The following is a 111,413-nucleotide window of genomic DNA, read 5'->3' as shown; positions in this document are numbered from 1 at the left end:
CCCGGCCCTGCTCGCGGCGATCGCCTACGTCGACCCGGGCAACTTCGGCGTCAACATCACGGCAGGCGCCGAGCACGACTACGCCCTCGTCTGGGTCGTCGTCTTCGCGAGCTGCTCGGCGATGGTCATCCAGTACCTCGCGGCCAAGCTCGGCATGGTGACCGGCAAGAGCCTGGCCGAGCACAGTGCGGCCCGCTATCCCGGGCTCGGCCGGTGGCTGCTGTGGGCGCAGGCCGAGCTCGTCGTCGTGATGACCGACCTCGCCGAGATCGTCGGCGGCGCCATCGCGCTGCGGCTCCTCTTCGGTATGCCGCTCATGGCCGGAGCCGTGTGCGTGACGCTCTTCAGCCTGGTCGTGCTCGCCCTCAAGGTGCGTGGCCGCAGCCACTTCGACTCGGTCGTGCTCGTGCTGCTGGTGGTCATCATCGGCTCGCTCGTCTGGCAGGTCTTCATCGCCGACGTCGACCGCGTGGCGCTGCTGCGCTCCGTCGTGCCGGGGCCGCTCGACTCGTCCGCGGCGCTGCTCGCGGTCGGCATCGTCGGCGCCACCGTGATGCCCCACGCGCTGCACTTCCACTCGGCTGCCTCGCGTGGCCACGACGACGGCACCGCGGCCGTCGGCCAGGCCGAACGCCTGCGCAGCGGCCGCCGGACCGCCCGGAGCGTGGTCATCGCCATGACCGTCGCCGGCGTCGCGAACGTCAGCCTTGTCGTCTTCTCCGCCGCGCTGCCCTCGGAGGCCGGCGCGAGCATCGAGACGGCGTATGCCGCCCTGGGGGCCAACGCGGGCCAGGTCGCCGCCACGATGCTGGCCGTCGCCCTCCTCGCCTCGGGTCTCGCGTCGACGCTCGTCGGGGTGCAGACCGGCGACATCGTCATGCAGGGCTTCGGCCGTCGCCCCATCGCGCCGCTGCTGCGCCGCCTGTTCGCCGTCGTACCGGCGCTGGTCATCCTCGGCGTGGGGGTGGAGCCGACGAACGCCCTTGTGTGGAGCCAGGTCGTCCTGTCGTTCGCCCTCCCCGGCACCCTCGTGCCGCTGCTGCTCCTGACCCGCGACGCCACGCTGATGGGGGTCCTCGTCAACCGCCGCATCACCACGGCGACCGCAGCGCTCATCACGGCGGTCATCGTCGGTCTCTGCACCTACCTGGTGGCGTCCGCCTTCTGAGCCGCACCGCACGCGGTCTCGTGGAGGGCGCGGCGGCTGCGGGCGGCATACGCCCCCGGACAGTGCGCGACCGTGTGGAAGAGTGGCGCACGAAACCGCTGCGACGTCGCTGAGGAAGGTGAGCATGCCGGCCCGTCTCGTCCCTCCGGGTGCCCGCGAGCTGACCCCGCTGACCGAGCTGCGCCTGCAGGTCCGCGCCTTCCTCGCCGAGCAGGTCGCGGCCGGGACGTTCGTGCCGCACGTCGACACCTGGCTGACCCGGTGGGACCGCGAGTTCACGCGTGAGCTGGGCCGTCGCGGCTGGCTCGGCATGGTCATCCCGACGGAGTACGGCGGCCAGGGACGCACCTACCTCGAGCGCTTCGTCGTCACCGAGGAGCTGCTCGTCGTGGGCGCACCCGTCGCCGCCCACTGGATCGCCGAGCGCCAGATCGGGCCGTCGCTGCTTCGCTACGGCACCGAGGAGCAGAAACAGGCCTTCCTGCCGGGCATCAGCCGCGGCGAGGTCGTCTTCGGCATCGGCATGAGCGAGCCCGACTCCGGCTCCGACCTCGCGAGCGTGCGCACCCGCGCCGAGCGGGTCGACGGCGGCTGGCGGCTCACCGGCACGAAGGTGTGGACGTCCGGCGCGCACGAGGCCGACGCGTTCTTCGCCCTCGCCCGCTCCGCGCCCCTCGACCCGGCGCACCGGCACGACGGCCTCAGCCAGTTCATCGTCGACCTGCGAGCACCGGGCGTGACGATCCGCCCCATCATCTCGATGGGCGGCGACCACCACTTCAACGAGGTGCACCTCGACGGCGTGTTCATCCCGGACGACCGCGTGCTCGGCGAGGTGGGGGAGGGCTGGTCGCAGGTGACCTCCGAGCTCGCCTACGAGCGCAGCGGTCCGGAGCGCGTGCTCTCCACCTTCCAGCTGCTCGCCGCCGCCGCGCAGGCCATGGACGACGGTCGCCTCCCGACCGACCCCGGCCTCGGGCGCCACGTCGCGCGGGTCGCGGCGCTGCACCAGATGTCCTTCGCCGTCTCGACCGCCCTGGAGAACCACGAGGACGCCGACACCGCCGCCGCCGTGGTCAAGGTGCTCGGCACCACGGGGGAGGGTGACATCGCCGACTACGTCGACACGCTCAACGCGACGGGCTGGTCGCTCGACGAGGAGCTCGACCGGCTCCTGCACGCCGCGATCCTGCAGCGTCCCGGCTTCACGCTGCGTGGTGGCACCAACGAGATCCTCCGCGGCGTCATCGCCCGCGGCCTGGGGCTGCGGTGACGACGGGCGAGCAGGGGAGGCGCCGGCCCGAGGGGCTTGCCGCGCCGACCTCCCCGGACGCCGACCTGCTCGCTGTGCTCGACGACCTCTTCACCGACTACCGCGCCACGCGGCCCACCCCTTCGGCCGTCGTCGACCTCGACCATGGCCTGTGGCAGCGCCTCGAGGAGCTCGGCCTCACCCGACTCACCGGCAGCGAGGCGAGCGGTGGCAGCGGCGCGAGCTGGGTCGACGCTGCCGCGCTGCTCGGCGTCGCCGCAGCGGCCGCCGCGCCGGTCCCGCTCGCCGAGCACGACGTGCTGGGTGGCTGGCTGCTGGAGTCCGCCGGCCTGCCCAACGACGGCGGCCTGCGTACGGTATGCCGTCCCGACCCGTCCGGGGTCGCCCTCAACGTGACGTGGGCGCGCGATGCAAGCCGGATCGTTGCCCTCTGGGAGGACCGGGACCAGTGGCGTGTCGCCGATGTCCCGGGCGATCGGGTCGGCATCGAGGAGCGCCGCAACATCGCAGGGGAGCCGAGCGACACCGTCGAGTTCGACCTGGACGACCTCGAGGCCGGCACGGTCGTCGCGCACGAGATCGGCGAGCAGTTCCACCTGCGCGGCGCCCTGGCCCGCTGCGCCCAGGTCGTCGGGGCGATGGAACGGGTCGTCGAGGTGGTCCTGGCCCACGTGCGCGGGCGCGAGCAGTTCGGCCGCCCGATCGGGCGCTTCCAGGCCGTGCAGCACCTCGTGTCGGACATCGCGTGCGAGACCGCGCTCGCCCGGGCCGCCACCGACTCCGCCGTCGCCCGCGCGGCGGCCTCCGACTGGCGTGACCCCGGCATGCTCTTCGCCGTCGGTGTCGCCAAGTCCTGCGTCGGGCATGCGGCCTCGGTCGTCGTCCGTGGTTCGCACCAGGCGCTCGGCGCGATCGGCACCACGCTGGAGCACGAGCTGCACACCCTGACCCGGCCGGTCCTGGCCCGGCGCAGCGAGTACGGCTCGCTCCAGGACTGGGACGAGACGCTCACGGCGCTCGCCGCCTCCGCCGGCCACGACCGGCTCTGGACCCTCATCACGACCGGCCGCGCCAAACCGAGGAGATCCGACGCATGACCGAGATCCGCTACGAGGTGGCCGACGCCGTCGCGCTCATCACCCTCGACGCCCCTGACCGGCGCAACGCGCTGTCGGTCGAGATGTCGCACGAGCTCGTCGACGCGGCCCGCACAGCCGAGTCCGACGCCGAGGTCGGCGCCGTGGTCATCACCGGTGGTTCCCACTTCTGTGCCGGCGCCGTCCGCGGCGTCCTGGCCGACACCGGCCGAGACCCCGTCGAGGACCAGGCCTACCGCAACCTCGAGAGCGTGTACGCCGCCTTCACGACGATCGGCGGGATCGCCGTGCCGACCGTGGCCGCCGTCCGGGGCGCCGCCGTCGGGGCCGGCCTGAACCTCGCCCTGGCCACCGACCTGCGCGTCGTCTCGCGCACGGCGCGGCTGCTTCCCGGCTTCGCCCAGATCGGCATCCACCCCGGTGGGGGCCACTTCACCCTTCTCAACCGGGTCGCGGGCCGAGAGGCCGCAGCCGCGCTCGGCCTGTTCGGTGACGAGGTCGACGGGGAGCGCGCGGTCGCGCTGGGACTCGCCTGGGCCGCATATGACGACGCCGACGTGCAGGACGAGGCCCTCGCCATCGCGGGCCGGGTCGCGAAGGACCCCGCGCTGGCCCGCCGGATGGTGGCCAGCTTCCGCCGCGAGACCGCCCCCGGAGGGGTGCCGTGGGACGTCGCCGTCGAGCTCGAGCGGTCCCCGCAGATGTGGTCGCTGCGCCGCAAGCACGGAGCGTGAGACACGCCAGATGACGACCCCGGCATTTCGTCCGACCGGGGGGCGGAGTGCAAGATGGGGAGGTTGACGTCCCCGATCGCGAAGGAGCATCCGTGCTGGCGTCCTACCGACCTCTCTTCGAGGTGCCGGGGGCGCGCGTCTTCATCATCGGCGGGATGATCGCCCGTTCGGCAGGCTCGATGTTCGCCGTCTCGGTCGTCGCCATGGTGGCCGCACGCACCGGCTCCTACGAGCTCGCGGGTGCGGTCGTCGCCGTCGGCATGGTGTCCCTGGCGCTGTGCGCGCCCTTCCTCGGCCGGCTCGTCGACCGCTACGGCCAGCGACGCGTCGCCATCCCGTTCTTCCTGTGGTCGGGCTTCTGGGTCGTCATGACGCTCCTGGTCTCGCTGCGGGGCTGGCCGTCCTGGCTCCTCTTCATCACGTTCCCGCTGTGCGGAGCCATCCCGAACCTCGGCACCATGGCGCGCGCCCGCTGGTCGCACATCTTCGCCCACGACTCCAAGAACCTGCACGCCGCGATGTCGTTCGAGCAGGTGATGGAGGAGATCACCTTCGTCGTGGGTCCGGTGCTCGCCATCTGGCTGTCGACGACGCTCTTCCCGGAGGCGGGCTTCGCGTTCGCCGCGCTCGCCTACGCCGTGGGGGTCCTCGTCTTCGTCTCCGCCCGGTCCACCGAGCCGCCGGTCGTCCCGCACCACGAGCGGCCGGACGAGCACGCCCACACCGTGCCGGGCCTGGTCCCGCTCGCCTTCATCATGGTGATGACGGGCGCGATCTTCGGTGTCAACGAGGTCGTCACGCTGGCCGTCTCGCAGGAGCAGGGCGCCCCGAGCGCGGCAGGCGCCATCCTCGCGTTGTATGCCGTGGGGTCGGCCACCGCAGGCCTCGTCTTCGGGCACATCTCGCACGGGCGCAGCCTCGTCAAGCTGCTGATCGTCGGCACGCTCGGCATGGCGGTGCTGGAGGTCCCGGTGCTCTTCGCGGGCAACCTGTGGGCCCTCGCGGGGCTGATGCTCGTCGCCGGCATGGCGACCGCGCCGACGCTCATCACGACGATGAACCTCATCGAGCGGATCGTGCCCAAGGCGCAGCTCAACGAGGGCATGACGATCGTGCTGACCGGCATCATCATCGGAGTCGCGGCCGGCTCGGCCGTCTCCGGCGCGGTGGTCGACCGGGTCGGGGCGCAGCACGGCTACTGGGTCGCCATCCTCGCCGGGAGCTTCGCCTTCGTCATGGCGCTGGGCACGCGCGCGTTCCTCACCCGCCGCGAGCTGCACAACCTGCGCTGACCCGCGTCAGCCCGCCCCCGGCATACGCCGTCGTCCCCAACCGTCGAGAAGCCGACCTCCGCGGGTCCCGACACGTCGAAAGGCCACTTCTCGCGACGAGAAGTGGCCCTTCGACTGGTCCGAGGCCGCAGGTCGTGGCCTCTCGACGGTTGGGTGGGGTGGTCAGTGACCGGCGGGCACCGCCACGTCCTCCCCGTCCTTGGCCGCCGACTTCTGTCCGGGCTTGGGACCCAGGTCGACGTTCGGCAGGAAGAGCGTCGCGACGAAGGCGAGGACCAGCACTCCGGCTGCGACGAGGAAGACGACCGACATCGCGTCCGAGAAGCCGACGAGGAAGGGCTTGGCCAGTGCAGGGTCGAGCTGGTTGATGAACGAGCTGTCGGACAGCGCCGAGCTGCCCGCGCCCGAGCCGCCGCTCTGCTGGGTGGCCTGCAGCTGCTGGATGAAGCCCTTGTTGACGGCGGGGTCGCCTCCGGTCGGGTTGCGCAGGGCCGCCTGGAAGGCGGGGGTCGGCGCGATGCTCGTGAAGGCCTCGGAGATCTTCGTCCCGGCCTGCGAGAAGAGGATCGAGAGGAAGACGGCCGTGCCCAGCGTGCCGCCGATCTGGCGGGTGAAGGTGGCCGAGGACGTCGCCACACCCATGTCGCGGCGGTCGACTGCGTTCTGCACGGCGAGCGTCAGCGGCTGGAAGTTGAAGCCGAGGCCGATGCCGAAGAAGAACATCCCGATCATCGTCTTCCACAGCGGTGTGTCCGCGCCGACGAAGTGGAAGCCGTAGAGCGCCAGGACGAGGATCGCCGCGCCCATGATCGGGAAGTGGCGGTAGCGACCGGTGCGGGAGATCATCTGGCCCGAGACGATCGAGCCGGCCATGATCCCGAGCGTCATCGGGAGCAGCTGGAGGCCGGCCTCGGTCGGGGTCGAGCCCTTGACGATCTGCAGGTAGAGCGGGATCGCCGCGAGGCCACCGAACATGCCCATGCCGATGAACACCGAGGCGATCGAGGACGAGGCGACGGTGCGGTTCCTGAAGAGGCGCAGCGGGATGAGCGCCTCCTCACCCATGGCCCGCTCGAACAGGAAGAAGGCGACGAGGCCCGCGAGGCCGATCGCGTAGCAGGTGATCGCCGTCGGGGAGCTCCAGCCCCACTGGCGGCCCTGCTCGGCCACGATGAGCAGCGGCACGAGGGCGACGGACAGGCTCAGGGCGCCCCAGTAGTCGATGCGGTGGTCGAGGCGGGTGTGCTTGAGGTGCAGCGTCCGCGTCACGACGATGAGGGCCGCGACGGCGATCGGCACGTTGACGAGGAAGACCCAGCGCCAGCCGGTGACACCGAGGATGCTGTCCTGGCCGGCGAAGAAGCCGCCGATGACGGGGCCGAGCACGCTCGAGGTGCCGAAGACGGCGAGGAAGTAGCCCTGGTACTTCGCACGCTCACGCGGCGGCACGATGTCGCCGATGATCGCGAGGGCGAGGGAGAAGAGGCCACCGGCGCCGATGCCCTGGACGGCACGGAAGGCCGCGAGGGACGGGATCGACCAGGCGAGCGTGCAGAGCATCGACCCGACCGTGAAGATCGTGATGGCGAAGAGGAAGAGCTTCTTGCGCCCGTAGATGTCGCCGAGCTTGCCGTAGAGCGGGGTCGCGATGGTGCTCGTGATGAGGTATGCCGTCGTGACCCAGGCCTGCCCGGCCAGGTCCTTGAGGTCGTCCGCGATGACGCGCATGGCGCTGGCGACGATGGTCTGGTCGAGCGCCGCGAGGAACATCCCCATCATCAGGCCGATGAGGATGGTGATGATCTCCTTGTGGGAGAGCACCGGTCGCGCGTCCGAGCCGGACGCGCCGGCCGGAGCAGCCGCGCGGGCGTCGGCCCGCGTGGGTTCGGCGGTGGTGTCGGACATGTCAGTCCTCTTTCTGCTTCTGGTCTCGGTTCGGTTGGAAGGGCATCGGGGGCGTCGCTGCACCCCTGGCCCTGAGGTTGGCGTCGAGCGCGTCGCCCAGCTCCCGTAGGCGGGCGACGAAGTCGGCGGTGACGGGCCCGTCCCAGTGGCTGAGCAGCCCCTGGAACCACGTGGCGCGGCTGACCTGGATGCGGTCGAGAGCCTCGCGACCGTGGTCGGTGAGGGACACCACCCAGGCGCGCCCGTCGCTGGGATCCGCGCTCTTCTCCAGCAGTCCGCTGGTGACGAGGGAGCTGACCTGGCGGCTGACGGTGGAGACGTCGTTGTGCAGCGTGGTTGCGAGCTCCGAGATGCGAATGGTGCCGGCCCCGGCCACGACGAAGAGCACGGGGTATGCCGTGGCGTCCACGCCGTCCTCGAGCCGGGGGGCGCTGTGCTTGGCCGCCACGAGCAGCTTCTGGACGCGCAGCAGACCGAGGAAGACCTCGTTCGCCTCGTCCTTGCTGACCGTCACGGCTGACCCCTTATGTCTCGTCTTATATTTGCTTGCAGCATGCAACTATCTGCGCAGGAGGTTTGGATGTCAAGTTGGATGTCCAAGGTTTGTACAATGACTCTGTCGGTGCTCGCCAGAGCCGGCCGGATGTGGTTGTCTGTCGTCCGGTGCCCCCCGGGGGTGCGAGGATGACGGACGCCCCGAGACCGTCCAACAGTGCGCGGAGCAACCGGGCCCGAAGTGCAGGGAGTGCCATGACGAGCGACGTTCCCGTCGACCCGACGATCAACAACGCCTTCCGTCAGATGTCGGCGTTGATCTACGCCGGTGCCGACGCGGGGTCGATCCACCAGTCGCTCGTCGAGGCCGCCCGCGAGCTCGTCGAGGGCTGCGACCGCGCCTCCATGCTCGTGCGCACCCGTGACCGCTTCGTCACGGCTGCCAGCACGGACGACATCGCCCGCCGCATCGACCAGATCGAGCTCGAGGTCGGCGAGGGCCCGTGCGTCGACGCGATCGTCTCCGAGGCCTTCCAGCACGACGCCGACCTGACGGACGCCCGGACCCCCTGGCCCCGGTTCACCGAGCGCATCGTCACCGAGACCCCGGTCCGCTCCGCGATCGGCTACCGGCTGCTCCTCGAGGGCGACAAGGTGGGAGCCCTCAACCTCTTCTCCGACACCCCCGGCGGCCTGACGGCTGCGTCCGCCGACGTCGGGGCCGTCATCGCCTCCTTCGCCTCGGTGGCCCTGATGGCCATCCGTGCGCGTGAGGAGGCCGCCACCCTGCGCCAGGGGCTGCAGAGCAACCGCGAGATCGGCAAGGCCGTGGGCCTGCTCATGGCAGCGCACCACATCAGCGGCGAGAAGGCCTTCGAGCTGCTGCGAAACACCTCGCAGGAGCTCAACATGAAGCTGACCCACGTGGCCTCCCAGGTCATCGAGGGCCAGCAGTCGCAGTTCGGCGCCTCCGTCGGGGCGACGGGCGCAGCGTCCGAGGGCGCCTCGGTCTGAGCGCGACCGTTGTTTTCCGAGGGCGGCCTGCCCAGCCGTCCCCGGCACGTCCCCGAATGCGCGAGTGGCCCCGACGCCCAGGGGCGACGGGACCACCGGATCGGGCAGGCCTGCGGGTCAGGCCGAGGCCACGCCCTCCGCGGAGAGCTGGCGGCGCAGCTCGTCGAGCGTGCGGCGCAGCAGGCGGCTGACCTGCATGGCGCTGAGCCCCATCGACTCAGCGATCTCGGCCTGCGTCATGTCCCCGCCGAAGCGGAGCTCGACGAGGCGCTGGTCGCGGGCCGGCAGCCGCTCGAGGGCGGTGCGGACCACGATGCCTTCGTCCAGCGCCGGGTCGGACCCGGAGTCGCCGCGGGCGTCGAGCAGGTCGAGAACCGGACGCCCGCCGTCGGCGGTCGTCGTGTCGAGCGATGCCGGGCGCAGGTTGCTCGCCGCGATCTGCGCCTCCTTGACCGCCTCGAGGCTGAGGTCCAGCTCGTGGGCGAGCTCGCCGGCATCCGGGTCGTGGCCGAGCTTCTGCTCGAGCCGGGACCTCGTGTCGGTGACGAGCTGGCGGCGCTCCTGCAGCTCCCGCGGGGGCCGCACGAGCCACCCGTGGTCGCGGAAGTGGCGGCGCAGCTCGCCGGTGATGGTCGGTGTTGCGTAGGCGCCGAACTCGGTCGGCTTGGACAGGTCGAAACGCTTGATCGCCTTGAGCAGCGCCAGGAAGGCGACCTGCTCGAGGTCGTCCCGGTCGAGGCCCTTGCCCGAGTAGCGGTGGGCGAGAGAACGAGCGAGCGGCATGTGCAGCCGCGTCACGGTCTCTAGGGCGTTGGCGCGTTCGGACGTGGAGTCCGTCGTGCGCAGGGTATGGATGAGCTCTCTGGTTCGCGCATCCTTGCGCGGACCCGCGGACGGGTCGGTCATGTCTTCTCCGATGTATCGGATCCCCGATGCGGCGCTGGCTTGACCGACTAGTCCCGACGCTAGGCCGTCCACCGGATATACACAAGGTGGACTTCGCCCCCGCTGACCCCCGTGCGGGTGTATACGCGCGGGAGGCGCCCTCAGTGGGTGACCACGACCAGGGCCTCGAGCACCCGGCGCGCGATCTCCTCGTCGCCCGTGACGGTGAAGTGCGTCTCGTCGACGGCCCGACGTCCGGCGGCACGCCGGGTCAAGGCGTCGGTGCTGAGCTGGATCGACGTGACGTCGAGCTGCTCCTCACCCTGAGGTCGGTCGTTGCCGCTGAAAAGCGCCTCGCCGTAAGGGCGCCCGTCCTCGCCGGTGATGATCCGCACGCCCCCGCGGGCGACGACAGGGCCGCTGACGTTGAGCACGACGGCGTGCCCAGGCTCGATGTCGGCCACTCTCGCGGCGATCCGGGGAAGGGCGTCGAGGATGTCGGCCGTGAAGACGGCGGCGCTCGCGGAGTCGAGGTTCCCGGGCCGGTCGAGGGCTGCGCGGATGTCCTGCTCGTGCACCCAGGCATCGACGATCCGGCGGTGAAGATGCTCGCCGAAAGTCGTGTCGGGACCGAAGAAACCACCGATCACGGTGTCCACGTCGGCGGTGGACCGGCGCAGGAGTGCCATGCGCTCAGGGTGGAACTCGGCCAGCTCGGCGACGATGTCGCGTCCGGTGACTCCGCGCCGGGCCTCGACGTCGACCTCCACGAACCGGGCGAAGTCGCTGCGGAGATGGGGGTAGTCCGGCACCTTGACCTGAGGGCGTGGCAGCCCGGCGAAGGACTTCTCGGCACCCACCACGTGCGCGATCTGGTCCTTGACCGTCCAGCCCGGGCACTCTGTCTGGAGTTCGAAGTCCTCGTCCCGGCAGGAGTACCCGAGGTCGATGATCGACTGCACGGAGTGGTCGAACGCGTCGATCAGTCCGTTGCGGTCGTCGGGGGCGGCCGGGTGCATGGGCATGTCATCAGACTACTTACCCTTGAGGCATGGCAACCCTGCAGCGAGAAGCACCGTCCGGTCGGCCGGCCGGTGCTTCCTCCCCGGGGCGGTGGGGAGCCGCCCCCGTTGCCGTGGCAGGGGTCGTCGTCGTCGGGCTGCTCGCCAGCGTCGTCGCCGCCCGCTACACCGGTGCAGCCGACGCCCCGCCCGGCGGCCTCGTCGATGCAGGCCCCGTGGTGCGGTGGTCCCTGCCGCTCGTGCGGGTCGTCCACGACGTCGCCGCGTCGCTGACTCTCGGCTCGCTGCTGCTCGCGGCCACCATGATCCCGGGACGTACGCGTGCCGAGAGTGCCGCTCCCGACGAGCCGCGCCGTGCCGCGGCCTTTCGCGTCGCCACGGTGGCCGCCTTCGTGTGGGCGGTCGCGGGGGCGGTCTGCGTCGTCTTCACCTTCGCGGACGCCGCCGGCCTGCCGCTGGGCGACCCGACGTTCGGAGCGAGCCTCGGGGGCTCCGTCTGGTCCATCGAGACCCTCCGGGTCGGGCTGCTCAGCACCGTGGCAGCCTTCCTCGTCGCGTCCGTGGCGGCGGTGTCCCGGGCGCGCTCGGTCGCCGTGGCTCTCAGCGTCCTGTCCGTCTTCGGCATGCTCGTCCTCGGTCTCGCGGGTCACGCCGGTGGCTCCGCCGACCACGAGACGGCCGTCAACGCCCTCGCCGTGCACCTGCTGAGCGCGGCCGTGTGGGTTGGTGGCCTGCTCGCCCTCATCGTCCTGCGGCCCCGCCTCGACGACGCCCTGGGCGTGGTGGCCCGGCGCTACTCGGCCGTTGCGCTCTGGTGCTACCTCGCTCTGGGCATCTCCGGTGTCATGTCGGCGACCACCCGGATGGCGACGTGGTCCGACCTCACCACCCCCTACGGCGTGCTGGTCCTGGTCAAGGTCGTCGCCTTCGTGGCCCTGGGGGTGGCCGGTGCCTGGCACCGCCGGTTCACCCTCGATCGGATCGACGCGGTGACGGCATACGACTCCACGGTCGACGCCGAGAGCGACGCTGCAGGACGACGCCTGCGGGGCCGGCTCTTCGCCCGCCTCGCGGTCGTCGAGACGCTCGTCATGGGCCTCGCCTTCGGGGTGGCGACCGCCCTGTCCCGAAGTCAGCCGCCGGTGCCTGAGACCGAGCCGGACCCCGGCCCGGCGCTCGCGCTGACCGGCTTCCCCGCGCCGACCGCCCCGACCGCCCTGTCCTGGGTCACCGCCTGGCGGGTCGAGTGGCTCTTCCTCGCGACCGGGCTGCTCGCCATCGGCCTCTACCTCGCAGGCGTCCTGCGCCTGCGCCGCCGCGGCGACGCCTGGCCGGTGCTGCGCACCATCAGCTGGGTGGTGAGCTGGCTGGTCTTCGTCTACGTCACCAACGGCGTCCTCGGCGTCTACAGCCGGGTGGCGTTCTCGTGGCACATGACGCTGCACATGCTCGAGGCCATGGTCATCCCGATCTTCCTCGTCCTCGGGGCCCCCGTCACGCTCGCGCTGCGCAGCGTCAAGGCCCGCCGCGACGGCACGCTGGGCCCGCGCGAGATGATCCTGGCCCTCGTGCACTCGCGGGTCCTGGCTGTGTTCGGCAACCCGGTCGTCGCCGCGGTGCTCTTCTTCATGAGCCTCGTCGTCTTCTACTGGACCGGGCTCTTCCAGCTCGCCCTGGAGACGCACACCGGGCACCTGCTGATGACCGCCCACTTCATGGTGACCGGCTACCTCTTCGCCTGGGTGCTCGTCGGCGTCGACCCGGGTCCCAAGAAGTGGAGCCCGGCCCTGCGGCTCATGGTGCTCTTCGCGACGATCGCCTTCCACGCCTTCTTCGGGGTGGCCATGATCAGCGGCACGTCCCTGCTCGGGGGCGACTTCTTCACCACGATCCGCATCCCGTGGGTCACCGACCCGCTCGCCGACCAGCGCTACGGCGGCGGTGTCGCGTGGGCGATCGGCGAGTTGCCGAGCCTCGTCCTCGCCCTGACCGTGGCCCTGCAGTGGTTCCGCAGCGACCGGGCCGAGTCGGTCCGCCAGGACCGGCGGGCCGACCGTGACGGCGACGCGGAGCTGACGGCATACAACAAGCGTCTTGCGGCGCTGGCGAAGCGCGACGCCGGCCCCTCCCGCTGACCGGGCCGTATGCGTCCACCCCCGTGGGGGCGACCGCTCGACCTCGCGCCAGCGACATCTACTACGTCTTGTAGGATTTGGGGTGAGGAGGCAGCATGCCGCAGCGAACGTCGAACCCACGGTGCCCGATCCGGCTCGGGGAGCCCTGCACGCTGTGCTTCCCGGGCGCCAGTGGCCCGCAGGACTGCGGCCTCGTCTACCTGGTCCAGACCGACCCGGAGCTGCGCCGGGAGCTGGCCGCCCGACGCCGGGAGCGGCACGAGGAGCGGGCGCACTGACGCGCCCCGCTGACCCGGGCCGCTGACCCGGCCGAGGCGGCGTGTGAGAGTTGGTCCATGAAGGTTGCCCTCATCCAGCTGGCCTACGGCGACGACGAGTCGGTCACCGACCGCGTCGCACGCGTCGCCGACCTCGTGCGGGCCCAGGCCGGCCACGACCTCGTCGTGCTGCCCGAGCTGTGGTCGGCCGGCGGCTTCGACTACACCGCCTGGGACGGGCGCGCCCAGCGCGTGGACGGTCCTGTGGCGCAGGCGCTCTCGGCTGCCGCGCGCGAGGCGCGGGTGACCCTTCACGGTGGCTCGATCGTCGAGCGGGGCGAGCCTGCGTCGGCCGGCGAGCACGGCGTCTGGAACACCAGCCTCGTCTTCTCGCCCGACGGCGAGCTAATGGCCACCTACCGCAAGGTCCACCGCTTCGGCTTCGGCGCGGGCGAGCCGAGGCTGATGGACGCCGGCGAGGAGCTGGTCGTCGTCGACGTGCCGGTGGCGGGGGGCAGTGCCGTCCCCGTCGGGCTCTCGACCTGCTACGACCTGCGCTTCCCTGAGCTCTACCGCCGACTGCTCGACCGGGGCGCCGAGGTCTTCGTCATCCCCGCCGCCTGGCCGCGCGCGCGGGTCGCGCACTGGACGCTGCTGGGCCAGGCTCGCGCCGTCGAGGACCAGTGCGTCGTGCTGCAGTGCAACACCGCGGGCACCCATGCGGGGCACGAGATGGGCGGCCAATCGCAGGTCGTGGACGCGACCGGGAAGGTTCTGGCCTCCGCGGGCCTTGACGAGGAGGTGCTGAGCATCGACATCGACACCACGGCGACGCCGCAGTGGCGTCTCTCCTTCCCCGTGCTGGCAGACCGGAGGCTCTCGTGAGCTCCGACATCAAGGTCAGCCGGCCGAGTCTCCGCTCGCGGGTGAAGGTCAGGGCGCCCGAGCTCGTCGGCCGCGGCTGGCTCAACACCGGCGGCCGGTCCCTCTCGCTCGCCGACCTGCGTGGTCGCGTCGTCGTCCTCGACTTCTGGACCTTCTGCTGCGTCAACTGCCTCCACGTCCTCGACGAGCTGCGACCCGTCGAGGCGCAGTTCCCCGACGCGCTGACCATCATCGGCGTGCACTCGCCCAAGTTCGAGCACGAGGCGGACGTCGACGCGCTCACGGCCGCCGTGGAGCGGTATGCCGTCCACCACCCCGTGCTCGACGACCCCGAGCTCGTCACGTGGAAGGCGTATGCCGCCCGCGCCTGGCCGACCCTCGTCGTGCTCGACCCCGAGGGCTACGTCGTCGCCTCGATGTCGGGGGAGGGGCACGGCCCGGGCCTCGCCACGCTCGTCGCCGAGCTGATCGAGGAGCACCGCGCCAAGGGCACCCTGCAACCCGGTGACGACCCCTACGTCGCGCCGCCCGCACCGGACACCGCCCTGCGCTTCCCCGGCAAGGCCGTCGCCCTGCCCGACGGGTCTTTCGTCGTCAGCGACACCGCCAACCACGAGGTCGTCCACCTCGAGGACGACCTCGAGACGGAGCGCATCCGCTGGGGCGGTGAGGGCGTCCTGAACGAGCCGCAGGGCGTGCTGCTCGCCACGCCGGAGATCTCGCAGCGCCTCGGTATCGACGTGCTCGTTGCTGACTCGGTCAACCACCAGCTGAAGGGGATTCGCCTCTCCGACGGCTCTGTCCACGTCGTCGCCGGTACGGGGTCGCAGCTCCGCGAGCGCACCGGGGGTGGCGCCGCCCGTCACCAGCCGCTGTCGACGCCGTGGGACCTGGCGTGGCTGGGGGACCGGCTGCTCGTCGCGATGGCCGGCACGCACCAGCTGTGGGCCTGGACGCCCGGCGAGACGCTCGAGGACGGCACGGTCGAGGTCGTCGCCGGCACGTCGAACGAGGGGCTCGTCGACGGCGCGGGTGGCGAGGCATGGTTCGCCCAGCCGTCGGGGCTCGCCGCCTCGGCCTCTGGTGACCGCGTCTGGGTGGCCGACTCCGAGACGTCTGCCCTCCGGTCGGTGACGGCCTCATCGGACGGACAGCTCGCCGTCGAGACGCACGTCGGCACAGGCCTGTTCGACTTCGGCCACCGCGACGGCGACGCCACCGAAGCGCTGTTTCAGCACCCGCTGGGCGTCACGGAGCTGCCCGATGGCTCCGTCGCGGTCAGCGACACCTACAACGGCGCCGTCCGGCGCTACGACCCCTCGACAGGGCAGGTCTCGACCCTCGCCCAAGGCTTGGCCGAGCCGAGCGACGCCGTCGTGGAGCACGACCCCGACACCGGCGAGGTGCGCCTCGTCGTCGTGGAGTCCGCTGCCCACCACCTGACCCGCGTCGCCCTGCCGGAGGCCGCCCAGCGCGTCCACGGCCCAGCCCACCGGACGCAACGACCCCCGACGCCGCTGCCGGCCGGTGAGGTCGTTCTCGAGGTGACCTTCGTCCCGCCGCGCGGCCAGAAGCTCGACCTGCGCTGGGGCGACCCGACGCGGCTCGACGTCTCCGCCACTCCGGACGCGCTGCTGGTCTCCGGTGCCGGGCGGGCCGAAGGGCTGACTCGCACGCTGGTGCTGCGCGAGGGCATCGGCTCCGGGACGCTGCACATCTCGGTGCAGGCGGCCGCGTGCGACGGGGACCCTGACACAGGCGAGGTGCCCGAGCACGCCGCCTGCCACCTCTTCCAGCAGGACTGGGGCATCCCCGTCGTCCTGGACCGGAGCGCCGGTGCCACACTGACTCTCGACCTGCGGGGAGTCCAGGCCGGGGACTAGTCCGGTCGGCGGCGACCCCGACGACACCGAGCGCACAAGGCGGCAGACGTGGCACGACAAGGCTCCGGTGGCGCCGGCCGCTCGTTCCTCTCGGCGGTGTGCGGCCTGCTGGCCATCGTGCTGCTGCCGGTGTCGCTCGTGGCCTTCTGGGCCTCGGTGATGCTGACCCGCACCGACGTCTTCGTCGACGAGCTGCGGCCCGTCGTCACCAAGCCGCAGGTGCAGGAGGCGCTCACCGACGGCATCGTGCAGGGCGTCCTCGGGGCCGTAGACCTGCAACCGGCGATCGAGAAGGTTCTCGAGGCGCCGCTGCGCACCAAAGCTGCCGAGCTCGTCGCCAGCCCCGCGGTGACGACGGCGTGGGCCACCGGCATCCGGGCCCTGCACACGCAGTTCATCGACCTCATGCGAGGCCGGGCCGACACCGCGCTCGACGCCCAGGGCCGCGTCTCGGTCCGGGTCACCATCCCCGTGCCGGCGCTGACCTCCACGCTCGAGCAGGCCGGGGTGCCGAACGCCGCGTCCATCGCACCGGTCGTGACGATCCCCCTCGTCAAGGCCAGCGACCTGCAGAAGGCGCAGGAGGCATACCGGATCGCCGATGCCTGGGGGCCGTGGGCGCCCCTGGTCGTGGTCGTGCTCGCGCTGCTGTCGATCGCGCTCGCCCGGCGCTGGCGCACGGCGACGAGCCTGGTGGCCGTCGGCTGGATCGCCATGGCGCTGGCGCTCGCGCTGGTCCTCATGGTGGCGCGCGAGCCGCTCATGCGCAGGGTGGACCCCGAGGTGGCCAGGACGATCGCCGACGCCGCCTACGGCCTGGCCGCGCGCAACCTCTACTACGAGATCGCGATCGCCGTCGGGGCGGGAGTCGTCATGCTCCTCGTGAGCGCCCTCAGCCTGGTGGGCCGCCGCCGCCCCCACTGAGGGACCGGCCCGTGGCTCCGGGTGCCGCCGAGGGTATGTGCATCGCAGGCACGCCTCCAGACGTGCCCCCAGCCAAGGAGACCTCATGGGTATCGGACTCGGGATCTTCCTGCTCGTCGTCGGCGCGATCTTCTACTTCACGAACATCGACTCCAGCGTCCTCAACCTGAGCAGCAACACCGGCAACACGATCGGCATCATCCTCATGGTCGCGGGCGCGCTCGCGATCATCCTCGCGCTCGTCCTCAACGCGCAGCGCACCCGCACGCAGCACACGATCGTCGCGGAGCGCCGGGGCGCGCCCGACGTCGTCGAGCGTCGGGTCGACGAGCCTGAGGTCGTCGAGCGCCGCGTCGAGCGTCGCGACGGCACCATCTGAACCGTCGAAAGGCCACAAACCGGCCCTTCAACCGTCGAAAGGCCACGAACCGGAGCCCGGTTTGTGGCCTTTCGACGTTGGGGGAAGCGGGATCAGGGGTCAGAAGGCTGACTCGGGGACGTCCATGAGGTCGTTGTCCGTGGCCTCGGCGATGGCACGCTCGGCGGCCAGCCTGGGCAGGACGTTCTTGGCGTAGAACGACGCCGCTGCGACCTTGCCGAGGTAGAAGTCCCGGTCCTTGCCGGTCGCGCCTTCGTCGAGGGCGTTCTGGGCGACCTCTGCCTGGCGCAGCAGCAGCCACCCGACGACGAGATCACCGGCGGCGAGGAGCAGGCGCGTCGTGTTCTGGCCGACCTTGTAGAGGTTGGCCGTCTCGCCGCCCATCCGGGGGTCACTCTTCATGAGGTCGCCGATCAGGTGACCGACGATGCCCTGGATGTCCTCGAGCGCCCGGCCCAGCAGCTCGCGCTCGGTGTCGAGCGAGCCGCCGAGGTCCTTGGCGAACTCCTGGATCTGCCCGGCGACGTGCTGCAGGGCCTGGCCCTTGTCGCGGACGATCTTGCGGAAGAAGAAGTCGAGGCCCTGGATGGCGGTCGTGCCCTCGTAGAGCGTGTCGATCTTCGCGTCGCGGACGTACTGCTCGATCGGGTAGTCCTGCAGGAAGCCGGAGCCGCCGTACGTCTGGAGCGACTCGGTGCCGAGCAGCACCCAGGCCCGCTCGGAGCCCAGGCCCTTGACGAGCGGGAGCATGAGCTCGCTGATCCGGTTGGCGACCTCGGCCGGCGAGCCCTTCTCGAGCGGCGCGGCGGGGTTGCCGCCCTGCGCCTGGGCGACGGCGTCCTGCTGGCTCGCGGTGTACAGCACGAGCGCACGCAGGCCCTCGGCATACGCCTTCTGGAGCATGAGCGAGCGGCGCACGTCGGGGTGGTGGGTGATGGGCACACGCGGCGCCGTCTTGTCGGTCATCTGCGTCAGGTCGGCGCCCTGGACGCGCTCCTTGGCGTACTCGAGGGCGTTGAGGTAGCCCGTCGACAGCGTCGCAATGGCCTTGGTGCCCACGAACATCCGCGCGTTCTCGATGACCTTGAACATCTGCGCGATGCCGTCATGCACATCGCCGAGGAGAGTGCCGACGGCTGGCTGCTGCTCGCCGAAGGTGACCTCGCACGTGGTGCTGACCTTGAGGCCCATCTTGTGCTCGACATTCGTGACGTGGGCGCCGTTGCGCTCGCCCAGCTCACCGGTCTCGAGGTCGACGTGGAACTTCGGCACGATGAAGAGGGACAGGCCCTTGGTGCCGGGGCCGGCGCCCTCGGGGCGGGCGAGGACGAAGTGCACGACGTTGTCGACGAGGTCGGACTCGGCGGAGGTGATGAAGCGCTTGACGCCGGTGATGTGCCACGTGCCGTCGGGCTGCTGGACGGCCTTGGTCCGGCCGGCGCCGACGTCGGAGCCGGCGTCGGGCTCGGTGAGCACCATCGTGGTGTGCCAGGCCCTGTCGACGATGTGCTTGGCGAGCTTCTTCTGGTCGTCGGTGCCCATGTGCCACAGCAGGTTGGCGAAGGAGTAGCTCGCGGTGAACATGTGGACGGCGGGGTTGGCGCCGCACACCATCTCGGCGACCGACCAGCGCAGCGAGGCGGGCACGACCATGCCGCCGAGCTCGGCCGGCACGTCGAGGTTGCCCCAGCCGCCGTCGACGTACGCCTTGAACGACCTCTTGAAGGAGTCCGGCATCGTCACGGTCTGGTTGACCGGGTCGTAGACAGGCGGGTTGCGGTCGCTGTCGAGCAGGCTGTCGGCCAGTTCGTTCTCGGCGAGTCGCGACACCTCGCGCAGGATGTCCTTGGCGGCGTCGACGTCGACGTCGGCATAGATGCCCTGGCCGAGGACGTCCTGCCGGCCGAAGACCTCGAAGAGGTTGAACTCGAGGTCGCGCACGTTGCTCTTGTAGTGGCCCATCCGGGGACCCTCCGGGTTCTGTCGCTCGTCGTGCGTCCGCGCCGTCGTCGGCGGGCGCGCCAGGTTACTGGCCGGTCACTTCCATGATGCTACTGACCGGTAACGATCGCAAGGTCGATAGGTCACGGTTGCGCGACACGTCGACCGATGGCGTATGCCGGGTGGCCGGGTGTCCCGCGACTCCGCCCCCCTGCGGGTTGTCGTCCTTGAACGCGACCTCGGGCCCGGGACAGCGAAAGGGCCCGGTCGCGATGACCGGGCCCGTCGCATCTGGAGCAGGCGGCACGAATTGCACGTACGTCTTCCTTCTGGAAGAAGGCTGTTCTGCTACTGAACTACGCCTGCGAGGCGTCGCCCACCGTAGCAACGAAGGGGTGCCGACGTCCAAATCCGACTCGCCGGTGGCGCCGCCGGTGGCGCCGCCCTACGAGCCGTCCCGAACCCGGCGGGCGAAGGTCGACGAGCGCGTGTGCAACTCCTCGACGCGACGCTGGACGAGGACGTGCGGGTCGAGCCCGCCCTCCATGCCATTCGGCAGGCGTCGGACATGCGCCGAGCAGCTGAAGTCGGCGTGCACCAGCGTGCCCAGGCTGTTGCCCTCCCGGCCGGCGGCGCCGGCGCGCTTGGCGACGAAGAGGGTGACGTCGGTCGTGGCGAAGACGTCCTCGCACCAGGCGCACATCGTGCTCGCCCTGCGGGTGCGCTCGGAGGCCCGCAGCAGGAAGCCGACGGGTTCGTCGTCGACGGGCACGACGGCATACGCGCGCTGGGGGTTGCTGCGGTCGACCCACCCGAGGTAGTCGAGCCGGTCCCAGCGTTCGCCGAGCCGCTCGAGGTCGGTGGGGAGGCTCGCCTGCTTCGCCTCACGCCGCGAGGCGTTGACGAAGGAGGAGCGAATCTCATTCTCTGTCAATGGTTTCATGGTCAGTCCTGTCGGTGGGGCATGATCGGATGAACCGGTCAGCCGGGGTGCGGGAGGCAGGGTGCGACCGTGACCGCTGAGCAGGCCATGGTGGCCACCCCCTCTCCCGCGGGCCTTCCCGCTGACGACTGACGAGCTCCCGTGGAGCAGCGACCATGGTGCGCCAAGGGCGGGCGCCGCGTCCACCCGAATTGGCTGCTGCCCCCGGGCGGGATGTCCGTTTTCGGCCGTTTCAGACTGTCAACTCTTGCCATGATCTGTCGTTTGATGATGCTTTCGTGACCGTTCTGTCATTGTCGCTGGAGTCAATCGCCCGGGGTCCTCCCCGTGCGGCCCACCGGACGCCGAGTCCTGTCCACCGGTGGGGCAGCCACGCAACAGCGGACAGGAGTGGGGGACCCACCTTCGGGCCGGCCAGCCGGTCCTCGGGGTGAAGCCGCATCTGCGGCCGGGCTGCTTCCGCCCGAACCCGACAGCTCACCTCACAGGCGCGGGAAGGAATGCACCATGCCCACCACCAGTTCTGCACGTCGAATTCCCTTGTCGTCAATGACAATCACGCCCCTCTTGGCGGCACTGCTGATCGGGGCGGGCGCCGCACCGTCGGACCACGCAGTCTCGGTGACGGGCGGGTCGTCCACGGCGGTGCCAGCCGCTCCGCTCACCTCATCGCCAGCAACTGCCCAGCCCGTGAGCATCGCCACGACGCCCGTCGCCTACGTCACGCCGGCGTCGGTGGCCATCCCGCGGGGGCTGAAGGCCGTCAGGCTCGCGGCGGCCCAGAAGGGCAAGCCGTATCGCTGGGGCGGTGCGGGGCCGCGGTCCTTCGACTGCTCCGGTCTCGTCTACTACGTGTACGACAAGCAGCTGCACGTGTCGCTGCCGCGAACTGCGAATGCGCAGCGCAAGAAGGCGATTCGGGTGGCCAAGGCCAATGTGCGTCCCGGGGACCTTGTCTTCTTCATGTCCCGCGGCCGCGCTTACCACGTGGGCATCTATGCGGGCCACGGCAAGATCTGGCACTCGCCTCGGCCGGGTCAGCGCGTCATGCTCAGCAAGATCTGGACGAGCAGGTGGCAGGCGGGTCGCATCCGCTGACGGCTCGGTTCAGGAGGCCTGCCGCGCGCCGCTGCAGGCCTCCACCTCGGCCGCGATCCTGGCCAGCGCGTCCGACCGGCGGATGTCGGCGCCGATGGACTGCGCTCGAGCGCGGTGGGCGCCCTGGCCGAGCACCGTCCGGACCGCGTCTCGCACCTGGCTCGGGGTCGGGCTGCCCGTGCGAAGGTTGACGCCGGCGCCGGCCCACTCCACGCGGGCGGCGATCTCCGGCTTCTCCTCGGTGTCGCCCGCGACGACGAGCGGCACGCCATGCGCGAGCGCGTGGTGCGTCCCGCCGAAGCCACCGTTTGTCACCAGTGCGGAGACGTGCGGCATCAGCAGGTCGAACGGCAGGAACGTTGCCGCACAGGCGTTTTCCGGAAGTGGACCCAGCTGCTTTGTCGGCGGCCCTCCGGTCACGGCGACGACGAGGACGTCCTCGTCGCGCAGCCCGCGCAGTGACGGGCCGATGAGGCGGTCGAGGTCCCGGACGTCGAGCGTGCCCTGGGTCACGAGGACGACGGGCCTCGTGCCGTCGAGCCGGCACCACCAGTCGGGCAGCGCAGCGGGCCCGAAGGCTCGCGGCAGGACGGGACCGATGTAGCTGACCTCGGGTGGCAGGTCGGGTCGTGGGTAGTCGAGCGAGGGAACGCTCAGCTGCAGGAAGCGGTCCGCAGTTCCGACGCCGTCCATGAAGTAGCCCGGCAGCCGCGCTCCCGGCACGCACTGTGCGAGCGCTGCCTGTGCCTCCCGTTGCTGACGGCCCAGCACCAGTTTACGGATCGCGGCCCCGACGACGACGTTGCGAAACAGGGCAGACGGTCCGACGGCATACGGCAGTCCCGCTCCGAAGGGCGGCACGTGCGGCGAGGAGAGGGGCAGCGGGATGACGCCGCAGCCGATCACCGTCGGGCGAGGGCCGGGGCGCGCGAGCAGGGGCGCGACCCCGGTGAAGCTCGTCTCGTGGAGAACGACATCTGCCGGTCGGCGTTGCAGCTCCGCAGACAGCACGCCCCACTGAGGCCGCATGGCCCGGATGAACAGGTGCGAGACGTCGAACCTGACCCTGGCGATCCCGGTCGTCTGCGTCCGCCCCGGGAACGCGCGGTCGAGGTCGCGGTCGTCGATGTCGGCGGCGCCCTGCAGTGGCACGAACTCGACTCCGGCCGAGGAGACCTGCTCGCGGAACCGGGTGCCCGTCGTCATGCGGACGGTGTGCCCCGCCTGTGCCAGGTGGTGGGCGACGGCCAGCATCGGTGCCACGTGCCCGGTGATCGACGACGCGCACACGAGGACATCGGCCATGAGCCGAGCCTGACACATCCCACCAGGGCGCGCCCACCGGCCACGGGCCCGCTCGCGCCCGCACAGACGAAGGCGAGAAGCAACTAAGGGTTGCGCGTACGGGAGTGGTCGTCTAGGTTGACGTGCAACCACTTATTGCAGGAGGAGCCATGCACAGCGACACCCTTCACCCCGACGTCGAGCTGGGAAGCATCCGGCGTGAGGTCTACGTCGACGCACCGCAGGACGTCGTCTTCGAGGTGGTCAGCGACCCCCGGCACGTCGTCGAGTGGTGGGCAGATGCCGCCACCTACCAAGCAGCCCCCGGGTCGACGGGCACGATCGCCTTCGGCGACATCGACGAGGGCGGCAAGGTCGTGACCCTCACCGTGGTGGAGTCGCTGCCGCCGAGCAGGTTCTCTTTCCGCTGGACGCATGCCGCCCAGGAGGTCGCAGACGAAGGCAACTCACTTCTGGTCGCCTTCGAGCTGGCCCCCTCCGGCGAAGGCACGCTGCTGACCTTCATCGAGACCGGCTTCCGCGAAAGGGGCTGGGAGGCGGCGGTGCTCGAGGCCAACTATCGAGATCACTCGAACGGCTGGGACCACTTCCTTCCCCGGCTCGCGTCGTACGCTGCGTCGCTGCGGACCCGGCAGTGACCCTCGGAGTGCAGGAGATCGACGACGAGCTGTGGTCGATGATCGGTGACCCGACGCGACGGCGCCTGCTCGACCTGCTGCTCACCGCCGGCGGGGGCACGGCCACGTCTCTCAGTGACCAGCTACCGGTCAGCCGGCAAGCGGTGGCCAAGCACCTCGGCGTTCTGGAGCGCTCCGGTCTGGTGCATGGCGTCGCCGCCGGCCGCGAGCGTCGCTTCGAGATCAGCCGGGACCAGTTCGCGCGCGCGGTCGCCCAGCTCAGCGCGGTCGGAGCCGCTTGGGACTCCCGGCTCGCGCGCATCGCTCGGATCGCGGAGGGCATCCACCGGTCGGAGCAGTAGTGGCCGCCGAAGCCAAGTCACGCGCAGGCACGGAGAAGGGAGAGGCACGTGGTTGACATCGTGCACCGGGTGGCGATCGAGAGGTCCGCACCGGAACAGGTCTATCGAGCACTCACCACCATCGACGGCCTCGCGGGGTGGTGGACCACCGACACGACGGGCGACGCCGCTGTCGGCGGCCTCATCGAGTTCCGCTTCTCCCCCGGCGGCTTCGACATGGTGGTGCTCGAGAGCACCCCGACGAAGCAGGTGAGATGGGAGGTCGTGTCCGGGCCGGACGAGTGGGTCGGCACGACCGTGAACTGGCGACTGCGACAGGACGGCGACTGGACGGTCGTGATGTTCAGTCACGAAGGCTGGGCCGAGCCGGTCGAGTTCATGCACCACTGCAGCACCAAGTGGGCGACCTACCTCATGAGCCTGAAGTCTCTGCTCGAGACCGGCGCCGGCGCCCCGTCGCCGAACGACGTCCACGTCGCCTACCCAGACTGAGGCAGTTGGCTCCGGACGACCAAGCGGACACTGTGGACTGAACTGCCGCGGGCAGGTGGCGGGTTGACCGCATATGCCCGAACTGTGCTGTGAATTTCAGCGAATTCGCCACGGAACACTGGCGCTTCGTGTATGTGGTCTGCGACCGTCATCGGCACAGATCATCGTCCGGGGTCTTCCCCGGTCGGCCCGCCGGTACGCCGAGTCCTGTCCGCCGGCGGGGCAGCCACGCTTCAGATGGACAGGAGCGGGAGACCCATTTCTGGACCGGCAAGGACCGGCCCTCGGGGTGAAGCCGCGACTCGCGGCCGGGCAGCCTCCGCCCGAACCCGACAGCTCATCTCGAAGGCGTGGGAAGGAAATCCCATGTCCACCTCTACCCAGGCACACCCACGCCTCCGTCCACTCCGCTCGTTGGCGCTCACACCTCTGCTGGCCGTCGCGCTCGCGCTCGGAGTGGGCGCACCCACCACCGGACCCACGGCCTCGCCGCCCGGCTCGACGTCGGCCGGCAACGGTGCAGCTGCCGCCTCCAGCCAGGCGGTCACGGTCGCTGCCCAGCCGGTGTGGACCGTCCCGCTGCGCACCAGGGGTCTCAGGCTCACGGCTGCCCAGGTCGGGAAGTGGTACCGCTGGGGCTACGCCGGCCCGTACTACTTCGACTGCTCCGGCCTCGTCTACTACGTCTACCACAAGCGACTGGGGCGGAATCTGCCCCGGACGGCCAACGCCCAGCGCCTCGCCACGATCAGGATCTACAAGTCGCAGGTGCTACCTGGTGACCTGATCTTCTTCATGTCGGGCGGGCGGGCCTACCACGTCGGCGTGTACGCCGGCTACGGCAAGGTCTGGCACGCGCCGCGCCCGGGCCAGCGCGTCCAGCTCTCGAGGATCTGGACCACCCGCTGGGTCGCCGGCCGGGTGCGCTAGGCGCCTGGGGCACCTCGGAATCGACGAAGCCGCAGGCCCAATGGTCGGGCCTGCGGCTTCGAGTCGGATCTGATCTGTCTGAGAAGGGTTCGCGAAATAGAGAACACGCAGGTCACGGCGCTTCTCCCCAAGGCAGAACAAGCAGGGCGCACACGAACGTGTCGAATGTTGCACACGGCCCTTAGCGGCGATTCGGAATCCGGCGGTTCGGTTCTGACACGGCAGACCTCCGGATTGGCATTGGATCGGGGAACGGAGCTGTATGCGCGGCCGGCGCAGAAGGGAGTCGGGGCCCTTACGGCGGTCGGGCACGCGACTCGTGTCGGAATAGCGCAGGGCTAGGGCTAGGAAAAGCAGGAGGGACGCCAGGGTCACACCCAGCCCACAGCTGACGAGCGCTGGAGAACGAGACGGGGGGTGCCATCACGTAGGCGAGGTTGCCTCTCGCCTCGAGCTCATGCACGACCACGGCCTCTATGTCGCAGGGCTCGTAACGGCGGCGCAGTTTGAAATGGGGCGCGTCTGGTTCGACTCGTTGCGGACGATGAACCGCACCTCTGTGATCGCGTTTCCGGTGAACCGCACACCATGGCGGTCACGGTCACAAGCTCGGTTCCACGGGGGTCTTGCTCTTCGCGCTGCTGAGCCGCCAGCGACCCGACGCTCGTCCCGACGGCGAGCCCTCTCCTTGCTCTGGAGGCGCGTGGCGCGAGGAGAACGGCTGCGATCGTGCCATGGCCAGCGACCCACGTGCCTACCGCGCCGACACCGTCCCAGCGCGCTGCACCCTCGCCGGCTAGCCGATATGTCTCAGCGGGTGTGTCGGACCCGAAGGGGCCGCGATCACGGCCGAACCTAGGCGCCGGCGACAACGATGTTTCCCAACTTCTGTCCAGTTTCGGCGTACCTGTGGGCGTGGTCCATTTGCTCGAGCGGGAAGCATCGGTCGATGACCGGGTGCAGCAATCCGGCTTCGACCAGGCCCCGCAGGTACGCCAGGTCCTCGCTTGTCCCGCTCGATGCCGCGATCACGACCCGTTTCTTGCTCCCCAATGAAGCCCACCGGGCGCGAACGATTTGCAAGAAACCCGGATTGGCCATGAGGAGGCATCCGTTCTCGGTCAACGACTTCACCATGCGACTGGACGGAGTATTGCGGACCACGTCGAAGATGACGTCGTAGGTCTGCGGGCTTTCGGTGAAGTCCGCCTGGGAGTAGTCGATGACGCGATCAGCACCGATCGCGCGCAGCATCTCCAGCTTCGGCGCACTGTCCACCGCGGTCACGTGCGCGCCGAGGACCTTCACGAGTTGGACCGCGAATGTGCCGAAGCTTCCCCCCGCCCCGTTGACCAGGACCCTCTGTCCGCTCCGGACGTTCGCCTTCCGTAGGAACTGCCACGCCTCGCCGCCTCCATAAGGGATGGCCGCACTGTCCTCGTAGCTCAGGTTCGCAGGCATGGTGGTGAGGGCTCCGGTCCGGGGGTTCTCACGCAGGCAGATGTACTCCGCGTAGGCGCCCAATCTGATCCCCGTCGCCGCGAAGACTCGGTCCCCTTCCTTGAGCGACCTGACATCGTGCCCCACCGACTCGACGTCACCGGCAAGTTCCTGCCCGAGCACGGGTTGTCTGGGCCTTCGGATGCCGAAGGACAACCGAATCGGTACCCAAAGCCAGGGGGCAAAGTCGAACGCCCGCAGTTCGCAATCGGCCGCGGTGACCGTCGTGGCGCGAATTCGAACAAGGACCTCGTTGTCCTTCGGAACCGGCTTCGACACCTCTTTGAGCTGAAGAACATCCGGTGGTCCGTAGCCGGTGCACACTACTGCTCTCATGGGTCCTCGGACTCTTGAGGCGCCGAGTGCGCCGAGTGCGCCCCATCGGCGGCGGCCATGCACGGTTCGGGTCGGTACATCGCGCTCTGCCTCCTAGTGATGTCCGCTGCGCTCGTGCACCATCATGAGACTGAAGCAGGCTCTTCGGGAACCTCGATGCGCGAGCTGGACTCCGACCACTTCCATGCGGTGAACACTATGTAGGCAGTGCACGCGATTTCGATGACGCTGAAGAATAGGTAGTAGCTGCGCGGCGTACTCACGAAGAGTGTCCCAAGCTGCACCACTGTCATCACCGAACCGGCCACGATATTCGCCACGCGATTTGTCCTGTACTTCAAGACACTAGATGCCAGCACCATGGCAATGGGTATTTCAATCAGTATTCCCGAGGCGAGCAGGAACCCTTGGGATACATCGAGTCCATTGACCCTGCCTGCGAGGTACTGGCGCAATAGCGAACGATCCATCAACCCGGCGACGTCGCAGTACAAGTAATTCAGTGTCACAAAGATCCACAGCACTGAGAGCTTCGATTTCATAGCCATCTCGTTCTCCTGCCTAGCAAAGCGGGCGGTGCGGTGCCCGCTTTGGGCGCCTGCACGGCCTCTGGATTGGGTGTCAAGTGGGCGTATGTCTCTCGAGCTTGTCTTCTGCAAGCCGCGCCATCAGTGCCGCATTCATGGCTCCGAAGCCTGCTTCGGTCTTGCGGAGGAGCTTTCCTGCGAATGGGACCATGGCGCCAGAGAATTCTTCGGCCTGTACGAGCCTTGTGCCCGCGTTCCCGACTGGGGTCAACGTGAACGAGTGGCGCCCATCGAAGAGCCCTGGCACGCCCAGGGTCCCGAGCCACTCCAAGCGGTGGCCCGGCTCGACAACGGTCACGCGGGGCGTGAACGTCATGGGCCGCCCGCCCACGGGTGCAATTCGCACCCGGAGCCGTTCGCCGACTGCCAAGACCCCCGAGAGGGAGGTGATGAAAGGATTCCAGCTTCCCATCGAAGCGGTGTCTGCCAGCTGCTCCCAGACCACCGATGGGACGGCCGGAAGGTCGACCTCGGCCTCGATACGCTTCATTGGCACTCTCCTCCGGTATGCGTGAGGAAACCCTGGGTGGCTCACAACGTGGTCGGGCCAGAAGCTGTGAGCTGCGGTTGCCTAACCCCTTTGATCAGGAGATAGGCCAGCAGTGACACCTCGCAGATGATCTCCGGCAGGAGGAAGACGGCTGCCGAGGTATCTGCGAGAGACGGGACGAGGAACCGGGTCAGCGCGTCGACGACGTAGCAGACCGTGGCAAGCATGAGTAGGAATGAGAGCCACTTCGGGAACATGCCGGAGCGGTAGCCCAGCAGGCCGAGGGCGAAGAGCCACAGCCAGGACAACTGGGCGATGAGGTACCCGTAGTGCTGCAGGTCCATCAGGAGCAAGACGAGCGCATGCGACCCATTGGACCCGAACGCCGTGACATACGAGTCGTTCGTCGCGACCAGCAAGGCGCCGAACTGGTTGAGCATGTTCAGGGAGGCGATCGCGACCGAGACCGACACGAACACCACCAAGGCGCGCGCAATGCTCCGTCCCGCCTGAGCAAATAGCCGATACAGGGTCACGGCCAGAACGAGCCACACCAGCGCCTGCACCAGGTCCGCCACGAAGCTGAGCCGGACCAGGGTTGCGTTCGCCACGATGTTCGCTGAGGTCGCCGCCGCATCCCCGGGCACGTACACCTTTACCCGCACGACCTGGGCGAAGGCGCCGAAGACCGCCATCACGAGATAGAGCAGGCCCGCCATTTTCGCGAGTCGAACAGGGTCGGCTGGCGGCACGAGGGGCTCGCTGGCATCGCGGGCCTGGTTGACCACGGCAGGGCCGGTCCCAGTGTCAGCCGGTTCATTCCGACTAGTCGCGTCGGCACCGTCTCGAAGTCCAGAAGTCATGACCGTGCCCCATCCAAGAGACGATGCGCACACCACGGCGTCCAAGCCGAACGCAGCGCGGTAAAGCGACCCGGGGCCACGGTTTACGTGGCGCCGAGAGCAGGCCACGGTTCCAGCCGCACCTGCACTTCTTCGACAATTCGGTTCATAGTAAAAATACCCGACTCGACTCCTTCAATATGTTCCCGATAATGCCAAGGGTCAAGCGGTTTCGATAATCCCGGAGGGCGACTGGGCGACGCGTACGCCACTTTGCGCTCTCCCGGGGCCGCGGCTCATGAACATGCGACATGTTTCAACAGAATCCACAGCAATAGAGTGGAGGCGGCGAGGGGGAAATGCACCATGGCGCGCGTTATCGGGCTTTCGGCATCAAGAATGGCCAGGTCCCCGTTCGTAAAAACTGGGCGCCTGAGGCGGAGCGCAGTCCCTGAGAGTGGTGCTCGAATGCTTGGTGCTGCTCGGCAGAGTGCGTCCCGTCGGTGGAGTCCGCCTGCGATGCTGGTGTAGCCGCGCGCGGAGAGTGCCGCCAGTTGCAGGCCGGCCACCCAGCCCTCGGTGCGGGCTTCGAGGGCTGCCACCAGTGGTGGCGCGAGGCCCAGGTCCATGACGTTGAGGAAGATCTCGGCTCAGGCGCCGGTGAACCCGAGGTCGGCGGCTCGTATTCCAGTAGCTCGCCGCGGGCTCGGAGGCGTGTCAGTGGCAGCGGGGGGTCGGCGGGCGTCGTCATGGCCACGGTGACTTGCGGGGGCAGGTGGTCCAAGAGCAGGCGCGACGGCCTCGTGCACCTTGGGGGTGTCGATGAGGTGGTAGTCGTCCGGGGCGATGACCGTCGCGCCGTCGAGCGCATCGAGGTCGGTGACGAGGCGGGCGACCGCATCCTCGTCGGAGATGATCCGCTCGGCCTCCAGCACGGCCGCTGCCTTGCCAACAGCGAGCGGGTCCGCGGCGCCGCCACCAGGTGGATCAGGAACGTTCGCGGCTCCGCGTCGGCCGGGTCCAGGGACAGCCACGCCACCCGAGGAGCGAGGGCCGCCTGGTTCTGGCCTGCGATGCCAGGGGGCGCGGTCGGCCACTGGCCCAACAGGGTGGTCTGCCAAGCCGGCAGGTGCCGAGATGAGCAGCAGCCGCGGCATCATGGTCCGGTCCCGCGGCAGTCGCTCGAGAAGCCGCTCACGGGACACGAGCATGCGGCTGGCGGTGGGGGCGCGCAGCTTGGTGCCGAGTAGCGCCATCTGGCCTGCGTAGGTGCCGCGTGGAGCGGCTCCCCTGGAAAAGGGAGTGCGGCGTCTGCGAGCCGTGTCGGGTGAGGCTGTGTGGACCGCTGCCCTGTGGGCGGCGACCGTCGCGCTCCGCGGTGCGGCTCAGCGGACCCCTTTGACCGGAAGGATGGCGGCGGCCCCGGCGAGGGCGCAGGCTGCTGCGACGGTGAAGAGGACGCCGTAGCGGCCGCCGCCCACAGCAAGGATCGCCGGCGCCAGGGCCGGGGCGAGTGCGAACGGGAGCGCGCCCGCGATGTTCAGGACACCGAGGTCCTTGGCTGCGTGGTCGGTGTCGGGCAGCACGTCGACCACCAGCGCGAGGTCGACCGCCATGTACATGCCGAATCCCACCCCGCCAAGGGCCATGCCCCACAGGTAGCCGTTGATGTTCTGTGCGCCCGCGATGACGAACAGCCCGGTCCCGTACACGAGGGCGGCTGCGACGACGAACGCCTTCCGGCGCCCGGTGCGGTCCGACAGCCGCCCGGCGACCAGCGCCGAGACGACCAGGGCCACGGCCTGCGCGACGGTGCCCAGGTAGAGCTGGTGGGGGACCTCGCTTTCGGGCAGCCCGATCTGCGCGATCAGGTAGTACGCCTGGTAGGTGACCAGAAGGGCGTAGGCGGTGACCAGCAGGAACCGGCTGGCGAACGCCCACGCGAAGTCTGGGCTGTGGCGCGGGTTGAAGATGAAGGTGCTCAGGAACTCGCGAGTCGACCACGGCGGCGCTTGGCCTGGCGGCAACCGGCGGTCCCGAAGGACGGCGACGAACAGCAGCACGGCCGCGGCACCGACCGCGGTTGGCGCCAGCAGCCGGGTCGCCGGGTTCTGGTCGAACAGCTGAACCAGGTACGTGCCGGCTACCGACGCGATAGGAAGACAGACGGCGAGGAAGCCGGACACCGTGGCCCGCTGGTCGGCAGGCACGTGGTCGGGCATGACGGCGACCAGTGCGGCCAGCAGGGCGTTGAAGAAGACCTGGGCGATGCACCAACCAAGCAGTAGGAGCGTGATGCTGGGCGCGAAGGCGACGACCAGGATGCCCAGGCTGCCGACGGCCAGCCCGATCACCATCCACGGCTTGCGCATCCCCCATCGGGACGAGGTCCGGTCGCTCAGCCGGCCGAAGAACGGGTTGGCGAACATCGAGAACAGGGCGCCGACGCTGGTGACCAGCGCCAGCCGGCCGGGGGCCGCCGCGACGCCGACCATGTCGCTGACTCTCAAGGCGAGCGAGACGAGCAGCGGGGCGAGGAGCAGCAGCGAGGTGCCGGTGTAGGCCAGCATGTACAGCAGCACGAAGCCGCGCCCGACGTGTGGCTTCCTCGCCGGCACCGGCCGGGCCGATGTCCAGCCGGCGGAAGCACCGTTCCCCGTGGCTGCACCGGTCGCCCGGCTGCTGGCCGGATCACCGGCTGAGTGCGCTACCGGGCTGCTGCCTGGACTGACGTCTGGACTGACGTCTGGACTGACGTGGGCGATGCGGCGCACGCTTCGACCGGGGACGCTTCGGGTTGGTCCGACGGCTGGCCCTTCCGATGCGCCTGTCATGGCGCTCTCTTCTCACTGCCCTGTGGTGTGTTGGGTTGGCTTGAAGAAGCGCAGACGGGCACCGGTCCCCCGCCGTCGTGTGGTTCCGGTCGCTGCATGGCCAACCCCGTCCGGTAGCGGCTTCCCGGAGAAGCCGGCCGGGAAGACACACAAGCAGGATGCTCCGTAACAGCCCCCGGCGCAGGCGATGTGCGGACTGATCGTTCCCGCTGGGTCGGCCCGGACGAGGGCGATGGATGCCGCCCTGATCAGCGGCGGTGCCCGGCTCTCCCACATCGCTAGCTCCACGCTCGCTGGGTAGCCCAAGCCGTGGGGCGGGTACGGGCGCGGCACGCTGTAAGAGCAAGCCAAGAAGGAGAGGACATGGCTGCGAAGTTCCGCGTCATCCACCAGCCGGGCAAGGGCTACCACTTCAACTTGGTCGCCACCAACGGGCAGGTCATCGCGACCAGTGAGCACTACGAAACACATCGGGCCTGCCTGGCGGGCATCGAGTCCGTCCGGAAGAACGCGCCTCAAGCGGAACTGGACGACCCGACCGCCAAACGGGACTGACGGAGACTATCCCTGCGACCCGCGAGCCCTAGGTGCGTGGGCGCCGCTTAGGTACGCCAGGGTCCTCACCTCGTCGGAGGTCAGCCGGGGCATCCTTCGACTAGCCCCCGGACAGCGGCTGTGCTCAGGGCGGTGTCCGCCGACACCTCGATGACCAGCCTGGGCTGCACCCAGGTCAAAGTCGTCAGACCGCCATCCGGCGGACTTGGCGCGACCGGACGGTCGGAGGAACCTCCTCCTCGCGGCGGTTCCGGACATTCCCCAGCGCTCCGGAGTGGAAGGTCGCGGTCACTGGTTCGGGGCGGGCCACCGGGGTGGCGCGTCGACCAGTTGCGCTGCATCGATCGAGGTCACGGTGCTTGAGCAGTTGATCGCCGAGCAGTACACGGTGACCAAGACGTACGTCGTCGAAACCCCTTGCCCCAGGGCTCACGGCAGCCGAAGCCGCCCACCGGTGAGTTGTTCGACTGAGCAGCCCTCGAGGTGAGCGGCTCGCCGATCACGGCACGCCGACTGGCCACACCAACCTGCTAGGCCCCGGACACCGTCATCGGGCCGCGTCGCTCGGTGCTGCGGCCGGGGATGGGCGGGCAGTTGGCACGGTTGCGCTCTGGGCCGGCAAGCCACTTCGTCAAATGATCGCTGCCCGCTTGAGTCCGGAGCGAGTACCCCAGTAGCGAGTAACGGATCCTTGTCTCGACGCGGGGCGAGAGGAAGTGTTTTGTAGTCTCGGCCGTGGGGCCGCCTCCGACGGGAGGCCTGGATCACCCTGGTGCTCTTCAGGCGCCGATTGGCTGCCGGTGCGGGTGTCAGTGTGGCGTGGTGACTCCGGTCCGGAAGGCGTAGGCGACGAGCTGCGCCCGGTCGCGGACCCCGGTTTTGGCGAAGATGTGGTTGATGTGGGTTTTGACCGTGGCTTCGGAGACGAACAGGGCGACGGCGATCTCGGCGTTGGAGTGCCCGGCAGCAATGTGCTGCACGACCTCGACCTCCCTACGGGTCAGCCCGTCCCGGATCATGACCTGAGGGGGGTCGGACGACAGGTCCGTCGAGCTGGGTGCATCGGACGCGTCGGACGGGTCGCTTGTGGGAACGCCGAACGTGGCGCCGCCCCTGAGCGCATCCAGCAGTAGCCTTTGCACGCCCGGGTCCAGATGCGCCTGCCCGGCGGTGGCTGCCCTGACCGCGGCCTCGATCTCGGCGGCGCCGGCGTCCTTGGTCAGGTAGCCGCGGGCTCCGGCGCGCAGTGCGGAGAACACGCGATCGTCGTCGGTGTAGGTGGTCAGGACGACGACGGGAAGGTGCGGGTGGCTCAGGGCGAGCCGGCGTGTGGCCTCGATGCCGTCCATTCGGGGCATGTTGAGGTCCATGAGCACGACGTCGGGGTCGCTCTGCTCGACCAGCGCGATGGCCTCCTCACCGTCGGCGGCGGCGCCGGCCACCTGGAGGCCGTCGATGAGCCCGAGGAGCATCGACAGGCCTTCGCGCACGACCCGTTGGTCATCGACGATCAGGACGCGCGCGGGTGCCGGCGCCGATCCGGCTGCTGGATGTTGCGTCACTGCGGCTCCTCATGCAGGTGGGGCTCGGTGGGCAGGGTGAGTCGGACGCTGAACCCGTCGGCGGTCGGGCCGGCGTCCAAGGTGCCGCCCGCGAGCTCGGCCCGTTCACGCAGGCCTGTCAGTCCGTAACCGCCGGACGGTAGGCAGGAGGCGGCCTCAGGGCCGGCACCTGCAGGTCGCGGTCGCCGGGTGTCGGTGACGTCGAGGTGCACCGATGCCTGCTCCCAGCGCAGGACGACCTGGACGGTGGCGCCCCGGCCGGCGTGCTTGGCGGTGTTGGTCAGCGCCTCCTGTGCGGTCCGGTACAGGCACAGGCCGGCGTCCGCTGCCAAGGGCTGGGGATCGCCGTGGACGGTGAGGGTGGCGCGCAGGCCTTGTGCGGCCTGCGCGTTCGCGACCAGGGCCGGGAGCTGCTCGGGCCCGGGTAGCGCGTCACCGCGCAGCGCCGCAACGGCTCGCCGGGTGTCGCCGAGCCCGTCCTTGGCCAGGCGCTGGGCCCGGTCGATCTCCGTGACGAGGCGGGGATCGGCACCGGTGCGTTCCGCGAGCAGCCGGCTGGCCTCGAGGGACATCACCTGTCCGGCGAGCGAGTGCGCGAGGATGTCGTGGATCTCCCTGGCGAGCCGGGCGCGTTCGGCGAGGGCAGCCGCCTGCTCCTGCGCGGCCCGTGACTCCTCGAGCTCGATCAGCAGCTGCGCGGTCCGGGCATGCGCCGCTCGTGCGCTGCGGGTCGCCGCCGCCACCACGAACACGAACGCCAGCCCGAGATCGTTGGTCGTGATCGACGTCGCGACCTGCGTTGAGGTGGCGAGGATCCCGGCATCGACCATGAGCACGACCGCGGCGGACAGCACCGCGGCGGGGCGAGTGGGGAAGCGGATGCCCAGCCCTGACACGGCGAAGAACGCGAGCACGAACCCCGGCGACTGCGGCGCGGCCGCGTTCAGGAACGCGCCGGCCGCTCCGACACCCAGCAGCGTGGCTGCCTCGAGCGCCCGGTTCGCCGGGGTCCGGTACAGCTCGATGATCCACAGGCCCAGGCCCGCGGCGAGTGCGCCCGCGATCGTGAGTGTCCACGGGGCCACGGCGGGCAGCATCGCCGCGGTGACCGCGGCCGCGGACACCGTGCCCAGCAGGACGACCCGTCGACGCCACTGCGGATCTTCCGGCCCGTCGGAGCCCAGCACTCGGGTCCAGCTGGTGGTCGGCACGGTCGGCTGGGCTGCCGAGTTGCTGTCAGCACGCGGATCCGGTGCGGCGCCGGGCACTGGGTTGCCGGCGTCCGACGCAGCACCGGGCGCGGGCGGCGGGTGGGCGGAGGTCACACTCCTCACCTTAGGTTCGTGGCTGCCGGTCCGGACCGCAGCGGGACCGGAGCTGCGGCGCCGAGTTGCCGAGCGGCGCGGGTGGCGCGGGTCAGCATGACGACTCCGATGCCGAGCAGGACGACGTCCTGGCCGACGAGCAGCGCGATGCTCGGCCCTGCGGTGACGGCGGCGCAGAGGTCGGTCAGCAGGTGCAGGCCGATCAGCGGCACGATGGTGCCGGTCCGCTGGCGCACGGCGGCATACGCGAGCCCGAAGCAGAACGCTCCCCAGGCCTGCGCCAGCACGAGGGCGACACTGTCGCGGTAGAGCACGTTGCCCAGGTGCGCGAGACCGAACAGCGCCGACCCGACCAACGGTCCCCGGGCCGCACCCAACGGAGCCAGCACCCGCAGCGCGATGCCGCGCCACACCAGCTCCTCGGTGAACCCGGTCAGCAGGTAGCCGACCAGCAGGACCAGCCACACCCGCGGCTCCAGCGCCTTGACCCCGAACGCGAGCGGGCTCAGCGCCAGAGCCAGCGGCAGGATCAGCAGCCGCCGTGACCCCGGGGCCCATCCGCGGACGCCGAGCTGGCGCCACGAGCCGTACACCGGCCGGACCGCCACGGCGGCACCGGTCAGGACCACCAGGACGAGCAGGGCCCGCTGGGTGCCTGACGCGGCCGGCATCAGGACCTTGGTGAGCAGCCCGCCGGTGACCGTGACGGCCAGGGTGCCGGCGAGCACGACCAGGCCGGCGCTGAGCGCCTGCCTGCCGGTGCCCGGGTCCGTGAGCGCCGGCCACCGGCGGTTCTTCAGGGGCGTCGTGGTGCTCATGCCGGCACCGCCGTCCGGGCGACGCGGCTCGAGCGGGCCAGAAGGGTGGCGGTGACGGCCACCCGGGCCAGGACCATGGCCAGCGCCATCAGCACGAACGCGGCCGTCCAGGCGTCGGCTCCGGTGATCTGGTGCTGCACCGAGTAGGCTGCGATGTCCCGGCTGAACCAGTGCTCGGCGCCGTACGCGAACAGGACGCGACCGCCGATGACGCAGATCCACAGGACGGCGTAGGGCAGACCGGCGCGGGTGGTGGCGACTTCGTCGGTGCCCCGACGGACGCGGACGAGGACGCCGGCGACCACGCCGAGAGCGGCGCCGAGCGCGGCGCCGAGCAGCTCGAGCGGGACGTCGTTGCCGCGCGTGGGCAGGTCGCGCAGGAAGACGGCGGCGGCGACGGCGACGAGCAGAGCCGGGAGCAGCAGGCGTCTGCCGGTCAGCCGGTGCGTGCCGAGGTTGCTCACCAGGATGTAGAGCAGCAACCCGAGGTTCAGAACGTACTGGACGGTCGACATGACCCAATCCCCTTTCATCACAGGGCGGCTCACCGCGAGCCGACACCCCAACGGTAGGGACGCGCCCCGGGCGCGGGCATCGCCTCACAGGTGGACGAACACGTCTCCACCCACGGGTGGAGACACCGGCATCGGGCGGCGGGAACCTCCACCCGTGCACCGACGCGTCGCCCGACCACCACTCGGCACAGTCTGAGGTGAACCGGCCAACCAACCGGTCCCAGCCATCCAGTGCCAGGTACTGGTCAGCCTCACTATCAAGGAGCCTTCGTGAACGACGTGCGCGCCGCCATCACAGCCGCCCTGCACACCACCGGAACCATCGTGGACGCGGTACCCGCCGCCGGCTGGAACCGGCCGACACCGTGCACCGAGTGGACCGTGTGGGAGGTGACCAACCACCTCGTCGGTGGCCTCTGTCTCTTCACCGACGAGCTCAACGGCGTCACAGCCCGCGCCGAGCACGAGTCCGACTGGCTCGCGGCCGACCCCGTCGCCGCGTACCGGTCCGCCGCCGCCGAGGACACGGCCGCGTGGGGCCGCCCAGGCTCGCTGACCGGGACCGTGATCCTCGGCTTGGGGACCCTGCCGGCGCCCCTGGCAGCGGTCATCCACCTGACCGAGGTCCTCGTCCACGGCCTAGACATCGCCGTCGCCATCGACCGGGAAGACTTGGTCGACCAGCGCGCGTGCGCCGCCCTGTTGGACGCGATGGCACAGATGGGTGGCGTCGAGGCCTACCGGGTCCCGGGAGTGTTCGCGCCGGCCGTCACGATCTCCGGTGAGCAGCCTGCGCACCGTCAGCTGCTCGCCTACCTGGGCCGCACCGTCACGCAGGGCGATCGTGTCGATGTCGCCTGAGTCCGGGCTCGACTTCGCCGGGAAGGTGGCGCTGGTCACCGGAGGCTCGTCAGGGATCGGCCTGGCCGCCGCGCGCGCGTTCCTCGAGCACGGGGCTGCGGTTGCGCTGTGTGGCCGCTCACCAGATCGCGGTCAGGCGGCTGTCGAATCCCTGAGCGGGCTCGGCGACGTCGCGTTCTTCACCGCCGATGTCACCAGCGAAGACGGCGTCGCACGCCTGGTGCGGGACGTCCTGGCCCGGTTCGGCCGGCTCGACCACGCGTTCAACAACGCGGCCAACACCGAGGCGGCCACCGGCGGTGGCGGGTTCACCGACATGGCTCTGGCCGAGTTCGAAGGCATCGTGCGGGCCAGCCTGACCAGCGTCTGGCTGTGCATGAGGCACCAGCTGCCCGAGCTACGACGCCAGGGCGGCACCATCGTGAACACCTCGTCGGTGGACGCCCAGCTGCGGATGCCGGGCACCGGCAGCTACGCCGCCGCGAAGGCGGGTGTCGAAGCACTCACGGCCGCGGCGGCGAAGGAGTTCGCCGCCGACGGGGTGCGGATCAACGCGGTTCGCCCAGGCGCCATACGGACTCCGATGCTGGAGAAGAACCTGCAGGGGGCCACCGATGCGGACCGCCAAGAACGCGTGGACCGGTACCACTCGTTGATCGCGATGCGCCGGATCGGCGAACCCGCCGAGGTCGCCGACGCGGTCCTGTGGCTGTCCTCGCCGCGGGCGTCCTACGTCACCGGGCAGGTCATCACCGTGGACGGCGCGCTCGGTCTTTGACCGGGGAGCAGGCCGCAGTGCCGCTGCGCCCGTGCTCCGCGATCGTCGCGGCGTCCTGACCCGGGAAGGCAGACGGGCGACGGCGCGCGACACCCGGACCCAAGCTCGGCTGGTCAGCTTCGGCGATGCGTGCCGTCGAAGCCGCCTCTGCGCGAGCCGCTCTCACGTGCCCGTTCGCGTAGGCGACCGCGAGGCGTTCTGGTGCGGGCAGCTGAGGGCGCCGCGGCGGTGTGACGCTCCGTATGCCGCCCGCTCCCACGGCCGGCGGGCGACTGACGCTTCTCCCCGCGGCCACCGAGCCGGGTCACCCGCCCACCGCTGGATCGCGCATCCCGCGCCATCGCAAAGCAGACCCCCGAGACAGCCGGCAACCGAACGGTGACGCGGGCCGCGTGTGCTCGACCACGCAAAGGCGCGGATAGCACCCGCGTGACACGTATGCTCACAGTGCATCAGTCGGGCGGCCGTATGCCGGCCCGACGAACGGATGATGCAGGACGCCTTGCGCGTCTCGGGTCAGTCGGCCTTGACGGGCGCGGTCATGCTCGCAGAGAGCGCCGCTTTCCAGGACCGGATGTCGGGCCGCTTGGGCAGCAGGGCCCGACGCTCGCGTTCGGTCATTCCTCCCCACACCCCGAACTCAGTCCTGTTGTCGAGGGCCTCAGCCAGGCATTCGGCGAGGACGGGACACGTCCTGCAGATAACCTTCGCGTCGTGCTGGGCCTTGCCCCGGACGAACAATGCGTCCGGGTCCTGACCGGCGCAGTTCGCCTGATCCGAATGCGCCACAACCGAATCCAGGGATCGACCCTCGTGTTCCCGGGTCCAGACGGCCTGCTCGAGGGCGTCCAGGACCAGGTGGGTGGTCATGCTCGACCCGCACCGCCACCCGATGATCCGGCGTGCGGAGGCGTCGATGACGAACGCGACGTACACCCACCCGCTGCACGTCGAGACATACGTGATGTCCGCGACCCAGAGCCGGTCCGGAGCCAGCGGTGCGAAGTCGCGACGGACCAGGTCCCGCCCGCGGACCGGCCGGATCAGCGATGGTGGTGCTCTTGACCTTGCCGCGGACCGCGCCAACGAGGCAGTCCTCGCGCATCAGCCGCTCGACCGTGCACCGGGCCCCGGAAATCCCTTCACGGTTCAAGGCCAGCCACACCCTCCGCGCCCCGTACACGCCGTAGTTGCTGGCGTGGAGCCGGCGGTTCTGTTGAGCAGCAGCGCATCCCGGTGCTCACGCACGGTCGCCTGACGGTTGACGTGGGCGTAGTACGTCGACGGGGCGACCGGCATCCCGTGCTCGCTCAGCCCGGCGCAGATCGGCTCGACACCCCAACGCAGACCACCGTTGTCACGCTCCTCACGGCGGCCGGCGTGCTCGCGGATGCACTCCACGATCAGCGGGAGGGCCGGTCGAGCTCGGCTCCGAAGAAAGCCGCCGCAGCTTTCAGGATCGAGTTCGCCCGGCGCAGCTCGACGTTCTCTCGTTTCAGCCGCTTCACCTAGGCCGACCCGGCCTGAGAACCCGACCCCATGACCGCGCCTCGGACTGCCGAGTTGTGGTCTGGCGTAGCGAACCGACATTCAGTTGGGTATGGGGGCCAGTGCCGGTGAGACGGACCCATAGTGGGCGGGATCCAGCGGCCGCGCGGAGCGGGGGTCGGGCTTCACGACGCGCCGAGGGCCACTCTGAGTAGGGGGCCGAAAGTGGGCATGCCGTCGGTACACGGCTCCTGGCGAGTTGTTCCGCGGTCGGGAGGTCTGAATGCGGGCCGCCCTTTTTTGCGAACACGCGCGCCCATTATTTCGCTAACACGTGGTCTGTCTGATCTGAGCGAGCGACGGGAATCGAACCCGCGTATCCAGCTTGGGAAGCTGGCGCTCTACCATTGAGCTACGCTCGCACGGGTCGCCGGCGGTGCCCCGCGAAGGGGTACGTGAGCGGCACGCGGCGTCAGTGTAGCCGACACCGCGCCAGTGTCAGGAACGCGACCCCAGGGGCCGAAACCGTCATGGATCTCGCCAAGCAGAAGGCCTTCGTCGATCACGTCCGGTCCCGTGGGGGAGCAAGCGCCCAGGTCGCCGTGACCCTCGAGCAGTTCTTCGACGGCAACGACTGCGAGTGGTGCATCGCACCCAACCGGCCCGACGACCTGCCCCTCGAGGCGGTGCGCCGGGTGCTCTTCGACCTGCGCGCCCACCCGGAGGTCCATGACGTCCGGGTCGAGCTCGACGTGCTGGAGTTCCAGGTCTTTCCCGACGACGAGTGGCCCTACGCCAGTGGGGTGGCCGTGATCACGACCCTGCTTCCCGAGGAGGTCGACGCCATGACGGTCGATGCGGACACCGAGGGGAGCGGCGGCCCGGCCGCTGCTGCTGACTGGTTGGTCGACGGACCCACCGTGCCCGAGGGGCACCACTACGTCGGCGTGTGGTGGGACTGATGGCCGCCTCCAGTCCGATGGTCGAGGGAGAGCTCGAGCAGGTGACCGAGACTCTCTGCTACCACGGCGAGGGGCCGGTGTGGTCGCCCACGTGGGGCGGACTGCGCTGGGTGGACATGCTGGCCGGTGACGTGCTGACGCTGCATCCTGACGGCTCCATCGACCGGATGCATGTGGGCGACGTCGCGGCCTTCGTGCGGCCGCGCACCAACGGGGGGTGGGTGGTCGCAACCGAGCGAGGGCTGGCCCGCGCGGACGAGCCGGACGGCATACCCACGCCGTGGTTCGACCTCTGGGGCGACCCCTCCATCCGGATGAACGAGGGCGGCGTCGACGCCGAGGGCCGGCTGTGGGCGGGCACGATGGGCTACGACCGCGTGCCCGGCAGCGCCACGCTCTACCGCGTCGACGGGGCCGGGGAGGTCGCGGTCGTGCTGCCCGACGTGACCATCTCCAACGGCATCGACCTGTCGCCCGACCACCGCCTCGCCTTCTACAACGACACCCCGACCGGCCGCACCGATGTCTTCGACGTCGTCGACGGCGAGCTGACGAACCGGCGCCCGTTCGTGACACCTGAGACCGGCAGCCCCGACGGGCTCACCGTCGACAGCGCCGGCAACGTGTGGGTGGCGCTCAACGGCGCCGGACGCGTGCGCTGTCACTCCCCGGAGGGGGAGGTGGTCGCCGAGGTGACCCTCCCCGTCCGGCTTGTCACGGCGTGCACGCTCGGGGGCGACGACCTGTGCGACCTCTACATCACGACCTCCCGCGAGGACCTCGACGACCCCGAGCCCGAGGCCGGCGCCGTCTTCCGGGTCCGCGTGGCCGTGCCCGGGCAGCCGGTGCGCGCCTTCGCGGGCTGACGGGCGGCCGAGGCCCACCGAGGGCGTATGCCGTGTGCCCCGTCACGCCGTCAGCCGGGGTGGGTGACCCCGCCGTCCGGGGACGGTCCGAACACCGCGACGGAGCGGCCTGGCCGCGGGAACCGGCCGGACGGCATGCCCGACGGAACGCCGTCCCACCCCTCGCCCGGGTCCATCTCAGGACGGGAGTTCACACCGAGGAGGCTGCGCGTGAGCCGTTGCGCGTCCGACATCAGCTCGTCGAGCGCGATGGCGAGATGCGCGTCCGACGGCGGCTCGTCGACGAGCGCCGCGGCCAGGACCGCACGCCGCACGAGCTCCTTGGCGAACGACGCGGTCGTGCCCTCGGCCCGTGCCGCAGCGGCGGAGATCGCCTCGGTGCCGAAGAGGTGCCCGCCGTAGAGGCGCAGCAGCTCGCGGCGCCCCTCGGCGTCGGGCAGCGGGATCTCGGCAGCGAGGTCGACCCGGCCCGGCCGCTGCGACAGGGCGACCTCGAGGTCCTCCACCCGGTTCGTCGTCAGGATGAAGGCCACGTCGGCGTCGGCATCGAGGCCGTCGAGGGCGTCGAGCACGTCGAAGAGCAGGGGCGAGGCGCCCATCGGTGCGAAGGAACGGTCCTCGGCGACGAGGTCGCAGTCCTCGAGGACGACGATCGCCGGTTGGTGTGCGCGGGCGACCTTGGCGGCGTCGTGGACGAAGCGGAGCGAACCCCCGCTCAGCAGCACCGCCGTCGTGTCCGGCGTCGCCGAGAGCAGGTGGCGGACGGTGTGCGTCTTGCCGGTGCCGGGAGGCCCGTAGAGCAGGACGCCCCGCTTGAGGTGCTGGCCGTGCGCGACGAGCCGCTCGCGGTGCTCGCCCACCCCGATGACGTGGTGCGCCACCCGGTCGAGCACGCCGTCGGGGAGCACGACGGCAGCGGCGTCGACCCGGGGACGCTCGATGAAGGTCACGCCGGCCAGCCCGGGCCCGTAGGGGTCCGAGCCGAAGGTGATCACCTGTCCCCGGATGACGCTGCGCTCGTCCATGAGCTCCTGGACCCGGGCCATGAGGGCGTCCGACACCCCTCGGTCCTGCGCGACGACCTCGATGCTGCCCACCTCGCGGCCGAACTGCCGGTTCATGCCCTGCTGGCGGACCGCGACGGGTTGCCCGCCGAAGCGGAAGAGTCGGATCCCGGAGGTGACGACCTGTCGCTGGTCGTCCTTGCCCGGCCCCGTCGGCATGCGGTCGTAGTCGACCTGGCCGACCGTCATGCCCGGGCCGTGGGAACCCTGCACGAGATCGCCGAGCGACAGGTGGTGGCGGGCGTCGCCGGCGATACCCACCACCGTGGCGTCCGGGTGGTCGGCCATGACCTCCGACAGGGCGATGTCGGCGTCGACGAGCCGGTGAGGTGGCACCTGCGCTGCGACGACGGCGAGCAGGTGCGGCTCCACACCGAGGTGGTCGCGGAGCACGTCGGACAGCCGCCGTCCCCGGTCGGTGCCCGGCATCTCCTCGAGGATCCGCCGCAGGACGGTGTGGAAGTCGGTGAGGAGGTCGTCGTCGGCGCGTCCCGTGCCCGGGGTCGAGGGGTCCATGACGTGACGATAGGACGCCGGGACGTCCGCGGGGCAGGAGTCGCGGGCGAAATCGGTGCGGCGCTGTAGCCTCGACCCGTGCTGCTCTCCGACAAGGACATCCGGGCCGAGATCGCCTCCGAGCGGGTCGTGCTCGACCCCTGGGACCCGCAGATGGTCCAGCCGTCGAGCGTCGACGTGCGACTCGACAAGTTCTTCCGGCTCTTCGACAACCACAAGTACCCGTACATCGACCCCGCGGCGGAGCAGCCCGACCTGACCCGGCTCGTCGAGGTCGGCCCCGAGGAGGACAGCTTCGTGCTGCACCCGGGGGAGTTCGTCCTCGGCTCGACGCTCGAGAGCGTGTCGCTGCCCGACGACCTCGCCGCGCGGGTCGAGGGCAAGAGCTCACTTGGCCGCCTCGGCCTGTTGACGCACGCCACGGCCGGCTTCGTCGATCCCGGCTTCTCCGGTCACGTCACCCTCGAGCTGTCCAACGTCGCGACGCTGCCGATCATGCTCTACCCGGGCATGAAGATCGGCCAGCTCTGCTTCTTCCGTCTCAGCTCGCCGGCCGAGAACCCTTACGGCTCAGCGGCATACGGCTCGCACTACCAGGGACAGCGCGGTCCCACGGCGAGCCGCTCGTTCGCCAACTTCCACCGCAGCCAGGTGTGAGCGCAGCGCAGGACCACGTTCGTATGCCGCTCGCCACGCTGTCCTGGGACGCCCGCCCCACGGGCGCGACCGTCGTCACCCTCGTGATGCACGGCGGCGCCGTCGACGGCCACGAGCCCAACCGTGCGTGGTCGCACAACGTGGCACGACTCGTGCCGTTCGCCCGGGCTCTCGCGCGGGTCCCCGGTCCGATCGCGGTGGCACGCCTGCGTTTCCGGGTGCGGGGCTGGAACTCCGACGCCATGCCCGTCGAGGACGCCCGCTGGGGGCTGGCGCAGCTGCGGGCGGCCTACCCCGGCGTCCCGATCGCCATCGTCGGTCACTCGATGGGCGGGCGTGTGGCGATGTTCGTCGGCGACGAGGCGGACGTGCGGCTCGTCATCGGGCTCGCGCCGTGGGTCGAGCCCGGTGACCCGCAGCCGGGCCGCGGCACGCGCACGGTGCTGATCCACGGCGACCGGGACATCATCTGCTCGCTCGCGCGAACGCGCGCAGCCGTCGAGCAGATGCAGTCCCGGGGCCTGGACGCCTCGCTGGTGCGGGTGGCCCGCGCCGACCACGCGATGCTCGTGCGTGCCCGGCTCTGGACCGCCCTGGTCACCGGGCTCGTCGAGGCGACCTTCGCCAAGCAGCTCGGCGGCGCCGGAGAGCCACGGCCCGGTCCCGCTGGGGCCGTTGTGACCCGAATCGTGCACTCCGGCGGCGCCACGGTCGACGTCTGACCCTCTACGACGTTCGAGGGCCCGTCGGCCCAGGCGGGTACCTTGAGGATCATGATCCGCTTCGAGGGCGTGACCAAGCGATACGACGACTCGTCGGGCACCGCCGAGGACTCGGGGGCCCTGGCCGTCGACGACCTCACCCTGGAGGCGCCGACCGGCAAGATCACCGTCCTCGTCGGGCCCTCCGGCTGCGGCAAGACCACGACGTTGCGCATGGTCAACCGGATGATCACGCCGACGTCCGGCACGATCTCGATCGACGGGCGCGACACGGCATCACTCGACGTCGCCGAGCTGCGCCGCGGCATCGGCTACGTCATCCAGCATGCCGGCCTCTTCCCGCACCGCACGGTGCTCGACAACGTCACCACGGTGCCCCGGCTGCTGGGCGCCGACAAGAGGACGGCGCGGGCACGCGCCATGGAGCTCATCGAGCGCGTGGGGCTCGACCCCGCCATGGCGAGGCGCTACCCGGCGCAGCTCTCCGGGGGTCAGCAGCAGCGCGTCGGCGTCGCACGGGCGCTCGCCGCCGACCCGCCCGTCATGCTCATGGACGAGCCGTTCTCGGCCGTCGACCCCGTCGTGCGCGAGCAGCTCCAGAACGAGTTCCTCCGGCTGCAGTCCGAGCTGGGCAAGACCATCCTCTTCGTCACCCATGACATCGACGAGGCGGTGAAGCTCGGTGACCAGGTGGCGGTCCTGCGCGTGGGCGGTGTACTGGCTCAGCTGGACTCACCTGTCAAGCTTCTCGCGGACCCGGTCGACGACTTCGTCGCCGGCTTCGTCGGGCGCGACCGCGGCTACCGGGCCCTCTCCTTCGCCGCTGCGCCGGAGCTCTCGCTCGCCGACGAGCCCACGGTGCGCCTCGGTACGAGCGCCGAGCAGGTGCGCGCCGTCGGGACGACGTGGGTGCTGTGCGTCGGTGACGCCGGCGAGCCGCTCGGCTGGGTCCGTGCTGCAGCGGTCGAGTCCGAGGTGACGCGCACGCTGCTGCACCGCGGCGGCACCGTCGCCTCCACGTCCGGCTCGTTGCGCGGGCTGCTGGACGCCGCGCTGTCCTCCCCGAGCGGGCGAGGCGTCGTCGCCGACGACGCGGGTCGGCTCGTCGGCACCATCCGGGCCGTGGAGGTCGTCCCCGCAATCGAGGCGCGCCGCGACGCCACCGCCGTCCTCACCGGCGGCCAGGCGGAGGAGCACGTGCCCGCCCCTGTCACCTCGGCCGATACGTCCACCGGGCCCGCGAGCAGCACCTCGACCGAGGAGGCGACGGCCCGGTGAGCTGGGCCCTCGACCACATCGGCGACATCCTCTTCCGAGCCGGCCAGCACGCCTGGCTCGCCGGGCTGCCGCTGGTGCTCGGTCTGGTCATCGCGCTGCCCCTCGGCTGGTTCGCCGCCCGGCAGCCCCGTCTGCGGGCCGCCCTCCTCACGACGACCGGCCTGCTCTACACGATCCCCTCGCTCGCCCTCTTCATCCTCCTGCCGCCCCTGCTCGGCACGAAGATCCTCGACCCGGTCAACGTCATCGTCGCGATGACGATCTACACGGTGGCCCTGCTGACGCGCATAGTCGCCGACGGACTCTCGTCGGTCGACGGATCGACGCGCCAGGCCGCGATCGCCATGGGCTACGGCTCCTTCGCCCGCTTCCGTGCCGTCGACCTACCGCTCGCGGTGCCGGTCATCGCGGCTGGTCTGCGCGTGGCCGCCGTCAGCAACGTCAGCATCGTCAGCGTCGCCTCGCTGATCGGCATCTCGCAGCTCGGCTACTTCCTCACCGACGGCTACGCCCGCTCGTTCCCCACCGAGGTGTGGGTCGGCATCGTCGCGTGCCTGGTGCTCGCCCTCGTCTTCGACCTCGTCATCCTGGTGGTCTCGCGGGTGCTCACGCCCTGGACCCGGGCGGTGGCCGCATGACCTTCTCCGCGGTCTGGGGCTGGTTCACGGACCCGGCCAACTGGCAGGGCGCCGACGGTGTGCCCAACCGCGTGCTCGAGCACCTGGTCTACACCGGACTGACGCTGGTCATCGCGCTCGTCATCGCGGTCCCCCTCGGCGCGTGGATCGGCCACAGCGGCCGCGCCCGGTGGCTCGTCACGGGCGCCAACGCCGCACGGGCGATCCCGACGCTGGGCCTGCTCTTCGCCGTGTCGATGTTCGTCGGGCCGCTGATCAAGAGCGACCTGGCCTTCGTCATCCCGAGCATCGCCGTCCTCGTGCTGCTGGCGATCCCGCCGCTGCTGTCGGGGACGTATGCCGGCATCGACAGTGTGGAGCCGGCCGCGCGCGACGCGGCCCGCGGGATGGGCATGACGGGGTGGCAGGTGCTTGCGAAGGTCGAGGCGCCGTGTGCGCTGCCGCTCTTCCTCAGCGGCCTGCGCAGCGCGACTCTCCAGGTCATCGCCACCGCCACCATCGCGGCCTCCGTCAGCCTCGGGGGTCTCGGCCGCTACCTCATCGACGGGCTGGCCTCTCGCGACTACGTCGAGATGGTCTGCGGGTCGATCCTCGTCGCGCTCCTGGCCCTGCTCGCCGACGGTTGCCTGGCCCTGCTCGAGAAGCGGGCCGTCTCACCGGGAATCTCCGGGCGGGCCACGCGTGTTGCCCGTTCACGCGTCACCAGCTCCGATCCTCACTCCGAACCAGGCTCAACCGGTGCAGACCGCCCGACCGTCGACCCACGGCAGGCCGCTCTCGTCGGTTCCGCAAGCCCCGGACCCGTGGAGGCGACCGCCACCACGGGCACCCCATCCGAAAGGGACCGAACATGACACGCACGCGCTTCCTCGCCGCGGGCCTCCTGCTCGCCGCCGTCGTGCCGCTGGCCGCCTGCGGGGGCGGCAGCGACCCGCTCGCGGGCGCAACCTCCTCGGCCGCCGGCTCCACGGGCGGTTCGACCGCCGCCGCAGGCTCGATCAAGGTCGGCTCGGCCGACTTCCCCGAGGCTGCGCTGCTCGGCGAGATCTACGCCCAGGCGCTCGAGGCCAAGGGCAAGACCGTCGCCCGCCAGTTCAACATCGGCAGCCGAGAGACCTACCTCAAGGCCATCACCGGCGGCGAGGTCGACGTGCTGCCGGAGTACACCGGCTCGCTGCTCAACTTCTACGACAAGAGCGCCAAGGTCGTGCAGCCCGACGAGGTCTACACCGCCCTGCAGAAGGCTGTCCCGCAGGGCCTGACGGTCCTCGACAAGTCGGCCGCCGAGGACAAGAACTCCCTCGCGGTGACGAAGGAGACGGCCAACGAGTGGTCGCTCAAGGCCATCCCCGACCTCGCGGCCCACCAGGCCGACCTCACCATCGGGGCTCCGCCGGAGTTCAAGAGCCGCCAGCAGGGGCTCGTCGGCCTCAAGTCGGTCTACAACATCACGCCCAAGGAGTTCCGTCCGCTGCAGAGCCAGGCGACGGTCGAGGCCCTGAAGAACGGCCAGGTGAAGGCGGCCAACATCTTCAGCACCGACCCGTCGATCGCGGCGAACGGCTTCGTCGTGCTCGAGGACCCGCAGAGCCTCTTCGGCTCCGACAACGTCGTACCGCTCGTGCGCTCCGACAAGGCCGACAGCGTCAAGGCGGACCTGAACGCCGTCTCGGCCAAGCTCGACACGACGTCCCTCGCCGACATGGTCAAGCAGGTCGTCGTCGACAAGAAGGATGCCAGTGCGGTCGCCAAGGCCTGGCTCGCCAGCGCCGGGCTCTCCTAACCGGTCACGCCGCCGGCCGTCGCGCCCGGCCGGCGGAGGGAATGGAGCGCGGCCGATAATGGTTCTCATTACAGTCGCGAGAACTCGTGACCTGAAGACCCGAGGAGCACTCATGGCCAAGCACACCGACCTGCGTCCCGTCGTCACCCTGCGCTCGACGGCCGGCACCGGCTACAGCTACGTGACGCGCAAGAACCGCCGCACGAACCCCGACCGTCTCGTGCTGCGCAAGTTCGACCCGGTTGCGCGCGAGCACGTCGACTTCCGAGAGACCCGCTGACGCGGCATCCACCGTGACGGCTACGTGGCCACGCCCTCGACGGGCGTGGCCACTGCCATGTGCAGCGAGCCGCAGAGGCGACCGTTCAGCGGCTGACTGGCGCGGTCCGCTTGGCCGGCGCACTCTCGGTCGAGGACTGTGGGGTCGCCCAGGAGACAGTGATCGGCGTCGGGGCGAGCGGCGCGAAGGCGGACACCACGTCGATCCCGTCGCGCAGCAGCTTGACCAGTAGATCCTCCGGGTCGTCGATACAGGCGCGGGCGATGCCGTCGACGGCCAGCGCCACCACCTTGGCGGCGTTCGGTGGCCGCACCGCTGCAGGGTTGAAGCCCATGCGCGCCAGGTGGATCCGTGCCCAGCGTTCGGCGGCCGGTGAGGTGGCAAGAGCGGCTCGGGACGCCTTGGACAGCTGGCCGGAGGACCGGCCGTCCTGCTCGGCGAGCAGGCCCTCGGCGTTGAGGATCGCCAGGGCCATGACGTTCTGGCGCTCTTCGGCCGCGACGGGAAGTGCCGCACGAGCAGTCGTCAGCACGAGCGCCGTCGAGACCCGCGGGTCATCGGGGTTGAGACCGACGACTTCGGGGATCATCGTGACGAGGCGCTGCCGGTGCGTCTCGTCGAGCATGTCGTTGACGCACCGGGCGAGGGTGGCCAGCACGGGGTGTGTGCAGGTGGGGTGGTCGCTCCAGCGTTCACCGGCCAGGAACGAGGCCATCTCCATGAAGCAGGCGCCCTTGCGGGCGTTGCGGTGGCGGCCGCGTGACAGCACGGGCACGCCGTCGGGCACGATGGGGTCTCGTCGTGGCATGGTCGGCTCCTCGGGCTTCGGGATCCTCTGTGCGGGTCCTCTCATGGTGCGCCTCAATTACCCAGATGGCCACCACTTCTGTCGAACCCGGGGCCACCACGTCGTATGCCGTCCGGTCGAGCCTGGGCCCTCGTCAGGCGGGTGCTGCGACCGCGACGCCGGCCTGGCCTGACCGCGCCAGCGCATCCGCGACGAAACCGGTCGCCTTGAGCTCCTCGACCAGGGAGTGCAGGAAGGCGACGGTCCCCGCCTCGCGCGTGCGCGGCGTGCCGACGGCCTGCCGGATCTGCATGAACGCCCCCTCCACGACGCGCACGTCTGAGCGGCCGGCGGCGAAGGCGATGACGGGCTGACGGATGCCGGCCCCGGCCTCCAGGGACTCGGCGACGAAGACGTCGACGCCCTCGTCGCCGCGCACGATGCTCGCGTGCTGCAGCGTGCGCGACAGGAAGAGGTCGTAGGCCGAGCCCTTCTTGACGCCGACCCGCACGCCGTCGCGGTCGACGTCGGCGACCGACAGAACCGGCGAGCTGTCGGGCACGACGTAGACGCCCTCGATGACGGCGTAGGGCGCCGTGAAGGCCACCTCGGTCTCACGAGCCGGGTCGATGGCGAGGAAGCAGAGGTCGGCCTCTCCGCGGGCCATCGCCTCGAACGACTCGCGCGCCGCGCCGAAGCAGAGCAGCTCGACGGGCACGCCGAGCCGCTCGCCGACCTCGCGCGCGAGGTCGACCGTCACGCCGCTGGGCGCCTCGGGAGTGCCCTGCGCGAGCACCGGGTTGCCGAGGTTGATGGAAGCGCGCAGGACGCCCGTCGGCGCGAGGTCCCGGGCAAGAGAGGGCAGGTCGACGCTCATCCGGTCACCCTAGGTCTTCTGACCATGGACGAGACCCGGCCCCACGGCATACCACCGTGGGGCCGGGTGCGATCTGGTCAGGGGTAGTCGACGACTGTGACCGGCACGTCCGGGTTGGCGATGGTCGAGGATCCGCCGACGCCGTTGACGACGTTGCGGATTCCGCCCTTGCCGCTGGCGGGGTCCAGGAAGATCGTCAGCAGGTCGTGCAGCCGGACGCCCGGTGTGGCGGGCACCTCGAACGCGTTCTCGGCGAAGATGTCGATGCCCTGGTTGAAGAAGCTGTAGGACCCCATCCCGACGCCCGAGAAACTCTTCACGCCGGACCCGACGAGCAGGGCCGGATAGCCGTCGTGACCGGGAGCCGACCTCCAGGCCGCCTGGCTCGGCGGGTCGTAGGGCAGCTCGTTCTGGAAGAACGTCACGGAGCCGTGCTCGCCGTTCCAGATGACCTCGGTCTTCTGGTAGTGCTCGACGAAAAGCCCTGTGGCCGTGACGTGGTCGCCGTTGACGACGAGCCCGGTGTCGGCGGTGTTGCTCGTCCAGCCCACGCCGTTGCCGTGGTCGGCACGCCAGGCCCAGATGTCGTCGAGGACGACGTGGTCGCTGTTGACCTCGAGGCTCACCGTCGCCTTGCCGACGTGCGGACCGCCGATGCGGAAGAAGACGTCCTGCAGGGCGGTCGGGTCGCTCGCGTCGCTCCACCCAGCCCGGCTCGGGCCTTGGCCGCCGGTGGCGTTCTGGGTGCCGATCCGGAGCAACACCGGCGAGCTGACCGGGCCGGCGTCGAAGGTGATGCCGGCAATGTCGACGCCAGGCACGTCGGCCACGCTCATGGCGACCTGGCCGGAGGTGGGGGTGAGGCTGGCCAGCCCGAGCCCGAGCACGACGGTGTCGGCTCGTTTGACCCGCAGGGTCTGGTCGAGGTGGTAGACGCCAGGGGTGAGCAGCAGGTTGCGGCCCCGGGCCAGCTCACGGTTGATCGACTGCGCCGAGTCCGAGGGCTTGGCCACGAAGAAGTCTGCGATCGGGACCGAGCGGCCGGGGGTGGAGCCGGAAGCCCATGTCACGCCGCTGCTGTCGGTGGCGGCGGCCGGGACGAAGACGCGGTAGCCGCCGGTGGAATCCGTGTAGAGGTAAGGCTTCTCGCGACTGACCGGCGTCTTGGCGGCGGTCGTGTAGGGGCCGCCGCAGGCCGCCTTGGCCGGGAAGCACTCCGCCGGGGCGCCGTCGGTCCCGGAGAAGACCTGGTTCCACACACCGTTGGTCCAGCTGCCGAGCGAGCTGTTGCGCGTGAAGAACTGCTGCTGCGACCCGTTGATGACGGTCCCGAAGCGCGAGTCGGCGATGAATCCGCCACTGGCGAAGGAAGGTCCGGTGCAGTAGTCCATCAGCGTGGTCTGGCCCTTGACGTCCACCCGGCGCAGAGGCGCCGCCTGGGAGACCGCCCAGAACTGGCCGCTGTAGCAGCCGAAGCCAGGGTTCGTCACGTTGACCGTGAGGTTGGACAGCGACCGCCAGAAGTTGTTGAGCGCGATGCAGCCGGAGGCGCTGCACTGGTTGCGCACGTAGACGGAGCCGTTGATGACGACGTCCCCCGGGTTCTGCCCGAGCCCGGCGACCTCGGTGTAGTAGCCGACCTGGAAGTTCAGCGGCTTGTCGGCCGTGCCGTACGTGCCCGGCCTGAAGAGGATCGCGTGTCGTTCGGGGCCCATCTCGTTGGACAGCTGGGCCGCTGCGATCGCGTCGACCTTGCCCTGGATGTCGTCGGTCGACATGGAGGGGTCGAGCACCAGGGTGTTCGCGCCGAGGTCCGGGGCCGGTGCTGCGGTGACAGCTGTGGCAGGAGACGCGTCGGCACGGGTGACGGCGATGGCGGGGACGGCCGCTGTGACAACAGCCAGGGCCACGAGGGCCAGTCGGTGGAGCCCGCGCGCGGACACCCGACCTCGATCTCTTCGTTGAGTCATGCGCTCACCAAACACTCTCCAAAAGGGTTCGGCAAGCCGGGATGAGAGCGTTCCCACGGCGCGGCCGCGACGACGCCCCCTCGCGAGTGCGAGGAGGCCGTGGTCGAGGGAGCGGGCGTATGCCGTCCGGCGCGCTCAGGCGGTCGGAGCAGGCTCCGGGTCGGGCTGGGGCTCAGGCGTCGCGGCCAGGGCCGGCTCGCCGCTGTCGTCGCCGCGGCGCACGGCCGCAAGCAGCATCTGGGCGACGTCGACGACCTCGACGGCGTCGGTCGCCTTGCCGTCCTGGATCGCGGCGTTGAGCCCGTCGGAGAGCATGACCTTGCAGAAGGGGCAGCCGACGGCGATGCGCTCGGCGCCGGTCGCAAGGGCCTCCTCGGTGCGGTTGGTGTTGATCCGCGTGCCGAGCTTCTCCTCCATCCACATGCGCGCGCCGCCGGCGCCGCAGCAGAAGGACTTCTCCTTCGAGCGCTCCATCTCGGCGTACTCGACGCCGGGCAGGATCTGGAGCAGCTCGCGTGGCGGGGCGTAGACCTGGTTGTGCCGGCCGAGGTAGCAGGGGTCGTGGTAGGTGACCTTGGCGCCGGTCGACGCGGCGCCCGTGGCGACCGCCTCGCCCGGGCGGGCGACGGGCGTCAGGCGCTTCTCCCGGACCAGGCGGTTGAGCAGCTGCGTGTGGTGCAGCACCTCGTACTGCCCACCCAGCTGCGGGTACTCGTTCTTGATGGTGTTGAAGCAGTGCGCGCAGGTGACGACGATCTTCGTCGCGCCGACCTCGTTGAGGGCCTCGACGTTCTGCTGGGCGAGCATCTGGAAGAGGAACTCGTTGCCGGCGCGGCGGGCCGAGTCGCCGGTGCAGGCCTCGCCGTCGCCGAGGACGGCGAAGGAGACGCCAGCCGTGTCGAGCAGCTCGGCGACGGCGCGCGTCGTCTTCTTGGCGCGGTCCTCGTAGGCGCCGGCGCAGCCGACCCAGAAGAGGTAGTCGACCTCATCCAAGGATTCGACGGCGGCGCTCCCTGATCCGCCGACCTGCTTGACCTCGAAGGGGAGGTCCTTGGCCCAGTCCATCCGCAGCCGCGGCGCGAGGCCCCAGGGGTTGGAGTTCTTCTCGAGGTTCTTGAACAGGCCGCCCAGCTCGGCCGGGAAGGCCGACTCGATGAGGTTCTTGTAGCGGCGCATGTCGACGATGGCGTCGACGTGCTCGATGTCGACGGGGCACTGCTCGACGCAGGCGCCACAGGTCGTGCATGACCAGAGCACGTCCTCGTCGATGACGGCGTCCGGCCCATGCGGGTTGTAGGCCTGCAGCGGGTGGCGGATGTCGTAGCCGGTCTCGCCGACGAGCTGCTCGGTGGCGACCGCGCCCTTCGTGGCGTCGCTGAAGCCCTCGGCGGCCTCGATGCCACCGGCACGGACCTCCTCGGAGGCCAGCAGCCACGGCGACTTGGCGTCGGCGTGGTCTCGAAGCGCCATGACGAGCAGCTTGGGGGAGAGCGGCTTGTCGGTGTTCCACGCGGGGCACTGGCTCTGACAGCGACCGCACTCCGTGCAGGTCGAGAAGTCGAGCAGCCCCTTCCACGTGAAGTCCTCGACCTTGCCGACGCCGAGTGCGGCGTCCTCGTCGAGCTCCTCGACGTTCTCGAAGTCGAGCACCTCGCCGCCGACACGGATCGGCTGGAGCTCCCCGAGGCTCGTGCGGCCGTCGGCGTGGCGCTTGAAGAAGATGTTGAAGAACGCGAGGAAGCGGTGCCAGGCGACACCCATGGTCGGCTGCAGCGCGATGGTGATCATCCAGGCGAACGAGATGAGGATCTTGATCGCGGCGATGACGACGATGAGGTTCTCGATCGCGCCGACCGACAGCCCGGTGAAGAAGCTGCCGATCCAGCCCGTCAGTGGGAAGTGCAGGGCGTTGTCCATGCCGGTGCCGGTCTTGCGGGCCAGGGTCCACTCGAGCGCTCGCAGCAGGCCGATGCAGAGCGTGACGCCGAGGATGGTGAGCTCGACGTAGTAGGCCTGCCACCAGGTGGAGCCGAAGAAGCGGCTGCGGCGGCCGTCCTCGCCGGGGGCCGAGCGCGGGTGGTTCTTCTGCCTGATCGCCATGAGCGCGAGGATGCTGACGAAGCCCGCGAAGGCGAAGAAGTCGGTGATCCACTCGTAGAGGAAGAAGTGCCCGATGACGGGCAGCACGAAGTCGGGGGCGAAGAGCTGGCCGAAGGCGTTCAGCAGCGTGAAGAAGAGGACGCCGAAGCTGACCATCGTGAACCAGTGCGCGATCGCGACCACCGGCAGCCGCGACATCCGGGTGTGGCCCAGGAACTCGCGCAGCAGCGTCCGGGTGCGGGCGCCCTTGTCGTCACCCCGATCTTCGGGCTGGCCGAGGCGGAACGTCGCGAGGAAGTGGTTGACCGTCTTGACCAGCAGGGCGACGGCGACGGCGGTGACGCCGAGGCACACGACGACGGCGACGATCTGGAGCGCACTCATGACGGGGATTCTACTGACGAGTTAGAAAGCGCTTAGTCCCTGAGACGGCCGTCACGACGTGACGCTCGTCCCCTTCGCCCCTGCCACACGGCATACGCCCGAATCATGGGCGGCCACTTGGCAAGGGATAACGGCGTGTTGGAATATGTATAACGAGGACTCGGTTGTCGGGGACGACCGAGTCGACCCACCGTTTCGCTGGAACTGGCCGAAGGGGCACCCGCAATGCCGATCTACGACGACGTGACCAAGCTCATCGGCAACACGCCGCTCGTGCGCCTCAACAAGGTTACGGACGGCGCGCAGGCGACCGTCGCCGCGAAGCTGGAGTTCTACAACCCGGCCAACTCCGTCAAGGACCGCATCGGCGTCGCGATCGTCGACGCCGCCGAGGCCAGCGGACAGCTCCAGCCCGGCGGCACCATCGTCGAGGCCACCTCCGGCAACACCGGCATCGCGCTCGCCATGGTCGGTGCCGCCCGCGGCTACAAGGTCGTGCTGACGATGCCCGAGTCGATGAGCAAGGAGCGCCGCGCCCTGCTGCGGGCCTTCGGCGCCGAGCTCGTCCTCACCGACCCGTCGACCGGCATGAAGGGCGCGGTCGCGAGGGCCGACGAGATCGCGGCCGAGCGCGGCGGCGTGCTCGCGCGCCAGTTCGCCAACGAGGCCAACCCCGAGATCCACCGCAAGACCACGGCGGAGGAGATCTGGAAGGACACCGACGGCGAGGTCGACATCGTCGTGGCGGGCATCGGCACCGGCGGCACCATCACCGGTGTCGGCCAGGTCCTCAAGGCCCGCAAGCCAGGCGTCCAGATCATCGCCGTCGAGCCCGAGGAGTCCGCGATCCTCAACGGCGGACAGCCCGGACCGCACAAGATCCAGGGCATCGGCGCCAACTTCGTGCCCGAGATCCTCGACACCGAGATCTACGACGAGGTCATCGACGTCGACGCCGAGACGTCCGTGCAGTGGGCCCGCCGCGCCGCTACGGAGGAGGGCCTGCTCGTCGGGCTGTCCTCCGGCGCCGCCATCGCCGCGGCCGTCCAGGTCGCCCAGCGCCCGGAGAACGCCGGCAAGACGATCGTCGTGATCATCCCCTCGTTCGGCGAGCGCTACCTGTCCACGATCCTCTTCGAGGGTCTCGTCGACTGACGCCGCCGACGGCGCCACGAGGAGACGTGCATGAGCACCGCACCGAAGTTCGACCGCGAGCCCACGGCGGCCGAGTCGCCCCTGACGCTGGTCCGTGGTGAGGCCGCGGGCTCAGCGGGCGGGCTCGTCACGGATGAGCGGGCGTATGCCGGCCCGCTGGGTTTCGTGCGCAAGCTCGCCGAGCGTGTCATCGAGGACGTGGACGGCGCCGTCGAGCGCGACCCTGCGGCGGCGTCCCGGCTCGAGCTCGTCCTCACCTCGCCGGGACTGCACGCCATCTGGGCCCACCGCGGCCTGCACGAGCTGTGGAAGCGCCCGGGCGGGCGGCTGCCCGCCCGGGTGCTCGCCACCGTCACGCGGGCCGCGACCGGCGTCGAGATCCACCCCGGTGCCCGCATCGGTCGGCGCTTCTTCATCGACCACGGCATGGGCGTCGTCATCGGTGAGACCGCTGAGGTCGGCGACGACGTCATGATCTACCACGGTGTCACTCTCGGCGGCCGGTCGATGGCACGGATCAAGCGCCACCCGACGGTCGGCAACCGGGTCACGATCGGTGCCGGCGCGCGCGTGCTCGGTCCGATCCGGATCGGTGACGACGTCCAGGTCGGCGCCAACTCCGTGGTGGTCAAGGACGTTGCGGCAGGAGCGGTGGCGACCGGCATACCGGCTGTGGTGCGCTTCCCGAAGCGCGACGCCACGAACCAGTGGCTCGACCCGGCCATGTTCATCTGACGCGGACCATGATGCAGAGGAGGGCGCAGGTCAGGCGTCCTCGCGGTCGGGACTCTCCAGCCGGAAGAAGTTCGACTGGTTCCCGTCGCGCCGCTGCTCCTGGTAGATGAAGTTCAGTCGGCGTGCGTCAAAGGTGTGGAACCACTCGTCCCAGCTGACCTGGCGCAGGTTCTCGTTCTTGCCGCCGAAGTCGAACCGCAGCACGCCGAGGTGGTCGCCGTGCTCGGTGCCCTCCACGGTCGCCGGTGTCCCGCCGCGTTCCTCGGCCCACTGCTTGATGACTTCGTGGTGGGTGGTGGCCAGGCTGCGGCCTGCCCGCTCCGGCTCGTCCTCGGGAGAGGTGATCTCCTGGGAGTACTTGATCGACGACGACGTCTCCTCGCCGATCCGCAGGTGCCCGTCGTCGGGACCGGCACCCACCTGCTCACTGTCCGAGCTCGCGGCCGCACCAGCCTGATCGCCCGCGTCGTCACTGGTGGCGCCTGCACCGACGCTGCCAGCGTTCACGGCATCGACGCTCCCGGTGTCCGGGGTGTCGGCGGTGTCGCCGGTGTCCGTTTCGGGCTCTCCGGTCGCGGCGCTGTCCACGTCCCTGTCGCCCGCACCGACCTCGCCCACGCCGGTGTCTGCGGCCCCGACACTGCTCGCGTCGGCGGCATCGGCCGCGCCGACGTCGGTGGTGCCGCTGCCTGCGGCCGGGACACTGCCGGCGTCCGTGTCAGCGTCCGTGTCAGTGGCATCCGCCTCGCCGGCGACCCCGTTCTCGGCTGACTCACCGGGGATCGTGATGACCTCGCGCACCGGGTCGGTGGCCACGTCCGCGATGCCTGGACGTCCGGCCGTCTCGGGCTCTCGCCGTTGCTCCTCGACGGGCCTCTCGCGTACCTCTGCCCCGCTTTCAGTGTCCGGTGTCTGGTTCCCCGGCTGCTCGGCCATGGCATCTTCCCTTCGCTCGTCGTTCGCGTGCGCCGCCCCCTTACCCCGGACGGGCGGATGCGTTCGCATGCGTGAGCCCCGTGCGAGAGTGCCGGCTGGTCGACCAGGGCTATTCGGGACTCGGCGCCCGGGTCGACTCCCGGTCGGGGGCTGACTCGTCGTCGGCGGGGACGACCTTCTCGACCAGGTCGCCCACCTTGTCCGCGGCCTTGGTCGCCACGTTCTCGACCGTGTCCTTGACGGTGTCGATCGCGCCCTCGACCTTGTCCTGCACCACCTTGGTCGCCACACCCTGGATCGCCTTGCCAGCACCCTCGGTGAGCAGCTCGACGGGAGTGGGGCCGCCCTTGCCGTCGAGGTCGAGCCGGTTGGTGGCCTCCGCGAAGCGGAGGTACGTGTCGACGCTGGCGACGGCGATGCGTGCGTCGACCGTCAGCAGCTCGACGCCGAGCAGAGAGACTCGGGCGTAGGCGTCGATGACGACGCCCTTGTCGAGGATGGTGTCGATGACATCGGCCAGACCGCTGGGCGCTGGTCGTGTCAGGTAGCCCGATCCTTGCTCCCGCATCCCGGCTCCCTCGTTCATGGGATGCCCGTCAGCCGAACTGTCGGCGGCGGGCTCCGAGAACAAACGTACCCATTGGAACCGGTCACCGTCTGCTGCGTGGATATGACGAACGAGCGTTCGCTCGCTACCGTGACCCCTGACGTCCCGGAGCACCTCGGACGTCTGGAGGGCTCGCATAGTGGCCGAGTGCGGCGGTCTTGAAAACCGCTATGGGTTCATAGCCCATCGTGGGTTCGAATCCCACGCCCTCCGCCGACGCCCTGCGCCCTCTGGTTCCCAACGCTGTGGCCGGGCATGAAAAAAGGGGCCCCGGAGATCCGGAGTCCCTCTTGTTCTGGTGCTGGCCTCGCCGTGAGCCCAGCGGTGCACTCCCGTCAGAGCAGGCCGAGCCGCTCCTCATAGGTGGTGCTGGAGTTGTACTGACCGACCGGCGCTGACTTCGACGGACGGTTCATGGCCGCGAAGAACGACACGATGTACGACATCTCTGTATTCAGTTTCCTTATGCCAAAGCCCTCGTCGACGTATCGCGCGAGCTCGGTGGTCGACCGTCATTGCGGGACGATCAGGACCGGCAGGCCATCCGGGGCCAGACCGGGAGCGTGGCCAGGCCGTGGATGTTGTCCGCTGCTCAATGGTAACAGTTCGGCAACCATGCTTCGTTCACCCGTTGACCTGGTGCCGACGCCGTGAGATACGACAGTGTGAACAGACTTTCCGGCTCGGATCCCGCGCCCGGCATCGCCGAGATCCTCGGCCGGGTGGCCCCGCTGGAACTTCCGTCAGCCGCGCCGCTCGTCCTGCGGGGCAGGCGCTTCGACGCCTCATCGCCGGCGGTCATGGCGATCGTCAACCGGACCCGCGACTCCTTCTTCAGCGGCAACCGACACTCCGACCTCGAGTCCGCGAAGTCCGCCTTCCTCGACGCGGTGCAGCTCGGCGCAGACCTCGTCGACGTCGGTGGCGTCCGGGCCGGTCAGGAGGGCGAGGTCGTCGATGCCGACGAGGAGACCCGACGCGTCGTCCCGTTCCTGCAGTGGGCACGAACGGAGCACCCGCACGTGATCCTGAGCCTGGACACCTGGCGTTCCGAGGTGGCTCGTGAGGCGGCCGGCGTCGTCGACCTCGTCAACGACACGTGGGCAGGCCACGACCGCGACCTCGTGCACGTCGCCTCGTCCATCGGAGCCGGCTACGTCATCTCACATACCGGTGGTCTCCCACCGCGGACCGATCCGGTCGACGTCACCTACGGCGACGACCCGCTCGACGTCGTGCACGACGTCCTGCGCACCCTGGCCGACGGTGCCCATGCCGCCGAGCAGGCCGGCATACCCCGGGAGCGAATCCTGGTCGACCCCACTCTCGACTTCGGCAAGACCACGGCGCACTCGTTAGAGGTGCTGCGGCATACGGCTGACGTCGTCGCACTGAACTACCCTGTGCTGCAAGCAATGTCACGCAAGGACTTTGTCGGGGAGTCGCTCGACCTCCCGCCCGAGGAGCGCCTCGAAGGCTCGCTCGCGGCCACCGCCGTCGCTGCTTGGCTCGGTGCCACTGTCTTCCGCGCGCACGACGTGCGAGCAAGCCGACGCGTCGTCGACATGGTGGCGACCATCCGCGGCGATCGGGCCCCGCGGCTCGCCGTTCGCGGCACCCGGCGTGACGGCCCGGCGAACCGTTCGTGAACCGGGAAAATCCGAGTCATACGACAGGCCGACCGCACGGGATTCTGCTAGGTTCGTCGCGGTTGCAGTTGCAGTTCCTCGACGTCGAGCAAGTGCCCGTCATCCACATCGATGACGGGATTTCTTTTTCGGCTTCGGTGGGTTCGCCCACCGAGTGGAGTCAAAGCGGCAGCTTGGGGCGCGTGAGGTGCGTCGTCCCACACGCTAAAGAAGGAAGAGTTACCCGTATGGCACAGGGCACCGTCAAGTGGTTCAACGCTGAAAAGGGCTTTGGCTTCATCGCCCAGGACGGCGGCGGCCCCGACGTTTTCGTCCACTACTCGGCCATCCAGTCGAACGGCTACCGTTCGCTGGACGAGGCGCAGCGAGTCGAGTTCGAGGTCACACAGGGTCCGAAGGGCCCGCAGGCCGACGCAGTTCGCCCGCTCTGATCACTCGAGAGCAACAGCAACGAGCGACAACCAACCTCAGTCGTTTGTGACAAAGCCCCCGGCCATCGGCCGGGGGCTTTGTTGTTGTGTGCCGTCGAGCTGCCCCGTCAGCAGGTCTCGTAGGAGTCCGCGACGGCGGTCGTGGCCGACTTCGTCTTGGTCGGGGTGCTCGTGGTGGTCGTCGACGGCTTCGGCGCCGACGGCTTCGGGGCAGCGATGCCCTTCTGGATGAGCTGGCGGATCATCGTGTAGTCCGGGTCGACGTAGTCCTGCTGCGCCGGGGTGAGCGAGACGCTCGTGATCTTCGACTTCTGGACCCGCTCGACGAGCGTCACGAAGGCCGGGAGGTGCTGGACCGGGATGTCGGTGTAGATGTTGTCCTTGAGGATGCTGGCGACCTCGGGATACTTCGTCACCATCTGGGCCGGGTTGACCTGCTTGACGATCGCCTGCACGACGCAGCGCTGTCGCATCTGGCGGTACGTGTCGCTGTCAGCTGCACGGGTGCGGGCGTACCAGAGGGAGTGCCAGCCGTCGAGGTGCTGCAGGCCCGGCTCGAAGTACCCCTTGACCCCGAAGATGCGCCCGCTGGCGTCGTGTTCCCCACCGATCGTCAGCTTCGTGTTGTTGCCGCTGAGCTTGACGTTGATGTCAAGCCCACCCATGGCGTCGATGAGGCGCGAGAAACCCTTGAGGTCGATGACGACCATCTGGTCGACCGTGAGGCCGGTGATCTCCTGCACGGCGCCGCGCAGCTCGATACGGCCCGGCTGGTCGCCGGCGGGGTAGGCGCCGGGGTGCGCCTTGCCGTAGTTCTCGGCGTCGACGTAGAGGTTGGTCAGCATGCACTGTCCGGGACCCTGGTCGCAGCTGCTGTCGGGCGAGCCGAAGTACCCGGAGGGGTAGATGGCGCGCAGCGGGCTCTTGGGGGCCAGCGGCGCCTTGAGCAGGTTGCGCGGCATCGAGACCAGGGCCGTGCGGCCCGTCTTGGTGTCGATGCTGGCGAGGATCATCGAGTCGGTGCGGATGCCGACGCGGTCGGCGCCCGCATCGGAGCCGAGCAGCAGGATGTTGACCCGGGCCTGGTTGGCCCAGGGGTCCGCGCCCTCCGCGATCTGCGCGCCGGAGCCGGAATTCAGCGACGTCGTGCCGAAGACCTTCGCCACGGTGCTCTGGGTGATCGAGGCGTACTCGGCGACCTTGAACGACGACCCTGCGACGAGGAAGACCATGAGCGTCGTGAAGGCGGCGAGCACACGGGTGCGGGTGCGGTCCAGCCGGGTCGGCCGGGACTGCACCGCGGTCAGGATGATCGAGCCGCACCAGAGGACACCGCCGATGACGAACGCGACGGCGATCGCCTGCAGGACCGTGGGGCGTGCGACGACGGACAGGGCGGCGTTCGTCGCGCCGGTGCGCATCACGTAGAACGCGCCCCCCACGACAGAGGCGATCGCAAGCAGCAGCAGCGCCCACCCGATCTTGCGGCTGCGCGTCTGGGTGAGGCCCGCACCGGGGACGATGGTGCCGAGAGCGGTGAGCCCGACGGCGCGACGGAAACCGGACGTCAGCTCGCGTCGCAGAGCCTCGCGCGAGCGGTGCGTGGCCGGACCTCGCGTGTTCGGGTAGGTCATTGAGTCCTCTCTCGTCGGCTCGTCTGCACGAGCCGCCACCACATTGTGCCCTGCCAGCCTGATAGTTGCCGCATCAGGCTGGGTAAGGGCGGGCGTCGCCCGGCACCCCCGGTTTGGGCCGGGCGTGCCCGTGCCGGTAGCCTGTGCTGGCCCGTGCATCCGACGCCGCCCTGGTGGCCTCGTCGCGGGCACGGAGGCGTCGCATAGTGGCCTAGTGCGCACGATTGGAAATCGTGTTGGGATAAAACCCTCGGGGGTTCAAATCCCCCATCCTCCGCCATCTGACAGATGCCTCACCACGCCCGGCGTGGTGGGGCATCTGTCGTATGGCGGAGTCTCCCGGATCTGGGAGGAGTCGGAGCGAAGCGGAGACGACGGTTCTCCCCATCCTCCGCCAAGAGCAACGGCCCCTTCGTGCCCAGCGCGATGGGGGCCGTTGTCGTCTCGCGGCTTGACGTGACCTCGCGTGACCTGGTGCGGCCGCTGTCGGTGGCGACCGGCAGACTGCCCCGGTGAGCCGCACCGCCGCCCCCCGTCCGCCGCTGTCCTCGTTCTGGCACGACCTGCCGCGGGAGGGCCGGCTGCTCGTCTCGACCGTCGTATTCCAGTCGATCGGCACGGGCCTCGTCCTGCCCTTCATGGTCGTCTACCTCCACGAGGTGCGCGGCATCCCGCTGGAGACCGTCGGCCTGCTGCTGGCCCTGCAGGCCGCGGTCGGGATCGTGCTCGTCGCGCCTGCCGGGGCGCTCATCGACCGCATCGGCCCGAGACGGGTCTATGCGAGCAGTCTGGTCGCGCTGCTGCTGGCCGACGTCGTGCTGGCATCCGCGACGAGCACCGGTCAGGCGGCGCTCGCGGTCGTGCTCATGGGCTACGGCTTCGGCATCACCTGGCCGGCCTCGAGCGCCCTCATCGGCAACCTCATCCCGACGCAGCAGCGGCAGCGCTACTTCGGCATCAACTTCACCTTGCTCAACCTCGGCATCGGCATCGGCGGCATCGTCGGTGGCCAGTTCGTCGACGTGGCCCGCCCGGGCACGTTCGTCACCATCTACCTGCTCGACGCCCTCGGCTACCTGCCGGCACTCTTCATCCTGCTCGTCCCGCTGCGCCACGCCCGCGACAAGGTCGAGCGCCCGGCCGACGCCGGCGACGAGAAGGCCTCCTACCTCGCGCTGCTGCGCGACCCGCGGCTGCGAGCGCTGCTGCTGCTCGTCGGGGTCGCAGCCCTGGTCAGCTATCCCCAGCTCAACGCCGGCATGCCGGCCTACGCCCGCGCCGAGGGGCAGATCTCGACGCAGGGGCTCGGTTACGCGTTCGCCGCCAACACCGTGGTCATCGTCGTCCTGCAGCTCGTCGTGCTCCAGCGCATCGAGGGACGGCGGCGCACGCGCGTCGCCGTCGTCATGGCGCTGACCTGGATGGTGGCCTGGTCGCTCCTCGGCGCGACCTCCCTCGTGCCCGGCACGCTCGCCGCGACGGTCCTGCTCTGCGCGTGTGCGGGCGTCTTCGGCCTCGGCGAGACGATGCTGCAGCCGACGAGCGCCGCCATGGTCAACGACCTCGCGCCCGACCACCTGCGTGGCCGCTACAACGCCCTCAGCTCGCTGATGTTCTCCGTGGCCTTCATGGTCGGCCCCGTCGTCTCGAGCGTGCTGATCGGTCGCGGCCTCGGGATGGTCTACATCGCCTTCCTCGTCGGCGGCTGCCTGCTGCTCGTCGTCATCGCGCTCCTCGTGGAGCGCCGACTGCCGCCGCTCGTCAACGGTGTCCGTGCCCCCGAAAGGGCGGCTGCGGCCACGCCGGCCACGACGCAGGGGGCGATTTCAGGCTGACGTCGGGGCGGCATACACTTGCCGTCGGCACCCCGCGTGGTGGTACCCCTCCGAACTCCCCCAGGGCAGGAATGCAGCAAGGGTAGGAGGGCTCTTCCAGGTACGCGGGGTGTCCCTGTGTCCGGGGCCCTGTGGGTCCTCTTCCGTGCCGGCGGCTCGTTCAGGCCGGCGCAGCGGTCGTCGTGCCGAGACGCAGCACCGCCGGCTGGGTGACGCTCCGGGCCCGCTTGCCGTCGAGCCGCTTGCGCACCAGAGTGCCGAGCAGGCGGCCCTTCTCGCGACCCTGCTGGTCCATCGTCGTCAAGCGGTGGGGCAGCCACGGCAGGTCGACGCCGTCGAAGCCGGTGACGCTGAGGTCCTCGGGCACGCGCAGGCCGAGCTCCTCGGCCGCGAGGATGACGCCGGCGGCGATCACGTCGGACTGCGCCACGACGGCCGTCGGCCGCTGGCTCCGCGGCACGTCGAGCAGCAGCCGCCCGGCGATGATGCCGCCCTCGACCGACGAGCCGTCCCCGGTCTGGACGGCGGGGGCGTCCGCCCCGAAGACGTCGCGGAAGCCGAGCAGGCGGCCGACGCTCGGCACGTTCGCATCGCCTGGCCGCACCTCTGCGTCCGGGACCGGTCCGGCCGTGCTCGTCGGCAGCATCGGCATGGCGACGTGCGCGACGCGACGGTGGCCGAGCGCGCGCACGTGCTCGGCGATGGTGGCCCCGCCGGCGCGCTCGTCGAGGCGAACCTGGGTGACGCGGCGGTCATCGGGCACGCCGGTGCTGAACATCGGTATGCCGCGTGCCGCAAGGTGCTCCACCGCGGGGTTCTCGCCTGGGCCGCACAGCGAGAAGACCACCGCGTCGAGGGCGAGCGGGGCGAGCCGGGGGACGACGGAGCGGGCCGACCCGGTGGGCTGCCCGATGAGCAGCATGCCGGTGGGGACTGCCTCGAGCACCTCGGCCAGCCCGTCGAGGACGGCGATGGCAAAGGGGTCGCGGAAGGCCATCCGCAGCCGTCCCTCGACGAGGACGCCGATCGCCCCGGACCGACCCTGGCGCAAGGAGGAGGCGAGCGGGTTTGGCCCGGTGAAGCCGAGCTCGGCCGCGGCGGCCCGCACCCGGTCGCCGGTGGCCTCCGCCACGGGGCCCTTCCCGCTGAAGACGAGGGAGGCCGTCGACACCGACACGTCGGCCCGCTCGGCGACATCGCGGAGCGTCGGACGCGCTTGACCTCGGGCAACCATGTTCGGCATGCTATCGAAACGATTCGAGTCGAATCGATTCGAAGTGGGGCGATGTTGAACGCCGGTCAGCCGGCTGCTCGCTCCCTCCCGGCTCCATCGCTCAATCAATCTTTGAGAGGCTTGTGTCATGTCCGTCGTCAGTGCCCCGCCGGCAGCCGTCGTCCGCACGGCGCGCACCGCCGTCTTCACGGCCTTCGCCATCAACGGGGCGGCGTTCGCGGCCTTCGCCTCCAGGGTCCCGGACATCAAGCACGAGCTGGGTCTCTCGGCGGGAGAGCTCGGGCTCACCCTGCTTGCAGCCTCGCTCGGCTCGGTCGTCGGACTTCCGCTCTCGGGCTGGATCGTCCACCACCTCGGGGCCGCACGCACCCTGCTGGGCGCGGCGGTGATCCAGAGCATCGGCCTGCTCGGCGTCGGGCTCGGCGTCGACGTCCTCGACAGCCGCGTGGTCGTGATGGCCGGGCTGGTGCTCGTGGGGATCGGCACCGGGGTCTTCGACGTGTCCATGAATCTCGAGGGCGCCGAGGTCGAGCGCCTCCTCGGCCGCGCGATCATGCCGCACTTCCACGCCGCGTTCAGCGGTGGCACGGTGGTCAGCGCTCTCATCGGCGCAGCGCTGTCGTTCCTGCACGTGCCCGTCGCCGCGCACCTCCTTGGCGTCGTCGTGCTGCTGCTCGCCGTCAGCCCGTGGTTCCTGCGAGCCTTCCTGCCACGCTCGATCGAGACTGACGAGACCGGTGCGGAGGTGCGGTCGGAGGCCGGGATCGGTGCCGCCTGGCGAGAGCCCCGAACCCTGCTCATCGGCGTCGTCGTGCTCGCCGCCGCCTTCACCGAGGGAACGGCCAACGACTGGGTCGCGGTGGCGCTGTCGGACGGCTACGGGCTCGAGCGCTGGGTCGGCGTCATCGGCTTCGCGGTCTTCCTGACGGCCATGACGGCCGGCCGCCTGCTCGGCACGCGCGCCCTCGACCGGCGTGGCCGCGTCCCCGTGCTCCGCGTCCTGTTCGTCTCGGCCGTCGTCGGGTGCCTCCTCGTCGTCTTCGGCGGCCCGGTGCTCGCCTTCGTCGGTGCGGCGATCTGGGGCATCGGCGCGAGCCTCGGCTTCCCGGTCGGGATGAGCGCTGCCGCTGACAACCCGAGGCGCGCCGCGGCACGGATGAGCGTCGTGTCCACCATCGGCTACACGGCGTTCATCGCCGGCCCGCCGCTGCTGGGCTTCCTCGGTGACCACGTCGGCGTGCTCCACTCGCTGCTCGTGGTCGGCGCCATGGCGGTCGTCGCGCTGCTCGCGCTCCCGGCTGTCCGCGAGCCGGAGCACGTCACCGCCGTCGTCGTCGACTGAGGGACGCTTTGCCGGTTGGAGGCATGCCGTCGCTGCGGGGCGCGGGGCATCACCTCCACCCGCCGTTGGCCTCGTCGGATCGAGGTATCCCGTCGCGCTGGGTCGCGACGAATCGCCTCCACCCGCCCTCGGCGGGCGTCGTCAGAAGTACTCGGTGATGAAGGGCGTGCAGCCGAAGATCGCGTCGAGGGCGGCGTCGCCGTCCGGGTTGCCGCCGCAGGCCAGTCCCGCCTGGCGCAGCCGCGACACCGACCAGCCGCACCAGAGCGCCGACAGCCCCCGTGCCTCCACACGCAACGCCTCGTCCCCGGCGGCCCCGCCACCGCTCCGGTTCGAGGTGACCCCGTCGGACACGTCGGTCGCGGCGTCATCTCGAACCGCGGGCGCGTCGGTGCCGCTTGCGGTTGGGGATGGGGTTGCGGTCCCACGGCCTCCGGCAACCGAGAGCGTCCAACGCCCGGCGTTGGTGGGGGAGTCGCGGTCGTCCACCTCCAGGTCGGCGGCCACTGAGAGGTGCGGGCTGAAACCGCGCGCTCCGAACGCCGCCCCGAGGTCGATCACCCGGCCCATCCACGGGACCTGCCGCACCTCGGTCGTCGGGAGGCCGCCGATCACGAGGATGACCGGGTCGCGCGGGTCGAGGTAGGTGTGCACCGTCGGCACTGCCGAGGAGCCCGACCCGACGACGCCCCACAGGGTCGCTGCCGCCTCGGGCGTCGTGGCGACGAGGTACTCGACCGTGGCCGCCTCCTCGGTGAGGTCGTACACGACGAAGCCGCCGTCGACGACGTACGCGATGAGCTCGTCGCGCTCGAGCTCCCCCTCGAGCGTCGCCACCGACGGCACCATCGGTCCGCTCATGCCGTGCCGGACAGCGGCCTCGATGGCGAGGTCGTGCAGGTGCTGCGCGTCGCCCGGGGTCGCGGGGCGCAGCCCGGGGGCTCGGCCGAGCCCAGTCCGGGAGGCGTCGAGGTCGCGCAGGTGGTGGGCGGCATACGTCACCCGGGTCTGGGCGCCACCGATCTCGTAGCCCGAGCGGCGGTAGAGCGTGGCCGTGGTCGGGAAGAGGCACGACACGGCGTCTCCGAGCTCGACCATCCGGGTGATCAGCGCACGGGTCAGAGTCGTCGCGACGCCACGGCCGCGGGCGCTCGGCTCCACGTAGACGCCGGCGACTCCGCCCATGGGCAGCAACCGCCCGCCCCAGGCCTGCTGGTAGGGCCGGATGCGGCCGGCGCCGAGCACGGTGTCCGACTCGTCGACGACGGCGAGCATCCGCCCGCCGAGCGTCTCCTCGGAGACCCGCTGCCACCAGGCCTGTCCGCCGGCTCCCAGGTGGCCGAAGGAGCGGCTGCGGATCGCCAGGACAGCGGGCAGGTCGGACTCGACGACGTCTCGGGTGCGCAGCTCGCTCATGGCCTCGAACCTAACCAGTGGTGGTCGGCGCCGCGAGCGGGTTGCCGGCGCTCAGGCCCGGTGCAGGTAGGTGAGGCGGCGCACCTTCGACACGGCCCACGCGAGGACGGCGTAGACGAGCCAGCTCACGACCGACAGCCACGTGTAGCTGCCGTTCTTCGTCAGCACGGCGAGGAGGGAGCCGAGGAGGACGACGGTCAGGCCGGGCACGGCATACCAGATCGCCACCATCTGCGGTCGGAGCATGAAGGTCGGGGACCCGCGGAAGGCGGCCAGCACGTTGCCCGAGACGACGAGCACGAGCACGAGCCACAGCGAGAGCGGCGCGCTGGCGGGCAGCGACCCGGCCCCGACGGCGACGCCCACCCAGCCGCCGAGGACCACGAGCGTCAGCACCGTCGGCACCACCACGTGCGCGGCGGCCTCGGTCACCTCACCGGTGCCGAGCAGGGACGGGGTGCCGACGTTGTCGGCCTGCAGGCGCAGGCCCTCGGACCACGCGCCGAAGCCGAGGTAGAGGGGCAGCAGCCCGATCGTCGCCGCGATGCTCGGGGCCGCCGGCTGCGTGAAGGCCCACGTCACGATGGCCCCGCCGAGCACCGTCAGGCCGAGCCCCGAGAGGAAGGCGCCCGGCGTGCGCCGTAGGCCCAGCACGTCGCGGCGCACGAGCACCCCGAAGGGGCGGCCGGGGCGCAGTCGAGCCGAGCGGCCGTGACGGACCGGCCGGGTCAGGGCGAGCCTCGCCGTGCGCAGGTTGCCGGTGAGTGCCGACCCGGCCATCGTGGACGTGTTGGCGGAGTGGGCGCGCAGCGACTCCGCGTGCAGCTCGCGCAGGGCGTCGGGCACCCGCCACAGCAGGCTGAGGCCACGGTCCGGACCGGGCCACGAGCGCACCTGCGACCACAGCCACAACCTGCTGGCGAGCACGCCGAGCGCCGTCCCAGCCAGGGTCGACACGGCCACGGTCGCCACACCCCCGAGGCGGGCGAAGGCGAGGCCGCCACCGATCGTCAGGCCGCCGAGCGCGCCGACGAAGAGGCCACCGACCGCCGCGTAGCGCCACCACCGGCGCAGCGCGAGCGCACGGTCGATCGGCACGGGCAGCACGAGGTCGATCCACGGCATCGGGGGGACGATGGGTCCGCGGAAGCGGCCCGCGAAGACGACAGCCCCGAGCAGCGCGACCACCGAGGCGACGAGCAGGGCGATGGCGACGGGGGAGCTCAGCTGCTCACCGAGCGAACGGGCGTCTGAGGTGCGGAAGACCGCCTGCACGATCGGCAGGCCGTAGACGAGGGCGCCGAGGAAGAGGACGTAGCCGGCATACAGCCCCTGCTGCCGCGCCTTGCGCGCGGCGTCGCCGCCGATGACCCAGTCGGCCTGGCCGAGCAGGTCGTGGTCGTCGTAGTCGACCTCAACGGGCGGGACCGGCGCGGGCTCCCGGCGCTCGTATGCCGTCGGCTCGGGCGCTCGTTCCGGCGACCGTTCGGGGGATCGCTCCGTCACGGCCTTGGGGACGGCCTTGGGGACGGCCTTGGGGACGGCCTTGGGGCGGGCCGGCCGCTTGCGCTTGCTCATCGTGGGTCCACGCTCAGCGGGCCGGCACGACGTCGACGACGCGGGTCGCGAGACTCGCTGTCAGCTCGGGATCATGGCAGGCCATGACGACGGTGCCGCCGGCCTCGGTGCGCTCGCGGATCAGCTCGGCGACGACCTGGCGCTTGGCGGTGTCGAGCCGTTGCTCCGGCTCGTCGAGGAGCACGACGCTCGCCGGCCGCGAGAACGTCAGTGCGAGGCGGAAGAGCTGCTCCTGGCCCGACGACAGCTCGTGCGGAAAACGATCGTCGAGATGGGCGATGCCGAGGCGGTCGAGGAGCGCGAGGCTGCGGTCGTCGGACGTGGCGGGCTGGCCACCCCACGTGGAGTCGATGAGGACGAGGTGGTCGATGAGGGTCAGGTCGCGGTAGGTCGTCGGGGCGCCGAGCAGGGCCGCGACTGCCGCGCGCACGGCGCGGTCGCGCTCGTCGGCCTCGCGGCCGCCGATGGTGGCCGTGCCGGTGCTCGGGACGAGCAGGCCGCCGATGATCCGCAGGAGGGTCGTCTTGCCGGAGCCATTGGGCCCGCGGAGCACGATGCACTCGCCGGGGTCGGCGCTGACATCGGTGGGCAGCAGCAGGGTCGTCTCGTCGATCGTCTTGCCGACGCCCTCCGCACGGACCTCACCGGTCAGCACTGCGACCGCACCCATCTGCACCCATCCCTTCGCCGACCCTGTCGAGCTGTCGTAAGCCACCGTATGCCGCCCGGCTCCGAGTGGGCTGACCGGGAGAAACGGCCCGCTCGACGGACCACGACGTCGACCGGGCACTTTCTCCCGGTGACGTGGTGGGAAACTGCCCACTCGACCGGACCCGGCACCTCGACTGGGCACTTTCTCCCGGGGGACGTGGTGGGAAACTGCCCACTCGACGGGGGGGTCAGCCCTGGTTGGCGACGGGCGGGCCGAGCAGGAGCGCGACGCCGGTGAGCGCGAGCACGGCCACGATCCCCACGCCGACGGCGACCATGGGTCGGGCCATCAGGGCGGCAACCACGCGCTCGGGCAGGGTGGTCGGCGTGTCACCGTCTCGGCCGAGGCGCCAGTCGCCGTCCAGCCGCCCGCGGCGCTCGAGACGGCGCTCCCACCAGACGGTCAGGAAGGGCGGCACCGCGCTCAGGAGCCCGAGCAGACCCTCCCGGGCGGTCCACCGCTGGTTGACCCAGAGCAGGACGGTGACGAGGCAGAAGGCGATGAAGACGACGCCGTGCGCGAGCCCGAAGACCTTGACGCCGAGCTCGGTCGTGCGGGTGACGTACTTCAGGCCCATCCCGACCAGAAGCAGGGCCCACGTCACCACCTCCGCGAGGGCGATCCGGCGGTAGAGGCTGCGAGGGGTCATGCCGAGGTCTCCTACGTGGTGTCGTACGTGGGTCGCCCCAGTCTCACCCACGACCCGACGCGCCACGGAACCGGGGGCCGGCTCAGGACTCCCGTCGTGCGAGCGTCAGGGCGAAGTCGCCGTCGCCGTCGGTCCAGGTGCGTTCGACGGTGAAGCCGGCCGCGCCCAGCTCGTCGCGCAGCTGCTCGGGGCGGAACTTCGTCGAGATCTCGACCCGGATCTCCTCCCCGTGCGCGAGCTCGAAAGCGAGATCAGCCCCGGGGATCGTGACCCGCTGTGGCATGTCGGCGCGCAGCCTGAGGTCCATGCGCTCCTGGTGCGGGTCCCAGAACGGGACGTAGGAGAAGGCCTCGATGTCGAAGTCGGCGCCGAGCTCGCGGTTGAGCACGCGGAGGCAGTTGCTCACGAACGCCGCCGTGACGCCGCGACTGTCGTCGTAGGCAGCGATGAGTCGGTCGGCACTCTTGACGAGGTCGGTGCCGAGCAGGAACCAGTCACCCGGCTCCAGGCTGTCGTGCAGCGCCCCGAGGAAGGCCGCACGCTCCTCGACGTAGAAGTTGCCGATGGTGCCGCCGAGGAAGGCGACGAGCCGCCGGCCCCCGCGCGGCAGGTGGGCGAGGTGCAGGGTGAAGTCGCCGACGAGGGCCTCGACCCGCAGCGACGGGTAGCGCTCCGACAGCATCACGGCGGCGTCTCGGAGAGTCTGCTCCGAGACGTCGACGGGGACGAACCGCTCGAGGCTGCCGACCGAGGCGAACGCGTCGAGCAGGGTCCGCGTCTTGTCGCTCGTGCCGCTGCCGAGCTCGACGACCGTCGTGGCGTCGCACGCGGCCACGATGTCGTCGGCGTGCTCGCGCAGGATCGTCCGCTCGCACTCGGTCGGGTAGTACTCCGGCAGGCGGGTGATCTCGTCGAAGAGGTCGGAGCCGACGTCGTCGTAGAGCCACTTCGGCGGCAGGGTGCGCGGCTGCGAGGCGAGCCCACGGCGTACGTCGTCGACGAGCGCCTCCGAGGCCCAGTCGGGGTCGAGCGCGACGGTGACGACCGGCTCACGAGCGGTCATGCAGGGACACCTCCGTCAGCGAGTCGGACACCGGAGAGCGCCCAGCGCGAGCCGGCCGGGAAGAAGTTGCGGTAGGTGGCGCGGGCGTGGCCGGGCGGGGTCAGGGCGCAGCCGCCGCGCAGGACCATCTGGCCGGACATGAACTTGCCGTTGTACTCGCCGATGGCGCCGGCCGGCGGGTGGTAGCCGGGGTAGGCGAGGTAGGCCGAGCTCGTCCACTCCCAGCAGTCGCCGTAGACCTGGCGCAGGTGACCAGTGCTCGGACCGGCGGGACGCGGGTGGAAGGTCTCGGTGTCGGCGAGGTTGCCACCGATCGTCGAGGCGTCGGCCTGCCCGTCGGCGACGACGGCGTGCTCCCACTCGCCCTCGGTGGGCAGCCGCTTCCCGGCCCACGTCGCGTAGGCGTCGGCCTCGTAGTGGCTGACGTGGCTCACCGGCAGGGCCGGGTCGACCGGATGCGTGCCGCTCAGCGTGTGCTCGAACCACGCGCCGTCGTGCTCGCTCCAGTAGAACGGCGCTCGCCACCCCTCGGCGCGCACCTTCCCCCAGCCGTCGGAGAGCCACAGCTCGTGCCGCTCGTAGCCGTGGTCGGCCATGAACTCCAGCCACTCGCCGTTGGTGACGAGCCGGTCGGCGAGGCGGTAGGGCTCGAGCCACTGCTGGTGCAGCGGCAGCTCGTTGTCGAAGCTGAAGCCCCCGCCACGGTGGCCCACCTCCACGAGGCCGCCCTCGACGTCGACCCAGCCGATCGGGTCGGGATCGGACGGGTGCAGGGGCGTGCCGGCATACGCGGGCTGGAGGGGGTTGACCGACAGGACGTGCTTGATGTCCATGAGCAGCAGCTCCTGGTGCTGCTGCTCGTGGTGGAAGCCGAGCTCGATGGTCGAGCCCAGCTTCTCGAGGGCACCCCCGTCGAGCGTCGTGACGAGGTCGCGCATGCGGGCGTCGACGTCGGCGCGGTAGAGACCGACATCGTGCGCGCCGGGACGGGTGATGAAGCCCCGTTCGGCCCGGGCGTAGCGGGGCCCGACGCCCTCGTAGTAGCTGTTGAAGAGGAACCAGTACTGGTCCTGGTAGGGCTTGAAAGACGGCTCGTGGTCGGCGAGCACGAACGTCTCGAAGAACCACGTGACGTGCGCGCGATGCCATTTCGTCGGGGACACGTCGGGCATGGACTGGACGGTCTGGTCCTCGGGGGACAGCGGGCCGGCGAGCGCCTCCGTGTGCGCGCGCACCTCGTCGTAGCGCGCGACGAGCGCGTCGGCGTCCCAGGTCGAATCGGGCATGGCTACCTCCTCCGTCCGAGCGCGGGGCACCGTGCGCCGCGACCGGTCCATCGAGCCTAGGCACAACTACTGACACTTGTCCCTCCCAGCGGCCATCCGTCACGACCTGTTCACCCTCCACCTCGGTCCGGGGCGGTTCGGTCCGCGTTCCCGGCGTCGGTCGTGACGGTTAGGGTTTCGGGCATGGCCACCGCCCTGTACCGCCGCTACCGGCCCGAGAGCTTCGCCGACGTCATCGGCCAGGAGCACGTGACGGAGCCGCTGATGCAGGCGCTGCGCTCGGGTCGGGTCAACCACGCCTACCTCTTCAGCGGCCCTCGCGGCTGCGGCAAGACGACGAGCGCGCGCATCCTCGCGCGCTGCCTGAACTGCGAGCAGGGTCCGACGCCGATCCCGTGCGGCACGTGCGACTCGTGCGTGGCGCTCGCCCGCGGCGGCTCGGGCTCGGTCGACGTCATCGAGATCGATGCCGCTAGCCACGGTGGCGTCGACGACGCCCGTGACCTGCGCGAGCGGGCCAGCTACGGCCCCGCGCAGAGCCGCTTCAAGATCTACATCATCGACGAGGCGCACATGGTGACGCCGCAGGGCTTCAACGCGCTGCTCAAGATCGTCGAGGAGCCGCCGGAGCACGTGAAGTTCGTCTTCGCGACGACCGAGCCGGAGAAGGTCATCGGCACGATCCGCTCGCGCACGCACCACTACCCCTTCCGCCTCGTCCCGCCGGCCAAGCTGTCGTCCTACATGGAGCACCTGCTCGAGCAGGAGCACGTCGCAGTGCAGCCGGGCGTGCTCAGCTTCGTCACGCGTGCGGGCGGCGGCTCGGTGCGTGACTCGCTGTCGGTGCTCGACCAGCTCATGGCGGGCTCGGGTCCCGAGGGGCTGACCTACGACGGCGCCGTGTCGCTGCTCGGCTTCACGGACGGCGAGTTGCTCGACAGCACCGTCGACGCCCTCGCCGCCGGTGACGGCGCGGGCACCTTCCGCCAGATCGACAAGGTCATCGAGTCGGGCCACGACCCGCGCCGCTTCGTCGAGGACCTCCTCGAGCGGTTGCGCGACCTCATCATCGTCGCGGCCATGCCCGAGGGCGTCTCGCAGGTGCTTCGCGGGGTCCCCGAGGACCAGCTCGAGCGGATGCGCGTCCAGCAGGCGGCCTTCGGCCCGGGTGCGCTCTCCCGCGCGGCCGACATCGTCAACACGGGCCTTACCGAGATGACGGGCGCCACCGCGCCGCGCCTGCAGCTCGAGCTCATCTGCGCGCGCATCCTGCTGCCGTCCGCCTCCGGCGAGCAGGGGTATGCCGCCCGCCTCGACCGTCTCGAGCGTCGCCTCGACGTCGGGGGGGTCCCGACCGCCGCCCGGGGCGATGCCCCACCGGTGGGTGCGGCTGCGAGTGCGAGGCCTGGCGCGGCCTCGGTGCCGGCCCCGCCGCGCACCGTCTCCGACTACACGCCGCCGTCGAGTGGCGTCGGGGGGTCCTCCGGCAGTTCGCACGCCGCAGGAGGCATGGGTGGTGGGGGTCGCAGCGCCGCCGCGGCCAGCGTCGGCTCGCCCACCCCGGGTTCCGGCCCCGGCGATGCCGGACGGGTGGATGCCGCACGTGCGGAGGTGGGAGCGCCTCCCGTCATGACTCCGGCCGAGTCGGTGGGCGGCCCGTCGTCCGTCGACGACTCCCTCGGCCAGAGCGACCGGCACCTGCAGGGCGCCTCCGAGCGCGCTGAGTCGCAGGCTCAGTCCCACGGTCAGTCGCAGTCGCAGCCCCAGCCGGGCTCCTCCGGTCCGGCGCGAGGCACGACTGGAAACACAGAGCCGGCCGCCGCAGCCGCAGCCGGTGCGAGCAGCGAGGGTGCCGCCACCACCGGGGGCATGGACACCGACGCGATCCGCCGCGCCTGGCCCAACGTCCTCGGCCGCATCTTCACGATGCGCCGCATCACGTGGACCTTCGTGTCACAGAACGCCCAGGTCACCGCCTTCGACGGCAGCAAGCTCACGCTCGGCATCGCCACGGCCGGCCTCACCCAGACCTTCCGGGCCGGCAACCACGCCGACATCGTCCGCCAGGCCCTCATCGACGAGCTCGGTGTCGATGCCGTCGTCGACGGCGTGCACGCCGACGCGGTGGCGCAGCAGGGTCCGGTCGCACCGCCTCCAGGCGCGGTGCCGGCAGGGCTGCCCGACCCCCCGTCCAAGGGCGAGTCCGCCGGTCAACCCGGCGGTTCGCAGGGCGCCGGCCAACAGGGCGGCGGTGCTACGGCAGGCGGGTCGTGGGGTGATGCCGGCGCGGGGCATGAGTCCGCCGGTCCCGCAGGTGCCACGGCGCGCGGGACCGGCGGAGCCGCCGGGACCCCCGTCGCGTCGAGCTCGGGCGGCGACCCGCGCAGCGGCGGTGTGACAGCGTCAGCGCAGTCGAGAGGGGCCACCGCGCTCGCTGACGCAGGCCTCAGCCCGGTCTCGGGACGGTCGATGCACGACAACCCCGGGTGGGGCGCGGCCGCCGGGCCGGCTCCGGACTGGGCCACGGGGCCCGCTGCAGAGACCCCGGCGGCCGCTCCCGGCGCCACACCCTCCGCTGCGGTGCCGGCGAACGCCCCGGCCGGGGGGGACGCCCCGACGGACTCGGCGGTGCGCGGCGCCAGCGCCGTGCGCCAGTCCTTCGCCCAGGCCCGCTCGCGGGCCGGTGGCGCGCGGTCGACCGACGAGGACCAGCCGCGCCAGCCGGCCACCGACGACTCCGCGGTCAGCGACGACGACGAGGTCATCGAGCAGTCCGGCGACGTCGGCCGATCCGTCATCGAGAAGGTCCTCGGCGGTCGCGTCGTTCAGGAACTCGACAGCTGAGCGACCTTGTGGGAGTAGCGTCGAGACGTGACGTTCGAGGTCACGGCCCACGCCTACAACCGCTTCATGGGACGTTACTCCGGGCCGCTCGCCACACGGTTCGCGGACTGGTCCGGTGTCGCCCCGCCGGGGCATGCGCTCGACGTCGGTTGCGGGACCGGGGCCCTGACCCGTGTCCTCATCGAGCGGCTGGGGGTCGAGGGCGTGTCCGCCGTCGACCCGTCCCGGCCGCTCCTGTCGGCCCTGCGACAGGCCTTTCCGACCCTCGACGTGCAGACGGGGACGGCTGAGCGGCTGCCCTACCCCGGCGACCTGTTCGACCACACCCTCGCCCAGCTCGTCGTCAGCTTCATGGCCGACCCGGTGCTCGGCCTGCGCGAGATGGCTCGGGTCACCCGGCCCGACGGCACGGTGGCGGCGTGCGTCTGGGACCTCGCCGGTGGCGGGGCCCCGCTCTCGGCCTTCTGGAAGGCAGCCCGTGACCTCGACCCGGGCGTCGACGACGAGTCGGGGATGACCGGCGTCGCCGAGGGCGGCCTGGCGCGCCTCTGCGAGCAGGCTGGGCTCACCCGGATCGAGGACACCGCCCTCACCGTGACGGTGCACCACCCGACGTTCGACGACTGGTGGGAGCCGTACACGTTCGGCGTCGGTCCGGCCGGGGCGCACGTGCAGAGCCTGGACGAGCCAGCCCGGGCCCGCCTGCGCGCGCACTGCCGCGAGGTGCTGCCGCAGCCGCCGTTCGAGATCAGGGCCACGGCCTGGGCGGTGCGCGCCTGCGCCTGAGGCACCCGAGCCGAGCACCCGGCATACCAAGGGGCGAACACCAGGCCGGTGCGCCGGACGCCCGACCCGGCCGGCTGTCGCGCGGCTCTAGGCTGTCGCCCATGTTCTACAGCCTTGGGCGCAACCTGTTGTATCCCGTGTCCCACGCGCTGTACCGCCCGACCATCGAGGGCAAGGAGAACCTCCCTCGTGAGGGCGGCGTGATCGTGGCGAGCAACCACCTGTCGTTCATCGACTCCTTCGCCATCCCGCTCGCGTCGCCGCGGCAGGTCCGCTTCCTCGCCAAGGAGGAGTACTGGAACGGTCCGGGCCTCGGCGGCCTGCTGCGCAAGGGCTTCTTCAGCGCCGTCGGGATGGTGCCGGTCGACCGCCAATCGCCGACCGCCGCGCAGGAGAGCCTCGACGCGGCGCTCGAGGTGCTGCGGGCCGGGGACGCGTTCGGCATCTACCCGGAGGGGACGCGGTCGCGTGACGGCCGGCTCTACCGCGGGCGCACGGGCGTCGCGTGGCTGGCGCTCACCGCACAGGTTCCGATCGTGCCCGTCGGCCTCATCGGCACCGAGGACATCCAGCCCGTCGGGGCCCGCTTCCCCCGGCTGGCGAAGGTGACCGTGCGCTTCGGCAAGCCGATCGGGGTGGAGGAGTATGCCGGTGTGCCGGCCGGCAAGGCGCGGCGGCAGCTGACCGACCGCGTCATGGAGGCGATCGCGGAGCTCACCGGGCAGGAGCGCGTCGACGCCTACAACGAGGTGCCGGGCGGCGACTCGGCGATCTGAGCGAAAACGTTGCAGATGCGACCCTGTCGCATCTAGCGTGAGCCCGTGACCCCGACGCCCGCACCGACGCGCGCACGGACGCTGCTGCGGCGCCTCTCCCGCGACGACCGCCGCCGCCTGCTCGGCATGGGTGGCTTCGTGCTGCTGCTCCACGTCGTCGGATGGGGACTGCTCGTCGGCGTCGTCGCGCCCGAGGAGTACCGCGTGGGCGGCCAGCTGTTCGGCGCGGGGCTCGGCGTCACGGCATACACCCTCGGGATGCGCCACGCCTTCGACGCCGACCACATCGCCGCCATCGACAACACGACCCGCAAGCTGATGGCCGAGGGCCGCCGACCGCTCAGCGTCGGGTTCTGGTTCAGCCTCGGGCACTCCTCGGTGGTCTTCGTCATGGTGATGCTGCTGGCCTTCGGAATCCGCGCCCTCGCCGGCGCGCTGCAGGAGGACGACTCGGTCCTGCGCCACGTGACGGGCCTGTGGGGCACCTCCGTCTCGGGGCTCTTCCTCGTGCTCATCGGCCTGCTCAACCTCGCCGCACTCGTCGGGATCCTGCGCGTCGCCCGCCGGATGCGTGACGGCCAGCTCGACGAGGCCGAGCTCGAGCGCCAGCTGGAGCGGCGCGGCTTCCTCACGCGCATCCTCGGCCGGGTCACCCGGACCGTCACGAAGCCGTGGCACATGTATCCCGTGGGCGTCCTCTTCGGCTTCGGCTTCGACACGGTGACCGAGGTCGGCCTCCTCGTCGTGGCCGGTGGCGCCGCCGCGGCCAACCTGCCCTGGTATGCCGTCCTCACCCTCCCGGTGCTCTTCGCCGCGGGCATGTCGCTGCTCGACACCGCCGACGGAGCCTTCATGAACGTCGCCTACGGCTGGGCGTTCCGCCGGCCGGTGCGCAAGATCTACTACAACGCCACCGTCACGGCCCTGTCGGTCGCGGTGGCCCTCGGCATCGGCGGCGTCGAGCTCGTGTCGGTGCTCACCGACCGGCTCGGGGTCACGACGGGACCGCTCGCCTGGGTCGGCGGGATCGACCTCGGCAGCCTCGGCTTCTGGGTGGTCGGGCTCTTCGTCGTCACGTGGGCGCTCGCCATCGCCGTCTGGCGCTTCGGGCGCATCGAGGAGCGCTGGTCGGCCCGGCTCAACCGCGTCGAGGTGTGACCTCGCCGACGGCCGCACGGAGGTGGGCCACGGCGATGGCATTCCGCGCGGGCGGACCCGGGCGACCCGGGGCCCGGCGGCCCGGCGGCTCGGCGTGCGGGCGGTGTCGGCGCCGGGGCTTAGGGTTGAGGCGTGTACGAAGGCGCGGTGCAGGACCTGATCGACGAGCTCGGCCGACTCCCCGGGGTCGGTCCCAAGAGCGCGCAGCGCATCGCCTTCCACCTGCTCCAGGCCGACTCCGACGACGTCACGCGGCTCGTCACGGCCCTGACCGAGGTCAAGGCGCGCGTCCGGTTCTGCGAGGAGTGCGGCAACGTCGCCGAGGCCGAGAAGTGCCGCATCTGCGCCGACCCGCGCCGCGACCACACGGCCATCTGCGTCGTCGAGGAGCCCAAGGACGTCGTCGCCATCGAGCGCACCCGTGAGTTCCGGGGCACCTACCACGTGCTCGGCGGGGCGATCAGCCCGATCGACGGCATCGGCCCGGACGACCTGCGGGTCCGTGAGCTGATGACCCGCCTGGCCTCCGGAGAGGTGCAGGAGGTCATCATCGCCACCGACCCCAACCTCGAGGGTGAGGCCACGGCGACCTACCTCAGCCGGTTGTTGCGTGACGTCGGCCTGACGGTGACGCGACTCGCGTCCGGTCTGCCCGTCGGCGGCGACCTCGAGTACGCCGACGAGGTGACCCTCGGGCGCGCCTTCGAGGGCCGCCGCCGCGTCGACGCCTGACCGCGGCTGCAGGTGGGCTCGCACCCACCGTCCGCTCCGATCGAAACAGCAGTTCGTCTGCTCTGATCGAGGGAGCAACCCGTCCGATGACGGACAAAGTGCTCTGTCGATGGGTGGGGTCCGGGTCGACGCGTCGACCGGGCACGCGGCAGACTGGGCGCTGCCAGCCACCCGCCCCACGGCATACGCCCTCGGGCCCGACCAGAGGAGACCCGCGGATGTCCACCGAAACAAGCGACGTCGACGACCTCGGCGGCCTGGCCGACCTCACCGCCGCCGAGGCGAGTGCCTTCCTCACCGCCGTGACGGAGGTGGCGTCCGGCACCTCGCCGGACACGGCCCTCCCGGTGCTCACCCTCGCGCTCTCGCAGGTGCTCGTCGCCGGCGCGCGGCTCGGCGCGGTCCAGGACGTCGTGCCCGAGGAGCGCTTCGAGCCGGACGCCACCGACGACGACGCGGACCCCCTGCGCACCGGGCTGTCCAACGTCTTCGCCGGGATCGACGACTACGTCTACGTCATCGACCCCATCACGTCCTCGGAGCGTGGCGACGGCTCGATCACCAACGACCTCGTGGACATCGCCGTCGCGCTCAGCCACGGCCTCAAGCACTACGCGGCCGGCCGCAAGCTCGAGGCGCTCTGGTGGTGGCAGTTCAGCTACCTGTCGCACTGGGGTGACCGCGCGATGATGTCGATGCGCGCCCTCCAGTCGATCATGGCCCACCTGCGGCTCGACGCCGACGAGGAGACCGTCGGCGAGGCGGAGTTCGACGCGCTGCACCCGTGACCGGCGCACGTCTCACCATCGCGACGCCCCGGTGGACGCCGACGGCCCGACCCTAGACTCGGCAGCACCGCAGACGGGAAGACCACCGAGAAGATCGGGAGCCAGTGTGAGCATCGTCGTCCAGAAGTACGGCGGTTCGTCCGTGTCCGACGCCGAGGCCATCAAGCGCGTGGCCCGCCGCATCGTCGAGACGCAGCGGGCCGGTCACTCCGTGTGCGTCGTCGTCTCGGCGATGGGTGACACGACGGACGAGCTGATGGACCTCGCCGAGCAGGTGACGCCGGCACCGCCCGCCCGCGAGCTCGACATGCTCCTGACCTCCGGCGAGCGAATCTCGATGGCGCTCGTCGCGATGGCCATCGCCCAGCTCGGCGCCGAGGCGCGGTCGTTCACCGGCAGCCAGGCCGGCGTCATCACCGACGACGCGCACGGCGCCGCCCGCATCATCGACGTGACGCCGGGCCGCATCCAGAGCGCCCTCGACGCGGGCCACATCGCGATCGTCGCGGGCTTCCAGGGCGTCAGCCAGACGACGAAGGACATCACGACCCTCGGCCGCGGCGGCTCCGACACGACCGCGGTCGCGCTCGCCGCGGCGCTGGAGGCCGACGTCTGCGAGATCTACACCGATGTCGACGGCGTCTTCACCGCCGACCCACGCATCCTGCCGAGCGCCCGCAAGCTCGACGTCCTGTCGATGGAGGAGATGCTCGACCTGGCCGCCAACGGCAGCAAGATCCTGCACCTGCGCTGCGTCGAGTACGCCCGCCGCTACGGCATCCCGATCCATGTGCGCTCGTCGTGGTCGCAGAAGGCCGGCACCTGGATCAAGGACAACCCCTACGAAGGAGAAGGCGCTGTGGAAGCCCCGATCATCGCCGGCATCGCGCACGACCGCAGCGAAGCCAAGATCACCATTGTCGGGGTGCCCGACCGGGTCGGCGTCGCGGCGAAGATCTTCGGCGCCATCGCGGAGTCCGGCATCAACATCGACATGATCGTGCAGAACGTGTCGGCCGCCGAGACCGCCAAGACCGACATCTCCTTCACCCTTCCGCAGGCCGACGGCGCCCGCGGCATGCAGGTGCTCCAGTCGATCAAGCAGGACGTGGCCTACGAGGACCTCCGCCTCGACGACAAGATCGGCAAGATCGCCCTCGTCGGCGCCGGCATGAAGAGCCACCCCGGGGTCTCCGCGAAGTTCTTCGGGGCGCTCGCGGAGGCCGGTATCAACATCGAGATGATCTCGACCTCCGAGATCCGCGTCTCGGCGGTGACGCGCGCCGACCAGCTCGACGAGGCCGTGCGCGCGGTGCACACGGCGTTCGGGCTGGACTCCGCCGACGAGGCGATCGTCTACGGCGGCACCGGCCGCTGAGCCCTTCCACCGCGCCGGATCTCCCGACCGCCGCTACTTTCGGGGGGCATGAGACCAACGACGCGATCTGTCCTGCTCGTAGCCGCCACCTCCGCGCTCGTCGCCGCCAGCACGACTGCGTATGCCGTGTCGCCCGGTGCCGTGCGACGTGACGCTCCCTCGAAGGCCGGGGCCACGGCATACTCCTGGACCCTGACCCCGACGGGCACGGCGGAGCGCTTCCGGGGACTGGCCCCGGTCTCGCGCGACGTCGCGTGGGTCAGCGGCACGAACGGGACGGTGCTGCGCACGACCGACGGCGGCAAGACGTGGGGCGACGTCAGCCCGCAGGGGCTCGGCACCGAGGCGCTGCAGTTCCGCGACATCGAGGCGTTCGACGCCCGGCACGCCGTCATCCTGTCGATCGGCGAGGGTGAGGACTCCCGCATCCTGGTCACCGACGACGGCGGCGCGAGCTGGACCGAGACCTTCCGCAACGCGGAGCCCGCCGCCTTCTACGACTGCCTGGCCTTCAGCTCGCCGCGCCGGGGGCTCGCCATGAGCGACCCGGTCGACGGGAAGTTCCGCCTCGTCCAGACCTCCGACGGCGGCCGGTCCTGGTCGCTCGTCGACCCGGCCGGGATGCCGGCGGCGCAGCCGGGCGAGGCCGGCTTCGCGGCGTCGGGCGCGTGCCTCGCGTCCGGTGTCGGCGGGCGCACCTACCTCGCGAGCGGTGGCGTGGACCCGGCCCGGCTGTTCACGTCGACCGACCAGGGCCGCACCTGGACCGTGACCGACACCCCGGTCGCCGGCGGCGGCTCGGCCGGCATCTTCTCGGTGAGCTTCCGCGACGCCCGGCGGGGCGTGCTCGTCGGCGGCGACTTCGCCACCCCCACGCGCGCCGTCGACAACGCGGCGTGGACCGACGACGGCGGGCGCACCTGGTCCAAGCCGGTGAGCAACCCCTCGGGCTACCGGTCCGGCTCGGCCTGGGTGCCGCGCACGTCGCGCACGGTGCTCGCGGTCGGGCCGTCGGGTTCGGACGTCTCGGGCGACGGTGGCCGCTCGTGGTCGACCTTCGACGGCGGCAGCTTCGACGCGGTCGAGTGCACGAGCGACGGCGCGTGCTGGGCGTCCGGCGAGCAGGGCCGCGCCGGCGTCCTCACCCGCTGACGGAGACGCGCGGGAAAGTGCCCCCTCGACGTCTTGGCACCACGTCGAGGGGGCACTTTCGCGGGACGGGTTCGTGGCTCGGAGGCGGGGGTATGGTCAAGAAGTAGAAGGACATCCACCCACTCGGGGACTAGGGACGAGAACGTGACCCCTCACGAATCACACCTGCAGAGCGACGGATCGGTCTTCCCGCCCGTCACGCCGGATCCGCCGCCCTCGCCGGGCCTGCCCGAGATCGAGGTGCCCGACATCGTGCCGGTGGCGGCGCCGGACGGGCCGAGCCAGTCGGGCGACACCCGTGACACGCCCGACGCGACGAGCCAGGCGGACGGCAGCGAGCCGCAGGTGGCGCCCACCGACTGACCAGGGCCACCGCCCCGGAGCCCCGGTTCGCCCGATGGCGGCACGGGGTACTCCCACAGTGTGAGACTGCGGCGCAGCGCCATTGACAAGCCCGGCATCCGACGCGTGCGCCGGGGGAGCGGCTTCGCCTACGTCGACGCCGACGGGCGCGCGGTGGATCCCGAGGTGAGGGAGCGGGTCAAGGCGCTGGTCATCCCGCCCGCCTGGAAGGACGTGTGGATCAGCCCCTACGCCAACGGGCACATCCAGGCGGTGGGCACCGACGACGCCGGGCGTCGGCAGTACCTCTACCACGACCACTGGCACGAGGCCCGGGCGCGCGAGAAGCACGACCGGGTCCTCATGCTCGCCGGCAAGCTGCCGGCAGCGCGCAAGCACATCGCGGCCGACCTGCGGACCAACGGCCTCACCCGCCGGCGTGTCACCGCGGCCGGCCTGCGGATGCTCGACGCGGGCCTGTTCCGCAGCGGCGGCGACGAGTACGAGGCGGAGAACGGCTCGCACGGCGTCGCCACTCTGCTGCGCTCGCACGTGCGGGTGAGCGGGGAGGAGCTCACCTTCGAGTTCCCGGCCAAGTCGGGTGTCACGCGTGAGGCGATCCTCACGGACCAGATCCTCGCGCGAATCGTATTGTCCCTCAAGCGAAGTGGCTACCCCGGAGAGCGCCTCCTCGCCTACCGGGACACCAACGGGTGGCACGAGCTGCGCTCGAGCGACCTCAACGCCGCGTTCAAGGAGCTCGTGGGCGAGGAGTACACAGTCAAGGACCTCCGCACGTGGGCAGCCACCGTGACCGCGGCCGTGGCGCTCGCCCGCACGGGCCCCGCCGCCACGGAGCGGGAGCTCAAGCGTGCCGAGAAGGACGCCATGAAGGTGGTCTCGGAGCACCTGGGCAACACACCGGCGGTCGCCCGCAGCTCGTACGTCGACCCGCGGGTGCTCGACGAGTACGCCGTGGGCCGCACCATCGCACGCAACCTCTCCAGGCTCACCAAGGCCGACCGTGAGCGGCTGGAGCTCGGCGACCTCGTCCAGGTCCGCGACCGTGACGCACTCGAGCGCGCGGTCCTGCGCCTCGTCAAGGGCGCCGCCTGAGCTCCGCCTCGGCGACGTTCCCCTCGAGAAGCGTATGCCGCCGGGTTCCCTTCGTGAAGAGGGACCCGGCGGCATGCGCTCGGTCGCTTGAGGACGGTCAGAGGTCGACGACCTCGTTCTCACCCTCCATGCGCTGACCGGTGACCTTCGCCTTGACGAAGTTGGCGACCTGCGTGACCTTGGCGCCGGGCGAGTCCCAGTACTCGGCCGAGTCGGCGCTCACCTGGATGAGGATGTTGTCCGGGTCCTCGGGGCCACCCTCGAGCCAGGCGCCCGTGAAGCTGTTCCACAGCTCGGCGAGCTTGGCCGGGTCGTCGACGATGGTCGCGGTGCCGGAGAGCGAGACCCACGAGCTGTTCGAGCTGTAGGCGACGTTGACGGGCGCCGGCGACTGGGCGGCGATGTCCCTCGCCTTGTGGCTGTCACGCTCGGCGATGAAGAGCACGTCGCCGTCGAACTCCACCTCCTGCGTCGCCATGGGATGGCTGACCATCGCACCGTTGGAGTCCGTGTGCGTCAGCATCGCCACGCGGATGTCCTTGATCAGGTCGGCGACCTTCTTCGTGCCGTCGTCGTGCTCGCTCATGTGGGCTCCTCCGGGTGGTCACGACTCTGTCCCGGGGGACGTACCCGATCGCTCAGGCGGTCGTCGGACCTGTCGAGGGTTCCCGCGCGCCCTCGCGGGCGTCCCCGTCCACGTCGACGTCAGCGTTCGCGGTCTCGGCCTGCCCGCCGTGGGCGACGTCCTCGGCACGGGTGTGCGGCATGAGCAGCCCGGCCGCGATGCTGACGACGGCCGCGACGAGCACGGCGAGGAAGACCGCGACCGACCCGGCGTGGATCGCCTCACCGGAGGCGTCACCGCCGCGCGTCGCGATGACGGCGTTGGCGATGGCGCCGAAGATCGCGACGCCGACGGCACTGCCGACGGAGCGCATGAACATGTTGGTGCCGGTGACGACGGCCCGCTCGTTCCACGGCACGGAGGCCTGGGCGGCGATGAGGGTCGGGGTCGCCACGAGGCCGAGGCCGAGGCCCACCACGAGGCACGAGCCGGCGGTGGACCACACGCTGGGCGTCGCCGACGTCAGCCACAGCAGGAGCGCACCGACCGTTGCGATGGTGAGGCCGATGAGGGCGGTGGGCCGGAAGCCGATACGCATGTAGAGCCGGCCGGACTGGGACGCGGAGATCGGCCAGCCGATGGTGAGGGCGGCGACGGCGAGGCCGGCGACGATCGGCGTGGCGCCGGTCGAGCGCTCGAGGAAGGTCGGCACGTAGGAGGTCAGGCCCACCAGCACGGCGCCGATCCCGATGCTGACGAGGCAGGTGGCGACGATCAGGCGCCGGGTGAGCACCTCGAGGGGCAGGATCGGCTCGGCGGCGCGGCGCTCGACGACGGCGAAGGCGGCGAGCAGCACGGCCCCGACCGCGAAGGAGCCGATGCTCTGCCACGACGACCAGGCCCAGGCCTGCCCGCCCTCGAGCACCGCGAGGATGATCAGCGTCAGCGCCCCGGTGAGCAGGGCTGCCCCCGCGTAGTCGATGCGGTGGCGGCGGCGCTCGACCGACTCGTCGTAGTTGCGCCACAGCATCCCGGCCGCGAGCAGGCAGAAGGGGACGTTGACGAAGAAGATCCAGCGCCACGAGGCGAACTGCGAGAAGACGCCGCCGAGGGTGGGACCGACGACCGAGGAGACGGCCCAGACGCTGGCGATGTAGCCCTGCGTCTTGGCGCGCTCGGCGACCGTGTAGATGTCGGCCGCGATCGTCGTGGTCATCGGCAGCACGGCCCCGGCGCCGAGGCCCTGGAGGGCCCGCATGGCGATGAGCGAGCCCATGTCCCAGGCGATGCCACAGAGAATGCTGCCGAGCAGGAAGAGCCCGATGCCGAACAGGATGACCGGCTTGCGGCCGAGCGTGTCGGCGAGCTTGGCGTAGACCGGAACCGACACGGCCTGAGCCAGCAGGTAGACCGAGAAGAGCCAGGGGAACTGCGTCAGACCGCCGAGGTCGGCCACGATCGAGGGCACGGCCGTCGCGAGGATGGTGGAGTCGAGCGCGATGAGCGACGTCGACAGCATGAGCGCGATGAGGATCGGCCCGCGGTCCGAGCGGAATCCCAGCGTGGATGAGGTGGACACGATTCTCCTGCGGTTCGGAGCGACAGTCAGGGACAACATCCACACCGCGCATTCATTCCCACACGCCACCAACCGGGCACCGGACTTCCCCGGTCGTCCCTCGCGGCGTCCGCGAAGGCGCGACACTGGAGTCTCGGGCGGACCCGCCCGGCTGCGCCCGCCCGGCCGGGCGGCATACGCGCCGGGCACGCCCTGCGAAGGGAGGCCTGATGACGCGGACTATCGGCGTGGAAGAGGAGATGCTGCTCGTCGACGCGCGCACCGGACGCCCTCGCAGCGCGTCGGGGGAGCTGCTCCTGCTCGCCGCGCGCGACCCCGCGGAGGTGGCCGGCATCGGCGTGCACGGAGCTCTCGAGGCTGAGTTCCAGCAGCAGCAGATCGAGACGCACACGGCGCCCGCGGCGGACCTCGACACCCTTCGGGCCGAGGTGCGGCGCTGGCGCGGTGAAGCCGTCTCCGCCGCCTGGGCGACCGGCACGAGCGTCGCCGCCCTGGCCACGTCGCCGCTGCCCGTCCAGCCGCTGACCGCGGAGTCGACGCGGTATGCCTGGATGCAGGACCGCTACCAGCTGACCGCGCGCGAGCACCTCACGTGCGCCTGCCACGTCCACGTCTCCGTCGAGAACGACGAGGAGGGAGTCGGGGTGCTCGACGGCATCCGCGTGTGGCTGCCGACGCTGCTGGCCCTCACCGCCAACTCGCCCTTCTGGAACGGCCAGGACTCCGGCTTCGCCAGCTACCGCTCGCAGACGCTCGCCAAGTGGCCGGCGTGGGGCCCCACCGACCGGTTCGGGTCAGCGCAGGCCTACCACCGGCTCGTGCGCGACATGGTGCTGAGCTCGGTCATCCTCGACGAGGGCATGGTCTACTTCGACGCGCGTCTGGCCCATCGGTACCCCACGGTCGAGATCCGCGTTGCCGACGTGTGCTTCACCGCCGACGAGGCGATCGTCCTCGCGGCCCTGTGTCGAGGCCTCGTCGAGACCGCCGCGCAGGACTGGGCCATGGGCAAGGAGCCGCCGCACGTGCCCACCCAGATGCTCCGGCTGGCCAGCTGGCAGGCCGCCCGCGAGGGCCTCGAGGGGGGACTGATCGACTGGCGCACCGGGCTGCCGAAACCGTGCTGGACGGTGCTCGAGTCCCTCCTCGACCACGTCGGCCCCGTCCTGCAGGCCGAGGGCGACCTGGACGTCGTGCTGGACGGGTTCGCCCGACTGCGCGAGGAGGGCAACGGGGCGATGCGCCAACGGGCCACGTTCGCGCGCACCGGGCAGCTCGTCGACGTCGTCGCCGAGTCCGTCCGCGCGACGGCCCTGCGCGACGAGGATCCTCAGGCCGTGTCTGTCACAGGCAGCGAGGCTGCCCTGTCCTGACTGGTTGAAGGCGCCACCGGGGCGCCCGACAGGAGGACTTCCATGAAGATCGTGGTCATCGGCGGCACCGGGCTCATCGGCTCGAAGCTGGTCAGACGGTTCGAGGCACACGGCCACGAGGCGGTCGCCGCCTCGCCGAACACGGGCGTCAACACCCTGACGGGGGAGGGGCTCGCCGACGCGCTCAGGGGCGCCCCGGTCGTCGTCGACGTGGCGAACTCGCCCTCGTTCGAGGATGCGGCCGTGCTCGACTTCTTCGAGACGTCGACCAGCCACCTGCTCGAGGCGGAGAAGGCCGCCGGCGTCGGGCACCACGTCGCGCTGTCGATCGTCGGCACAGACCGGCTGCCCGGCAACGGCTACTTCCGGGCGAAGATCGCCCAGGAGCGGCTGATCGAGACGTCCGGCATCCCCTTCTCGGTCGTGCACGCGACCCAGTTCTTCGAGTTCGTGCCCGCCATCGCCGACGCCGCTGCGGTCGGGACGGACGTGCGTATGCCGGCCGTGGGCTTCCAGCCGATCGCCGGGGACGACGTCGCCGACGCGCTGGCACGGGTGGCGCTCGGCGACCCCCTCGACGGGCGTGTCGAGATCGCCGGACCCGACCGCTACCAGATGGACGGGTTCTTCCGGCAGGCGCTCGCCGCCGCTGGCGACCCCCGCCCGGTCGTCACCGACCTGCACGCACGGTACTTCGGCTCCGAGCTGCAGGCTGACAGCCTCGTGCCCGTCGGCCCGGTCGAGCTCGGCCGGATCCACTACGCCGAGTGGCACCGCTCGTGACTGGCGTGCCGGACCGCGGCGGCTTCCTCGGCGGGCTCGAGGACGTGGTGCGGTCCGAGATGGCCGCGGCTGACGCGAGCGCGGTGGAGGACCTCTTCACCGGTCCGGAGTCGGGATGGCTGGTCGACCCGGCCGAGGTCCAGACCGAGCAGACTGGGCTGCGCAGCCTGCTCGGTGCGGTTCGGGCGCTGGAGGTGCCGCGGCCGGGGACAGATGGTCCGGAACGGGAACTCTGATGCAGCCGGCTGCGGACGACGGGGATGGACCGGTGACGAGAGCGGCTCCACAGGACGACCTCGAGGAGGCTGCCGAGGCCTTCGGTGCGGTGCGCCCGCGGCTGTTCGGCATCGCATACCGGATGCTCGGCAGCGCCAGCGAGGCGGAGGATCTGCTGCAGGACGTCTGGCTGCGTTGGCAGACGGCCGACCGGAGCACCGTCGACAACCCCGCGGCATACCTCGCGACGGCGGCGACGCGGCTGGCCATCAACGTCCTGCAGTCGGCGCGGGTGCGGCGGGAGAGCTACGTCGGGCCCTGGCTGCCCGAGCCCGTCGACACGGGCGCCGACCCGTACCTCGGAGCGGAGCGCGGCGAAGCCCTCGAGCTCGCTGTCGTCGCCCTGCTCGAGCGCCTCACGGCCAACGAGCGCGCCGCGTACGTGCTGCGCGAGGCGTTCGACTACCCCTACTCGCAGATCGCGGACATCCTCCAGCTGAAGGAGCCCGCGGTCCGGCAGCTCGTCAGCCGCGCCCGGCGCCGCGTCACGAGCGACCGGCGCACCCCGGTCTCCGCAGTGGAGCAGCAGCGGCTCCTGACCGCCTTCGTCAGCGCGGCGAGGTCGGGTGACCTCGCCGCGCTCGAGGAGCTGTTTGCCGAGGACGTGACCAGCTCCTCGGACGGTGGCGGCGTCGTGCGGGCCTCGCGCTTCGCGGTGCACGGCGCGGAGCGGGTGGCGAAGTACGTCAGGGCCTTCCATGAACGGTTCTGGGTCGACATCGACGTCGAGATCGCGACGGTCAACGGGCGGCCGGCCGCGTTGCTGCGACGCAGCGGGGCGCTCGAGACGGTCCTCGTCGTCGACGCATCCGACCGGGGCATCGACCGGATCCAGTGGGTGATGAACCCGCAGAAGCTCCGTGCGCTGTCGTGACGGTCGACGACCTCGTGGACGTGCTCGCGAAGGGCGACGCCGCCGCAGTGGCGGCCATGCTCCACGCTGACGTCGTCCTCGTCAGCGACGGCGGAGGGCGGGTCGTGACGCCCCTGCACCCGCTGTGGGGGTCGAGTGCGGTCGCCCGCGTCGTCTCGGCGCTCGTCACCGCGGACGCGGTGCTCACGGTCGAGCACGTGAACGGGCAACCGGGCGTCGTCGTCCGCGTGCTGGGGCGCCCGCGGGCCGTCATGGCCGTCACCTTCGGGGAATCCGTCGTCACGCGGGTCTGGCTCGTGGTCAACCCCGACAAGCTCGAGCGCTGGCACACGGCCGGGTGAGCGGTGGGTGATGCGGGATCACCCGGGTGATCTTTCGCCGGACCTGACGTTCCGCGAAGGCCGCCGATCTAGCGTCGGTAGTGGAGACAGACCGTCAGACGAACAGCGAGATGGCCGAGAGCGACCGGGCCAGACAGCACCGGCGACGCACGTTCCGTACGGGAAGGAAGCGCATCGTGAGCACAGACATCAACAGCTTCTGGCAGATCCTGCTGTGGAGCTTCTGGATCTTCATCTGGATCGGCGCGATCATGATCTGGTTCCGCTGCATCATGGACCTCTTCTCAGACTCGACGCTGAGCGGGTGGGGCAAGGCCGGCTGGGCAATCGTGCTGGTCTTCATCCCGTGGGTGGGGACCCTGATCTACCTCATCGCGAGGGGCCGCAGCATGGGCAGGCGCCAGATGGACGCCATCGCCGAGCAGCAGGCGGCGCAGGAGGACTACATCAAGCAGGTCGCCGCGAAGTCGACGACGCCGAGCGAGCAGATCGCCACGGCCCAGTCGCTGCTCAATGCGGGCTCGATCGACCAGTCGGAGTTCGACACCCTCAAGGCGAAGGCCCTGGCCTGATCCGTCCAGCCCTTCCCTGACCGTCCGGCCGCTCGTCAGAGCGGCCGGACGGTCGTCCGAGCAGCCGGTCGTCCGAGCAGCCGGTCGTCCGAGCAGCCGGGCGTCCGTCAGAGCGGCTGCCCGTGGCAGACCCCAAACGAGAGGCCGCCCCCGCAGGTGCACGCCTCGTCGGCGGAGCGCCTGGCGTCCCGGACGGCATACCACTCGCGCAGCCCGGTGGCGTCGCGTCCGTCGCGGAGCAGGCCGGCCATGACGCGCATCGGCGCGTCGACGTGGTGGAAGAAGTCCTGGTAGCCGGCGCACAGGTAGTGCAGCCCGGGCTCGCCGTCGGGCGTGGTGATGAACCGGTCCTTGGGGCAGCCGCCGTTGCAGGCGAAGCGCACGTCGCAGGAGCGGCAGTAGGCCGTCAGGGTGTCGAGCTTGGCCTGGCCGAACGCCCGTTGCTGGGGGAGGTTCACCAGCTCGAGCATCGTGCGGCCCTCGGCGATGTTGCCGAGCAGGTAGCCGGGCTCGACGTAGTGGTCGCACGAGTAGAGGTCGCCGTTGTGCTCGAGCGCCACGGCGTCCCCGCAGGTGCGGGCGTGCACGCACGAGCCGACCTGGTCCATGCCCATCCAGTGGGCGAGGGAGGTGTCGAACATGCCGACGAAGACGTCGCCGACGTCGTGCCGCGCCCACTCCTCGAAGACGTCGATGAGGAAGCGGCCGTAGGCCTTCGCCCCGATCGTGCGGTGCGTGACCAGGTCGCCCTCCTGGCGGTAGAGCGGCCGGTCGCCGGAGCGGGTGCCCCAGCCCGACTCGGCGAGTGGCAGCAGCTCGGCGGTCACCCGCTCGACGATCGGGATGAGCTGCACGAAGGTCGCGCCGAGGTCGTCGCGCAGGAACCGGTAGACCTCCCGGCCGTGGCCGGCGTTGGCCGAGTTGACGGTCGTCAGCGCGTTCCACTCGACCCCGTGCCGCTTGAGGGCTCCCAGCCCCCGCACCACGCGGCTGAAGGTCGGCTTGCCGCCCTTGTCGACCCGGTACGCGTCGTGCATGGCCCGCGGCCCGTCGATCGAGACTCCGACGAGGAAGTCGTTCTCCCTGAGGAACTCGCACCACTCGTCGTCCAGCAGCGTGGCGTTGGTCTGCATGGTGTTGAGGATCCGCTGGCCCGGCGCTGCGTACCGCTTCTCGAGCTCGAGGGTGCGCCGGAAGAAGTCGATCCCCATCAGCGTCGGCTCGCCACCCTGGAACGCGACGACCACCTCGTCGACCCCGCGCTGGGCGGCGAGCAGCTGGCTGATGTACGCCTCGTGCACCTTCGGCGGCATACGGAACTCGCTGCCGGGGTAGAGCTCGTCCTTGGACAGGAAGAAGCAGTACTCGCAGTCGAGGTTGCAGATCGCGCCGGTGGGCTTCGACATCACGTGGAAGGCCCGCGGTGCCGTCACCGGGGCGGAGCGCAGTCGTCCGTCGCCGAGCCCTTTGTCCACGTCGTCCCCTTTCCGCGGCTTCGCGGCCCATACCGGGCCCGCCTCACCTCACCCTCGTGAAGCCTGCCGTCCGCCCGCGCGTGCCACATCACCCGCAAGGGGTGAGGCCGGTGCCCCTGGTCAAGTGCTTCCCTCGTGAGGGGGGCGCTGACGGCGTATGCCGTTGGGCCGGCTCGTGTCACCGGAGGCAGGATGAGCTCGCAGAGCCTGGTTCCCGTCCTGGACGGGAAGCTGCGGCCCCGTCGGCTGCCGGCCGGCACCGTCCGCCGCACAGCCCTCGTCGAGATGCTGCGAACCGGCCGGGACGCGACCCTGGGCCTCGTGACCGCGCCCGCGGGCTACGGCAAGACGACGCTGCTCACTCAGTGGGTGCAGTCCTGCTCGTCGACCGAGCCGGACGTCGCCTTCGCCTGGGTCTCGCTCGACCCGGGTGATGCGGAGCCGGTGCGCTACTGGACCACAGTCGCCGGGGCCTGCGCTCACGCCAATCCCGGCGTCGGGACGCGGGCGCTCGAGGCGGTGGCAACCCTCGGGGCCCGGCAGGTCGACGCGGCGCTCCCGTTGCTGCTCGAGGACCTCGCGCGGGTCGACACCCGCCTGGTGCTCATCCTGGACGACTACCACCTGGCGGAGAGTCCGGAGATCGACGACGCCATGGTCCGGTTCCTGGCCTATCGTCCCAGCCTCGTGCAGGTCGTCGTCGCGACGCGGTCCACGCCCTCGCTGCAAGTCCCCCGGCTTCGCGCCCTCGGCGAGCTCGTGGAGGTGCGGGCCGACGACCTGGCCTTCACCGACGACGAGGCGCGCCAGCTCCTGGTCCGGTCAGGGGTCCCGCAGCTGCCTGCGGGGGCCGAGCAGCGGCTGCTGAGGCGCGCGGCCGGGTGGCCGGGGGCGCTGCGCATCGCGGCCCGGGTGATGACGACCGAGCGCCCCGACGGCTTGCCAGAGGCATTCACCGGTGCGCACCGGCAGCTCGTGGACTACGTCACGACCGACGTGCTGGCGACGCTGCCCGCGGACCTGCGTGACTTCCTGCTGAAGGTCTCGGTGCTGCACAGGCTGTCCGGGCCGCTGTGCGACGCGGTGACGGGCGCGAGCGACTCGGCAATGGTGCTGGCGGACCTCGAGCGATCGAGCTTCTTCCTGTCGGTGGACCCGGGCGGGCAGTGGTACCGCACCCACCCACTGTTCCGGGAAGCCCTGCGTGCGGAGCTCGGTCGCACCGATCCGGCCGCCGTCCGGGTGCTCCACGGACGGGCCGCTCGGTGGTTCGAGCAGTGGGGCTACCCGCAGACGGCCACCAGCCATGCCATCGCCGGTCATGACCTGCCGCTGATCGGGCGGCTGCTGGCGAGCCAGGCAGAACCGATGGCGGCGAGCGGCCGACGCGAGACCTTCCGGCGGTGGATCGCCCAGCTGGACTGGCCCGAGGCCCAGGACGACCCGGAGATCGGTTACGTGCGAGCCGTGGACGCTGCCCTCGACGGCGACCTCGAGCACGTCGAGCAGTGGCTCGACATCGCAGCCACCGGGCTCCTCGAGCACGAGGACGCCAACGGCATACCCCTGTCCTGTCGGGTGGACCAGCTGCGTGCCCTCACGGCCGTTCACGACGTGGTGCGCGCCGAGGCGGCCGGCCGCAGGGCGGCACGCTCGGCGCCGTCGCTGGCGTTCGAGGGCATCTCCTGGTGCGGTGTCGGGCAGGCGCTCTACCTGCAGGACCGGTTCGACGAGGCCCGCCAGTGCCTGACCCGCGCGCTGTCGCTCGTCCCGGACGAGAACCCGCTGGTGCTGGCCCTCGCGTGCGCCAACCTCGTGCTGGTGGAGGCCGCGCAAGGGTCCGAGGCTCCCCCCGGCTGGATGCTGCACGACGCCGACGAGGTGCTGCGCCGGACGGGCGCAGGGCGCACCACGGCGGCGGCGGTGCTTGAGATGGCCAGGGGTGAGGTGCACCGCGCCCAGGGCGACCTTCGCCAGGCAGCCGTCGACCTGGAGGGCAGCCTGGAGATCCTCGGCCGGGACCGGCGCAGCTGCCTGCACGCCAATGCCCACCTGCTGCTGTGCCGGGTCCAGCTGGACGACGGTGACGCCGACGCCGCCGGGCGCAGTCTGGATGCGGCCGAGGGGATCCTGAGCCGGGCGCGCGCTCCGGGGGCGCTACCGGCTCGAGCCCGCGCGCTGCAGGCTCGGCTCACGCCGCCGTCCCGGACGGCGGCGTCCCGGGGGTCGGGACTGAGCCGGCGGGAGACGGAGGTCGTCCTGCTGCTGCAGGAGGGGTGGAGCCAGCGCGAGATCGCCGGCCGGCTGTTCCTGTCCGTCAACACCGTCAAGACCCACGTGCAGTCCTCCTACCGCAAGCTCGGTGTCCGCTCGCGCGACGAGGCGCTCGCCGCCATGGAGGGAGTGCTCGCCGCGGCAGGCCCGCGCGACGGGGGCGAGACCGCCAGCACCTGACGGCGTCGCCGCGCCGCGGCTCCGAGGGCCCGGAGCCACACCGGTCCTCCGGGGGCGGCTGCGCGACACCGCTGATGGGGACGTCCGTGACGGGGCCGAGGGGCTGCGCCACTGTTCCGCTCAGCGCAACACTGACGTGGACGGTCGGCCGTCACACGTGCTCCGACAACGCCGAAGGGCCTGCCGGATCGACATCGTCGATTCCAGCAGGCCCTTCTCGGATGGTCGGGGTGACAGGATTTGAACCTGCGACCTCTTCGTCCCGAACGAAGCGCGCTACCAAGCTGCGCCACACCCCGGTGCTGCACCTGCCGCGGGTCCGAGGACCGGAGGCAGCAAGCAGAGATGCTAGCGCAGGCTCCTGCCCATCTCCGAATCGGGGCCGTCGCGCCGCTGCTCCGCCGGGCTTCCCGGTCGGGACCTCAGCACTTCGAGCGGGGGACGAGCGTCAGGAGCGTCGCCTCGGGACGGCAGGCCAGGCGTACGGGAGCGGTCGGGGCCGTGCCGAGACCGGCGGACACCTCGAGCCACGCGGCGCCCTCCGGCGCCTCGGACGACGGCCTCGACCCGGCGCCGGGCCACCAGCGGGACAGGCCCTTGGCGCGGTGCCTGTCCAGGTCGCAGTTCGTCACGAGGGTGCCGTAGCCGGGCAGGCAGACCTGGCCGCCGTGGGTGTGGCCCGCGACGATGAGGTCGGCGCCGTCCGTGGCGTACGCGTCGAGCACGCGCAGGTAGGGCGCGTGGGTGACGGCGAGGGTGAGGTCGGCGTCCGGCGATGCGGGCCCCCGCACGAGGTCGAGGCGGTCGTAGCGGAGGTGGGGGTCGTCGACGCCCCTGACGTCGATGCGCAGGCCGCGCACGGTCAGCGTGTCCCGGCGGTTCGTCAGGTCGAGCCAGCCGCGCGAACCGAGCCCGCGGACGAGCTCGGCGGTCGGCAGCCGCGGCGTCGAGCCCACCCCCTTCGCGTGGTCCCTCGTGAGGTAGCGCAGCGGGTTCTTCAGCTTCGGCGCGAAGTAGTCGTTGGACCCGAGGACGAAGACGCCCGGCGTACCCAGGAGCAGGTCGTATGCGTCGAGCAGCGCAGGGACGGCGTCATGGGTCGCGATGTTGTCGCCCGTCGTGATCACGAGGTCAGGATCGAGCGAGGCGAGGCTGTGCACCCACCGCTGCTTCAGGCGCTGGCGGGGGAGCAGGTGCAGGTCCGACAGGTGCAGCACCCGGAGGGGACCGGCGCCCTCCGGCAGCACGGGCACCTCGAAGCGGCGCAGCACGAAGGCGTTCCGCTCGACGAGCGAAGCCCAGCCGAGCACGCCGGCGCCGGCGGCCCCGAGGCCGAGGACGGTCTTGGTCAGGGCACGCATGGGGCCCATCCTCGCACCCGCCGGTCGTGGCGCCAGGAACCGGGCTGGGCCCGCGTGGCCGACCTGACAGACTGAACCCATGAGCACCCTCAAGGAGCAGCTGCAGGCCGACCTCACCTCCGCGATGCGCGAGCGCGACCAGGTCCGGGCCGGTTCACTGCGGATGGCCCTCACCGCGGTCACCACCGAGGAGGTCGCCGGTACCGAGCACCGTGAGCTCACCGACGACGACGTGCTCAAGGTCCTCACCAAGGAGGCCAAGAAGCGCCGGGAGGCCGCCACGGCCTACACCGGCGCTGACCGCCCGGAGCTCGCCGCCAAGGAGGAGGCCGAGCTCGCCGTCCTCGAGGCGTACCTCCCGAAGCAGCTGGACGACGACGAGCTGGAGGGCATCGTGCGCGAGGCCGTGACGGCATCCGGCGCCACCGGTATGCCGCAGATGGGCCTGGCGATGAAGGCCGCCAACGCTGCCGTCGCGGGACGGGCGGAAGGTGGCCGCGTCGCCGCCATCGTGCGTGGCGTGCTGGCCGGTTGAGCCGAGCCGTCGAGTCGGCGCCGCCGGCGCACCGACGACGAAGGCCCGACGCGGATCGCGTCGGGCCTTGATGCGTCATGGGGGTCAGCCGCGGCCTGGTGGCTTGGTCGGTTTGCCACCTGGCTTGCCGCGCCCGCCACCGTTCCCGGCCTCACCTCCGGTGGTGCCACCACCGCCGGCGGGCGGGGCGACGGTCGTCTGCGGTTGCGGCAGCGCCTGGCGGTCTGCCCCGCGTGAGGTGTAGATCGTCACGAACGTGCCGGCCGCCGCACTGCCGTAGGGCGAGGTGCCTGCCACGAGACCGCTCGGCACGGAGGAGCTCATCGTCCCCCCGACGCCCGCCGAGAAGCCCGCCGCCTGCAGCGTCGAGATGGCGTTGGAGACTGACATGCCGGTGACGCTGGGGATGGTGCCCCCGGACGTCGAGGCCGGGCTCGAACCCTTGCTGAACTTCTCGGGCGGCTCGGGGAACGCGACCTGCGGCAGGTTCTCCGAGGCCCGGTTCATGATGGCCTTCCAGATCGGCGCCGCGATGGCAGCACCGTGCATCACGGGGTAGAACTGGCCGCCCACGCTGACGTTCTTCATGACCCGTGTAATCGGGTCGTAGGGCGTGCCGACCCAGACGGAGGTGACGAGCTGCGGCGTGTAGCCGACGAACCACGACTCGTTGTTGTTGTTGGCCGTACCGGTCTTGCCGGCCGACTGGCGCTTGCCGTCGTCGAGCTGGTTCCGGATGCCGGAGCCGTGGGTCATGTTGTACTCGAGGAACTTGTCGGTGGCGTGGACGACGTCCGGGTCGACGGCCTGCGAGCACGGGGTGGCCGGCAGTGCCATGTCCTTGCCGTTCTGCGTGATCTTCGTGATGGCCACCATCGGGCACTTCTTGCCGCTGGCTGCGAGGACGCCGTAGGCGTGGGCGACACCCTGCGGCGAGACGTCCGAGGCGCCGAGGATGTACTGCGGGGCGTACTTGCCGACCGGCTGGCCGTCGGACTGGTGCAGGCCGAGGCGCAGCATGGTGTCGCGCACCTTGCAGCCGCCGAGCTTCTGGGCCAGCGCGACGAACGCGGTGTTGGTCGACAGGGCGGTCGCCTTCATCAGGCTGATGCTGCCGCCGGGCCAGAAGGTGTCGTTGTCGACCTTCCAGGTGCTGCCCGGACCACAACCGCCGGGGAAGTCCTTCGGCTGGTAGGAGGCCATGTGGCCGTCGCCGGCCTGCTTGGCGTTCACGCTCGCGTCGAGCTTCATGCCGGACTCCATGGCGGTCACGAGCGCGAACGCCTTGGCCGTCGAGCCGAACTGGAAGCCGCCGGAGCCGCCGTACCTCTTGTCGAGGGCCCAGTTGATGCTGGTCTCGCCGCCGGCGTCCTTGGTGACGGAGTACTGGGTGTTCTGGGCGAACGCGAGCACCTTGCCGGTGTTGGGGTCGGCGACGTAGGCGGCGGCTCCGATGCGCGCCTTGTTGCCGATCGGCACCTTCTTCGTGACCTCCATCTGCGCGTACTGCTGCAGCTTCGGGTCCAGGGTCGTCGTGATGGTCACGCCACCGCGGTAGAGGGTGCGCTTGCGCTCCTCGAGCGTCTTGCCGAGCTGCGGCATCGCGAGGGCGTAGTTGACGATGAAGTCGCACCAGTAGGGGTAGGGCGAGGCCAGGCACGTGCTCTTGGGCTGCGAGACCCGCAGATCCTGCTTGAGCGTGCGCTTCTTGGCGGCCTGCCACTGCGGGTCGGTGATGCGACCGAGCTCGTGCATGCGGTCGAGCACGACGTCGCGCCGGGCCACCGCTCGCTCCGGGAAGTTGACGGGGTCGGTGGTTCCGGGGTTCTGCGTGAGCCCGGCGAGGAGCGCGGCCTGCGAGAGGCTCAGCTTGCTGGACGGGATGCTGAAGTAGTGCTGGGCGGCGGCCTCGACGCCGTAGGCGCGGTCGCCGTAGTAGACGAGGTTGAGGTAGCCCTCGAGGATCTGGTCCTTCGTCAGCTTCTTCTCCAGCGTGATGGCGTACTTCAGCTCCTTGAGCTTGCGCATGTAGTCCTTCTTGACGGCCGCGGCCGCCGCCTCCTTGTCACCGGCGTTGAGCGCGGAGTACTGGAGCGAGATCTTCACGTACTGCTGGGTGAGCGACGAGGCGCCCGAGGTGGTGGCTCCGGTGCGCAGGTTGGAGATCGCTGCGCGGAGCACGCCCTGGAGGTCGACGCCGCCGTGGTCGTAGAAGCGGTGGTCCTCGATGGCCACCTGTGCCTCTCGCATGATCGGGGCGATCTTGGAGAGCGGGACGACGGTGCGGTTCTGCTCCTGAGGGGTCGCGATGACCGTGCCGTCGGCCGCGAGGATGCGCGAGGTCTGGGCGAGCGGGTCGGTCCGGAACTCGCTCGGCAGGTCGTTGAAGACGTCGACCCCGCTGCGGGCGAGCGCGCCGGTGGCGCCCACCGCGGGCATCGCCAGGCCGGCGGCGAGCAGCCCCAGCACAAGCGCCGACGCCAGAAATGCGCCGAGCAGGCTGATGACGCCGCCGATCGAGGTTGTGCGTGAAGACATGGGCCCAAGGGTAACTGCTCACCCTATGGCCACCCGTTCTACGCAGTCGCGTGGGTCTGTCCACGCGTGTCGAGGACCCGGCCTCGCCCTCCGATGACCATCCCGACGTCGGCCAGGTGACTAGTCACCCCGCCAACTAAATGGTCCATAGAGGCTATGTCGGGACGGCCCCGGCACTCGTAATGTCTCATTTGGGCCTCAGGGGGGCCCACATAGATCAGGACCGGTGGGACGGTCCAGGGTCTGCCTAGATGTCATGGGAGGCGTCGGGCGGGGAGGGGTAACACAATGAGTGCTGTCGTATTGGTGGATCCGTGGGTGGATGAGTGGGCCAGTCAGGCCAGCTGTTCCGGCCAGGACCCTGATGCACTGTTCGTCCGGGGCAAGGCCCAGCACGACGCGAAGGCCGTCTGCAAGACGTGTCCGGTTCTCGCGCAGTGCCTGGCCGAGGCTCTCGACAACAGGACCGAGTTCGGTGTCTGGGGAGGCATGACCGAGCGCGAGCGTCGGGCCCTGCTGCGCAAGCGGCCGGACATCACGTCGTGGAAGTCCGCCCTCAAGGCGGGCATGGCGGCTCAGGGCAAGCACGACTGAGTCGGCCTAATCGACCGGTCGGCGGCCGCCGGCGGCCGGTCACACAACTTCATACATCTGCGGGGCCGCGACCACCTGATGGTGTGTCACGACCCCGCAAGTGCGTTCCCGATCTCGCGGAGCCCGCCGAGGTCGTGCACGTCGCGTCCCAGCGCTGGCACGTGCACCACGGGTATGCCGGGATGTGACCGTGAGAAGCGGTCCGCGAGCTCGCGCTGTCGCTCGGCCGTGCGCACCAACGCTGCGTGCAGCCGGAGCAGGCCCGCCGCGTTCGAGGCCGACTTCGGTCCACCGCTGTCCTCGAGGGACTCTGCGGCTGCGAGGGCGCGGGTGGGAGTGACTCCGGTGGTCGCGACGCGACCGATGCGGTTGACGACGAGCCCGGCGAGCGGCATCCCGTCGGCCTCCAGTCGGTCGACGAAGTACGACGCCTCGCGCAGCGCGTCGCGTTCGGGTGCGGCCACGACGAGGAAGGCCGTGCCCTGCTCCGACAGCAGGCGGTACGTCTCGTCGGCCCTCTCGCGGAAGCCGCCGAACATCGTGTCGAGTGCGTTGACGAACGTCTGGACGTCGCTGAGCATCTGCCCGCCGAGGATCTTGGTCATCGTCGACGTCACGAGCTGCACCCCCATGCCGAAGACCTTGAGGCCGGCGCGACCGCCGGCCTTGGCCGGCGCGGTCAGGAGGCGGATGAAGCGTCCGTCGAGGAAGCTGCCGAGGCGGTTCGGCGCGTCGAGGAAGTCCAGGGCGGAGCGCGAAGGCGGAGTGTCGACGACGATGAGGTCCCAGGGCGCCCCGGTGGTGCCGGCGCTCGCCTTGAGCTGGCCCAGCTTCTCCATCGCCATGTACTCCTGCGTGCCGGCGAAGGAGCTGCTGACCGCCTGGTAGAAGGGGTTGGCGAGGATCTGATCGGCCTTGCCGGGCTCGGAGTGGGCGATGACGACCTCGTCGAAGGTCCGCTTCATGTCGAGCATCATGGCGTGGAGGCTGCCGCCGGCCGATGTGTCGATGTCGGTGACCGGGCGGGGCGTGTTGTCGAGCTCGGTGAGCCCGAGCGACTGCGCGAGACGACGGGCCGGGTCGATGGTGAGCACGACGACCTTGCGGCCGGACTCCGCCGCACGCAGTCCGAGGGCCGCGGCCGTCGTCGTCTTGCCGACGCCGCCCGAGCCGCAGCAGACCACGATCTGGGTCGCCGGGTCGTCGATGAGGGCGTCGATGTCGAGCTCTGGCGCGGAGGGCGTCGCGCGGTTGGGGCTCACGCGTCGACCACCTCGGTCAGGCGGTGGTGGACGAAGAGCGGAAGGAGCAGGTCGGCCAGCTCGCGCACGGAGCCCGGGTCGACGCCGTCGGGCAGCGCAGGCAGCTGGACGATCGGCAGCCCGGTGGCCTCGAGGAGCGCGAGCTGCTCCCGCTCGAGGTCGACCCGCTGGGCATGGTCGCGGGCCTCCTCCAGCAGGCCGTCGACGAGCTCAGGAGCGGCCGCGACGCCGACCTCGGCGAGCTGCGTGCGGATGGACGCCTTGTGCAGGCGGCCCGCTCGGGCCTGCTCGAGCGCGGTGTCGTCGAGCAGCGGCTCACGCACCAGGTTGACGACGATGGCGCCCGGGCGCAGCCCCTTGGCCTGCAGCTCGGCGATGGCCTCGAGGGTCTCCTGGACCGGCATCTCCTCGAGCAGGGTGACGAGGTGGACCACGGTCTGCTCCGAGGTGAGCAGGCGGGTGATCGAGCTGGCCTGCGAGGCGATGGGGCCGACGCGAGCGAGGTCCGCGACCTCGGCGTTGACGGAGAGGAAGCGGCCGATGCGCCCGGTCGGTGGGGCGTCGAGCACGAGGGCGTCGAAGACGGGGGCCGAGCCACCCTTGTGCTTGCCGTCGCGTCGGCGGCGGTTGGCCTCGTAGATCTTGCCGATGAGCAGGACGTCCCTGACGCCGGGCGCGATCGTGGTCGCGAAGTCGATGGCGCCGAACTTCTCGAGCAGCTTGCCCGCGCGGCCGAGCTTGTAGAAGAGCTGGAGGTACTCCAGCAGCGCGGCCTTCGGCTCGACGGACAGGCCGATGACCTCTCCGCCGCCGGGAAGGCGCACGATGCGGGTCTCCTCGGTGCCGAGCGGCGGCACGTCGAAGGTCTGGCTGATGCCCTGGCGGCCCTCCACCTCCGTGAGGAGCACGCGACCGGGCGCCGACGCGAGGGCCAGCGCGATGGCGGACGCGACCGTCGTCTTGCCGGTGCCCCCCTTGCCCGTGACCACGTGCAGCCGCGCTCGCGCCCACGGAGCAGCGTCAGGTCCCGTCGTCACGCTTCCACCTTAGGGCGCGGCCGATCGGTCGCGGCGGCCCCCGTGCCGTCGCCGACCCCGCGCCCACGGCGGCGTACTGCGTCGGTGTTGCGCTGAGCGGAGCAGTGACGCAACGCGCCGGGGACTCGGGGCTTTCGCTCGGGCTCAGCGAGTCGTGGTGCTGGTCGTGGTGCCGGCCGTGGTGCTCGCTGTCGTGAGGGAGCGGACGGCGGTGAGGACGGCCTGGAAGGCGGGGGTCGTTGGGTCGATGACGGCGAAGTGGTCGGCGCCGCCCACCACCTGCACGCTCACGTCCCCGCCGGCCGCCTTCGCCTTCGCGACGTAGGCGTCGGCGACGACCGGCGGGACGGTGTCGTCGTCGGCGCCGTTGACCAGCCGCACCGGAACCTTCGGCGGAAGGGTCGACATCGGGTCGGCCGACGTCCAGGCCGGCGTCCCGGGCCCGGACCCGACGAAGTCCCGCGTCGCGTCGTCTCCGAGATGCAGCCGGTCCGCGGTGCCGAGGTCGACGACGCCGGCCAGGGACACCACCCCTGCGATGCCTCGCTCCCTCGCCCACGGCTGTCCCGCAGCCCACGTGACGAGGTGGCCGCCCGCGGAGTGGCCGACGAGGACGAGCGGCTCGGGCAGCTGGGGGTCGGCGGCAACGGCGGCCACGACGTCGCGCACGTCGTCGAGCGTCCCGGGGAGGCCGCCACCCGGCATACCGACTCGGCGGTACTCCACCAGGGCGACGTGGAAGCCTGCCGCCGCGAAGGCTTGGGCCTCGGGCAGGGCGTGCGCCCGGTCGTACTGCCGGCGCCAGAAGCCGCCGTGGACGACGACGACGGTCCCGGTCGCTGCGGGGACGCCCGGGCTCGGGGCGATGACGTCGTAGACCTGCGCCGGATCGCTGCCGTAGGACCGGCTCACCGGCGCCCGAGTGCTCGCCGAGGAGGTGTGCGAAGGGCCGCTCGTCATGGCCGACATCGTGCCACCCGGATCGGCGGCGCACCCCGAGAGAGCAGCCGCGCCACTGAGTAGGGTGATGGCCATGACCCAGTGGGAATACCTCACCGCACCGCTCCTGATCCACAACACCAAGCAGATCCTCGACAACTTCGGGGCGGACGGGTGGGAGCTCGTCCAGATCGTCAACGGTCCTGACGGCACGAGCCTCGTCGCCTACTTCAAGCGCCCGAAGTCCTGAGGAGCCACCGCACCATGTCTGCTGTCGAAGACCGCCTGACCGACCTGGGGCTCACGGTACCCGAGGTGGTCCCGCCCGTCGCTGCCTATGTCCCCGTCGTCCGCGAGGGCGACCTCGTCTTCACCTCCGGCCAGCTGCCCATGGTCGAGGGCTCGCTCGCCGCGACCGGCAAGGTGGGCACCGACATCGACGCCGAGACCGCCAAGGGCCTCGCGACGACCTGTGCCCTCAACGCGATCGCGGCGATCAAGTCCGAGATCGGCGACCTCGACGCGGTGACGCGGGTCGTCAAGGTCGTCGGCTTCGTCGCCTCCGACCCGACCTTCACCGGCCAGCCCGGCGTCATCAACGGCGCCAGCGAGCTGCTCGTGGCGGCCTTCGGTGACAAGGGGATTCACGCCCGTTCGGCTGTCGGAGTCGCCGCGCTCCCACTGGACGCACCCGTCGAGGTCGAGGTCATCGTCTCCGTCGCCAAGTGACGGGTGCGGGAGTGGGCGAGGAAGCATGACCGACACCGGGGCCAGACGCTTTCCGCTGACGACCACCCCGGGCGTCTCGGGCGCTGCCCTGCGCTGGCTCGCCGGGGAGCGTTGGGAGGTGGCGGCGCCCCGCCGCGCGAGCACCGTGATGCTCGTACGCGACGGCGCCACCGGGCCAGAGGTCTTCATGCTCCGGCGGGTACCGGAGATGGACTTCGCGCCGAGCATGATGGTCTTCCCCGGGGGCTCGGTCGACCCCCGCGACGGCGTCCTCCTGCCGTGGGCGGGGCCGTCCCCGTCCGAGTGGGCCGACCGCCTCGGCTGCTCGCCCGCCGAGGCGCAGATGTACGTCGCCGCGGCGGTCCGCGAGGTCTTCGAGGAGTGCGGGGTGCTCCTTGCAGGACCGTCTGACAACGGACCGCTGGCCCGCGTCGAGGGCCCCGAGTGGCTCGACATCCGTCTCGCGCTCGTCGACCGCCGGCTCTCGCTCGCCGACGTCCTCCACGACAAGGGCTTGGTCCTGCGCTCGGACCTCGTCGTCGCCAAGGCGCACTGGCTGACTCCCGCCTTCGAGCCGCGCCGCTACGACACGTGGTTCTTCGCCGCGCTCATGCCCCCCTTCCAGACGGCCGACGGGGAGACCACCGAGGCCGACCACGCCGACTGGTTCGTCCCGTCGGAGCTGCTCAGGGCGTATGCCGCCGGGTCGGCCCTGATGCTGCCCCCGACAGTCGTGTGCGTGGAGCACCTCAGCGAGGCTCCTTGCGCCGCAGCGATGGTCGTGCACAACGACGCGTTGCCGCTCATCGTGCCCGAGGTCGTCGACGGGCCGGACGGGCCGGCCCTGGAGCTGGTCGAGCGATGAAGGCCGAACGATGAAGGCCGAGCGATGAAAGGAGCGGCTGCCGACCCGGGCTGGCGCGGGGGAGTGACGACCGAGCGCGCCGAGTGCGTGCTCTGCCCCAATCCGTCGCCGATGACGCTCGACGGCACCAACACCTGGCTGCTTGCCGAGCCGGGCTCCGACGAGGTCGTCGTCGTCGACCCCGGTCCGCTCGACGAGGGTCACCTGCAGAGCGTCCTGCGCCGCCTCGCCGACACAGGCCGTCGGGCCGCCTTGACCCTGCTCACCCATGGCCACGACGACCACGCCGAGAGCGCCGACCGCTTCCACGAGCTGACGGGGGCACCGGTGCGGGCCTTCGGCCGCGGGCACGACGACCTCTGGCCCGGCGAGACGATCAGGGTCGGCGGCCTCGAGATTCACGCCGTCGAGACCCCCGGCCACACGAGCGACTCGTACTCCTTCGTCCTGCCCGCCGACAACACGCTCCTGACGGGCGACACGATCCTCGGCCGCGGCACCACCGTGGTCGCCTGGCCCGACGGCAGCCTCGAGTCCTACCTCACCTCGCTCGACCGCATCGAGGCCCTCACCAGGGCCGGGGAGGTGACGAGCCTGCTGCCGGGGCACGGGCCCTTCGTCGCCGACGCCGCCGCCACCGTCACCTTCTACCTCGAGCACCGTGCGGAACGGCTGGACCAGGTGCGGGATGCGGTCGCCCGAGGTGCGCAGACGGCATACGCCGTCGTGGAGCAGGTCTACGCCGACGTGCCACGGAGCGTCTGGCCGGCTGCCGAGCTGTCGGTGCAGGCCCAGCTCGAGTACCTCCGCGAGCACGGATGAGCATCGAGGCGCTCGCCGCCGAAGCCGTGGAGCTCGTCGGCGACCGACGCCGCGTCGTCCTCGGCATCGCCGGCGCCCCGGGATCCGGGAAGTCAACGCTCGCAGGGGCGCTCGTCGACGGAGTCGCCGCGCGCCAGGGCGGGGGCTGGGTCGCGCACGTGCCGATGGACGGCTTCCACCTCGCCGATGCGCAGCTCGACCGGCTGGGGCTGCGCGGCCGCAAGGGGGCGCCCGACACGTTCGACGCCGACGGCTACGCCCACCTGCTCCGCCGCATCGTGACCGAGCCGGACGGCTGGACCTACGCGCCCGGCTTCGACCGCGTGCTCGAACAGCCTTTGGCCGCAGCCATGGTCGTGCCTCCGTCGGCGCGCCTCGTCGTCACCGAGGGCAACTACCTGCTGCTGCCCGAGGAGCGCTGGGAGCGGGCTCGCACGCAGCTCGCCGAGGTCTGGTACGTCTGCAGCGACGACGACCTGCGCCGGTCACGGCTCGTCGAGCGGCACGTCACCTTCGGCAAGGAGCCGGCCGCCGCCGCGGCTTGGGTCGAGCAGACCGACGAGGCGAACGCCGCCCTGGTCGCCGCCTCCGCCGCCCGCGCCGACCGGGTCGTCGTCAACGGCGTGGTCGGCTGGGAGCTCAGCGCGCGCGGCGCCTGAGCCGCTCGACGTCCTGCAGGAGCACCGCGCGCGCCTCGAGGCGCAGCCAGCCGCGGGTGGCGAAGTCGGCGAGCGCCTTGTTGACGGTCTCGCGGGAGGCGCCGACGAGCTGTGCGAGCTCCTCCTGGGTGAGGTCGTGGGAGACCATGATCCCGCCCTCGACGGGCCGCCCGAAACGCTCGGACAGGTCGAGCAGCGCCTTGGCGACGCGACCGGGGACATCGGTGAAGACGAGGTCGGCGAGGTGCGCGTTGGTGCGTCGCAGGCGCTGCGCCAACGCGGCGAGCAGGGCCTTGGACACCTCGGGGCGGCCGGTGAGGATCGCGGTCAGCGAGTCGTTGCCGAGCCCGAGCAGCTGGGTCTCGGCGACGGCCGTCGCCGTCATCGTGCGCGGGCCCGGGTCGAAGAGGCTGAGCTCGCCGAACATCTCGCCGGGACCGAGGATCGCGACGAGGTTCTCGCGGCCGTCGGGGCTCGTGCGACCGAGCTTGATCTTGCCCTCGGCGATGACGTAGAGCGTGTCGCCCCGGTCGCCCTCGTGGAACAGCACGTCGCCGCGCTCCATGTGCGAGCGGCTCATCTCCGACTGCAGCGCAGAGGCCGCCTCGTCGTCCAGAGCCTTGAACAGGGGGGCGCGCCTCACCACGTCGAGATCCACGGGGTCAGTGTTGCATGCCACCAGAGTCGGCGCCCTGTCGGCGCAGGCAGTTCGCCGCGCCTCCGGGACTGCGCTCAGTCGTCGATCCGGTAGTCGATGGGCTTGCACACGCCGTTGTTGGACTTCTCGGCCGAGCAGGCCGTGAGCCCGACGACGAGGTCGGCCTCGGCGCGCAGGACGAAACGGTCGCCGGCCCGCGAGGTCGGCGGGTCGATGTGCAGCTCGCCGTTCCGCTCGGCCCAGACGTTCATGAAGATGTTGAGCGTCGTGGAGATCCGGTCGGGGTCGACCCCGAACTGCGCCAGATTGGTCGCGAGGTTCTCGAAGCAGCTCGGGTGGTAGGCGCCCTCGAACTCCGGGTAGAGCAGGTCGAAGGTCTCCTGCGAGCAGGGCGTCAGCAGCAGGTCGTGGTGGCCGCACGTGTCCTCGACGACGGTCGCCATCGGCCGGCTGCGGTTGCTGTAGAGGACGCTGCCGGTGGTGACGGCCGTGGAGTTGGCGTAGTCGATGGTGCGTCCGGAGCTCAGCCACTCGTCGCGGTCGTCGTCCATGACGGCGAAGAAGTCGCTGACCTGCTCGCCCGTGGGGTCGATGACCGTGAGGCGCTGGCCCGCGCGCAGCTGGAAAGCCGTGCCGGTCTGGGGGGCGAGCCGTGTCAGCGCCATGGGGTCACGGTAGCCGCCGAGCGGCTGGAGCACCGGTCCGCCGGGGCCGAAGAGGCGCTCAGTCGTGCTGGGTCGTGTGTCCTGGGAGATCGTCATCCTTGGTCCCCTGATTCGTCGGGCATGAAGTGGTCGGTCGTTCGGCCAGTGGGTCGGTCGGTCCTGCTGTGATCGAGCTGGGGTCGCGCACGTCGAGCGGCGGCTCCCACCCGGCCGCGTGCCAGCGGCCGGAGTACTGCCTCGCCTCGGTGCCGTCGCCGTGGTCGGCGACCATCGGGTTGACGAAGCCCTGGAGGTCCTCGTCGCGCCGGCGGATCGTGGAGCGCATCCCGTCGAAGCGGCCCTCGGCGCGCAGCGTCTCGAACTGGTCGTGCGGGTTGAAGACGAGCGTCGGCAGCGGGGCGCGCCGGGCGACCCGAGACGCGGCGGGGTGCAGGCCGACGATGAAGTAGGCGGTGCCGCCGGCGCTGAACGCGAAGTGCGGGTCGCGGGGGTCGGAGCCCACCCCGTCGGCCCAGGAGGAGTCGTCGGCGTCGTGCAGCCGCTGCAGCAGCGCGAAGAGGGACGTCTCGAAGGCGGCCTCGTCGGCCGGCAGGGGCCCGCGGAACGTGGCGATGAACGAGTGGAAGCCGCTCTCGCCCTCGATGTCGGCGGCGAAGGCGCGGAGCCGCTCGAGGAGGTGGGCGGCGACGTCCGGGTCGTCCATGTCGTCGAGCACCACGTGGGCGGCGCTGCTCCGGCGGAAGACGGACTTGGCCCCCAGGCAAGGGAACTCGGCGTGGGTGACCATCAGCTCGAGGGCGCGCTCGATGTCGGCGGCCGGGGCGTGGGCGAGGTCCATGTCGGCGAGGAGGGCGAGGGTCGTCTCCAACCCGTGCTGGGACTCGGTGGCGTGCAGACCAGTGGCCTGCGCGTGCGGTTGCGCCCCGGTGCGCATGTCCGTTGTCATGTGGATCTCCTCCCGTGCAGGCAGGACGTACCCAAGTCGGCGGCTCCTCACGCGCAGAGCCGTACAAGGCTGGACAGAACAGGCGAATCGTCCCTCTGCGGAGGCCCGCCCAGGGGCTGGGGCACGACCGCGGCAGGGCGTCGTCGCGGCCCGTGGCGGCGGGCGGCGTGACCCAGCCGGGCGGCATACAGTGTCGTGCGTGTCCCCCCGAGCCCTCGTGATCGATGACGAGACCCCCGTGGCCCGGACCCGGCGCGCCCGGAAGATGTACCGCCTGCTGCACGAGCGCTACCCGTACGCCCACTGCGAGCTCGACTTCACCAACGCGCTCGAGCTGCTCGTGGCGACGATCCTGTCGGCGCAGACGACGGACGTCGGGGTCAACAAGGTGACGCCGATCGTCTTCGCGAAGTACCGGACGGCGGCCGACTACGCGAACGCCGACCGCACCGAGCTCGAGACGATCATCCAGCCGACCGGCTTCTACCGGGCCAAGACGGACTCGCTCATCAAGCTCGGGATGGCGCTGGTCGAGCGCTTCGACGGTCAGGTGCCGCCGCGCCTGAAGGACCTCGTGACGCTCCCGGGGGTCGGGCGCAAGACTGCGAACGTCGTGCTCGGCAACGCCTTCGACATCCCCGGCATCACGGTCGACACGCACTTCGGCCGCCTCGTGCGCCGCTTCGGCTGGACGCAGGAGGAGGACCCGGTCAAGGTCGAGCACGAGGTCGGCCGGCTCTTCCTGCGCAAGGACTGGACGATGCTCAGCCACGTCGTGATCTTCCACGGGCGGCGGACCTGCCACGCCAAGAAGCCGGCGTGCGGGGCCTGCCCGGTGGCGCGCTGGTGCCCGAGCTACGGCATCGGCGAGACCGACCCGGACAAGGCGGCCAAGCTGCTGAAGTTCGAGCTGGCCCCGAAGTGACGAACGTGGTCAGCAGGATCGCGTATGCCGGCAGCTCGGGTCTCATCGAGCCGTCCCCGACGCTCGGGGCCGGCCTCGTGCCGCGGCCGGCGTGGATGGACGAGGTCGTGGTGCGGCTCGAGAGCGTCGAGCCGGCGTGGTTCTCGCGCTTCCTGCCTCCCGAGGAGGGCGGCCGTGAGTCGGCGGTGCTGATCCTCTTCGGGCCGCCGCCCGCCGGTGCGGACGACGACGGCGAGCACGTCGTGCTCATCGAGCGCTCGCACACGATGCGGACCCAGCCGGCGCAGATCGCCTTCCCGGGCGGGTCGCGCGACGCGGACGACAACGACCTCGTCGGGACCGCCCTGCGCGAGGCGCAGGAGGAGACCGGGGTGGACCCAGCCGGGGTCGACGTCGTCGCCCAGCTGCCCTCCCTCTTCCTGGCGCCGGCCCAGTTCGTCGTCGCGCCCGTGCTCGGCTGGTGGGCGCAGCCCTCGCCGATCGGCGTGCGCGACCCGGCCGAGGTGCACGACGTGCTGTCGGTGCCGGTCTCGCACCTCGTCGACCCGGCGACCCGGTTCTCGGTGACCCACCCGTCGGGCTACGTCGGACCGGGCTTCGACCTCGACCACCTGCTCCTCTGGGGCTTCACCGCCGGCCTGCTGAGCAGCGTGCTCGACCTCGGCGGCCTCTCCCGACCGTGGGACGAGGGCCTGATGCGGCCGCTGCCCGAGCGCTACCTCCAGGGGAGGCGCGTGTGACCGGCGGCGCCCTGCTCGACCTCGCCCTGTTCCTGCTCCTGCTCGCCTACGGCTTCTCCGGTTACCGGCAGGGCCTGATCCAGAGCGTCTTCTCGCTCGTCGGCTTCTTCGTCTTCGCGATCTTCGCCGTCTGGCAGCTGCCGGGGATGCTCTCGCGCTGGCAGACGGTGGCCGACAACGACCGCACCCGGGTGCTCGTGCTCATCATCGGGGTCGTGGCGTTCGGCTGGCTCGGCCAGTACGTCGGCAGCCTCGTCGGGGCCCGGATCCGCCGACGTGTCGGCCAGACCCCGCTGCGCCGGGTCGACTCCGTGCTGGGGGCGGTCGTCGTGGCCCTCGCGGCCAGCCTCATCATCTGGTTCATCGGTGGTGCGCTGCGGACGGCCGGCAACCCGACCCTGTCCCGGGCGATGGCGGAGTCCAGGGTGATGCAGGTCGTCAACTCCGTCGTCCCGGAGGAGACCGGTCAGGTCTTCGCGAGCTTCCGCGGCTTCCTGTCGAGCCAGGGCTTCCCGCAGGTTTTCGGCGGTCTTGCGCCCGAGCCGATCACGCCGGTGCAGAAGCCGGACCCCGCGGTGGCGGGGTCGCAGGCGATCCGCGCGGCCGGACGGTCGGTGGTCAAGGTGACGACGCAGTCGCAGTCGTGCCAGCGGGGTCAGGAGGGCACCGGGTGGGTGCTGTCGCCGGGCCAGATCGTGACCAACGCGCACGTCGTGGCCGGCGCCGACGACGTGCGCGTCGAGAGCGAGGACCAGACGCTGCGCGCCCGGGTCGTCGTCTTCGATGCCCGGCGCGACCTCGCCGTGCTGAGCGTGCCGGGGCTGCTGCTGCCGCCGCTGCCGCTCGGCGGCGAGCTGGCCCGCGGCGACTCGGCCGCCGTGCCGGGTTTCCCGCTCGACGGTCCCTACCGCGTCGTGTCCGCCCGGGTGCGGGCGCAGCTCGAGGCCCGCGGCCTCGACATCTACGGGCGCAACCGCGTCGTGCGCCAGATCTATTCGCTGGCGACGACGGTGCAGCCGGGCAACTCCGGTGGTCCGCTGCTCGACACCGGGGGCCGGGTCGTCGGCGTCATCTTCGCCAAGTCCCTCGAGGACGAGTCGACCGGGTACGCGTTGACGCTGGCCGAGGCGAAGCCGGTGCTCGACGAGGCGGCCGGCGCCGGCGCCGAGGTGCCGACCGGAGCCTGCGTCTCCGGCTGACCCGTACTCCCACGTCGAGTGGGCACTTTCCCTCGGCATCCCACGTCAGCCGCGCCCTCGCCGTACGAGGGAAAGTGCCTAGTCGACGGTCTGGGGCGGGGGCATGATCGGCGCATGCGCATCGACAGCCCGGGCCTGACGACCGACCTCGACCTGCTCCAGCTCCAGGGCGCGACCGTGACCGACCACGGCAACCACCTCGTCGTGCGGACGGAGAGCAACCCGAACTTCTGGTGGGGGAACTTCGTGCTCGTGTCGACGCAGGCGCGCGCCGGCGAGATCGACCGCTGGACGGCCTGCTTCGAGGCGGAGTTCCCGGGCGCGCACCACCGCACGATCGCATTCGCGCAGCCGGGCGGCGACACCGGCGCGTGGGCGGCGCGCGGCTGGGACGTCGAGGTGGACGTGGCCCTCGCCACGACGTCGGTCCCCGCGGCCGCAGACGCACCGGACGGCATTCGCGTGCGCGCGCTGAGCACCGACGCCGACTGGGAGCAGTCCGCCTTCGTCGGCGCGAGCGACACCGCGGAGAACGAGGGCCAGGCCCGCCTGGACTTCGAGCGGAGGCGCGCTGCTGCGGAGCGCGGGCTCGTCGAGTCCGGGCGCGCGCGGTGGTTCGGGGCCTTCGACGGCGGGCAGCTCGTGGCCAACCTCGGCATCGTGCGACTCGGCGAGCTGGCTCGCTACCAGAACGTCGTGACGCTCGAGAGCCACCGGCGCCGGGGCCTGGCCGGCGCGCTCGTGCGCGCGGCGGGGGAGTGGGCGATCGAGGACCCGGCGGTCGAACGTCTCGTCATCGTCGCCGAGGACGGCGGGCCGGCGATCGGGCTCTACCAGCGCGCGGGCTTCGCCGAAGTGGCCCGCCACGTCGGCGTTACCCGTCCTCCCGCCACCCCCTGACC

108 protein-coding genes, 5 tRNA genes, 1 other RNA gene, 1 pseudogene and 2 riboswitches (1 of these 117 running past the window's edge) are annotated in these 111,413 nt (G+C 70.9%); of the genes and pseudogenes, 66 read left to right on the top strand and 49 right to left on the bottom strand.

Annotation, left to right across the window (positions count from 1 at the left end):
* The 5 genes from AC3WRT_RS08930 to AC3WRT_RS08910 all read left to right on the top strand — a co-directional run.
* Nucleotides 1–1,168, top strand: partial view of an Nramp family divalent metal transporter gene (locus AC3WRT_RS08930; RefSeq protein WP_492721117.1) — the 3' portion only. The gene continues 92 nt to the left of window position 1, outside the view; 1,168 of the gene's 1,260 nt are visible here — the last part of the coding sequence; its start codon lies off the left edge, out of view; its stop codon occupies nucleotides 1,166–1,168.
* Between the two features lie 124 nt (nucleotides 1,169–1,292).
* Complete coding sequence (locus AC3WRT_RS08925) at nucleotides 1,293–2,441, top strand: acyl-CoA dehydrogenase family protein (protein ID WP_492721116.1); 1,149 nt, start codon at nucleotides 1,293–1,295, stop codon at nucleotides 2,439–2,441.
* Nucleotides 2,438–3,538: an acyl-CoA dehydrogenase family protein gene (locus AC3WRT_RS08920; protein ID WP_492721115.1), complete on the top strand. Its 1,101-nt coding sequence runs from the start codon at nucleotides 2,438–2,440 to the stop codon at nucleotides 3,536–3,538. Before AC3WRT_RS08925 ends, AC3WRT_RS08920 begins: the two co-directional genes overlap by 4 nt.
* Complete coding sequence (locus tag AC3WRT_RS08915; RefSeq protein WP_492721114.1) at nucleotides 3,535–4,272, top strand: enoyl-CoA hydratase-related protein; 738 nt, start codon at nucleotides 3,535–3,537, stop codon at nucleotides 4,270–4,272. The genes AC3WRT_RS08920 and AC3WRT_RS08915 overlap by 4 nt, the downstream gene beginning before the upstream one ends.
* A gap of 92 nt (nucleotides 4,273–4,364) precedes the next feature.
* A complete protein-coding gene (locus tag AC3WRT_RS08910) occupies nucleotides 4,365–5,564 on the top strand; it encodes an MFS transporter (protein WP_492721113.1) in 1,200 nt (399 codons plus the stop codon).
* A 162-nt stretch (nucleotides 5,565–5,726) separates the two neighbouring features.
* Here AC3WRT_RS08910 and AC3WRT_RS08905 read toward each other — a convergent pair whose 3' ends face one another.
* Nucleotides 5,727–7,469: an MDR family MFS transporter gene (locus tag AC3WRT_RS08905; RefSeq protein ID WP_492721112.1), complete on the bottom strand. Its 1,743-nt coding sequence runs from the start codon at nucleotides 7,467–7,469 to the stop codon at nucleotides 5,727–5,729.
* 1 nt (nucleotide 7,470) lies between these two features.
* On the bottom strand, nucleotides 7,471–7,983 hold the full coding sequence (locus AC3WRT_RS08900; RefSeq protein WP_492721111.1) for a MarR family winged helix-turn-helix transcriptional regulator: 513 nt from the start codon (nucleotides 7,981–7,983) through the stop codon (nucleotides 7,471–7,473).
* A 236-nt stretch (nucleotides 7,984–8,219) separates the two neighbouring features.
* On the opposite strand from AC3WRT_RS08900, the gene AC3WRT_RS08895 reads away from it, so the two are divergent.
* Entirely contained in the window at nucleotides 8,220–8,978 is a 759-nt protein-coding gene (locus AC3WRT_RS08895; protein WP_492721110.1) for a GAF and ANTAR domain-containing protein, read from the top strand.
* Between the two features lie 117 nt (nucleotides 8,979–9,095).
* Here AC3WRT_RS08895 and AC3WRT_RS08890 read toward each other — a convergent pair whose 3' ends face one another.
* Both AC3WRT_RS08890 and AC3WRT_RS08885 read right to left on the bottom strand, forming a co-directional pair.
* On the bottom strand, nucleotides 9,096–9,884 hold the full coding sequence (locus tag AC3WRT_RS08890) for a sigma-70 family RNA polymerase sigma factor (RefSeq protein WP_492721109.1): 789 nt from the start codon (nucleotides 9,882–9,884) through the stop codon (nucleotides 9,096–9,098).
* Between the two features lie 140 nt (nucleotides 9,885–10,024).
* Nucleotides 10,025–10,888, bottom strand: a complete 864-nt coding sequence (locus AC3WRT_RS08885) for a maleylpyruvate isomerase family mycothiol-dependent enzyme (protein WP_492721108.1) — start codon at nucleotides 10,886–10,888, stop codon at nucleotides 10,025–10,027.
* A 26-nt stretch (nucleotides 10,889–10,914) separates the two neighbouring features.
* Here AC3WRT_RS08885 and AC3WRT_RS08880 point away from each other — a divergent pair, with 26 nt between their 5' ends.
* The 6 genes from AC3WRT_RS08880 to AC3WRT_RS08855 all read left to right on the top strand — a co-directional run bounded on the left by AC3WRT_RS08880 (nucleotide 10,915) and on the right by AC3WRT_RS08855 (nucleotide 17,348).
* Nucleotides 10,915–13,020, top strand: coding sequence for a bifunctional copper resistance protein CopD/cytochrome c oxidase assembly protein (locus AC3WRT_RS08880; RefSeq protein ID WP_492721107.1), 2,106 nt, complete (start codon nucleotides 10,915–10,917; stop codon nucleotides 13,018–13,020).
* A 95-nt stretch (nucleotides 13,021–13,115) separates the two neighbouring features.
* Complete coding sequence (locus tag AC3WRT_RS08875; RefSeq protein ID WP_492721106.1) at nucleotides 13,116–13,298, top strand: DUF6767 domain-containing protein; 183 nt, start codon at nucleotides 13,116–13,118, stop codon at nucleotides 13,296–13,298.
* Between the two features lie 57 nt (nucleotides 13,299–13,355).
* Entirely contained in the window at nucleotides 13,356–14,162 is an 807-nt protein-coding gene (locus AC3WRT_RS08870; protein ID WP_492721105.1) for a carbon-nitrogen family hydrolase, read from the top strand.
* Complete coding sequence (locus tag AC3WRT_RS08865; protein ID WP_492721104.1) at nucleotides 14,159–16,045, top strand: NHL domain-containing thioredoxin family protein; 1,887 nt, start codon at nucleotides 14,159–14,161, stop codon at nucleotides 16,043–16,045. Before AC3WRT_RS08870 ends, AC3WRT_RS08865 begins: the two co-directional genes overlap by 4 nt.
* A gap of 48 nt (nucleotides 16,046–16,093) precedes the next feature.
* Nucleotides 16,094–16,969, top strand: coding sequence for a hypothetical protein (locus AC3WRT_RS08860; RefSeq protein ID WP_492721103.1), 876 nt, complete (start codon nucleotides 16,094–16,096; stop codon nucleotides 16,967–16,969).
* Between the two features lie 85 nt (nucleotides 16,970–17,054).
* Entirely contained in the window at nucleotides 17,055–17,348 is a 294-nt protein-coding gene (locus tag AC3WRT_RS08855; protein WP_492721102.1) for a DUF6458 family protein, read from the top strand.
* 99 nt (nucleotides 17,349–17,447) lie between these two features.
* On the opposite strand, the gene AC3WRT_RS08850 is transcribed toward AC3WRT_RS08855, so the two are convergent.
* The 4 genes from AC3WRT_RS08850 to AC3WRT_RS08835 all read right to left on the bottom strand — a co-directional run bounded on the left by AC3WRT_RS08850 (nucleotide 17,448) and on the right by AC3WRT_RS08835 (nucleotide 20,936).
* Complete coding sequence (locus tag AC3WRT_RS08850; RefSeq protein ID WP_492721101.1) at nucleotides 17,448–19,310, bottom strand: acyl-CoA dehydrogenase; 1,863 nt, start codon at nucleotides 19,308–19,310, stop codon at nucleotides 17,448–17,450.
* A gap of 271 nt (nucleotides 19,311–19,581) precedes the next feature.
* A tRNA-Gly gene (locus AC3WRT_RS08845) sits at nucleotides 19,582–19,655 on the bottom strand.
* Nucleotides 19,656–19,734: 79 nt separating this feature from the next.
* Entirely contained in the window at nucleotides 19,735–20,232 is a 498-nt protein-coding gene (locus tag AC3WRT_RS08840; protein WP_492721100.1) for an FBP domain-containing protein, read from the bottom strand.
* 342 nt (nucleotides 20,233–20,574) lie between these two features.
* A riboswitch (cyclic di-AMP (ydaO/yuaA leader) is annotated at nucleotides 20,575–20,734 on the top strand.
* On the bottom strand, nucleotides 20,715–20,936 hold the full coding sequence (locus AC3WRT_RS08835) for a hypothetical protein (RefSeq protein WP_492721099.1): 222 nt from the start codon (nucleotides 20,934–20,936) through the stop codon (nucleotides 20,715–20,717). Its footprint overlaps the riboswitch before it by 20 nt.
* Here AC3WRT_RS08835 and AC3WRT_RS08830 point away from each other — a divergent pair.
* Nucleotides 20,923–21,330 carry a C40 family peptidase gene (locus tag AC3WRT_RS08830; RefSeq protein ID WP_492721098.1) on the top strand — a complete coding sequence of 136 codons (408 nt, stop codon included), beginning with the start codon at nucleotides 20,923–20,925 and terminating at the stop codon, nucleotides 21,328–21,330. The two genes, AC3WRT_RS08835 and AC3WRT_RS08830, sit on opposite strands and share 14 nt — an antisense overlap.
* A 9-nt stretch (nucleotides 21,331–21,339) precedes the next feature.
* Here the strand turns inward: AC3WRT_RS08830 and AC3WRT_RS08825 are convergent, their stop codons facing one another.
* Entirely contained in the window at nucleotides 21,340–22,635 is a 1,296-nt protein-coding gene (locus tag AC3WRT_RS08825; RefSeq protein ID WP_492721097.1) for a glycosyltransferase, read from the bottom strand.
* Between the two features lie 149 nt (nucleotides 22,636–22,784).
* On the opposite strand from AC3WRT_RS08825, the gene AC3WRT_RS08820 reads away from it, so the two are divergent.
* From AC3WRT_RS08820 to AC3WRT_RS08805, 4 genes are all read left to right on the top strand, one after another.
* Complete coding sequence (locus AC3WRT_RS08820) at nucleotides 22,785–23,273, top strand: SRPBCC domain-containing protein (protein WP_492721096.1); 489 nt, start codon at nucleotides 22,785–22,787, stop codon at nucleotides 23,271–23,273.
* The gene (locus tag AC3WRT_RS08815) at nucleotides 23,270–23,614 is read left to right on the top strand and encodes an ArsR/SmtB family transcription factor (RefSeq protein ID WP_492721095.1); all 345 of its coding nucleotides are present in this window, start codon (nucleotides 23,270–23,272) and stop codon (nucleotides 23,612–23,614) included. Before AC3WRT_RS08820 ends, AC3WRT_RS08815 begins: the two co-directional genes overlap by 4 nt.
* Before the next feature lie 48 nt (nucleotides 23,615–23,662).
* Nucleotides 23,663–24,106 (top strand): SRPBCC family protein, encoded by a 444-nt coding sequence (locus AC3WRT_RS08810; protein ID WP_492721094.1) that lies wholly within the window; start codon nucleotides 23,663–23,665, stop codon nucleotides 24,104–24,106.
* 219 nt (nucleotides 24,107–24,325) lie between these two features.
* Nucleotides 24,326–24,469: riboswitch (cyclic di-AMP (ydaO/yuaA leader) on the top strand.
* A 51-nt stretch (nucleotides 24,470–24,520) separates the two neighbouring features.
* On the top strand, nucleotides 24,521–25,036 hold the full coding sequence (locus tag AC3WRT_RS08805) for a C40 family peptidase (protein WP_492721093.1): 516 nt from the start codon (nucleotides 24,521–24,523) through the stop codon (nucleotides 25,034–25,036).
* A gap of 855 nt (nucleotides 25,037–25,891) precedes the next feature.
* On the opposite strand, the gene AC3WRT_RS08800 is transcribed toward AC3WRT_RS08805, so the two are convergent.
* The 6 genes from AC3WRT_RS08800 to AC3WRT_RS08775 all read right to left on the bottom strand — a co-directional run bounded on the left by AC3WRT_RS08800 (nucleotide 25,892) and on the right by AC3WRT_RS08775 (nucleotide 31,409).
* On the bottom strand, nucleotides 25,892–26,860 hold the full coding sequence (locus AC3WRT_RS08800; protein WP_492721092.1) for an NAD(P)-dependent alcohol dehydrogenase: 969 nt from the start codon (nucleotides 26,858–26,860) through the stop codon (nucleotides 25,892–25,894).
* A gap of 134 nt (nucleotides 26,861–26,994) precedes the next feature.
* Nucleotides 26,995–27,414: a DUF6326 family protein gene (locus AC3WRT_RS08795; RefSeq protein ID WP_492721091.1), complete on the bottom strand. Its 420-nt coding sequence runs from the start codon at nucleotides 27,412–27,414 to the stop codon at nucleotides 26,995–26,997.
* Nucleotides 27,415–27,493: 79 nt separating this feature from the next.
* Entirely contained in the window at nucleotides 27,494–27,949 is a 456-nt protein-coding gene (locus AC3WRT_RS08790) for an SRPBCC family protein (RefSeq protein WP_492721090.1), read from the bottom strand.
* 41 nt (nucleotides 27,950–27,990) lie between these two features.
* Nucleotides 27,991–28,737 carry a DUF4386 domain-containing protein gene (locus tag AC3WRT_RS08785; protein WP_492721089.1) on the bottom strand — a complete coding sequence of 249 codons (747 nt, stop codon included), beginning with the start codon at nucleotides 28,735–28,737 and terminating at the stop codon, nucleotides 27,991–27,993.
* Between the two features lie 704 nt (nucleotides 28,738–29,441).
* A complete protein-coding gene (locus tag AC3WRT_RS08780) occupies nucleotides 29,442–29,726 on the bottom strand; it encodes a hypothetical protein (RefSeq protein ID WP_492721088.1) in 285 nt (94 codons plus the stop codon).
* 450 nt (nucleotides 29,727–30,176) lie between these two features.
* A complete protein-coding gene (locus AC3WRT_RS08775; RefSeq protein ID WP_492721087.1) occupies nucleotides 30,177–31,409 on the bottom strand; it encodes an MFS transporter in 1,233 nt (410 codons plus the stop codon).
* A gap of 579 nt (nucleotides 31,410–31,988) precedes the next feature.
* Between AC3WRT_RS08775 and AC3WRT_RS08770 the strand changes: the two genes are divergently transcribed.
* On the top strand, nucleotides 31,989–32,180 hold the full coding sequence (locus AC3WRT_RS08770) for a YegP family protein (RefSeq protein ID WP_492721086.1): 192 nt from the start codon (nucleotides 31,989–31,991) through the stop codon (nucleotides 32,178–32,180).
* An 809-nt stretch (nucleotides 32,181–32,989) separates the two neighbouring features.
* On the opposite strand, the gene AC3WRT_RS08765 is transcribed toward AC3WRT_RS08770, so the two are convergent.
* The 4 genes from AC3WRT_RS08765 to AC3WRT_RS08750 are packed head-to-tail and all read right to left on the bottom strand — an operon-like array spanning nucleotide 32,990 to nucleotide 36,400.
* Nucleotides 32,990–33,742 (bottom strand): response regulator, encoded by a 753-nt coding sequence (locus tag AC3WRT_RS08765; protein ID WP_492721085.1) that lies wholly within the window; start codon nucleotides 33,740–33,742, stop codon nucleotides 32,990–32,992.
* Nucleotides 33,739–35,067 (bottom strand): sensor histidine kinase, encoded by a 1,329-nt coding sequence (locus AC3WRT_RS08760; protein ID WP_492721084.1) that lies wholly within the window; start codon nucleotides 35,065–35,067, stop codon nucleotides 33,739–33,741. The genes AC3WRT_RS08765 and AC3WRT_RS08760 overlap by 4 nt, the downstream gene beginning before the upstream one ends.
* A gap of 5 nt (nucleotides 35,068–35,072) precedes the next feature.
* Nucleotides 35,073–35,885, bottom strand: a complete 813-nt coding sequence (locus tag AC3WRT_RS08755) for a CPBP family intramembrane glutamic endopeptidase (protein WP_492721083.1) — start codon at nucleotides 35,883–35,885, stop codon at nucleotides 35,073–35,075.
* Nucleotides 35,882–36,400, bottom strand: a complete 519-nt coding sequence (locus AC3WRT_RS08750; RefSeq protein ID WP_492721082.1) for a hypothetical protein — start codon at nucleotides 36,398–36,400, stop codon at nucleotides 35,882–35,884. Before AC3WRT_RS08750 ends, AC3WRT_RS08755 begins: the two co-directional genes overlap by 4 nt.
* Before the next feature lie 270 nt (nucleotides 36,401–36,670).
* Here AC3WRT_RS08750 and AC3WRT_RS08745 point away from each other — a divergent pair, with 270 nt between their 5' ends.
* Nucleotides 36,671–37,261, top strand: coding sequence for a TIGR03086 family metal-binding protein (locus tag AC3WRT_RS08745; RefSeq protein ID WP_492721081.1), 591 nt, complete (start codon nucleotides 36,671–36,673; stop codon nucleotides 37,259–37,261).
* Nucleotides 37,182–38,039: an SDR family NAD(P)-dependent oxidoreductase gene (locus AC3WRT_RS08740; RefSeq protein WP_492721080.1), complete on the top strand. Its 858-nt coding sequence runs from the start codon at nucleotides 37,182–37,184 to the stop codon at nucleotides 38,037–38,039. Before AC3WRT_RS08745 ends, AC3WRT_RS08740 begins: the two co-directional genes overlap by 80 nt.
* Before the next feature lie 516 nt (nucleotides 38,040–38,555).
* Here the strand turns inward: AC3WRT_RS08740 and AC3WRT_RS08735 are convergent.
* The 3 genes and pseudogenes from AC3WRT_RS08735 to AC3WRT_RS08725 form a co-directional block, all read right to left on the bottom strand.
* Nucleotides 38,556–38,828 carry a WhiB family transcriptional regulator gene (locus AC3WRT_RS08735; RefSeq protein WP_492721167.1) on the bottom strand — a complete coding sequence of 91 codons (273 nt, stop codon included), beginning with the start codon at nucleotides 38,826–38,828 and terminating at the stop codon, nucleotides 38,556–38,558.
* Nucleotides 38,805–39,547: pseudogene (locus AC3WRT_RS08730) on the bottom strand (IS3 family transposase); the annotation flags it as partial. The pseudogene AC3WRT_RS08730 and the gene AC3WRT_RS08735, both read right to left, overlap by 24 nt.
* 331 nt (nucleotides 39,548–39,878) lie before the next feature.
* Nucleotides 39,879–39,949: transfer RNA gene (locus AC3WRT_RS08725), tRNA-Gly, on the bottom strand.
* Nucleotides 39,950–40,057: 108 nt separating this feature from the next.
* Here AC3WRT_RS08725 and AC3WRT_RS08720 point away from each other — a divergent pair.
* Both AC3WRT_RS08720 and AC3WRT_RS08715 read left to right on the top strand, forming a co-directional pair.
* On the top strand, nucleotides 40,058–40,489 hold the full coding sequence (locus tag AC3WRT_RS08720) for a hypothetical protein (protein ID WP_492721079.1): 432 nt from the start codon (nucleotides 40,058–40,060) through the stop codon (nucleotides 40,487–40,489).
* Complete coding sequence (locus tag AC3WRT_RS08715) at nucleotides 40,489–41,355, top strand: SMP-30/gluconolactonase/LRE family protein (RefSeq protein ID WP_492721078.1); 867 nt, start codon at nucleotides 40,489–40,491, stop codon at nucleotides 41,353–41,355. Before AC3WRT_RS08720 ends, AC3WRT_RS08715 begins: the two co-directional genes overlap by 1 nt.
* Before the next feature lie 50 nt (nucleotides 41,356–41,405).
* Here AC3WRT_RS08715 and AC3WRT_RS08710 read toward each other — a convergent pair whose 3' ends face one another.
* Nucleotides 41,406–42,935, bottom strand: a complete 1,530-nt coding sequence (locus AC3WRT_RS08710; RefSeq protein WP_492721077.1) for an AAA family ATPase — start codon at nucleotides 42,933–42,935, stop codon at nucleotides 41,406–41,408.
* A gap of 78 nt (nucleotides 42,936–43,013) precedes the next feature.
* Between AC3WRT_RS08710 and dcd the strand changes: the two genes are divergently transcribed.
* From dcd to rpmG, 7 genes are all read left to right on the top strand, one after another.
* Nucleotides 43,014–43,592: a dCTP deaminase gene (gene dcd, locus AC3WRT_RS08705; protein WP_492721076.1), complete on the top strand. Its 579-nt coding sequence runs from the start codon at nucleotides 43,014–43,016 to the stop codon at nucleotides 43,590–43,592.
* The gene (locus AC3WRT_RS08700) at nucleotides 43,589–44,314 is read left to right on the top strand and encodes an alpha/beta hydrolase (RefSeq protein WP_492721075.1); all 726 of its coding nucleotides are present in this window, start codon (nucleotides 43,589–43,591) and stop codon (nucleotides 44,312–44,314) included. Before dcd ends, AC3WRT_RS08700 begins: the two co-directional genes overlap by 4 nt.
* Nucleotides 44,315–44,365: 51 nt before the next feature.
* Nucleotides 44,366–45,592 carry an ABC transporter ATP-binding protein gene (locus AC3WRT_RS08695; RefSeq protein ID WP_492721074.1) on the top strand — a complete coding sequence of 409 codons (1,227 nt, stop codon included), beginning with the start codon at nucleotides 44,366–44,368 and terminating at the stop codon, nucleotides 45,590–45,592.
* Nucleotides 45,589–46,230 carry an ABC transporter permease gene (locus AC3WRT_RS08690; RefSeq protein ID WP_492721073.1) on the top strand — a complete coding sequence of 214 codons (642 nt, stop codon included), beginning with the start codon at nucleotides 45,589–45,591 and terminating at the stop codon, nucleotides 46,228–46,230. The genes AC3WRT_RS08695 and AC3WRT_RS08690 overlap by 4 nt, the downstream gene beginning before the upstream one ends.
* On the top strand, nucleotides 46,227–47,084 hold the full coding sequence (locus tag AC3WRT_RS08685; protein WP_492721072.1) for an ABC transporter permease: 858 nt from the start codon (nucleotides 46,227–46,229) through the stop codon (nucleotides 47,082–47,084). Before AC3WRT_RS08690 ends, AC3WRT_RS08685 begins: the two co-directional genes overlap by 4 nt.
* Nucleotides 47,081–48,013, top strand: coding sequence for an ABC transporter substrate-binding protein (locus AC3WRT_RS08680; RefSeq protein ID WP_492721071.1), 933 nt, complete (start codon nucleotides 47,081–47,083; stop codon nucleotides 48,011–48,013). The genes AC3WRT_RS08685 and AC3WRT_RS08680 overlap by 4 nt, the downstream gene beginning before the upstream one ends.
* A gap of 112 nt (nucleotides 48,014–48,125) precedes the next feature.
* Complete coding sequence (rpmG, locus tag AC3WRT_RS08675) at nucleotides 48,126–48,293, top strand: 50S ribosomal protein L33 (RefSeq protein WP_076263338.1); 168 nt, start codon at nucleotides 48,126–48,128, stop codon at nucleotides 48,291–48,293.
* 85 nt (nucleotides 48,294–48,378) lie between these two features.
* On the opposite strand, the gene AC3WRT_RS08670 is transcribed toward rpmG, so the two are convergent.
* From AC3WRT_RS08670 to AC3WRT_RS08655, 4 genes are all read right to left on the bottom strand, one after another.
* Nucleotides 48,379–49,101, bottom strand: coding sequence for a hypothetical protein (locus AC3WRT_RS08670; RefSeq protein WP_492721070.1), 723 nt, complete (start codon nucleotides 49,099–49,101; stop codon nucleotides 48,379–48,381).
* Nucleotides 49,102–49,234: 133 nt separating this feature from the next.
* Nucleotides 49,235–49,957 carry a transporter substrate-binding domain-containing protein gene (locus tag AC3WRT_RS08665; RefSeq protein ID WP_492721069.1) on the bottom strand — a complete coding sequence of 241 codons (723 nt, stop codon included), beginning with the start codon at nucleotides 49,955–49,957 and terminating at the stop codon, nucleotides 49,235–49,237.
* A gap of 77 nt (nucleotides 49,958–50,034) precedes the next feature.
* Nucleotides 50,035–51,867: a pectate lyase-like domain-containing protein gene (locus AC3WRT_RS08660; RefSeq protein WP_492721068.1), complete on the bottom strand. Its 1,833-nt coding sequence runs from the start codon at nucleotides 51,865–51,867 to the stop codon at nucleotides 50,035–50,037.
* 195 nt (nucleotides 51,868–52,062) lie between these two features.
* Complete coding sequence (locus tag AC3WRT_RS08655; RefSeq protein ID WP_492721067.1) at nucleotides 52,063–54,411, bottom strand: (Fe-S)-binding protein; 2,349 nt, start codon at nucleotides 54,409–54,411, stop codon at nucleotides 52,063–52,065.
* Between the two features lie 225 nt (nucleotides 54,412–54,636).
* Between AC3WRT_RS08655 and cysK the strand changes: the two genes are divergently transcribed.
* Nucleotides 54,637–55,566, top strand: coding sequence for a cysteine synthase A (cysK, locus tag AC3WRT_RS08650; RefSeq protein WP_492721066.1), 930 nt, complete (start codon nucleotides 54,637–54,639; stop codon nucleotides 55,564–55,566).
* Between the two features lie 30 nt (nucleotides 55,567–55,596).
* Complete coding sequence (gene cysE, locus AC3WRT_RS08645; RefSeq protein WP_492721065.1) at nucleotides 55,597–56,301, top strand: serine O-acetyltransferase; 705 nt, start codon at nucleotides 55,597–55,599, stop codon at nucleotides 56,299–56,301.
* Between the two features lie 30 nt (nucleotides 56,302–56,331).
* Here cysE and AC3WRT_RS08640 read toward each other — a convergent pair whose 3' ends face one another.
* A complete protein-coding gene (locus AC3WRT_RS08640; RefSeq protein ID WP_492721064.1) occupies nucleotides 56,332–57,237 on the bottom strand; it encodes a hypothetical protein in 906 nt (301 codons plus the stop codon).
* A 109-nt stretch (nucleotides 57,238–57,346) separates the two neighbouring features.
* On the bottom strand, nucleotides 57,347–57,823 hold the full coding sequence (gene gvpJ, locus AC3WRT_RS08635) for a gas vesicle protein GvpJ (RefSeq protein WP_492721063.1): 477 nt from the start codon (nucleotides 57,821–57,823) through the stop codon (nucleotides 57,347–57,349).
* Between the two features lie 146 nt (nucleotides 57,824–57,969).
* On the opposite strand from gvpJ, the gene AC3WRT_RS08630 reads away from it, so the two are divergent.
* From AC3WRT_RS08630 to AC3WRT_RS08620, 3 genes are all read left to right on the top strand, one after another.
* A tRNA-Ser gene (locus tag AC3WRT_RS08630) sits at nucleotides 57,970–58,057 on the top strand.
* Between the two features lie 452 nt (nucleotides 58,058–58,509).
* A complete protein-coding gene (gene folP, locus AC3WRT_RS08625) occupies nucleotides 58,510–59,493 on the top strand; it encodes a dihydropteroate synthase (RefSeq protein ID WP_492721062.1) in 984 nt (327 codons plus the stop codon).
* A 227-nt stretch (nucleotides 59,494–59,720) separates the two neighbouring features.
* On the top strand, nucleotides 59,721–59,924 hold the full coding sequence (locus AC3WRT_RS08620) for a cold-shock protein (protein ID WP_013491183.1): 204 nt from the start codon (nucleotides 59,721–59,723) through the stop codon (nucleotides 59,922–59,924).
* A 107-nt stretch (nucleotides 59,925–60,031) separates the two neighbouring features.
* On the opposite strand, the gene AC3WRT_RS08615 is transcribed toward AC3WRT_RS08620, so the two are convergent.
* A complete protein-coding gene (locus tag AC3WRT_RS08615; protein WP_492721061.1) occupies nucleotides 60,032–61,558 on the bottom strand; it encodes an LCP family protein in 1,527 nt (508 codons plus the stop codon).
* A gap of 192 nt (nucleotides 61,559–61,750) precedes the next feature.
* Here AC3WRT_RS08615 and AC3WRT_RS08610 point away from each other — a divergent pair.
* From AC3WRT_RS08610 to ffs, 3 genes are all read left to right on the top strand, one after another.
* A tRNA-Ser gene (locus AC3WRT_RS08610) sits at nucleotides 61,751–61,838 on the top strand.
* A 232-nt stretch (nucleotides 61,839–62,070) separates the two neighbouring features.
* Complete coding sequence (locus AC3WRT_RS08605) at nucleotides 62,071–63,393, top strand: MFS transporter (protein WP_492721060.1); 1,323 nt, start codon at nucleotides 62,071–62,073, stop codon at nucleotides 63,391–63,393.
* A gap of 23 nt (nucleotides 63,394–63,416) precedes the next feature.
* Nucleotides 63,417–63,515: signal recognition particle sRNA small type (ffs, locus tag AC3WRT_RS08600), an RNA gene on the top strand.
* 38 nt (nucleotides 63,516–63,553) lie between these two features.
* Here the strand turns inward: ffs and AC3WRT_RS08595 are convergent.
* Entirely contained in the window at nucleotides 63,554–64,627 is a 1,074-nt protein-coding gene (locus AC3WRT_RS08595) for a LacI family DNA-binding transcriptional regulator (protein WP_492721059.1), read from the bottom strand.
* Nucleotides 64,628–64,754: 127 nt separating this feature from the next.
* Here AC3WRT_RS08595 and AC3WRT_RS08590 point away from each other — a divergent pair, with 127 nt between their 5' ends.
* Nucleotides 64,755–65,969, top strand: a complete 1,215-nt coding sequence (locus AC3WRT_RS08590) for an MFS transporter (protein WP_492721058.1) — start codon at nucleotides 64,755–64,757, stop codon at nucleotides 65,967–65,969.
* A 141-nt stretch (nucleotides 65,970–66,110) separates the two neighbouring features.
* Here the strand turns inward: AC3WRT_RS08590 and AC3WRT_RS08585 are convergent, their stop codons facing one another.
* The 6 genes from AC3WRT_RS08585 to egtB form a co-directional block, all read right to left on the bottom strand.
* Complete coding sequence (locus AC3WRT_RS08585; RefSeq protein WP_492721057.1) at nucleotides 66,111–67,385, bottom strand: GNAT family N-acetyltransferase; 1,275 nt, start codon at nucleotides 67,383–67,385, stop codon at nucleotides 66,111–66,113.
* A 51-nt stretch (nucleotides 67,386–67,436) separates the two neighbouring features.
* Entirely contained in the window at nucleotides 67,437–68,963 is a 1,527-nt protein-coding gene (locus tag AC3WRT_RS08580) for a hypothetical protein (protein ID WP_492721056.1), read from the bottom strand.
* A gap of 13 nt (nucleotides 68,964–68,976) precedes the next feature.
* Complete coding sequence (locus tag AC3WRT_RS08575; protein ID WP_492721055.1) at nucleotides 68,977–69,633, bottom strand: ABC transporter ATP-binding protein; 657 nt, start codon at nucleotides 69,631–69,633, stop codon at nucleotides 68,977–68,979.
* 229 nt (nucleotides 69,634–69,862) lie between these two features.
* A complete protein-coding gene (locus tag AC3WRT_RS08570; RefSeq protein ID WP_492721054.1) occupies nucleotides 69,863–70,324 on the bottom strand; it encodes a DUF3817 domain-containing protein in 462 nt (153 codons plus the stop codon).
* An 82-nt stretch (nucleotides 70,325–70,406) separates the two neighbouring features.
* A complete protein-coding gene (egtD, locus tag AC3WRT_RS08565) occupies nucleotides 70,407–71,387 on the bottom strand; it encodes an L-histidine N(alpha)-methyltransferase (RefSeq protein WP_492721053.1) in 981 nt (326 codons plus the stop codon).
* A complete protein-coding gene (gene egtB, locus AC3WRT_RS08560; RefSeq protein WP_492721052.1) occupies nucleotides 71,384–72,673 on the bottom strand; it encodes an ergothioneine biosynthesis protein EgtB in 1,290 nt (429 codons plus the stop codon). The genes egtD and egtB overlap by 4 nt, the downstream gene beginning before the upstream one ends.
* A gap of 183 nt (nucleotides 72,674–72,856) precedes the next feature.
* On the opposite strand from egtB, the gene AC3WRT_RS08555 reads away from it, so the two are divergent.
* From AC3WRT_RS08555 to AC3WRT_RS08510, 10 genes are all read left to right on the top strand, one after another.
* Nucleotides 72,857–75,517: a DNA polymerase III subunit gamma and tau gene (locus AC3WRT_RS08555; protein WP_492721051.1), complete on the top strand. Its 2,661-nt coding sequence runs from the start codon at nucleotides 72,857–72,859 to the stop codon at nucleotides 75,515–75,517.
* A gap of 27 nt (nucleotides 75,518–75,544) precedes the next feature.
* Nucleotides 75,545–76,303, top strand: coding sequence for a class I SAM-dependent methyltransferase (locus tag AC3WRT_RS08550; RefSeq protein ID WP_492721050.1), 759 nt, complete (start codon nucleotides 75,545–75,547; stop codon nucleotides 76,301–76,303).
* Between the two features lie 101 nt (nucleotides 76,304–76,404).
* The gene (locus AC3WRT_RS08545; protein ID WP_492721049.1) at nucleotides 76,405–77,079 is read left to right on the top strand and encodes a lysophospholipid acyltransferase family protein; all 675 of its coding nucleotides are present in this window, start codon (nucleotides 76,405–76,407) and stop codon (nucleotides 77,077–77,079) included.
* Nucleotides 77,080–77,124: 45 nt separating this feature from the next.
* Complete coding sequence (nicT, locus tag AC3WRT_RS08540) at nucleotides 77,125–78,237, top strand: Nickel transporter NicT (protein ID WP_492721048.1); 1,113 nt, start codon at nucleotides 77,125–77,127, stop codon at nucleotides 78,235–78,237.
* 132 nt (nucleotides 78,238–78,369) lie between these two features.
* Nucleotides 78,370–78,969: a recombination mediator RecR gene (gene recR / locus AC3WRT_RS08535; protein WP_492721047.1), complete on the top strand. Its 600-nt coding sequence runs from the start codon at nucleotides 78,370–78,372 to the stop codon at nucleotides 78,967–78,969.
* A gap of 218 nt (nucleotides 78,970–79,187) precedes the next feature.
* Nucleotides 79,188–79,757, top strand: a complete 570-nt coding sequence (locus tag AC3WRT_RS08530) for a DUF5063 domain-containing protein (RefSeq protein WP_492721046.1) — start codon at nucleotides 79,188–79,190, stop codon at nucleotides 79,755–79,757.
* A 106-nt stretch (nucleotides 79,758–79,863) separates the two neighbouring features.
* Nucleotides 79,864–81,135, top strand: coding sequence for an aspartate kinase (locus tag AC3WRT_RS08525; RefSeq protein WP_492721045.1), 1,272 nt, complete (start codon nucleotides 79,864–79,866; stop codon nucleotides 81,133–81,135).
* A gap of 48 nt (nucleotides 81,136–81,183) precedes the next feature.
* The gene (locus AC3WRT_RS08520; protein ID WP_492721044.1) at nucleotides 81,184–82,287 is read left to right on the top strand and encodes a WD40/YVTN/BNR-like repeat-containing protein; all 1,104 of its coding nucleotides are present in this window, start codon (nucleotides 81,184–81,186) and stop codon (nucleotides 82,285–82,287) included.
* A gap of 144 nt (nucleotides 82,288–82,431) precedes the next feature.
* A complete protein-coding gene (locus AC3WRT_RS08515; RefSeq protein ID WP_492721043.1) occupies nucleotides 82,432–82,650 on the top strand; it encodes a hypothetical protein in 219 nt (72 codons plus the stop codon).
* A 60-nt stretch (nucleotides 82,651–82,710) separates the two neighbouring features.
* Nucleotides 82,711–83,745, top strand: coding sequence for a DNA topoisomerase IB (locus AC3WRT_RS08510; protein WP_492721042.1), 1,035 nt, complete (start codon nucleotides 82,711–82,713; stop codon nucleotides 83,743–83,745).
* 97 nt (nucleotides 83,746–83,842) lie between these two features.
* Here the strand turns inward: AC3WRT_RS08510 and AC3WRT_RS08505 are convergent, their stop codons facing one another.
* Both AC3WRT_RS08505 and AC3WRT_RS08500 read right to left on the bottom strand, forming a co-directional pair.
* On the bottom strand, nucleotides 83,843–84,331 hold the full coding sequence (locus AC3WRT_RS08505) for a pyridoxamine 5'-phosphate oxidase family protein (RefSeq protein ID WP_492721041.1): 489 nt from the start codon (nucleotides 84,329–84,331) through the stop codon (nucleotides 83,843–83,845).
* A gap of 52 nt (nucleotides 84,332–84,383) precedes the next feature.
* Entirely contained in the window at nucleotides 84,384–85,928 is a 1,545-nt protein-coding gene (locus AC3WRT_RS08500) for an MDR family MFS transporter (RefSeq protein ID WP_492721040.1), read from the bottom strand.
* 170 nt (nucleotides 85,929–86,098) lie between these two features.
* Between AC3WRT_RS08500 and AC3WRT_RS08495 the strand changes: the two genes are divergently transcribed.
* The 6 genes from AC3WRT_RS08495 (at nucleotide 86,099) to AC3WRT_RS08470 (ending at nucleotide 90,108) form a co-directional block, all read left to right on the top strand.
* Complete coding sequence (locus AC3WRT_RS08495) at nucleotides 86,099–87,262, top strand: carboxylate-amine ligase (RefSeq protein ID WP_492721039.1); 1,164 nt, start codon at nucleotides 86,099–86,101, stop codon at nucleotides 87,260–87,262.
* A gap of 42 nt (nucleotides 87,263–87,304) precedes the next feature.
* The gene (locus AC3WRT_RS08490) at nucleotides 87,305–88,045 is read left to right on the top strand and encodes an SDR family oxidoreductase (protein ID WP_492721038.1); all 741 of its coding nucleotides are present in this window, start codon (nucleotides 87,305–87,307) and stop codon (nucleotides 88,043–88,045) included.
* Nucleotides 88,030–88,281: a hypothetical protein gene (locus AC3WRT_RS08485; protein ID WP_492721037.1), complete on the top strand. Its 252-nt coding sequence runs from the start codon at nucleotides 88,030–88,032 to the stop codon at nucleotides 88,279–88,281. Before AC3WRT_RS08490 ends, AC3WRT_RS08485 begins: the two co-directional genes overlap by 16 nt.
* Before the next feature lie 32 nt (nucleotides 88,282–88,313).
* Nucleotides 88,314–89,195 carry an RNA polymerase sigma-70 factor gene (locus tag AC3WRT_RS08480; protein ID WP_492721036.1) on the top strand — a complete coding sequence of 294 codons (882 nt, stop codon included), beginning with the start codon at nucleotides 88,314–88,316 and terminating at the stop codon, nucleotides 89,193–89,195.
* Nucleotides 89,192–89,536, top strand: a complete 345-nt coding sequence (locus AC3WRT_RS08475) for a sigma-70 family RNA polymerase sigma factor family protein (protein ID WP_492721035.1) — start codon at nucleotides 89,192–89,194, stop codon at nucleotides 89,534–89,536. The genes AC3WRT_RS08480 and AC3WRT_RS08475 overlap by 4 nt, the downstream gene beginning before the upstream one ends.
* Nucleotides 89,537–89,712: 176 nt before the next feature.
* Complete coding sequence (locus tag AC3WRT_RS08470) at nucleotides 89,713–90,108, top strand: PLDc N-terminal domain-containing protein (protein WP_492721034.1); 396 nt, start codon at nucleotides 89,713–89,715, stop codon at nucleotides 90,106–90,108.
* A 107-nt stretch (nucleotides 90,109–90,215) separates the two neighbouring features.
* On the opposite strand, the gene AC3WRT_RS08465 is transcribed toward AC3WRT_RS08470, so the two are convergent.
* Nucleotides 90,216–91,583, bottom strand: a complete 1,368-nt coding sequence (locus AC3WRT_RS08465; protein ID WP_492721033.1) for an anaerobic sulfatase maturase — start codon at nucleotides 91,581–91,583, stop codon at nucleotides 90,216–90,218.
* A gap of 192 nt (nucleotides 91,584–91,775) precedes the next feature.
* Here AC3WRT_RS08465 and AC3WRT_RS08460 point away from each other — a divergent pair, with 192 nt between their 5' ends.
* A complete protein-coding gene (locus AC3WRT_RS08460) occupies nucleotides 91,776–94,037 on the top strand; it encodes a winged helix-turn-helix domain-containing protein (RefSeq protein WP_492721032.1) in 2,262 nt (753 codons plus the stop codon).
* Nucleotides 94,038–94,259: 222 nt separating this feature from the next.
* Here the strand turns inward: AC3WRT_RS08460 and AC3WRT_RS08455 are convergent.
* Nucleotides 94,260–94,336, bottom strand: a tRNA-Pro gene (locus AC3WRT_RS08455).
* Nucleotides 94,337–94,459: 123 nt separating this feature from the next.
* Nucleotides 94,460–95,398, bottom strand: a complete 939-nt coding sequence (locus AC3WRT_RS08450) for a metallophosphoesterase (protein WP_492721031.1) — start codon at nucleotides 95,396–95,398, stop codon at nucleotides 94,460–94,462.
* A gap of 79 nt (nucleotides 95,399–95,477) precedes the next feature.
* On the opposite strand from AC3WRT_RS08450, the gene AC3WRT_RS08445 reads away from it, so the two are divergent.
* Nucleotides 95,478–95,933: a GatB/YqeY domain-containing protein gene (locus tag AC3WRT_RS08445; RefSeq protein WP_492721030.1), complete on the top strand. Its 456-nt coding sequence runs from the start codon at nucleotides 95,478–95,480 to the stop codon at nucleotides 95,931–95,933.
* A gap of 84 nt (nucleotides 95,934–96,017) precedes the next feature.
* Here AC3WRT_RS08445 and AC3WRT_RS08440 read toward each other — a convergent pair whose 3' ends face one another.
* Nucleotides 96,018–98,471: a penicillin-binding protein gene (locus tag AC3WRT_RS08440; protein WP_492721029.1), complete on the bottom strand. Its 2,454-nt coding sequence runs from the start codon at nucleotides 98,469–98,471 to the stop codon at nucleotides 96,018–96,020.
* A gap of 288 nt (nucleotides 98,472–98,759) precedes the next feature.
* Here AC3WRT_RS08440 and AC3WRT_RS08435 point away from each other — a divergent pair, with 288 nt between their 5' ends.
* Complete coding sequence (locus AC3WRT_RS08435) at nucleotides 98,760–99,065, top strand: WhiB family transcriptional regulator (protein ID WP_492721028.1); 306 nt, start codon at nucleotides 98,760–98,762, stop codon at nucleotides 99,063–99,065.
* Nucleotides 99,066–99,151: 86 nt separating this feature from the next.
* Here AC3WRT_RS08435 and bagB read toward each other — a convergent pair whose 3' ends face one another.
* The 3 genes from bagB to AC3WRT_RS08420 all read right to left on the bottom strand — a co-directional run bounded on the left by bagB (nucleotide 99,152) and on the right by AC3WRT_RS08420 (nucleotide 102,324).
* Nucleotides 99,152–100,327 carry an ATPase BagB gene (bagB, locus tag AC3WRT_RS08430; RefSeq protein WP_492721027.1) on the bottom strand — a complete coding sequence of 392 codons (1,176 nt, stop codon included), beginning with the start codon at nucleotides 100,325–100,327 and terminating at the stop codon, nucleotides 99,152–99,154.
* Nucleotides 100,324–101,364 (bottom strand): ATPase BagA, encoded by a 1,041-nt coding sequence (gene bagA, locus AC3WRT_RS08425; RefSeq protein WP_492721026.1) that lies wholly within the window; start codon nucleotides 101,362–101,364, stop codon nucleotides 100,324–100,326. Before bagA ends, bagB begins: the two co-directional genes overlap by 4 nt.
* Nucleotides 101,365–101,508: 144 nt before the next feature.
* Entirely contained in the window at nucleotides 101,509–102,324 is an 816-nt protein-coding gene (locus tag AC3WRT_RS08420) for an alpha/beta hydrolase family protein (RefSeq protein ID WP_492721025.1), read from the bottom strand.
* A 73-nt stretch (nucleotides 102,325–102,397) separates the two neighbouring features.
* Between AC3WRT_RS08420 and sp36 the strand changes: the two genes are divergently transcribed.
* The 5 genes from sp36 to AC3WRT_RS08395 are packed head-to-tail and all read left to right on the top strand — an operon-like array spanning nucleotide 102,398 to nucleotide 105,378.
* Nucleotides 102,398–102,553 (top strand): Sp36 family protein, encoded by a 156-nt coding sequence (sp36, locus tag AC3WRT_RS08415; protein ID WP_142179199.1) that lies wholly within the window; start codon nucleotides 102,398–102,400, stop codon nucleotides 102,551–102,553.
* A 14-nt stretch (nucleotides 102,554–102,567) separates the two neighbouring features.
* The gene (locus tag AC3WRT_RS08410; protein ID WP_492721024.1) at nucleotides 102,568–103,032 is read left to right on the top strand and encodes a RidA family protein; all 465 of its coding nucleotides are present in this window, start codon (nucleotides 102,568–102,570) and stop codon (nucleotides 103,030–103,032) included.
* A 25-nt stretch (nucleotides 103,033–103,057) separates the two neighbouring features.
* Nucleotides 103,058–103,897: an NUDIX hydrolase gene (locus AC3WRT_RS08405; protein WP_492721023.1), complete on the top strand. Its 840-nt coding sequence runs from the start codon at nucleotides 103,058–103,060 to the stop codon at nucleotides 103,895–103,897.
* A 24-nt stretch (nucleotides 103,898–103,921) separates the two neighbouring features.
* Nucleotides 103,922–104,719, top strand: a complete 798-nt coding sequence (locus tag AC3WRT_RS08400) for an MBL fold metallo-hydrolase (RefSeq protein WP_492721022.1) — start codon at nucleotides 103,922–103,924, stop codon at nucleotides 104,717–104,719.
* Nucleotides 104,716–105,378, top strand: a complete 663-nt coding sequence (locus AC3WRT_RS08395) for a nucleoside/nucleotide kinase family protein (protein WP_492721021.1) — start codon at nucleotides 104,716–104,718, stop codon at nucleotides 105,376–105,378. Before AC3WRT_RS08400 ends, AC3WRT_RS08395 begins: the two co-directional genes overlap by 4 nt.
* Here the strand turns inward: AC3WRT_RS08395 and AC3WRT_RS08390 are convergent.
* From AC3WRT_RS08390 to gntA, 3 genes are all read right to left on the bottom strand, one after another.
* The gene (locus AC3WRT_RS08390) at nucleotides 105,359–106,036 is read right to left on the bottom strand and encodes a Crp/Fnr family transcriptional regulator (protein ID WP_492721020.1); all 678 of its coding nucleotides are present in this window, start codon (nucleotides 106,034–106,036) and stop codon (nucleotides 105,359–105,361) included. The two genes, AC3WRT_RS08395 and AC3WRT_RS08390, sit on opposite strands and share 20 nt — an antisense overlap.
* 74 nt (nucleotides 106,037–106,110) lie before the next feature.
* Nucleotides 106,111–106,797 (bottom strand): DUF1989 domain-containing protein, encoded by a 687-nt coding sequence (locus AC3WRT_RS08385; RefSeq protein WP_492721019.1) that lies wholly within the window; start codon nucleotides 106,795–106,797, stop codon nucleotides 106,111–106,113.
* Complete coding sequence (gntA, locus tag AC3WRT_RS08380) at nucleotides 106,760–107,647, bottom strand: guanitoxin biosynthesis heme-dependent pre-guanitoxin N-hydroxylase GntA (RefSeq protein WP_492721018.1); 888 nt, start codon at nucleotides 107,645–107,647, stop codon at nucleotides 106,760–106,762. Before gntA ends, AC3WRT_RS08385 begins: the two co-directional genes overlap by 38 nt.
* A gap of 265 nt (nucleotides 107,648–107,912) precedes the next feature.
* Between gntA and nth the strand changes: the two genes are divergently transcribed.
* From nth to AC3WRT_RS08360, 4 genes are all read left to right on the top strand, one after another.
* Nucleotides 107,913–108,572 carry an endonuclease III gene (nth, locus tag AC3WRT_RS08375; protein ID WP_492721166.1) on the top strand — a complete coding sequence of 220 codons (660 nt, stop codon included), beginning with the start codon at nucleotides 107,913–107,915 and terminating at the stop codon, nucleotides 108,570–108,572.
* Between the two features lie 5 nt (nucleotides 108,573–108,577).
* Entirely contained in the window at nucleotides 108,578–109,312 is a 735-nt protein-coding gene (locus AC3WRT_RS08370) for an NUDIX hydrolase (RefSeq protein WP_492721017.1), read from the top strand.
* Nucleotides 109,309–110,511, top strand: a complete 1,203-nt coding sequence (locus tag AC3WRT_RS08365) for a MarP family serine protease (RefSeq protein WP_492721016.1) — start codon at nucleotides 109,309–109,311, stop codon at nucleotides 110,509–110,511. Before AC3WRT_RS08370 ends, AC3WRT_RS08365 begins: the two co-directional genes overlap by 4 nt.
* A 114-nt stretch (nucleotides 110,512–110,625) precedes the next feature.
* Nucleotides 110,626–111,411 carry a GNAT family N-acetyltransferase gene (locus AC3WRT_RS08360; RefSeq protein WP_492721015.1) on the top strand — a complete coding sequence of 262 codons (786 nt, stop codon included), beginning with the start codon at nucleotides 110,626–110,628 and terminating at the stop codon, nucleotides 111,409–111,411.
* The last annotated feature ends 2 nt before the right edge of the window (nucleotides 111,412–111,413 follow it).

The sequence above is a fragment of the Terrabacter sp. FW104-15G4B genome (genome assembly GCF_058790095.1).
Note: the sequence above shows the minus strand (reverse complement) of the source record. Positions and strands in the feature narration are given on the sequence as shown.

Bases quoted from the DNA above. Each gene is read 5' to 3' on its own strand.
- AC3WRT_RS08695 (WP_492721074.1), top strand. From the start codon at position 44,366: ATGATCCGCTTCGAGGGCGTGACCAAGCGATACGACGACTCGTCGGGC.
- AC3WRT_RS08680 (WP_492721071.1), top strand. From the start codon at position 47,081: ATGACACGCACGCGCTTCCTCGCCGCGGGCCTCCTGCTCGCCGCCGTC.
- AC3WRT_RS08400 (WP_492721022.1), top strand. From the start codon at position 103,922: ATGAAAGGAGCGGCTGCCGACCCGGGCTGGCGCGGGGGAGTGACGACC.
- AC3WRT_RS08790 (WP_492721090.1), bottom strand. From the start codon at position 27,949: ATGAAGCGTATCGAGGCCGAGGTCGACCTTCCGGCCGTCCCATCGGTG.
- egtB (WP_492721052.1), bottom strand. From the start codon at position 72,673: ATGCCCGATTCGACCTGGGACGCCGACGCGCTCGTCGCGCGCTACGAC.
- AC3WRT_RS08595 (WP_492721059.1), bottom strand. From the start codon at position 64,627: ATGGTTGCCCGAGGTCAAGCGCGTCCGACGCTCCGCGATGTCGCCGAG.
- AC3WRT_RS08840 (WP_492721100.1), bottom strand. From the start codon at position 20,232: ATGAAACCATTGACAGAGAATGAGATTCGCTCCTCCTTCGTCAACGCC.
- AC3WRT_RS08640 (WP_492721064.1), bottom strand. From the start codon at position 57,237: ATGGCCGAGCAGCCGGGGAACCAGACACCGGACACTGAAAGCGGGGCA.
- AC3WRT_RS08890 (WP_492721109.1), bottom strand. From the start codon at position 9,884: ATGACCGACCCGTCCGCGGGTCCGCGCAAGGATGCGCGAACCAGAGAG.
- AC3WRT_RS08715 (WP_492721078.1), top strand. From the start codon at position 40,489: ATGGCCGCCTCCAGTCCGATGGTCGAGGGAGAGCTCGAGCAGGTGACC.
- AC3WRT_RS08710 (WP_492721077.1), bottom strand. From the start codon at position 42,935: ATGGACCCCTCGACCCCGGGCACGGGACGCGCCGACGACGACCTCCTC.
- gntA (WP_492721018.1), bottom strand. From the start codon at position 107,647: ATGACAACGGACATGCGCACCGGGGCGCAACCGCACGCGCAGGCCACT.
- AC3WRT_RS08770 (WP_492721086.1), top strand. From the start codon at position 31,989: ATGGCTGCGAAGTTCCGCGTCATCCACCAGCCGGGCAAGGGCTACCAC.
- AC3WRT_RS08360 (WP_492721015.1), top strand. From the start codon at position 110,626: ATGCGCATCGACAGCCCGGGCCTGACGACCGACCTCGACCTGCTCCAG.
- AC3WRT_RS08495 (WP_492721039.1), top strand. From the start codon at position 86,099: ATGACGCGGACTATCGGCGTGGAAGAGGAGATGCTGCTCGTCGACGCG.
- AC3WRT_RS08405 (WP_492721023.1), top strand. From the start codon at position 103,058: ATGACCGACACCGGGGCCAGACGCTTTCCGCTGACGACCACCCCGGGC.
- AC3WRT_RS08580 (WP_492721056.1), bottom strand. From the start codon at position 68,963: ATGAGCAAGCGCAAGCGGCCGGCCCGCCCCAAGGCCGTCCCCAAGGCC.
- AC3WRT_RS08460 (WP_492721032.1), top strand. From the start codon at position 91,776: ATGAGCTCGCAGAGCCTGGTTCCCGTCCTGGACGGGAAGCTGCGGCCC.
- AC3WRT_RS08925 (WP_492721116.1), top strand. From the start codon at position 1,293: ATGCCGGCCCGTCTCGTCCCTCCGGGTGCCCGCGAGCTGACCCCGCTG.
- AC3WRT_RS08410 (WP_492721024.1), top strand. From the start codon at position 102,568: ATGTCTGCTGTCGAAGACCGCCTGACCGACCTGGGGCTCACGGTACCC.
- AC3WRT_RS08850 (WP_492721101.1), bottom strand. From the start codon at position 19,310: ATGGGCCACTACAAGAGCAACGTGCGCGACCTCGAGTTCAACCTCTTC.
- AC3WRT_RS08590 (WP_492721058.1), top strand. From the start codon at position 64,755: ATGTCCGTCGTCAGTGCCCCGCCGGCAGCCGTCGTCCGCACGGCGCGC.
- AC3WRT_RS08665 (WP_492721069.1), bottom strand. From the start codon at position 49,957: ATGAGCGTCGACCTGCCCTCTCTTGCCCGGGACCTCGCGCCGACGGGC.
- AC3WRT_RS08395 (WP_492721021.1), top strand. From the start codon at position 104,716: ATGAGCATCGAGGCGCTCGCCGCCGAAGCCGTGGAGCTCGTCGGCGAC.
- AC3WRT_RS08440 (WP_492721029.1), bottom strand. From the start codon at position 98,471: ATGTCTTCACGCACAACCTCGATCGGCGGCGTCATCAGCCTGCTCGGC.
- AC3WRT_RS08520 (WP_492721044.1), top strand. From the start codon at position 81,184: ATGAGACCAACGACGCGATCTGTCCTGCTCGTAGCCGCCACCTCCGCG.
- AC3WRT_RS08655 (WP_492721067.1), bottom strand. From the start codon at position 54,411: ATGAGTGCGCTCCAGATCGTCGCCGTCGTCGTGTGCCTCGGCGTCACC.
- AC3WRT_RS08685 (WP_492721072.1), top strand. From the start codon at position 46,227: ATGACCTTCTCCGCGGTCTGGGGCTGGTTCACGGACCCGGCCAACTGG.
- AC3WRT_RS08450 (WP_492721031.1), bottom strand. From the start codon at position 95,398: ATGCGTGCCCTGACCAAGACCGTCCTCGGCCTCGGGGCCGCCGGCGCC.
- AC3WRT_RS08500 (WP_492721040.1), bottom strand. From the start codon at position 85,928: ATGTTGTCCCTGACTGTCGCTCCGAACCGCAGGAGAATCGTGTCCACC.
- AC3WRT_RS08720 (WP_492721079.1), top strand. From the start codon at position 40,058: ATGGATCTCGCCAAGCAGAAGGCCTTCGTCGATCACGTCCGGTCCCGT.
- sp36 (WP_142179199.1), top strand. From the start codon at position 102,398: ATGACCCAGTGGGAATACCTCACCGCACCGCTCCTGATCCACAACACC.
- AC3WRT_RS08585 (WP_492721057.1), bottom strand. From the start codon at position 67,385: ATGAGCGAGCTGCGCACCCGAGACGTCGTCGAGTCCGACCTGCCCGCT.
- AC3WRT_RS08570 (WP_492721054.1), bottom strand. From the start codon at position 70,324: ATGACCCCTCGCAGCCTCTACCGCCGGATCGCCCTCGCGGAGGTGGTG.
- AC3WRT_RS08820 (WP_492721096.1), top strand. From the start codon at position 22,785: ATGCACAGCGACACCCTTCACCCCGACGTCGAGCTGGGAAGCATCCGG.
- AC3WRT_RS08505 (WP_492721041.1), bottom strand. From the start codon at position 84,331: ATGAGCGAGCACGACGACGGCACGAAGAAGGTCGCCGACCTGATCAAG.
- AC3WRT_RS08855 (WP_492721102.1), top strand. From the start codon at position 17,055: ATGGGTATCGGACTCGGGATCTTCCTGCTCGTCGTCGGCGCGATCTTC.
- AC3WRT_RS08420 (WP_492721025.1), bottom strand. From the start codon at position 102,324: ATGACGAGCGGCCCTTCGCACACCTCCTCGGCGAGCACTCGGGCGCCG.
- AC3WRT_RS08825 (WP_492721097.1), bottom strand. From the start codon at position 22,635: ATGGCCGATGTCCTCGTGTGCGCGTCGTCGATCACCGGGCACGTGGCA.
- AC3WRT_RS08885 (WP_492721108.1), bottom strand. From the start codon at position 10,888: ATGCCCATGCACCCGGCCGCCCCCGACGACCGCAACGGACTGATCGAC.
- AC3WRT_RS08385 (WP_492721019.1), bottom strand. From the start codon at position 106,797: ATGACGATCTCCCAGGACACACGACCCAGCACGACTGAGCGCCTCTTC.
- AC3WRT_RS08755 (WP_492721083.1), bottom strand. From the start codon at position 35,885: ATGAGCACCACGACGCCCCTGAAGAACCGCCGGTGGCCGGCGCTCACG.
- AC3WRT_RS08620 (WP_013491183.1), top strand. From the start codon at position 59,721: ATGGCACAGGGCACCGTCAAGTGGTTCAACGCTGAAAAGGGCTTTGGC.
- AC3WRT_RS08670 (WP_492721070.1), bottom strand. From the start codon at position 49,101: ATGCCACGACGAGACCCCATCGTGCCCGACGGCGTGCCCGTGCTGTCA.
- AC3WRT_RS08530 (WP_492721046.1), top strand. From the start codon at position 79,188: ATGTCCACCGAAACAAGCGACGTCGACGACCTCGGCGGCCTGGCCGAC.
- AC3WRT_RS08575 (WP_492721055.1), bottom strand. From the start codon at position 69,633: ATGGGTGCGGTCGCAGTGCTGACCGGTGAGGTCCGTGCGGAGGGCGTC.
- AC3WRT_RS08545 (WP_492721049.1), top strand. From the start codon at position 76,405: ATGTTCTACAGCCTTGGGCGCAACCTGTTGTATCCCGTGTCCCACGCG.
- AC3WRT_RS08875 (WP_492721106.1), top strand. From the start codon at position 13,116: ATGCCGCAGCGAACGTCGAACCCACGGTGCCCGATCCGGCTCGGGGAG.
- AC3WRT_RS08880 (WP_492721107.1), top strand. From the start codon at position 10,915: ATGGCAACCCTGCAGCGAGAAGCACCGTCCGGTCGGCCGGCCGGTGCT.
- rpmG (WP_076263338.1), top strand. From the start codon at position 48,126: ATGGCCAAGCACACCGACCTGCGTCCCGTCGTCACCCTGCGCTCGACG.
- AC3WRT_RS08915 (WP_492721114.1), top strand. From the start codon at position 3,535: ATGACCGAGATCCGCTACGAGGTGGCCGACGCCGTCGCGCTCATCACC.
- AC3WRT_RS08435 (WP_492721028.1), top strand. From the start codon at position 98,760: ATGAGTGCTGTCGTATTGGTGGATCCGTGGGTGGATGAGTGGGCCAGT.
- cysE (WP_492721065.1), top strand. From the start codon at position 55,597: ATGAGCACCGCACCGAAGTTCGACCGCGAGCCCACGGCGGCCGAGTCG.
- egtD (WP_492721053.1), bottom strand. From the start codon at position 71,387: ATGACCGCTCGTGAGCCGGTCGTCACCGTCGCGCTCGACCCCGACTGG.
- AC3WRT_RS08490 (WP_492721038.1), top strand. From the start codon at position 87,305: ATGAAGATCGTGGTCATCGGCGGCACCGGGCTCATCGGCTCGAAGCTG.
- AC3WRT_RS08445 (WP_492721030.1), top strand. From the start codon at position 95,478: ATGAGCACCCTCAAGGAGCAGCTGCAGGCCGACCTCACCTCCGCGATG.
- cysK (WP_492721066.1), top strand. From the start codon at position 54,637: ATGCCGATCTACGACGACGTGACCAAGCTCATCGGCAACACGCCGCTC.
- AC3WRT_RS08555 (WP_492721051.1), top strand. From the start codon at position 72,857: ATGGCCACCGCCCTGTACCGCCGCTACCGGCCCGAGAGCTTCGCCGAC.
- AC3WRT_RS08795 (WP_492721091.1), bottom strand. From the start codon at position 27,414: ATGAAATCGAAGCTCTCAGTGCTGTGGATCTTTGTGACACTGAATTAC.
- AC3WRT_RS08905 (WP_492721112.1), bottom strand. From the start codon at position 7,469: ATGTCCGACACCACCGCCGAACCCACGCGGGCCGACGCCCGCGCGGCT.
- AC3WRT_RS08750 (WP_492721082.1), bottom strand. From the start codon at position 36,400: ATGTCGACCGTCCAGTACGTTCTGAACCTCGGGTTGCTGCTCTACATC.
- AC3WRT_RS08895 (WP_492721110.1), top strand. From the start codon at position 8,220: ATGACGAGCGACGTTCCCGTCGACCCGACGATCAACAACGCCTTCCGT.
- AC3WRT_RS08870 (WP_492721105.1), top strand. From the start codon at position 13,356: ATGAAGGTTGCCCTCATCCAGCTGGCCTACGGCGACGACGAGTCGGTC.
- AC3WRT_RS08615 (WP_492721061.1), bottom strand. From the start codon at position 61,558: ATGACCTACCCGAACACGCGAGGTCCGGCCACGCACCGCTCGCGCGAG.
- gvpJ (WP_492721063.1), bottom strand. From the start codon at position 57,823: ATGAACGAGGGAGCCGGGATGCGGGAGCAAGGATCGGGCTACCTGACA.
- nth (WP_492721166.1), top strand. From the start codon at position 107,913: ATGTACCGCCTGCTGCACGAGCGCTACCCGTACGCCCACTGCGAGCTC.